The organism is Belliella kenyensis (assembly GCF_022549675.1).
GTDB lineage: Bacteria > Bacteroidota > Bacteroidia > Cytophagales > Cyclobacteriaceae > Belliella > Belliella kenyensis.
In genome coordinates this window covers 1-115343 of the sequence record NZ_JAKZGR010000005.1, presented here as the reverse complement: position 1 = coordinate 115343, position 115343 = coordinate 1, and the positions used below count along the sequence as shown (strand labels likewise).

At 38.8% G+C, this 115343-nt stretch carries 100 protein-coding genes, 2 tRNA genes and 1 pseudogene (1 of these 103 running past the window's edge); 66 read left to right on the top strand and 37 right to left on the bottom strand.

Annotated elements, in window-relative coordinates:
* Nucleotides 1–129, top strand: partial view of an exo-alpha-sialidase gene (locus tag MM214_RS06760; protein WP_241293581.1) — the final stretch only. Its footprint begins 1107 nt before the window's first position; 129 of the gene's 1236 nt are visible here — the last part of the coding sequence; its start codon lies off the left edge, out of view; the stop codon is at nucleotides 127–129.
* On the opposite strand, the gene MM214_RS06755 is transcribed toward MM214_RS06760, so the two are convergent.
* The 3 genes from MM214_RS06755 to MM214_RS06745 all read right to left on the bottom strand — a co-directional run bounded on the left by MM214_RS06755 (nucleotide 119) and on the right by MM214_RS06745 (nucleotide 2394).
* Nucleotides 119–721 carry a pseudouridine synthase gene (locus tag MM214_RS06755; protein WP_241293578.1) on the bottom strand — a complete coding sequence of 201 codons (603 nt, stop codon included), beginning with the start codon at nucleotides 719–721 and terminating at the stop codon, nucleotides 119–121. The genes MM214_RS06760 and MM214_RS06755 overlap by 11 nt on opposite strands.
* An 85-nt stretch (nucleotides 722–806) precedes the next feature.
* A complete protein-coding gene (locus MM214_RS06750) occupies nucleotides 807–1433 on the bottom strand; it encodes a hypothetical protein (protein WP_241293576.1) in 627 nt (208 codons plus the stop codon).
* A gap of 52 nt (nucleotides 1434–1485) precedes the next feature.
* Nucleotides 1486–2394, bottom strand: coding sequence for an AEC family transporter (locus MM214_RS06745; RefSeq protein ID WP_241293572.1), 909 nt, complete (start codon nucleotides 2392–2394; stop codon nucleotides 1486–1488).
* A gap of 89 nt (nucleotides 2395–2483) precedes the next feature.
* On the opposite strand from MM214_RS06745, the gene MM214_RS06740 reads away from it, so the two are divergent.
* Complete coding sequence (locus MM214_RS06740) at nucleotides 2484–2714, top strand: hypothetical protein (protein WP_241293570.1); 231 nt, start codon at nucleotides 2484–2486, stop codon at nucleotides 2712–2714.
* Here the strand turns inward: MM214_RS06740 and MM214_RS06735 are convergent.
* Nucleotides 2711–3085, bottom strand: coding sequence for a UDP-glucuronosyltransferase (locus MM214_RS06735; protein WP_241293568.1), 375 nt, complete (start codon nucleotides 3083–3085; stop codon nucleotides 2711–2713). The two genes, MM214_RS06740 and MM214_RS06735, sit on opposite strands and share 4 nt — an antisense overlap.
* 353 nt (nucleotides 3086–3438) lie before the next feature.
* On the opposite strand from MM214_RS06735, the gene MM214_RS06730 reads away from it, so the two are divergent.
* From MM214_RS06730 to MM214_RS06715, 4 genes are all read left to right on the top strand, one after another.
* Complete coding sequence (locus MM214_RS06730) at nucleotides 3439–3687, top strand: type II toxin-antitoxin system ParD family antitoxin (RefSeq protein WP_241293566.1); 249 nt, start codon at nucleotides 3439–3441, stop codon at nucleotides 3685–3687.
* The gene (locus MM214_RS06725; RefSeq protein WP_241293564.1) at nucleotides 3680–3979 is read left to right on the top strand and encodes a type II toxin-antitoxin system RelE/ParE family toxin; all 300 of its coding nucleotides are present in this window, start codon (nucleotides 3680–3682) and stop codon (nucleotides 3977–3979) included. Before MM214_RS06730 ends, MM214_RS06725 begins: the two co-directional genes overlap by 8 nt.
* Before the next feature lie 305 nt (nucleotides 3980–4284).
* Complete coding sequence (locus tag MM214_RS06720; RefSeq protein WP_241293562.1) at nucleotides 4285–4602, top strand: hypothetical protein; 318 nt, start codon at nucleotides 4285–4287, stop codon at nucleotides 4600–4602.
* 89 nt (nucleotides 4603–4691) lie between these two features.
* On the top strand, nucleotides 4692–6956 hold the full coding sequence (locus MM214_RS06715) for a TonB-dependent receptor (protein WP_241293560.1): 2265 nt from the start codon (nucleotides 4692–4694) through the stop codon (nucleotides 6954–6956).
* A gap of 274 nt (nucleotides 6957–7230) precedes the next feature.
* Here the strand turns inward: MM214_RS06715 and MM214_RS06710 are convergent, their stop codons facing one another.
* The 3 genes from MM214_RS06710 to MM214_RS06700 form a co-directional block, all read right to left on the bottom strand.
* Nucleotides 7231–8361 carry a DUF4221 family protein gene (locus tag MM214_RS06710; RefSeq protein WP_241293557.1) on the bottom strand — a complete coding sequence of 377 codons (1131 nt, stop codon included), beginning with the start codon at nucleotides 8359–8361 and terminating at the stop codon, nucleotides 7231–7233.
* 106 nt (nucleotides 8362–8467) lie between these two features.
* Nucleotides 8468–9583 carry a Fic family protein gene (locus tag MM214_RS06705; RefSeq protein WP_241293554.1) on the bottom strand — a complete coding sequence of 372 codons (1116 nt, stop codon included), beginning with the start codon at nucleotides 9581–9583 and terminating at the stop codon, nucleotides 8468–8470.
* 189 nt (nucleotides 9584–9772) lie between these two features.
* Entirely contained in the window at nucleotides 9773–10027 is a 255-nt protein-coding gene (locus MM214_RS06700; protein WP_241293552.1) for a hypothetical protein, read from the bottom strand.
* Nucleotides 10028–10476: 449 nt separating this feature from the next.
* Here MM214_RS06700 and MM214_RS06695 point away from each other — a divergent pair, with 449 nt between their 5' ends.
* The 10 genes from MM214_RS06695 to MM214_RS06650 all read left to right on the top strand — a co-directional run bounded on the left by MM214_RS06695 (nucleotide 10477) and on the right by MM214_RS06650 (nucleotide 21286).
* On the top strand, nucleotides 10477–11745 hold the full coding sequence (locus MM214_RS06695) for a serine hydroxymethyltransferase (protein ID WP_241293549.1): 1269 nt from the start codon (nucleotides 10477–10479) through the stop codon (nucleotides 11743–11745).
* A gap of 15 nt (nucleotides 11746–11760) precedes the next feature.
* Nucleotides 11761–12603: a twin-arginine translocase subunit TatC gene (tatC, locus tag MM214_RS06690; protein WP_241293546.1), complete on the top strand. Its 843-nt coding sequence runs from the start codon at nucleotides 11761–11763 to the stop codon at nucleotides 12601–12603.
* A gap of 108 nt (nucleotides 12604–12711) precedes the next feature.
* Nucleotides 12712–13149, top strand: coding sequence for a ribose 5-phosphate isomerase B (gene rpiB / locus MM214_RS06685; protein ID WP_241293543.1), 438 nt, complete (start codon nucleotides 12712–12714; stop codon nucleotides 13147–13149).
* Nucleotides 13150–13558: 409 nt separating this feature from the next.
* On the top strand, nucleotides 13559–14350 hold the full coding sequence (locus MM214_RS06680) for a M15 family metallopeptidase domain-containing protein (RefSeq protein WP_241293540.1): 792 nt from the start codon (nucleotides 13559–13561) through the stop codon (nucleotides 14348–14350).
* 87 nt (nucleotides 14351–14437) lie between these two features.
* Entirely contained in the window at nucleotides 14438–15130 is a 693-nt protein-coding gene (locus MM214_RS06675; protein ID WP_241293537.1) for a response regulator transcription factor, read from the top strand.
* On the top strand, nucleotides 15127–16476 hold the full coding sequence (locus MM214_RS06670) for a HAMP domain-containing sensor histidine kinase (RefSeq protein WP_241293534.1): 1350 nt from the start codon (nucleotides 15127–15129) through the stop codon (nucleotides 16474–16476). The genes MM214_RS06675 and MM214_RS06670 overlap by 4 nt, the downstream gene beginning before the upstream one ends.
* A 180-nt stretch (nucleotides 16477–16656) precedes the next feature.
* Complete coding sequence (locus MM214_RS06665; protein ID WP_241293532.1) at nucleotides 16657–17373, top strand: MgtC/SapB family protein; 717 nt, start codon at nucleotides 16657–16659, stop codon at nucleotides 17371–17373.
* A 1-nt stretch (nucleotide 17374) separates the two neighbouring features.
* Nucleotides 17375–18751: a magnesium transporter gene (gene mgtE / locus MM214_RS06660; RefSeq protein ID WP_241293529.1), complete on the top strand. Its 1377-nt coding sequence runs from the start codon at nucleotides 17375–17377 to the stop codon at nucleotides 18749–18751.
* 27 nt (nucleotides 18752–18778) lie between these two features.
* Complete coding sequence (gene omp85, locus MM214_RS06655; protein ID WP_241293526.1) at nucleotides 18779–20287, top strand: Omp85 family outer membrane protein; 1509 nt, start codon at nucleotides 18779–18781, stop codon at nucleotides 20285–20287.
* 54 nt (nucleotides 20288–20341) lie between these two features.
* Entirely contained in the window at nucleotides 20342–21286 is a 945-nt protein-coding gene (locus MM214_RS06650) for a hypothetical protein (RefSeq protein ID WP_241293523.1), read from the top strand.
* On the opposite strand, the gene MM214_RS06645 is transcribed toward MM214_RS06650, so the two are convergent.
* A complete protein-coding gene (locus tag MM214_RS06645; protein WP_241293520.1) occupies nucleotides 21283–21975 on the bottom strand; it encodes a carbonic anhydrase in 693 nt (230 codons plus the stop codon). The genes MM214_RS06650 and MM214_RS06645 overlap by 4 nt on opposite strands.
* Before the next feature lie 190 nt (nucleotides 21976–22165).
* Nucleotides 22166–23428: a hypothetical protein gene (locus MM214_RS06640; RefSeq protein ID WP_241293517.1), complete on the bottom strand. Its 1263-nt coding sequence runs from the start codon at nucleotides 23426–23428 to the stop codon at nucleotides 22166–22168.
* Nucleotides 23429–23578: 150 nt separating this feature from the next.
* Between MM214_RS06640 and MM214_RS06635 the strand changes: the two genes are divergently transcribed.
* From MM214_RS06635 to arsB, 6 genes are all read left to right on the top strand, one after another.
* Nucleotides 23579–24322: an energy transducer TonB gene (locus MM214_RS06635; RefSeq protein ID WP_241293514.1), complete on the top strand. Its 744-nt coding sequence runs from the start codon at nucleotides 23579–23581 to the stop codon at nucleotides 24320–24322.
* 155 nt (nucleotides 24323–24477) lie between these two features.
* Nucleotides 24478–24807 carry an ArsR/SmtB family transcription factor gene (locus tag MM214_RS06630; protein WP_241293511.1) on the top strand — a complete coding sequence of 110 codons (330 nt, stop codon included), beginning with the start codon at nucleotides 24478–24480 and terminating at the stop codon, nucleotides 24805–24807.
* A gap of 490 nt (nucleotides 24808–25297) precedes the next feature.
* The gene (locus MM214_RS06625; protein ID WP_241293508.1) at nucleotides 25298–25474 is read left to right on the top strand and encodes a hypothetical protein; all 177 of its coding nucleotides are present in this window, start codon (nucleotides 25298–25300) and stop codon (nucleotides 25472–25474) included.
* Between the two features lie 77 nt (nucleotides 25475–25551).
* Nucleotides 25552–26094, top strand: a complete 543-nt coding sequence (locus MM214_RS06620; RefSeq protein ID WP_241293505.1) for a DUF6428 family protein — start codon at nucleotides 25552–25554, stop codon at nucleotides 26092–26094.
* Nucleotides 26095–26177: 83 nt separating this feature from the next.
* Nucleotides 26178–26798 carry a low molecular weight phosphatase family protein gene (locus tag MM214_RS06615; protein ID WP_241293502.1) on the top strand — a complete coding sequence of 207 codons (621 nt, stop codon included), beginning with the start codon at nucleotides 26178–26180 and terminating at the stop codon, nucleotides 26796–26798.
* A 167-nt stretch (nucleotides 26799–26965) separates the two neighbouring features.
* On the top strand, nucleotides 26966–27994 hold the full coding sequence (gene arsB / locus MM214_RS06610) for an ACR3 family arsenite efflux transporter (RefSeq protein ID WP_241293499.1): 1029 nt from the start codon (nucleotides 26966–26968) through the stop codon (nucleotides 27992–27994).
* Between the two features lie 472 nt (nucleotides 27995–28466).
* On the opposite strand, the gene MM214_RS06605 is transcribed toward arsB, so the two are convergent.
* Nucleotides 28467–29057 (bottom strand): hypothetical protein, encoded by a 591-nt coding sequence (locus MM214_RS06605; protein WP_241293496.1) that lies wholly within the window; start codon nucleotides 29055–29057, stop codon nucleotides 28467–28469.
* A 376-nt stretch (nucleotides 29058–29433) separates the two neighbouring features.
* Here MM214_RS06605 and MM214_RS06600 point away from each other — a divergent pair, with 376 nt between their 5' ends.
* Nucleotides 29434–29826 (top strand): hypothetical protein, encoded by a 393-nt coding sequence (locus MM214_RS06600; protein WP_241293494.1) that lies wholly within the window; start codon nucleotides 29434–29436, stop codon nucleotides 29824–29826.
* Between the two features lie 214 nt (nucleotides 29827–30040).
* Entirely contained in the window at nucleotides 30041–31171 is a 1131-nt protein-coding gene (locus tag MM214_RS06595) for an ATP-binding protein (RefSeq protein WP_241293492.1), read from the top strand.
* 131 nt (nucleotides 31172–31302) lie between these two features.
* On the opposite strand, the gene MM214_RS06590 is transcribed toward MM214_RS06595, so the two are convergent.
* The 5 genes from MM214_RS06590 to MM214_RS06570 all read right to left on the bottom strand — a co-directional run bounded on the left by MM214_RS06590 (nucleotide 31303) and on the right by MM214_RS06570 (nucleotide 40036).
* The gene (locus tag MM214_RS06590; RefSeq protein ID WP_241293489.1) at nucleotides 31303–33483 is read right to left on the bottom strand and encodes a TonB-dependent receptor; all 2181 of its coding nucleotides are present in this window, start codon (nucleotides 33481–33483) and stop codon (nucleotides 31303–31305) included.
* A gap of 488 nt (nucleotides 33484–33971) precedes the next feature.
* Nucleotides 33972–34538 carry a hypothetical protein gene (locus tag MM214_RS06585; protein ID WP_241293486.1) on the bottom strand — a complete coding sequence of 189 codons (567 nt, stop codon included), beginning with the start codon at nucleotides 34536–34538 and terminating at the stop codon, nucleotides 33972–33974.
* Between the two features lie 78 nt (nucleotides 34539–34616).
* Nucleotides 34617–36029: a hypothetical protein gene (locus MM214_RS06580; RefSeq protein WP_241293483.1), complete on the bottom strand. Its 1413-nt coding sequence runs from the start codon at nucleotides 36027–36029 to the stop codon at nucleotides 34617–34619.
* A gap of 32 nt (nucleotides 36030–36061) precedes the next feature.
* A complete protein-coding gene (locus MM214_RS06575) occupies nucleotides 36062–38878 on the bottom strand; it encodes a TonB-dependent receptor (RefSeq protein ID WP_241293480.1) in 2817 nt (938 codons plus the stop codon).
* Between the two features lie 186 nt (nucleotides 38879–39064).
* Nucleotides 39065–40036, bottom strand: a complete 972-nt coding sequence (locus MM214_RS06570) for an AAA family ATPase (RefSeq protein WP_241293478.1) — start codon at nucleotides 40034–40036, stop codon at nucleotides 39065–39067.
* Nucleotides 40037–40428: 392 nt separating this feature from the next.
* On the opposite strand from MM214_RS06570, the gene MM214_RS06565 reads away from it, so the two are divergent.
* Together MM214_RS06565 and MM214_RS06560 are read left to right on the top strand one after the other, a co-directional pair.
* Nucleotides 40429–43359, top strand: coding sequence for a DEAD/DEAH box helicase (locus MM214_RS06565; protein WP_241293475.1), 2931 nt, complete (start codon nucleotides 40429–40431; stop codon nucleotides 43357–43359).
* A 4-nt stretch (nucleotides 43360–43363) separates the two neighbouring features.
* Nucleotides 43364–44200 carry a UbiA prenyltransferase family protein gene (locus tag MM214_RS06560; RefSeq protein ID WP_241293472.1) on the top strand — a complete coding sequence of 279 codons (837 nt, stop codon included), beginning with the start codon at nucleotides 43364–43366 and terminating at the stop codon, nucleotides 44198–44200.
* 16 nt (nucleotides 44201–44216) lie between these two features.
* Here the strand turns inward: MM214_RS06560 and MM214_RS06555 are convergent, their stop codons facing one another.
* Entirely contained in the window at nucleotides 44217–44396 is a 180-nt protein-coding gene (locus MM214_RS06555) for a hypothetical protein (RefSeq protein WP_241293979.1), read from the bottom strand.
* Nucleotides 44397–44581: 185 nt separating this feature from the next.
* Between MM214_RS06555 and MM214_RS06550 the strand changes: the two genes are divergently transcribed.
* Together MM214_RS06550 and alr are read left to right on the top strand one after the other, a co-directional pair.
* Nucleotides 44582–45718 carry an amidohydrolase gene (locus MM214_RS06550; RefSeq protein ID WP_241293469.1) on the top strand — a complete coding sequence of 379 codons (1137 nt, stop codon included), beginning with the start codon at nucleotides 44582–44584 and terminating at the stop codon, nucleotides 45716–45718.
* A gap of 45 nt (nucleotides 45719–45763) precedes the next feature.
* Nucleotides 45764–46918, top strand: coding sequence for an alanine racemase (alr, locus tag MM214_RS06545; RefSeq protein WP_241293466.1), 1155 nt, complete (start codon nucleotides 45764–45766; stop codon nucleotides 46916–46918).
* A 380-nt stretch (nucleotides 46919–47298) separates the two neighbouring features.
* Here the strand turns inward: alr and MM214_RS06540 are convergent, their stop codons facing one another.
* From MM214_RS06540 to MM214_RS06530, 3 genes are all read right to left on the bottom strand, one after another.
* Nucleotides 47299–47766: a nucleoside triphosphate pyrophosphohydrolase family protein gene (locus MM214_RS06540; RefSeq protein WP_241293463.1), complete on the bottom strand. Its 468-nt coding sequence runs from the start codon at nucleotides 47764–47766 to the stop codon at nucleotides 47299–47301.
* Between the two features lie 498 nt (nucleotides 47767–48264).
* Nucleotides 48265–49035, bottom strand: a complete 771-nt coding sequence (locus MM214_RS06535; protein WP_241293460.1) for a hypothetical protein — start codon at nucleotides 49033–49035, stop codon at nucleotides 48265–48267.
* A gap of 330 nt (nucleotides 49036–49365) precedes the next feature.
* Nucleotides 49366–50133, bottom strand: coding sequence for a superoxide dismutase (locus MM214_RS06530; protein WP_241293457.1), 768 nt, complete (start codon nucleotides 50131–50133; stop codon nucleotides 49366–49368).
* 214 nt (nucleotides 50134–50347) lie between these two features.
* On the opposite strand from MM214_RS06530, the gene dapF reads away from it, so the two are divergent.
* From dapF to recG, 6 genes are all read left to right on the top strand, one after another.
* Nucleotides 50348–51121 (top strand): diaminopimelate epimerase, encoded by a 774-nt coding sequence (gene dapF / locus MM214_RS06525; RefSeq protein ID WP_241293453.1) that lies wholly within the window; start codon nucleotides 50348–50350, stop codon nucleotides 51119–51121.
* A gap of 115 nt (nucleotides 51122–51236) precedes the next feature.
* Nucleotides 51237–54614, top strand: coding sequence for a preprotein translocase subunit SecA (gene secA / locus MM214_RS06520; protein WP_241293450.1), 3378 nt, complete (start codon nucleotides 51237–51239; stop codon nucleotides 54612–54614).
* An 11-nt stretch (nucleotides 54615–54625) separates the two neighbouring features.
* On the top strand, nucleotides 54626–55177 hold the full coding sequence (locus MM214_RS06515; protein ID WP_241293447.1) for a hypothetical protein: 552 nt from the start codon (nucleotides 54626–54628) through the stop codon (nucleotides 55175–55177).
* A complete protein-coding gene (locus MM214_RS06510; protein WP_241293969.1) occupies nucleotides 55158–56345 on the top strand; it encodes a M20 metallopeptidase family protein in 1188 nt (395 codons plus the stop codon). The genes MM214_RS06515 and MM214_RS06510 overlap by 20 nt, the downstream gene beginning before the upstream one ends.
* Nucleotides 56346–56918: 573 nt before the next feature.
* On the top strand, nucleotides 56919–57695 hold the full coding sequence (locus MM214_RS06505; RefSeq protein WP_241293444.1) for a S1/P1 nuclease: 777 nt from the start codon (nucleotides 56919–56921) through the stop codon (nucleotides 57693–57695).
* A gap of 203 nt (nucleotides 57696–57898) precedes the next feature.
* Nucleotides 57899–59992 (top strand): ATP-dependent DNA helicase RecG, encoded by a 2094-nt coding sequence (gene recG, locus MM214_RS06500; RefSeq protein WP_241293441.1) that lies wholly within the window; start codon nucleotides 57899–57901, stop codon nucleotides 59990–59992.
* Between the two features lie 530 nt (nucleotides 59993–60522).
* Here the strand turns inward: recG and MM214_RS06495 are convergent.
* From MM214_RS06495 to mutS, 5 genes are all read right to left on the bottom strand, one after another.
* Nucleotides 60523–60759 carry a GIY-YIG nuclease family protein gene (locus tag MM214_RS06495; RefSeq protein ID WP_241293439.1) on the bottom strand — a complete coding sequence of 79 codons (237 nt, stop codon included), beginning with the start codon at nucleotides 60757–60759 and terminating at the stop codon, nucleotides 60523–60525.
* A 43-nt stretch (nucleotides 60760–60802) separates the two neighbouring features.
* Nucleotides 60803–60886: transfer RNA gene (locus MM214_RS06490), tRNA-Leu, on the bottom strand.
* Nucleotides 60887–60950: 64 nt separating this feature from the next.
* Nucleotides 60951–61023 (bottom strand) — tRNA-Gly (locus tag MM214_RS06485).
* A gap of 142 nt (nucleotides 61024–61165) precedes the next feature.
* Nucleotides 61166–61969, bottom strand: a complete 804-nt coding sequence (locus MM214_RS06480; RefSeq protein WP_241293436.1) for a LuxR C-terminal-related transcriptional regulator — start codon at nucleotides 61967–61969, stop codon at nucleotides 61166–61168.
* 60 nt (nucleotides 61970–62029) lie between these two features.
* Entirely contained in the window at nucleotides 62030–64642 is a 2613-nt protein-coding gene (gene mutS, locus MM214_RS06475; RefSeq protein ID WP_241293433.1) for a DNA mismatch repair protein MutS, read from the bottom strand.
* An 84-nt stretch (nucleotides 64643–64726) separates the two neighbouring features.
* Here mutS and MM214_RS06470 point away from each other — a divergent pair, with 84 nt between their 5' ends.
* The 14 genes from MM214_RS06470 to MM214_RS06405 all read left to right on the top strand — a co-directional run bounded on the left by MM214_RS06470 (nucleotide 64727) and on the right by MM214_RS06405 (nucleotide 79129).
* Nucleotides 64727–65260 carry an RNA methyltransferase gene (locus tag MM214_RS06470; protein WP_241293430.1) on the top strand — a complete coding sequence of 178 codons (534 nt, stop codon included), beginning with the start codon at nucleotides 64727–64729 and terminating at the stop codon, nucleotides 65258–65260.
* Between the two features lie 122 nt (nucleotides 65261–65382).
* On the top strand, nucleotides 65383–65973 hold the full coding sequence (locus tag MM214_RS06465) for a hypothetical protein (protein WP_241293428.1): 591 nt from the start codon (nucleotides 65383–65385) through the stop codon (nucleotides 65971–65973).
* A gap of 2 nt (nucleotides 65974–65975) precedes the next feature.
* Nucleotides 65976–66122: an energy transducer TonB gene (locus MM214_RS06460; protein ID WP_241293426.1), complete on the top strand. Its 147-nt coding sequence runs from the start codon at nucleotides 65976–65978 to the stop codon at nucleotides 66120–66122.
* 196 nt (nucleotides 66123–66318) lie between these two features.
* Complete coding sequence (locus tag MM214_RS06455; RefSeq protein ID WP_241293423.1) at nucleotides 66319–66741, top strand: DoxX family protein; 423 nt, start codon at nucleotides 66319–66321, stop codon at nucleotides 66739–66741.
* A 51-nt stretch (nucleotides 66742–66792) separates the two neighbouring features.
* Nucleotides 66793–67566 carry a sulfite exporter TauE/SafE family protein gene (locus MM214_RS06450; protein WP_241293420.1) on the top strand — a complete coding sequence of 258 codons (774 nt, stop codon included), beginning with the start codon at nucleotides 66793–66795 and terminating at the stop codon, nucleotides 67564–67566.
* A gap of 232 nt (nucleotides 67567–67798) precedes the next feature.
* Nucleotides 67799–68653 (top strand): heme/hemin ABC transporter substrate-binding protein, encoded by an 855-nt coding sequence (locus MM214_RS06445; RefSeq protein ID WP_241293417.1) that lies wholly within the window; start codon nucleotides 67799–67801, stop codon nucleotides 68651–68653.
* The gene (locus MM214_RS06440; protein ID WP_241293414.1) at nucleotides 68650–69720 is read left to right on the top strand and encodes a FecCD family ABC transporter permease; all 1071 of its coding nucleotides are present in this window, start codon (nucleotides 68650–68652) and stop codon (nucleotides 69718–69720) included. Before MM214_RS06445 ends, MM214_RS06440 begins: the two co-directional genes overlap by 4 nt.
* A 1-nt stretch (nucleotide 69721) precedes the next feature.
* Entirely contained in the window at nucleotides 69722–70525 is an 804-nt protein-coding gene (locus tag MM214_RS06435; protein ID WP_241293411.1) for a heme ABC transporter ATP-binding protein, read from the top strand.
* A 4-nt stretch (nucleotides 70526–70529) separates the two neighbouring features.
* Entirely contained in the window at nucleotides 70530–71573 is a 1044-nt protein-coding gene (locus MM214_RS06430; RefSeq protein ID WP_241293408.1) for a hemin-degrading factor, read from the top strand.
* 49 nt (nucleotides 71574–71622) lie between these two features.
* Entirely contained in the window at nucleotides 71623–73878 is a 2256-nt protein-coding gene (locus MM214_RS06425) for a TonB-dependent receptor (RefSeq protein ID WP_241293405.1), read from the top strand.
* A 9-nt stretch (nucleotides 73879–73887) separates the two neighbouring features.
* Nucleotides 73888–74949, top strand: coding sequence for an HmuY family protein (locus tag MM214_RS06420; RefSeq protein WP_241293402.1), 1062 nt, complete (start codon nucleotides 73888–73890; stop codon nucleotides 74947–74949).
* Between the two features lie 178 nt (nucleotides 74950–75127).
* Nucleotides 75128–76852, top strand: a complete 1725-nt coding sequence (recJ, locus tag MM214_RS06415) for a single-stranded-DNA-specific exonuclease RecJ (protein ID WP_241293400.1) — start codon at nucleotides 75128–75130, stop codon at nucleotides 76850–76852.
* Nucleotide 76853: 1 nt separating this feature from the next.
* The gene (gene lptB / locus MM214_RS06410; RefSeq protein WP_241293396.1) at nucleotides 76854–77594 is read left to right on the top strand and encodes an LPS export ABC transporter ATP-binding protein; all 741 of its coding nucleotides are present in this window, start codon (nucleotides 76854–76856) and stop codon (nucleotides 77592–77594) included.
* Nucleotides 77594–79129, top strand: coding sequence for a GH3 auxin-responsive promoter family protein (locus MM214_RS06405; RefSeq protein WP_241293393.1), 1536 nt, complete (start codon nucleotides 77594–77596; stop codon nucleotides 79127–79129). Before lptB ends, MM214_RS06405 begins: the two co-directional genes overlap by 1 nt.
* Here the strand turns inward: MM214_RS06405 and MM214_RS06400 are convergent.
* Nucleotides 79124–80347 carry an FtsX-like permease family protein gene (locus MM214_RS06400; protein ID WP_241293390.1) on the bottom strand — a complete coding sequence of 408 codons (1224 nt, stop codon included), beginning with the start codon at nucleotides 80345–80347 and terminating at the stop codon, nucleotides 79124–79126. The two genes, MM214_RS06405 and MM214_RS06400, sit on opposite strands and share 6 nt — an antisense overlap.
* A gap of 12 nt (nucleotides 80348–80359) precedes the next feature.
* Nucleotides 80360–80740 (bottom strand): 30S ribosome-binding factor RbfA, encoded by a 381-nt coding sequence (gene rbfA / locus MM214_RS06395; RefSeq protein ID WP_241293387.1) that lies wholly within the window; start codon nucleotides 80738–80740, stop codon nucleotides 80360–80362.
* 91 nt (nucleotides 80741–80831) lie between these two features.
* Here rbfA and MM214_RS06390 point away from each other — a divergent pair, with 91 nt between their 5' ends.
* The gene (locus MM214_RS06390) at nucleotides 80832–82235 is read left to right on the top strand and encodes a hypothetical protein (protein ID WP_241293384.1); all 1404 of its coding nucleotides are present in this window, start codon (nucleotides 80832–80834) and stop codon (nucleotides 82233–82235) included.
* A gap of 674 nt (nucleotides 82236–82909) precedes the next feature.
* Here the strand turns inward: MM214_RS06390 and MM214_RS06385 are convergent.
* From MM214_RS06385 to MM214_RS06375, 3 genes are all read right to left on the bottom strand, one after another.
* On the bottom strand, nucleotides 82910–84262 hold the full coding sequence (locus MM214_RS06385; RefSeq protein ID WP_241293381.1) for an FAD-dependent oxidoreductase: 1353 nt from the start codon (nucleotides 84260–84262) through the stop codon (nucleotides 82910–82912).
* Nucleotides 84263–84283: 21 nt separating this feature from the next.
* Nucleotides 84284–85582, bottom strand: a complete 1299-nt coding sequence (kynU, locus tag MM214_RS06380; protein ID WP_241293379.1) for a kynureninase — start codon at nucleotides 85580–85582, stop codon at nucleotides 84284–84286.
* Between the two features lie 138 nt (nucleotides 85583–85720).
* On the bottom strand, nucleotides 85721–86233 hold the full coding sequence (locus tag MM214_RS06375) for a 3-hydroxyanthranilate 3,4-dioxygenase (RefSeq protein WP_241293377.1): 513 nt from the start codon (nucleotides 86231–86233) through the stop codon (nucleotides 85721–85723).
* A gap of 107 nt (nucleotides 86234–86340) precedes the next feature.
* On the opposite strand from MM214_RS06375, the gene MM214_RS06370 reads away from it, so the two are divergent.
* Nucleotides 86341–87330 (top strand): dipeptidase, encoded by a 990-nt coding sequence (locus MM214_RS06370; protein WP_241293375.1) that lies wholly within the window; start codon nucleotides 86341–86343, stop codon nucleotides 87328–87330.
* Nucleotides 87331–87413: 83 nt separating this feature from the next.
* On the opposite strand, the pseudogene MM214_RS06365 reads toward MM214_RS06370, so the two are convergent.
* Both MM214_RS06365 and MM214_RS19015 read right to left on the bottom strand, forming a co-directional pair.
* Nucleotides 87414–87545: pseudogene (locus tag MM214_RS06365) on the bottom strand (type II toxin-antitoxin system YoeB family toxin); the annotation flags it as partial.
* 12 nt (nucleotides 87546–87557) lie between these two features.
* The gene (locus MM214_RS19015) at nucleotides 87558–87683 is read right to left on the bottom strand and encodes a hypothetical protein (protein WP_262916594.1); all 126 of its coding nucleotides are present in this window, start codon (nucleotides 87681–87683) and stop codon (nucleotides 87558–87560) included.
* Nucleotides 87684–88126: 443 nt separating this feature from the next.
* On the opposite strand from MM214_RS19015, the gene MM214_RS06360 reads away from it, so the two are divergent.
* The gene (locus MM214_RS06360) at nucleotides 88127–88744 is read left to right on the top strand and encodes a thiamine pyrophosphokinase (RefSeq protein ID WP_241293373.1); all 618 of its coding nucleotides are present in this window, start codon (nucleotides 88127–88129) and stop codon (nucleotides 88742–88744) included.
* Nucleotides 88745–88768: 24 nt separating this feature from the next.
* Here MM214_RS06360 and prmC read toward each other — a convergent pair whose 3' ends face one another.
* From prmC to MM214_RS06345, 3 genes are read right to left on the bottom strand one after another with little or no spacing between them, the layout of a single operon-like run.
* On the bottom strand, nucleotides 88769–89608 hold the full coding sequence (prmC, locus tag MM214_RS06355; protein WP_241293371.1) for a peptide chain release factor N(5)-glutamine methyltransferase: 840 nt from the start codon (nucleotides 89606–89608) through the stop codon (nucleotides 88769–88771).
* On the bottom strand, nucleotides 89605–89973 hold the full coding sequence (locus tag MM214_RS06350) for a magnesium citrate secondary transporter (protein WP_241293369.1): 369 nt from the start codon (nucleotides 89971–89973) through the stop codon (nucleotides 89605–89607). The genes prmC and MM214_RS06350 overlap by 4 nt, the downstream gene beginning before the upstream one ends.
* On the bottom strand, nucleotides 89974–90258 hold the full coding sequence (locus MM214_RS06345; RefSeq protein WP_241293367.1) for a YgzB family protein: 285 nt from the start codon (nucleotides 90256–90258) through the stop codon (nucleotides 89974–89976).
* Between the two features lie 323 nt (nucleotides 90259–90581).
* Here MM214_RS06345 and MM214_RS06340 point away from each other — a divergent pair, with 323 nt between their 5' ends.
* From MM214_RS06340 to MM214_RS06325, 4 genes are all read left to right on the top strand, one after another.
* Nucleotides 90582–91772, top strand: coding sequence for an RsmB/NOP family class I SAM-dependent RNA methyltransferase (locus MM214_RS06340; protein WP_241293365.1), 1191 nt, complete (start codon nucleotides 90582–90584; stop codon nucleotides 91770–91772).
* 78 nt (nucleotides 91773–91850) lie between these two features.
* Nucleotides 91851–92879: a phenylalanine--tRNA ligase subunit alpha gene (gene pheS, locus MM214_RS06335; protein ID WP_241293362.1), complete on the top strand. Its 1029-nt coding sequence runs from the start codon at nucleotides 91851–91853 to the stop codon at nucleotides 92877–92879.
* 447 nt (nucleotides 92880–93326) lie between these two features.
* Nucleotides 93327–94301 carry a PorP/SprF family type IX secretion system membrane protein gene (locus MM214_RS06330; RefSeq protein WP_241293359.1) on the top strand — a complete coding sequence of 325 codons (975 nt, stop codon included), beginning with the start codon at nucleotides 93327–93329 and terminating at the stop codon, nucleotides 94299–94301.
* A gap of 3 nt (nucleotides 94302–94304) precedes the next feature.
* Complete coding sequence (locus tag MM214_RS06325) at nucleotides 94305–96659, top strand: OmpA family protein (protein ID WP_241293356.1); 2355 nt, start codon at nucleotides 94305–94307, stop codon at nucleotides 96657–96659.
* 318 nt (nucleotides 96660–96977) lie between these two features.
* Here the strand turns inward: MM214_RS06325 and MM214_RS06320 are convergent, their stop codons facing one another.
* Nucleotides 96978–98171 (bottom strand): class I SAM-dependent methyltransferase, encoded by a 1194-nt coding sequence (locus tag MM214_RS06320; protein WP_241293353.1) that lies wholly within the window; start codon nucleotides 98169–98171, stop codon nucleotides 96978–96980.
* A 1-nt stretch (nucleotide 98172) separates the two neighbouring features.
* A complete protein-coding gene (locus MM214_RS06315; protein ID WP_241293351.1) occupies nucleotides 98173–99162 on the bottom strand; it encodes an aspartate-semialdehyde dehydrogenase in 990 nt (329 codons plus the stop codon).
* A gap of 190 nt (nucleotides 99163–99352) precedes the next feature.
* Between MM214_RS06315 and MM214_RS06310 the strand changes: the two genes are divergently transcribed.
* From MM214_RS06310 to scpB, 3 genes are all read left to right on the top strand, one after another.
* Entirely contained in the window at nucleotides 99353–102694 is a 3342-nt protein-coding gene (locus MM214_RS06310; protein ID WP_241293348.1) for a lamin tail domain-containing protein, read from the top strand.
* Between the two features lie 337 nt (nucleotides 102695–103031).
* The gene (locus tag MM214_RS06305) at nucleotides 103032–103415 is read left to right on the top strand and encodes a TraR/DksA family transcriptional regulator (RefSeq protein ID WP_241293346.1); all 384 of its coding nucleotides are present in this window, start codon (nucleotides 103032–103034) and stop codon (nucleotides 103413–103415) included.
* A 2-nt stretch (nucleotides 103416–103417) separates the two neighbouring features.
* Entirely contained in the window at nucleotides 103418–103978 is a 561-nt protein-coding gene (scpB, locus tag MM214_RS06300; RefSeq protein ID WP_241293343.1) for an SMC-Scp complex subunit ScpB, read from the top strand.
* A 2-nt stretch (nucleotides 103979–103980) separates the two neighbouring features.
* Here the strand turns inward: scpB and MM214_RS06295 are convergent, their stop codons facing one another.
* Nucleotides 103981–104601 carry a SprT-like domain-containing protein gene (locus tag MM214_RS06295; RefSeq protein WP_241293341.1) on the bottom strand — a complete coding sequence of 207 codons (621 nt, stop codon included), beginning with the start codon at nucleotides 104599–104601 and terminating at the stop codon, nucleotides 103981–103983.
* A 221-nt stretch (nucleotides 104602–104822) separates the two neighbouring features.
* Here MM214_RS06295 and MM214_RS06290 point away from each other — a divergent pair, with 221 nt between their 5' ends.
* The 8 genes from MM214_RS06290 to guaB all read left to right on the top strand — a co-directional run bounded on the left by MM214_RS06290 (nucleotide 104823) and on the right by guaB (nucleotide 114979).
* On the top strand, nucleotides 104823–106358 hold the full coding sequence (locus MM214_RS06290; protein WP_241293340.1) for a SulP family inorganic anion transporter: 1536 nt from the start codon (nucleotides 104823–104825) through the stop codon (nucleotides 106356–106358).
* A gap of 431 nt (nucleotides 106359–106789) precedes the next feature.
* Nucleotides 106790–108028, top strand: coding sequence for an MFS transporter (locus tag MM214_RS06285; RefSeq protein WP_241293338.1), 1239 nt, complete (start codon nucleotides 106790–106792; stop codon nucleotides 108026–108028).
* Nucleotides 108025–109557, top strand: coding sequence for an alpha,alpha-trehalase TreF (gene treF, locus MM214_RS06280; RefSeq protein WP_241293336.1), 1533 nt, complete (start codon nucleotides 108025–108027; stop codon nucleotides 109555–109557). The genes MM214_RS06285 and treF overlap by 4 nt, the downstream gene beginning before the upstream one ends.
* 1 nt (nucleotide 109558) lies before the next feature.
* Nucleotides 109559–110800: a fibronectin type III domain-containing protein gene (locus MM214_RS06275; RefSeq protein ID WP_241293335.1), complete on the top strand. Its 1242-nt coding sequence runs from the start codon at nucleotides 109559–109561 to the stop codon at nucleotides 110798–110800.
* A gap of 42 nt (nucleotides 110801–110842) precedes the next feature.
* On the top strand, nucleotides 110843–111616 hold the full coding sequence (locus tag MM214_RS06270; RefSeq protein WP_241293334.1) for an SDR family NAD(P)-dependent oxidoreductase: 774 nt from the start codon (nucleotides 110843–110845) through the stop codon (nucleotides 111614–111616).
* Nucleotides 111613–112389 carry a M15 family metallopeptidase gene (locus MM214_RS06265; RefSeq protein WP_241293331.1) on the top strand — a complete coding sequence of 259 codons (777 nt, stop codon included), beginning with the start codon at nucleotides 111613–111615 and terminating at the stop codon, nucleotides 112387–112389. Before MM214_RS06270 ends, MM214_RS06265 begins: the two co-directional genes overlap by 4 nt.
* A gap of 100 nt (nucleotides 112390–112489) precedes the next feature.
* Nucleotides 112490–113236, top strand: a complete 747-nt coding sequence (locus MM214_RS06260) for a ThuA domain-containing protein (RefSeq protein WP_241293328.1) — start codon at nucleotides 112490–112492, stop codon at nucleotides 113234–113236.
* 264 nt (nucleotides 113237–113500) lie between these two features.
* Nucleotides 113501–114979, top strand: a complete 1479-nt coding sequence (guaB, locus tag MM214_RS06255; RefSeq protein ID WP_241293325.1) for an IMP dehydrogenase — start codon at nucleotides 113501–113503, stop codon at nucleotides 114977–114979.
* The last annotated feature ends 364 nt before the right edge of the window (nucleotides 114980–115343 follow it).

Genomic DNA, 115343 nt, shown 5'->3' with positions numbered 1-115343 from the left:
TTGAGATCTAGCGGTTTTCCCCAATTGATTTTCGATGAGAACTATGCTATACTGGCATGGACTGTGGATAATCAAGGGTTGAGTCAAATCAAGACTGTAAAGATACCTTTGGACTCATTTATCTTCTAGCTTTTGTATCTATACGAAGTGCATCATAAATTTCCTTTTCGCCATATTCTCTTACTTCACCTACAGCAAAACCAGCTATAGTAAGCTTCTCCATCGAGTAGCGTACCAGTCTTAATGTGGGGTGACCTATAGCCGCTGTCATTTTTCTCACCTGTCTATTTTTCCCTTCGATCAAGGATAGTTCTATCCAGGCATCTGCTACGTTTTTTCTGTACCGGATAGGTGGGTCTCTTTCTGGAAGTTGTGGTTCCGTTTCCAAAAGTTTGGCAGAAGCAGGCTTGGTATGGTACATTCTCCCATCTACATTGATGTCAACACCGTTTTCTAGTTGCACAAATGCCGAAGCATCAGGTACTCTTTCTACCTGTGCCAGGTAAGTACGTTTGTGAGCAAACCTAGGATTAAGCAGTCGGTGATTCAGAAATTTATCATTGGTGATCACAAGGAGTCCTTCACTATCCTTATCCAATCTCCCCACCGGATATACATCCGTTGGGAAATCACTCAGCGCTTTTAGTGTATTGGCTTCACCACTGAATTGACTTAGGATACCATAGGGTTTGTAAATGATGAAATATCTGGGCTGGGACATGATGAATGAATAATGGAGCTATACACTAGGGTAGAATATTTACCTATAAAATCTTGCTTTGGCTAAATCATTGAAGATTGAGAAGCTAATATAAAATAGCTTTCAACTTCACTTTTTTCACAAGTTTGTTTTGATAGGCTACACCATCATGAGGTACAGGATTTGCATAAGCTTCGTCGGCATCTGATACCTCTATGATGCTGAAAGATTTTTGTTTGGAGTCTGCAAACTTAGCGATTCTATTTTCTGCATGTTTCATGGCAGCCTGAAATAGCTTATCAGCGATTTCGCTCCGTTTTTCTTCCTCAATGTATGAGCCCATGGTGTTGACATAACCAGGTAGCTTGTGCTTGGTCAAAACTTTCACCACCTCATCAAGTTCAGCTTTTTGTTGAAGAATAAGCATGTAGCTGATGCTGTGAGTGAACCCCTTGGAAGAAACTCCATCACCATCTTGATATAAGTTTTCATACAGAAGCTTTGGTTTGAATTTAGACAACTCTCCATTAGCAACCAATGCTTGCATTTCTACTTTCTGCTTGTCTATGCCATTAAAACTTACATTGATGGCATATGGTAATTCTGGAAGCTCAAGCTCTGCGAAACCAGTCATTTCTATAGTTTCCGATACTTTGGTGGATGGGTTGCAAGATGTATTTAAGGCTAAGCCAATCACCACTAGGCTAAATAATGTCAAAAAGGAAATTTTCATAATGTTAGGGTTCCAAAATAGGTGTTTAGAAATAATACATAAATATAGTTCATTATAGACTGACAATCCAATACCAAATCCCGATACTTAAAAAAGATAAAGGAATGCCAACTCCTACGAGCAAAGAGGCTAGTTTGGGTTTCAGGTCATGAGAAATGGCTATAATAGACCCTGTGATCATGGGAGCCATGGCTGTTTCGATGACCGATACTTCAAAGATGAGTCCATCTGCTTTCAGGATAATACCATATAAGATGTATATCACCATAGGTGCCAATACAAGCTTAAAACCAAGTCCAAGCCATAGATAAGTTGACTTTAGAGCTTGAAAATTAACTTTCAGCTGAAGCCCGACTGCAATGAGTGCTACTGGTGTCAGGGTTTGCCCAATCATTTCAAAAGCAAAATCAAGTTGAGCGGGAAGATGTAAACTCAACAAATTCATCATAATCGCTAAAACGAAACTGATGAAAGGTGGGAAGGTCAATATTTGCTTACTGACGTCTCTCTTTCGCTTTTTCTCCTTGGAATAGATAGACGCCACAATGATGGCTATAGAGCTCACGATAATAAATGAGCCAGCTTGATCAATGATCAACGCAGTCTTGAGAGCTTCTTCACCATAAAGTGCATTGACGATAGGAAATCCTACAAAAGAGGTATTGGCAAGACCTGCTGTGATGATAAGACAGCCTGTCAAGCTTCGATCCCACAGGTACACCTTTCCTAAAGTACCAAATAGTGACCACGAAAGCCCAAATGAAATCCAAGCGGTGGATATTGGCATCAGTAAAGTACTGTCGATCACGGTATCAGGAATGAACCTAAATGAAAGCGTAGGGAGGACAATATAAATGAGATAGTTGTTCAGGTACTTTGCTGAAGAGGATGGAAGCATTTTTAGGCTTTGGAGCAAGACTCCAATTGCAAGAAAAATGATGATCAGGAAAAGGTTACCCATAGTGTAGCAAAGTTAACACAATCATAATTTTGTATTTGGGCGTGAATTGATTTTATCTGCTTTTTTTGTAAAAGTTAAATGTGAATAAAATGAATAGACTGATACCCATTGAGATAGAAGGTGAAAAACTGGTTCAATTATCACAGCTCACTATCGATCAAGCAAATGATTTGAGAAGCTGGCTTCCTTCAAACAGTTTGAAAAAGGTGAATTTGCACGGTGTAGACCTACAAGACTGTATAGATTTTGAAACTTATGATTATTGGTTCAAAAGCAATCATGTACTTAGCAAGTCTTATCAGACCATTTTGGATTTTTAAATCATCCCAAAGGTTTTTCTTTTTTCTAGGAAGTAATTTTCCAAATCTCGATAGAGTTGGCTTTCTGCAAGAGGGATTCCTGACAAGGTTAGTTGAATATTTCCTTGGGCCGTCTTTGGATCTACGTCCATCGTTTCTATTAAAAATATTAATTCTTGTAGACTGAGTTCATGAGGTGATTTTTCGGGATTTAGAGTGATATCATTGCCATAAAAATCCACCGCCTCAAAATAGTAAAGCCCGTCCAAAGCATTGGCATAAATGCTGATCTCTTCACCCCATTGACTTTCTGGATAGCTGAGCTTACAGATCAGTGTATTTGGTCCTGTCCCATTAAAATAGCTAGCTGGTTTGAAATCGAAATTGATCATGCTGTGAAATTAGGCAATAGATTCTATGTTCATAACAGTTTCAATTAGATTTTTTACGATCTACATCAGTTTGTTGGATTTTAGGAAGTGGTTGTTTTAGTTTTTGCTTGGATTTAGAAGGTTTTGCTTTGCCTTGGGCAAGACTTCCCTTATCCAAGATCTGTGGATTTTGATATAAAGAGGGGATAAGTCAAGAGAATAAAAATAGCATCCCGAGCTGGGATAGTCTGATTCATGAGGATTTAGGCCTCGAAATTACCTCTATTTAAACTGGCTTCCTATTTTATCTAAAGCCCTATCAAAATTTGCGGTATTACCAATTTTTGGTAAATTTGAGGAAAAGCTTCCAAATAATGAAAAATACATCAATATCTCTAGGAAATTATTTCGACCAATTTGTCCAAGCACAAGTTTCCGCTGGACGCTATAAAAATGTTAGCGAAGTAATCCGTGCTGGGCTTCGCCTTTTGGAAAACGAAGAAAATAAAGTTATAGCCCTTAGAAGTGCAATTCAAGAAGGAATAGATAGCGGAATTGCCCACGATTTTGATCCAGAGAAACACCTTCAAGAATTAAAAGCTAATCGTAAAAAGAATGGCTAAATATGAATTGACTAATAAAGCTGTCGAAGATTTAAAGCGGATTTGGGAATACACGATTGATAATTGGTCTGAAGAACAGGCTGATAAATATTATAATTTACTGATGGATAGTTTCCAAAACATTGCGAATAATCCCGAATTAGGAAAAAACTATGACGGAATAACAAATGACCTTTTTGGACTAAAAATGAGCAGGCATATTGTTTTTTATCGTAAACGAATTAACCAGCCAATTGAAATCACGAGAATTTTACACGAACGAATGGACTTGAAAAACAGACTTAGTGAATAAAAGCTGGTCACTTTCATAATCCTAGTTAGTTGTATAAAGAAATATCAAATGAAGCAGGAATCTTAGATGCTGATAAAAGAAGTCTTAAAGCCACAACTTAAAGTAAAGAATCCAATCATTATGTTGATGGAAATGAAATAAACCTACCACTCAGCCCTCTAAAATTACCCCAAAAGTAATGTTTTAGCAGTTTTTTGAAGAATCTTTCCTAAGTTTGCAACATTACAGCAAATCTTCAGTATAGAAGAATTGATAATTTCGTGAACCAATTTAGAAAAATACTGCCCTTATTCAGCCATTTCTGTATGGCGCTTTTGCTAAGTGTATTAGCAAACGGGATATTCTTTTTTCACGCTCACGAATTAGAGAATGGGCGGATCATCACGCATGCTCACCCTCTTTTGACTGAGGAGCAACAAGAGCTGCCTGATCATGGTCACACTGAAGAGGAATTGATTTTTTTGGACCTGATAGCTCATGCTGATTATTTAATATTTGATTTAAATTACGAGTTACCACTTATTTCCATCGAAATCGCTACTCAAGACGCATTCCTTTCTGCAGGAGTGGCTGATTTTGAGTTTCATTTTGGCTTCGACCACAGAGGTCCACCTATCGCTTGATTTTTCTGAATTACATTTTAGCTTCACCAGCTTCTTGGTAGAAGCAGTTCTACCTTATTTTCTATTTCTAAAAAATCATACAACGTTTCATGCGACTGATATTACTCGTTGCTGCATGTCTCCTATCTTGGACTTCATGGGCATCTCAAAATATGGCTATTGACGGCAAAGTCATAGACAAAAACACCAAGCAACCTATTCCTGGAGTATCTGTTTACATCCCTGAACTTAGCAAAGGGGTAGTGACTGATATTGACGGATCATTTTCATTGAGTACGATTCCCGATCGGACTTTTACAGTTCAGTTTTCTTTTGTGGGCTATGGCACCAAAACTCAAATGCTAAGGCCTTCTGATAGAAGTAACTTGGTCATAGAACTCGAAGAGGCTGTTTCAAATATCGATGAAGTAGTGGTGTCGGGTGCATATATCATGAGCAAAGAAAGCTCACCGATAGCGATCGAAAAGGTAAGCAGAGATGCTATCCTTAAGATGCCTGCACCAAGCTTGATGACTACACTGACCCGTACTCCTGGTGTCAGTGAAATCTCCCTTGGTCCAGGTATTTCCAAACCAGTAATCAGAGGACTTTCATTTAGCAGGGTACTTTCTGTATACCAAGGCGGAAGGTTCGAAAATCAGCAGTGGGGTGCTGATCATGGATTGGGTCTTTCAGAGACTGGAATCAGCAATATCGAATTGATCAAAGGGCCTGCATCTATCATTTATGGATCAGGAGCCATGGCTGGTGTGGTGAACTTGATAGAAGAGGCAGATGCACTTGCTGGCAATGTCGAAGGAGATGTGAACCTGAGGGGTTATAGCAATTCATTGGGCTATAGAACAGAGGCAGGTGTAAAAGGTGCTAGTGAAAATGGTTTTGTATGGTCCATGAGAGCGGCAACAGAGTCTCATGCTGACTACCTCGACGGAGATGGCACGACCATAGGCAATACCAGATTCAATACCCAAAATATAAAAACAGGAATAGGTCTCAAGAAAAATTGGGGAGATACAAGACTGAGATATACCTATCTCAAGCAACGCTTAGGAATCGTGGATGAAGATGATCTAGATGGACTGGCCACAACTCGCAATGATCGTGCGATGCAATTGCCTTTTCAAGATGTGACGGATCATTTCCTAAACTCAGAAACGAATGTCTTTGTCGGTGAGGATAGGCTGAAAGCAACATTTGGGCTTCATATGAACAACAGAAAAGAAATCGAAGATGATATGGATGATATAGATCTTGGCCTTCGCCAGACCAATTTCATGTACGATATCAAGTATTTCAAAGAACTGACAGAAGGGCTTGAAGCAATTGTGGGTGTTCAGGGATTTTATTTACAAAACAAAAACATGGTCGAAGCAGAGGAAATTCTAATCCCTGATGCGACCAAGGATGATAGGTCTGTATACTTACTATTGAATTACAACAAAGACAAATGGGTGGCTCAAGGTGGTGTGCGATATGATTATAGAAAAGTAGTCGCTGATGCAAGTGCTCCAAATCTTATTGATTATGGTTTTATCCTTCCTGGAGATCCAGCAGACCGAAGACTTGAGCGGGTTTTTGATGGTGTGACGGCAAGTGCTGGGACTACTTTTAGACCGTCTGACCAGTGGAGGTTTAGGTTGAATGTAGCCCAAGGTTTTAGATCTCCTGATCTAGGTGAGCTATTCTCCAATGGACCACACCCAGGTACCAATAGGTTTGAAAGAGGCAATGCAGACTTTGTGAGAGAGCAAAATATTCAAACGGACTTTGGTATTCGGTATAGCCAGAAGGATTTCTCGATCTCTGGTGAAGTATTTTACAATCACATCGACAATTATATCTTCTTCTCGCCTACAGCTGAGATGATGGGTGATTTGACTGTGTGGGAGTTTGAGCAAGCAGATGCAAGGTTATACGGTGGTGAGGTAGAGCTGGATATTCATCCAAGGTCAGCAAGGTGGATTTCTGGATCTACTTCTTACAGCATGGTGATTGGTCAGCGAAGATCTGATATGAGTTACTTGCCTTATATTCCGGCATTCAGATGGAATCATTCTTTGGATTTTAAGTTGAAGGATATGGGAGCATTGCATAATCCTTATATCAGTTTGACGGGTGCTTTGGTGTTTGATCAAAATAGAGAAGCTCCCTTGGAGGACGCCACACCAGGGTATTATTTGCTTGGCTTGAATGTAGGTAGCCAAGTGTTGATAGCAGGTAAGCCTATGGATGTTTATATCAGTGGGACCAATTTATTGAACAGAACATATCTTGATCACATGTCACTTTTCAGACCATTCGGTGTCAATCAAATGGGAAGAAATGTAGCTTTGAATGTTAGGATTCCTTTTTGAGAAGCAAAACGTTAGATAATAAATTTAAGACCTTTGAGTGCGCCAGCGCATACCCGAAGGTCTTTGTATAACAGGAATTGATTTCAGAAAAAGGTAGCTCTTACTAATGAAAACCTTCGAGGTCCAAAAAAGACCTCAAAGGTTAATGTGCACAGTGACCTTTGGGGTTTCCAAAACCCCGAAGGTCTTTCTGTTTTTGGATTTATTGCCAAAATCTCAACATTGAATTCTGAAAGTTTGACTTTCGCTTTTTATGGTTAGTATATCTTTGGTATTACCTGATCTTGATCCTCACAAAACCCATTTCATCTTCCATATTTTCAAATATCCATAGCATACCATCTTTTGCGAAATGTTTGACTGGCACTTTTTTGTAATTTTCTAAAAGTGTTTCTGAAAGTACCTTAAACTCCTTGTCAAGTAGCATCAGGTGAACTTCTGTGTCTGAATGAATGAATTTGCCGTCTTCTTCTTTGTGCTTTAAGAAATGAGCAAACCTGTAATAAAACTCATTTTCATCATCCCAAACTGGTGCACTGAAATTGATATCTTGTCCCAAGCCTCGATTATGTTTTTGGAACTCTTCCATGCTTTCTACCATTTGAGGTATCTTTACCGTTTTCTTAGCTGGAAGTGCTATAGGTTGGGCAGGATAGTGAATAAAGTCTTCGGTGGCAAAATCAAAAGTATAAATATCGGATCCAACTTTGCTAGAAATGATGAGCATTTCCTCTGATCTGCTGAGATCAATAAAGTCGGCGCGCATGCTTAGAGGTTTACCACCTTCAGAATATACCAACTTGAACGAGGACATATAGTCTAATGCTGGAATTGGGAAGTTTTTAAATTCCTTTGTTTGCACATCAATACTTCCCAAAAGTGTTAATTGATCATTCCAGCTAATCAAGATTGTGAATAGTTGATTTTCGTCTTTTGGATTTACCACCAAGGTTTTCTCTACATATCCTTCGAAGTCTTGATCTCCATTAAGCTCTGACATGCGAAAATCATATTTGCTAATCAGCTTGCTGGACAAGTCGAATATGCCCTTGCTTGTATAACTTCCTAAAAAGAACTTTTCATCTGGAAGCACTTGGAACTGCATGGCAAACCTCCCTACTCCATTAGGACCTTCTTCATCATACTGAACTCTTTGAACAAATTCCAACTCGTCCAAATCGACTATTTCTAACTGAAGGGTCATTGGATTGAGGTAGTATAATAGAGTTTTGTCAGCTGATAAGTCTGAAACCATCAAGTCTCCTGCTAAGGAAAGAATTTCGCCTTTAGAGTCTACCATCACCGTATCCATACTGATCTCTATCTGTGAATAGTCTTTGGTACTTTCTTTTTGGCCACATGAGTAAAGTAAAATGATGCTGAGGAATAAGAGTGAGTTTTTCATATATAAGAATTTAGTTGTAAGATAATAACTAAAACTTTTATAATGAAATAAGATTATAGTTTTTGTGTTCTATGAAAAAATGTACACCTCCCTTACGATGAAACAGCTATTGTCCCAAAATCCTATAAAGTTCTAAATTCATGTAATAGTGAGCACCACTTATTTCTCTTCGTTCTACGATACCAATTTCTGACAAGATGTTGAGGTATTGACGTGCGGTATTTTCAGCATATATTTTCTTGTCTGTAAGGTGCTTCACCTTAGTGTAAGGTTGGGTGAAAATAGCCTCTACCAGCAACTCTGGCCTGCTGATGGATGTTTCCTTTTCGACTATTTCTAGAATACTATCTTTAGCAGCAAGGATATCATTGATCTTCAAATAAGTGTCTGTAGAGGTGACTTCCACTGCTTTCAGCATGAATAGTAACCAATCTTTCCAAGCTCCTCGCTGGGTCACACCTGCCAAAAATGCATAATAATCTTCTTTTCTATCAAGTATGAACTTACTCAAAAATAATATAGGTAGATCCAAGAGTCCTTTCTGTGTCAGGAAGTGGATGTTGAATAGCCTTCCCGTTCGACCATTTCCATCTCTAAAGGGATGTATTGCTTCAAATTGAAAATGGCCCATAGCCATTTTCAAAATTGGATCAATTTTATGGGTATGTTCATCATTCATAAAAGCTACAAGATTTTTCATTTTGGCTTCTATTATTCCTTCTCCTCTAGGAGGAGTATATACAGCTTTTCCTGCATTTGGCCCAGACCCACCTTGACGAATATAGGTTTGGGCAAATGGTTTTCTTATGCCATCACCCATCCCTGTAATAGTTTGATAAACCAATTCAAAATATGGAATATCAAACTCTTGGTGGACTTGGAGGTATTGGTGACCCTGCCATAAAGATTCCCGATAATGGAGTATTTGCTTGGTTGGCCCTTGCTTGATGCTTTCATCGCTGAAGGCCTTATATAGCTCGTCATCTGTAGTGAAAATATTTTCAATCTCAGAAGAAGCTTTCGCTTCCTGTAAACTGATAGAGTTAATTAGCATGCCCTGATTAGGTATAGCTGCACTTCGTCCCTGCAACCTAGCAATAGCAGCCTTCGCTTCTCCCAACTGCTCAAAAATATCCAAATCTCTATAATATTGCTCTTCAATGGGAAGCTCAGGAAGGTTGTTCCAAGGTCTTGTTCTATCTGGGTTAATCAAGTAAGCCATTATCTTACCTTAAATTTTGTTTATTTTAATGTTTGTACACAAATTTGACATTAAATTTCATTATAAACAACTCTTCCTACATTAAAAAATTTAAATTTTAATGTAGGTTATGAAACAAACCTCAAATTTAAGGTCACTTTATAGAGCTGACATTAAAAATCTGAAATTTTAATGTGTAAGTCTGATATTTCAATCAATTTTTATCCTTACAAAACCCATTTCATCATCTAAGTTTTCAAATACCCAAACAGCTCCATTTTTTACAAAATAGGATTCAGGTGTTTTGTTAGAAGTGGGAAGAGGGATTTCAGATACAAGCTTGACATTATCAGAAAGTTGTGAAGTTTCATTCGAAGGTTTGCTACAGGAGAGTAGGAGAATTTTTGCTAAAAGGAGAATAAAATAGGTTTGACTTTTGGAAATGCGGTCTGTATGCTGGCTCATAATGGATCTAGATATTGGAGAATTGAATTTACCAATTCAATTTTATTAAAACTAAATCTTATTATACGCTTTTTTGCCAGCAACTTCAATTCATTGGCTCATCAGGTTGTTAATGGTCAATATCCATAAGTATCCAATATCAATTTATATCGGAAGTTAGATAAATCGGAATTTTGTAATGTTATTGGCAAAGTTCCGTATATCCATAAAACTAAATTTATTTTTAACACTAGATTTAGCTAAGATCATTGACTAGCAAATATCTTTTTCAATTCAGTATCTATTAATTTCGACTAATATCCACTGGTATCAAAATTTTCAACAACTGTAAAAAGTTTCTCTGATCATTCATGTGGTGAATCACCTCCATAGCTCACATAAGTCTAACATTGAATTGGATTATCCATTGTTTAAAACTAATTTTGGGCAACCTATTAAAAATCATATCCATGAAAAGAGATCAGGCAATCTTTGACCTAATTGCAAAAGAAGAAAACCGTCAGAAGACAGGTATTGAATTGATCGCATCTGAAAATTTTACCAGTAAGCAGGTAATGGAAGCGGCAGGAAGTGTGTTGACCAACAAGTATGCAGAAGGCTTACCAAACAAGCGCTACTATGGTGGATGCGAAATAGTTGATCAAATCGAGCAATTGGCTATAGATAGGGCCAAGGAACTTTTCGGTGCTGGTTGGGCCAATGTTCAGCCACATTCTGGAGCTCAAGCTAATGCTGCTGTATTTTTGGCAGTTTTGAATGCAGGTGATAGTATATTAGGTTTTGACTTGGCACATGGTGGACACTTGACCCATGGCTCTCCAGTGAATTTTTCTGGTAAACTTTATAAGCCTCATTTCTATGGTGTGGAAGAAGAGACTGGACTGATCGATTACGATAAAGTAGAAGCTACTGCCCTAGAGGTAAAGCCTAAGCTATTGATCTGTGGAGCTTCCGCTTACAGCAGAGATTGGGATTATGAGAGATTGAGGGACATAGCTGATCAAGTGGGAGCGATCCTATTGGCAGATATTTCTCACCCATCTGGATTGATAGCAAGAGGATTGCTCAATGATCCATTGGAATATTGTCACATTGTGACCACTACTACGCACAAGACATTGAGAGGACCTAGAGGTGGGTTGATCTTGATGAGAGAAGATTTTGATAATCCATTCGGCTTGAAGACACCTAAGGGAGAATTGAGAAAAATGTCTTCCTTGCTTGATTCAGGGGTATTTCCAGGTACTCAAGGAGGGCCATTGGAGCATATCATCGCAGCCAAAGCTGTGGCTTTCGAAGAAGCTCTCTCTGATGAATACATGGATTATGTAGTGCAAGTGAAGAAGAATGCTGCTGTGATGGCGGAGGAGTTTGTGAAGTTGGGTTATAAAATCATCTCTGGAGGTACGGATAATCACTTGATGCTTATAGATTTGAACAACAAGGATATCACAGGAAAAATCGCAGAAGAGACACTTGGGAAAGTAGATATCACGATCAATAAAAATATGGTTCCATTTGATAAGCGTTCGCCGTTTGTCACCTCAGGGATGAGAGTAGGTACTGCTGCTGTCACTACTCGAGGATTGAAGGAACAAGACATGGTTCGCATCGTTGCTTTGATAGACAAAGCATTGAGCAGCCATGAGAACGAATCAGAACTAGCTAGTCTCAAGTCGGAAGTAAATGACTGGATGGTGCAGTTCCCATTATACTAATTTTCAGCAAATCACGTGGCATTAGATCAATATAGAGACGAAGAAGAGGAAGAAGAAGGCATGTCCTTTTTGGATCATTTGGAGCAATTGCGCTGGCATTTGCTCCGATCCGTTGCAGCAGTTTTGATATTTACTATCACAGCTTTTCTTGCAAAAAGTATCGTTTTTGGCAAAGTGATCCTAGGACCTTCGAAGATTTCATTCGTTACATACAGATTGCTCTGCAAAGTATCTGAGTACTTGAATATCCCTGCCTTGTGTATAGATACTTTGCCTTTTACCATCCAAAGTCGTCAGATGACGGGACAGTTTTCTATGCACATTACCTCTAGTCTTGTAGTAGGTTTGGTAGTAGCATTCCCGTATTTGTTTTGGGAAATTTGGAGGTTTATCAGCCCAGGACTCTACAGCAAAGAAAGACAAGCTGCTCGAGGAGCGGTGTTTTTTGTTAGTTTATTGTTCTTTATGGGTGCAGCATTTGGATACTTTATCCTAGCACCTCTCTCGATCAATTTCTTAGCAAACTACCAGCTAGACCCAACTATTCTCAATGAGTTTGACATCACATCATATGTCACCACTGTGGTGATGTTGGTACTGGCATCTGCATTGATGTTCCAGCTGCCTGTTGTGATCTATTTCTTATCCATGTCTGGCTTGGTATCTGCTGCGATGCTGAAGTCATACAGAAGACACTCGATCGTGGTGATCTTGGTCGTTTCGGCGATCATTACACCTCCTGATGTCATCAGTCAGATCATCATAGCCATGCCTATCATGGTGCTATATGAGACAGGTATAATGATAGCCAAGAGACTCGAAAGAAAACGTGCCATTGAAGCTGATAATGAGCAATAAGATTTATGGATAAGTGTAATCAAGCACAGACCTCATTGATATTTGATACTTTAGTATTACCCATCGATTTAAAGTAAGCGTGTAGAAACACAAAAAAAATAATAAAGCATGTCAAAGAAAATAGCCATTGGAGGAGACCATGCAGGTTTCGCTTACAAGCAAGACTTGATTGTCAAGTTAAAAGAGCAAGGTTACGAGGTCAAAGATTTTGGCCCGTATTCAGATGCATCTGCCGATTATCCGGATTTCGTGCATCCATTAGCCGAAGCTATAGAAAAAGGAGAGTTCGAAAGCGGAATCTTGATCTGTGGAAGTGGAAATGGTGTAGCTATCACAGCCAACAAACACCAAGGTATCAGGGCTGCATTGTGTTGGAATGAGGATTTGGCAGCACTTTCGAGACAGCATAATGATGCAAATGTACTTGCTATTCCTGCCCGATTTATTTCATTTGATCTCGCAGTGAGTATGTCAGAGATTTTCCTCAATACGGCATTTGAAGGTGGAAGGCATGCTACCAGAGTGAACAAGATTGCTTGTTCTTAACAGTTATTTATTAATATAGTAATGTGATTTTCCGCAATTCCGTATAATTACTTTACCGATAACTGATTATACGCTTTTTTGCCAGCAACTTCAATTCAATGCTCAATCGGTTCTTAATGGTCAATATCCATAAGTGTCCAATATCAATTTATATCGGAAGTTAGATAAATCGTAATTTTGTAATGTTATTGGCAAAGTTCCGTATATCCATATACCGATATCTTTATAAGTATTGATATTTTGTATTTAGACGCTGAGCTTTTATTTATAAGGCTCAGCGTTTTTTTATGAAACTTGATTTATTAAATTTTGACACCTAATAATCAGAGTGTTAAATTGCTTTTCTGCTTTATTTTTTTTAAATTTTAATGATTTTTAAGTTGGATCTTTTCACCAAGTAATCATAAAAATGGATACCAAAGAAGCTGCGATCTTTGTGCAAACTTGGCTTAGCACCAAAGGCCTTTATACAAGTACCATAGATGGTATTCCAGGCCCTCTTACTTATAGAGCCATTGATGAATCAGGTGTGATTCCCCAAGAGTGGTCTAATAGAAGAAAACTGGTGGGTATGCTCCAATACATTACCATGCAATACGGTCAGAATCCAGGTCCAATTGATGGCTATTTTGGTCCTAATACACTTCATGCATTTGAAAACGCAAAATATGTGATAGACCAAGGAAATACTCCACCAGTATGGAGACCAGAAGAGTTGGCTCAGCGAAGAAGCCCATGGCCTAAGCAGTATACACCTGAATTTGATCAGTTCTATGGGAAGAAAGGTTCTAGCCTAGTTTATGCACATAGTCCTTATGAATTGAAAATTGCATGGAATACCAGTCAAAAAGTGAGTAGATTCATGTGCCATGAAAAGGTGAAAGATAGTATCGAAAAGGTTTTGAGAGCAGTTTTGAATCATTATGGCCCTAGCCGTTTGAAAGAGCTCCGTTTAGATTATTTCGGAGGCTGCTATAACGATAGGAGTATCCGAGGTGGCACCTTGCCAAGTATGCATAGCTGGGGCATAGCTATTGATTTTGATCCTTCCAATAACCAACTCAATTGGGGTCGAGATAGAGCAACATTTGCTAGAACTGAATATCATGCTTGGTGGGAGATTTGGGAATCGGAGGGATGGGTCAGCTTAGGAAGGCTTAGGAATTTTGATTGGATGCATGTTCAAGCTGCAAGTCTATAGCATTTTTAGGGTTTTACAATTTTGCTTACACCTTTTTAAACAGTTTGGGAAAAGGTTTATACTTCAATTTTTTCTTACCTTTAATTTATGAATCCAGCAAAAATTCTAGTAATCGAAGATGATGAGAGGCTAGCTTCATTGCTCCAAAGAGGGTTGAAAGAGGCAGGAATGGATGTTTTGATTGCATATGATGGGGCCTACGGGATCAAGCTTTTTGAAAGTACATTACCTCACCTGGTTATTACGGACTTGATTCTTCCAAAAGTTAACGGTCTTGAAGTTTCGAAACTCCTAAGAGCAAATTATCCACAAGTTCCAATTATCATGCTTACAGCACTAGGTACCACAGATGATAAGGTGGAAGGGTTTGACGCCGGAGCTGACGATTACATGGTCAAGCCTTTCGATTTGAGGGAATTGCTTGCCAGAGTAAAGACCTTACTGAAAAGGACTCGGGGTCTATCATCCCCATTTGATAACAATCAGCTTGCCTATGCTGATCTTAGTATAGATCTTCAGTTGAAACAGGTGACTAGGAGTGGTCAAAATATAGACTTGACGCCTAAGGAGTTTAGGTTGCTTACTTATTTCCTACAAAATCCCGAAAGAGTACTTTCAAGGGAAGAAATCGCCAGAGAAGTCTGGGAAGTGAATTTTGATACAGGGACAAATTTTGTCGATGTTTATATCAATTATATAAGAAAAAAAGTTGACAGGCCTTTCAGTGTCAAGCTTATTCATACCCGTCCTGGCATGGGCTTTATTTTGCAGAAAATATGAATATCCAGCAGCGCATCACCATATTGTTTACAGCGGTCAGTGCTGGGATTTTGGCGATTTTTATGGGGATTGTTTACTTTTCAGCATCCCAGAATAGAGCCAGTGAGTTTTACAATATTTTGCAAAAAGAGGCCATTACCAAGGTCAACTTACTGACAGAAACTCAGCTGAATGCAGAGACTTTGCAAACGATTTACCGCAATAATCGAGAGATTCTGTATGAAGTGGAAGCAGCCATTTACAATGCAGATTTAGAATTGATCTATCATGATGCCGTGGATATAGATTTTGTGAAGGAGACTCCAGATATGCTTGCTGAGATTCAAGGGTCTCAATACATTCAGTTTTTTCAGGAGGATTGGCAAGTCATAGGCATGGTATACAGAAGCTCGGGTCAAGATTATATCATCACTGCGGCAGCTTATGACGAATATGGATACAACAAGCTGTACAATCTCAGGTCGACAATGCTTGTCACGTATTTTCTTGCCTTGCTGCTGATTTTTCTGACTGGAAAATATTTCTCTAAAAATGCTCTGCTTCCATTAGCAAAAATGGCCATGGATGCCAAAAGTATTTCTGCTAATAATCTTGACCTAAGGCTTAAAGAAGGGGATGATGAAATTGGAAAACTAGCCAGGACATTTAACGCCATGCTGGAGAGGCTTGAGAAGTCCTTTGAATCCCAAAAGCAGTTTGTTTCCTATCTGGCACATGAATTTAGGACTCCATTGTCTATTTTAATTGGTGAGATTGAGCTTAGTCTTTCGAAAGAAAGAGATACGGACATGTATAGAGAGACGCTCTCCACCATTCTCAAAGATGCGAAAAAAATGGCTCAACTTTCTGAAAGCTTTCTGGATCTTGCCAAAGCAAGTTATGATAAAACTCAAGTTAAGTTTCAACAGATCAGGGTAGATGAATGCCTTATAGATGCTAGTCATAAGCTTCAGCTAGCTCACGCAGACTACAAGGTAGAGCTTTTGATACCCGAAGATCTTGAAGAAGAGAATATCACACTTTTGGGCAATGAATACCTTTTGACTACTGCTTTCAAAAACTTACTGGAAAATGGTTGTAAATATTCTTTAGACCGGACTTGTAGGGTAAATATAACTTTTGAAGAGGGAAAGCTCCTGATTACTTTCTCAGATCATGGATTAGGAATAGATGCAGAAGAAATTAGGCATATTTTTAAGCCTTTTTTTAGAGGGAAAAACAAATCTCAAGCTGAAGGGTCGGGGATAGGTTTATACTTAGTAGAAAAGATCATATCCCTTCACGAAGGCAAAGTAAAAGTAACATCAAAAATTGGTGAAGGCACCTCCTTTACCGTAGCCTTCTAATAGAATTCTAATTTTTTTCTAATGGGTTCTTAAGGGCTGCTAGGCATTAAGAGCCTTACTTTTGTGCTGTTAAATAAATCAGCTATGGAAAACGTTCCCCCGCTAAGCGCAAAACAACTTTAAATTTTTGACTTGCCTCTTGGCTTGTCAAGACATATAAGGCATAGAAAGGAGGTCAAGATGACATTATTAGAATTTGGATTAAGATTAGGGCTAGCATTTTCTTTAGGTGCAGCTATAGGTATAGAAAGACAGTACAGGCAAAAAAGTGCTGGTCTTAGAACCAATACTTTGGTAGCAATGGGAGCTGCGGCATTTATCCTCCTATCTGTATCACTAACAGGAGATAGTGGAGATCCTTCAAGGGTTGCAGGTCAGATTGTGACTGGCATTGGATTTTTGGGAGCTGGTGTGATCATGAAAGATGGATTCAATGTGCAGGGATTGAATACAGCAGCTACAATATGGTGTTCTGCGGCGGTAGGTTCCTTATCAGGTGTAGGCTTATACCCAGAGGCAGTGATTACAGCGGGAGCTGTGATGTTGGCTCATCTTGGTCTTAGACCTATTGGCAGAAGAGTTAGTGCGATTCCAGAATTACCTAGTGACGTTAATTCAGGTACATTTTTTTACAGTTTTCAAATCAAGTGTTTGGAGAAAGTAGAAAACCACCTGAGAGTTATGATGCTAGAGATCATCAAGTCTAGTGGAAACCTGAGATTACAATCTTTAAAGAGTTTTGATAATGGTGATCCGTCTCAGGCTTATGTGGAAGCCAAGATTGTCTCGTTTGGAAACAATGATGTAATCATGGAGACTCTAGCAGGCAAGCTGCTATTAGAATATGGTGTCATGGAAGTCACCTGGGAAATAGAAGGGCAACAAAATGATCGATGAGATGAGAGATTATCAAAAAGAAAACTGGATAGTTCTAGCTGAAAAGCAGAAAATTAGGCAGCTTTTACCAGCCTTGCAGAGAATGCCATCAGTAGATATAGCGGAAGCACTTGAGCAGCTTGAAGAATCTACTATTCTTGATGCTTTTGATCATTTCGATTCAGAGGCACAAGCCAAGATATTTGGTCATTTTGAAATTGCAAGGCAGCTTAATTTCTTTCAGCATATTAGTAAGAAGAGGTTTGCTCCCATATTTGAAAACATGGCGTCAGATGACCGATGTGATCTTTTCCAGCACATGAGTCAGGACGAACAGGCAGCCATCCTTCCGTATTTGAGCAAAGAGGCTCGGGAAGATGTAGTTCGCTTAAGTTCCTATCCTCCTGAAACAGCAGGAGGCATAATGAGTACCGATTTCGCCACAATAATGGCATCAATGTCTGTCGAATCGGCTATAGCCAAGGTCAGGAGAGATTCTCCTTCCAAAAAAATGATCTATTACATCTATGTGGTGGACAACAGGATGAAAATGGTAGGCTTTGTTTCATTAAAAGACCTGATTATGGCTTCTCCCAATCAATTGATCAGCAACATTCTTCATGAGCAGTTTATTTCTACTAATGTGGATGAGGACCGGGAAATTGTGGCCAAAAAAATTGAGGACTATGACCTTTTGGCCATTCCAGTATTAAACAGTGCCAGGCAATTGGTAGGAATAGTCACCCAAGATGATGCCATAGAAGTCATCAGAGCCGAGCATACCGAGGACATGGAAAAATTCATGGGGATTATGACAGAAAGCGCTGAACACGATTACATGCAACAGAGCAGTATGGATCATTTCCGAAAAAGAGTGGTGTGGATTGTTTCTCTGGCAGCAATAGGTATCATCTCTGGCATGATCATTCATAAGTTTGAATCCACCCTAGAAGCACTCATTATTCTGGCCCTCTACATGCCTATGGTAGCAGATACAGGGGGGAATTCAGGTTCTCAGGCAGCTACTGTTATCGTAAGGGCATTGGCATTAGGTCAAATTAGCCCCAGGCAATGGTTCAACATCATATTTAAGGAGTTCAAGATTTCTAGTATGCTAGCAGTTTGTCTGGGTGTTTTGGCCTTTTTAAAAGTACTTTTCTTGAGCTGGGAAACTAGTATTCCCGCTGAATATACCTTGGTGCAATTAGCAGTTGTCATCAGCACAGCGCTCTCATTACAAGTGATCACAGCTACCTGTATCGGAGCTGGATTGCCCTTATTGGTCAAGAGATTTGGAGGTGACCCTGCGGTGGCAGCTTCCCCAGCGATTACCACAGTGGTGGATATTACCGGCTTATTGATATACTTTACTGTAACCGTCACACTTTTGGGATTATAAAAAAATAAAAAACCAATCTATTTAATCATGAAAAAGTTATTATTACTACTACTCTTTGTGGGAATGCACCAAATCATTGCTGCACAAGAAGCAACTTTGGGTATCAGAGACCAAAATGCACATAAAAATGTGGATAGGTTGTCTATTTTGGACACGATCAGTTTGCCCTTTGACCTTTCGGACGAGAAAAAGCTGTCTACAGAAGACATTCTTAACAAGAAAGAGGGGTTCTTTGCTACAGGTCTGCCTAGATTCGAGTTTGATCCGATCCGTGGGTTTGGTATTGGAGGGAATTTGTTTTTGTTCCAAAACAAGACCAAAGAAGATCCATTTTTCTATTATACACCTTATAGGTATAGTATCAATACGGAGTTTTTTATCTTCGAAAATGGGCGTGTGAGAGCGGCTGTGAACCTTGATGTACCTTACATTTTCAATTCGAAGTGGAGATTTCGAGCTGATGCGGTCGTATGGGAAGATCCACATGCCCAATATTGGGGTATTGGTAGACAATCTCTGGATAGATTGAGTTTTCAAGACAAGTCTTCTGGAGTTACTGGAGGGGTAAGGCAATTTAATCGAGTAAGCGAATATGAGGAGAATCTCAAGTTGGCTGTTCCAGGCAACGGAGGTAGATTGCAGACAGACACACATTACAATCAGTTTTTGCAAAGAGAGTTGCTATTTAATGCCTTGGGAGAGAGAGTAGAAATGGGCGGAAAGCTTAGATTGATGTTTGGTTATGAGGCTTTATTTACGGCATTTGAAGATTATACTGGAAGAATAGCCGAGGAAGCTTTTCTCGTGGACGGCACAGCTGTGGTAGCGGAGCAAAGACAGACCCTTGTAAATAGGCAAATTAATGATGGTACTTGGGAAAGGTTCAACTTGTCGGGTTTTTCTGATCACTACAAATTCACTTCTATGCTTGCTGCTGCATTGATCTATGATACCAGAGATTTGGAACCAGATCCTTCCAAAGGTGTTTTCTTACAATATTCTCATGAATATTCAGCCCCTTGGTTGGGATCGGACTTCAATTTCAACAAATTCATGGTTCAAGGTCAATTGATCCACACATTTCATCGTTGGAAAAATAACAGAAACCGGTTGACCTTTGCTGGTTTAGCAGCATTTGGTCACATCTTTGGGCCCAATATCAACTTTATCGAAATGTGGGACCTCTCTTCACAGGCTGAAGCAGGAGGTATCCTGGTGCTGGGTGGTGGTCGTTCACTTAGAGGTTATAGAGAGGCTCGTTTTCTCGCACCTACAGTAGGTTTGGTGAATTTAGAAATGAGAGCTCGTTTATATGACTTCAATGCTTTCAATCAACATTTTGCATTAGGAGTTACCCCTTTTTATGATTTTGGTACCGTATGGGAAGGGCTCAGTGATGTGCAGCTGAATAATTTCCGCGGTGCTCCGGGAATTGGTGGTAGGATCGCTTGGAATCAATCGACCGTACTTAGATTGGATTATGCTCAAAGTAGAGAGGGTGGACAGTTCTTTTTTGGCTTTGGTCATATTTTCTAAAATATACTAAATACTTCTTTGAAACTTATTCCAAAAACAGCTACTTTGTTGGATATGAAAAAATCACAACAATTTAGCTGTTCTTACTTTTTAAACTATTATGGAATGCTATTCTTTGTGGTATTGGTCCTTGGTACATCGTGTGCCAGCAAGAAAATCATTGATTCTCCTACATCTTTTCAAGGAGAGTGTCTGCAAGGACTTTCATTTGAGGAAAGTAGAGACGAGTTTGAGATTGAAGAGCTAAAGGTAGAAAAACCATGGATGGACGGGCTGGATGATAAATCTATAGACATGGCTATAGCACTCAACTTGGTTGATGAGCTGGAGTCATACCTGAATGGGGAGCTAAGCGATACCAAAAGGCTAGAATTGAAAATGAAAATTATCACTAGGGTCATGAGAATGGATCTAGAGATCAATGCTTTGATGTCTGCCATAGATTGTGAAGAGGAAAAGGCTGAGCAGCTAGCTACTTTTTTGGATAGAAGTTTAAGGAAAAGAGAAAGAAATCTGACAGTAGCTGCAATTGTAATAGGAGCGACTGTGGGTGTCAGTCAGGGTGTCTCTGTAGCAGCCAATGATGAAGTTGGAGATTGGTTGGATTACTTTGGAATTGCAGGTGGTCTTGCAGAGGTGATTTTGGGTGTATCGATTCTTAGGATGGATAAAAAGGTCAGCATTGATCATCCCAAAAATGTTCTCAGAGATGTATATGAGGGAGATAGTAGACCTTCCTATTTCCCTCCTTCAGTTTGGTATTATTTCAATAGTGAGAGAAACAATGAAGAAAATGTTTCTCTCAAAAACCAGCTGATCAAAAGATGGGAGGCCTATAATTTGAATTATTCTGGGATGTCTGTGATGCTAGATGATGGAGGTGAGTATGCTTCCGATTTATTAAAAATCAGATCAGAGATGCTTGACCAAGTTGAGTCCCAAATAGCCTTGATCAACAAAGACCTCTTATACTTTCTCAACAAAATTGAGTCTCTTTAGTCTGCATCTTTGATCACGATTACTTCTCTTGTATCCACATCGTAGATGGCACCCACAAGAATGAGTTTCTCATCATTTATCAGTTTCTCGACCATTGGTATTTTGTTTTTTATCTCATGAATTCCGTGTAAGACATTTGCTTCGATAGCTTTTTGGTAAAAATCAGGATCAGACCTTAGTAGTACTTTCTCTTCCTCTTCTTGATTTATAAAATCGATAATTTTTAAAATAAATTCTGAATATTGTACCTCGTGATTATGATCGTGTTCAACAAATGCTCCAATAGCACCACATTTCGTGTGACCTAAGATGACAACCAATGAAACACCCAAATGCTCAATACTATAAGCAATACTGCCAAGTTCATTGTCACTTACTATATTTCCAGCATTTCGAATCACAAACAAGTCTCCCAAGCCTTGGTCAAAAATGAGTTCTGGTGACACTCTAGAATCAGAGCAACTTACAATCGCTATAGCAGGATGTTGACTTATTGCCAGATTTTTGAGTCTCTCTTGGCCTTGGTCAGGATGTATAGGATGATCAGATGCAAATCTCTTATTACCATTCAAGAGTGTTTCTAAAAGGTGGTCAGTTGGAATATTTTCCAGATGTTGATCTTCAGAGCTTCTCTTGCATGATATAGATAACAATGCAAGTGCAGCTACAATCATTATAATTTGACGCATTTTTACTAAATAGTTTATTTTTTGAATGCCAAAAATCTCAAAATATTACCACTCACTTGGTGAACATTGTCACTTAAGCATGCAATTCAAAAAGGATACGCATTTATAGGTTAAGTTATCTAATAAAAAGGCTATCTCAAACTCAAATTGAGATAGCCTTTTTTAAGTGAAAATTTTAGGTTTTGATTTTTTATTTCGTCTGAAAACCTACTCTTAAGATATTTGATGTATTGCTGGGAGCATCTATGGTTTTCAAAGTATTCAAGTTACTCAAACTCTTGATGTCTATTTTCTTTTTGTCTGGTGATAATACATAAAGGAAGTTCTCAGAAGCTGTCAAAATAGGGCTATCTTCATTCATCAGTCTGTAATGGTCCCATTCATTGGCTGTTTTTGCTGTTGGGTTGACAGAAGCTTCGGCAGATGCGATTGATTTAGAAGCTACTTCATTTCTGTTGGCAGTATCAAATACTTTGACCGTGTTGTCATTCAGTTGGACAATAAGGTAGCCACCATCTGCACTTAGGAAGTAAGTTTTGATGGTGTTAGAAAGAAGTACAGGCGTAATGGCATCCATGGCAGGGTTGATCTCAAAGATTCCCTGTTGGCGGGCATAGCCATAGAAAGTATTGATGTTGTCATTGGCTTTGATGGTACCCATCCAGTTTCCAGAGGTAGCATTAAGTGGACTCGGATTTGGGATCAATTTGATTTGGTTATTGTCTGATGCTACGATCACTCCCTCTGCTGCACCGAATATAGCGTACTTTCCATTGGAAGCATCTCCATGGATTCCTGTTACCGTGACGGCTTCATTTTGATAGATCACTTGGCCAGTATTGTCTATCAATTTTACGCGCTGAGGAAGAGATCCTGATGCATTTTCATCTTTGAAAGTTACCGCAAACTTGTTGCCTGTAAGCCATGTAGCGGCACCATGATGCACACCATTTCCAATGTTTGAAATTATTGTAGGGCTGAAGCTTGGTGTCTCTAATGTGCTTTCTCTTGCCCAAGTGACACTTCCATCCCCATCATTGAATATGATGATCTGTCCATTGGTGGTAGAGAAATGTGTGGGTAGTGGAGCATTCGCTGTGGCAGTGATCCACTTTGGAGTATATTCATGACCGTGGTCATTGTGGTTCTCTATTCCAGTATCAAAAAACCTTACTTTTCCATCTACTCTCTCAATGGATACTATATACCTTCCAGAAGATGAAAGGTAATTTGCGCCGTCTGCATGAAAAGGAGAAAGATCAGGCTGAGTGTTGTTATTATTGGTGGGATTGAGAAGACCTATTTTTGCCTCTTCATTCCAATGGGCAAGTCGAATCCACTCACTTTCCGTCTCTTCAAAGTTTGGCTCATCTATCACAGGCTCTTCATTTTCTTTACAGCCTATCAATGCTGAAAACAATAGTGCACTCGCAAATGCATAATACTTTTTCATAGTTTTTTTCTTACAAAGGTATAGTGGTAGTTTCTTTAATGCAACAAAGTTGCAAAAAATGTCCAAGAATTTATATCACTATTTTATTAATTCACTCTTGGACATTACATTAGAATTTTGCTATATTGAAATCTTAAATTTGTTTAAAATATGAGAAAAGCCATTTTTAAAGTGCTGATGCTGTTTGTAAGCATGAGTGCTTTAGCACAATCAAAAGTAGCAATACCACTAAATGAGCATTTTTATCCTTTGGGTCAAGGAGCTGGTCAGCATGTGTATAATATGGAGGAATCTATAGCTTCTGATAGTAAGAAGACTTATAAGATTTATTCTCTAGAGGGTGTATTGGTCAAAGAGAGTAGATCAAGTTTTCTTAAGATAGATGGAGAGTCTGTCAGTTATGAAGAAGAAAAGTTATATGATTCAAGTGGTATGCTTGATTTTACTCGTCTAGAAATAAAAGGAATTAAAACCAATCAGGTAAAAATATTAGTAGACAATGAAATAGTCTCAGAGATAAAATGTGAAGGGGATTGTTCTGGTTACGTGATTTTACCAGATGGTGAAAAGTTACTTATTGATAGAGATATCTTCAAACCAAGTTTTACTGACCAGAATGTTTTTGATCTTTGGTTGAGGGAAGTATTGACTTATCCTCTCATTGCCCGGAGAAAAGGTGCTCAGGGAGATGTATGGGTTGGCGCAGAGATAGATGAGTCTGGGCAATTGGTACAATACAAAATAATGAACAATTTGAGCGTAGATAAATCTCTAATAGATGAAGTAAATAGGGTTTTGAGAAAGTATAAAGGGGGATTTATACCAGCCAAAAATTTAAAAGGTGAAACTATTCAAGCTTGGATGTATTTTCCGGTTAAGTTTAGGCTAGGGTGATAGCGCATTTTTTGGCATTTGGTTTCCAAAGTTTTGATTACTCAGTGAACCTTTGATAAAAAAATAGGACACATTTCTGGATTAAATTTTTTGATAGTGGGGTATTAATCTTGATAATATATCGTAATATTGCAATGTAATTAAATATATCAAAAATGGGTGTCACCAGAACTGACTTATTCACAGAAAAACAGAATGAATTGGCAAAAATTGCCAAAGTATTTGCACATCCTGCGCGAATAGCGATCCTTGAATATTTGATCCAATCAGACACATGTATCAATGGGGATTTGGTTCAAGAATTAGGGCTTGCACAAGCCACGATTTCTCAACATCTCAGAGAGCTTAAAGAAACGGGACTCATTAAAGGAAGTATTGAGGGGGTTTCTGTATGTTATTGCATTGATCCTATCAGATGGACAGAAGTGCAGCATCTATTCCAGGAGCTGTTTGGTGGATTTCCGAAAATCTCGGGTTGCTGCTGAATAGATGTGAGATACTAGACATGAGACGTTTGTCAAGAGTCAAGTGTCTAGAAACAAGAAACAAGAAACTAGAAACAAGAAACTAGAAACAAGAAACAAGAAACAAGAAACAAGAAACTAGAAACAAGAAACAAGAAGCAAGAGGGATATAAGCCAAAGCGAAATAAAGTTGGAATATGCCTCTACCTATGGTTAGAAAGGTGCAGCGAAATAAGAGAATATATGAATCAATCCTTGATCTTTTAGTAAAAAAACAGGCTATAAACCATCCCTGTCAACAATAAGTCCTGTAAGGACGACCGACATCTTAGCCCTGGGTTTTAACCCGGGGAGATTAGAAACAAGAAACAAGAAGCAAGAGGGAATATAAGCCAAAGCGAAATAAAGTTGGAATATGCCTCTACCTATGGGTACAAAGGTGCGGCGAAATAAGAGAATATATGCATCAATCTTTGATCTTTTAGTAAAAAAAATAAGCTATAAACCATCCTTGTCAACAATAAGTCCTGTAAGGACGACCGACATCTTAGCCCTGGGTTTTAACCCGGGGAGATTAGAAACAAGAAACAAGAAACAAGAAACAAGAGCGAGAGACAGAGAGCGAGAGCCAAAGATCAATGTCGCGATTTCAAGTATCCCATTAATGAGATTTATCAAGTTCAATTAAAAAATATTGTGAGCAAAGACAGAGCTTTAAATTAAAAAGTCTCATGTCTTGCGTCTCATATCTAAAATCTAATAAAAATGAAAACTTCAGAATTTACCCAAATCCTACGAGAAAATACTGAAAAGGCACTTTTCTTCGAATATCAAACTGGTCAATATGTGAGAACGGATTACCATATCACCGAGATCAAGAATGTAAATTATGATACAGTAGACTGCGGTGGAATCCGTAACCAATGGTCAGAAGTGCATATCCAGCTATGGGAAAATGAAATCCCTGAACCAGATCATGCGGTAGATAGTAACAAGGCATTGAAAATCTTCGAGGTAGTCAACAAAGTAAGAGAAACCTATCCAAATACTGAGATCAAATTTGAGTATGGTAACTCCCTTTTCCCGACTGCTGTACTTCCTATCCACAATATCAAGGACACTGGCAATGCATTGATCGTACAACTTACACCTGACCAAACTACCTGCAAAGCCAAAGACAGAGCTTCTACACCAGAAGAAAAAGCTGCTGCCTGCTGTGGCCCAGTTTCTGAAAAAACAAAAGTCAAAGTTTCCCTAGCTTCCCTTCAGGCAGCCAATAGCTGCGAGCCTGGCTCAGGATGCTGTTAATTCATTGTACGAAGTACAAAGTACCATGTACCAAGTAAGGTGCAGTCTTGGTACTTCGTACTTGGTACTTGGTACAATATACTATGAACCTATACCCACCCCTCCACGCCCACATCGAGCAAGCACTGGCGCTGCCGATTAGTGAAGAACGCCAAGCCGTGCTTCAAGTCCTGATTGATTACATTCAGAAGAAAATTGATCAAGATCAAGTGATCAACTTGAATTTTATCTGCACACACAACTCCCGCAGAAGCCAATTTTCCCAAATCTGGGGAAAAGTTGCTGCCGAATACTACGGCATTGATGTCAACTCCTTCTCTGGCGGCGTAGAAGTGACAGCTTTCAACGAAAGAGCCGTGGCTTCAATCAAAAGATTTGGTTTCAAAGTAAGTAAAGATGGCGAATCTAATCCCAAGTACTTTGTTTTCTATTCAGACGATGCGCATCCTATAGTCACTTTCAGCAAAATGTATGATGATGCCGCCAATGCTCCTTCAGCTTTTGCTGCGATCATGACCTGCTCCCATGCAGATGAAAACTGCCCATTTATCCCAGGTGCAGAGGCTAGGATCCCGGTAAGATATGAAGACCCAAAAGCCTTCGATGATACAGATCAGGAGGCTATTAAGTATGATGAAAGATCACTTCAGATAGGTTCGGAGATGTTATTTGTGTTTTCTAAAATTGTAAAAGTTACAAATTGATATTAATTGATATTGGATATTTTTAGATATTGATCAATTACAATCACCAGAGAAGATAAGCTATATTATCCGCAAAGGTCTGAAAAATAATATCTAAAAATATCGCATAGCTAATATCCATCAAATATCAAATCTTACAATTTCACCCTATTTCAATTAGATAAAAAATGCCTGAAACCAAAAAAATAGCCTTTTTTGAAAAGTATTTGACCCTCTGGGTCGCCTTGTGTATAGGTGTAGGAATTCTGATCGGTCATTTAGCGGGAGAGGATATCACCTTTTTGTCGGATATGGAGGTCTATAATGTCAATATTCCTATAGCAATATTGATCTGGCTGATGATTTATCCGATGATGTTGCAGATTGATTTTGGAAGTATCAAAGGAGTGGGAAAAGCTCCAAAAGGATTGATTTTGACTTTGGTGATCAATTGGCTGATCAAACCGTTTACCATGGCATTCTTTGCATGGATATTCTTTGACAAGTTGTATGCTGCCTACATTGAGCCTGAGCTTGCTGAGGAATATATTGCAGGTGCGATACTTCTAGGTGTTGCACCCTGTACCGCCATGGTTTTTGTGTGGTCTTATTTGACAGATGGAGACCCCAATTATACCTTGGTACAGGTTTCTGTAAACGACTTGATCATTTTGGTGGCATTTGTACCTTTGGTAGGATTGCTGTTGGGGATTACGGATATCACGATTCCCTATGGAACTTTGGTAGCATCCGTGTTGATTTTTGTGGTAGTGCCTTTGATTGCGGGAGTTATTACAAACAAGATCATGATCAGTCGAAAAGGCGAGACATGGTTCAAAAATGAGTTTCTACCAAAGTTCAAACCAGTCAGCATCTTCGCCTTATTGCTTACTTTGGTGCTATTATTCGCCTTCCAAGGACCAAATATCCTGAACAACCCATTGATTATTGTCTTGATTGCGATTCCACTGATCATTCAGACCTATTTTATATTCTTCATTGCCTGGTTTGGTGGTCGCAAACTCAAGCTTCCGCACGCCATCTGTTCTCCGGCTGCGATGATTGGCGCAAGCAATTTCTTTGAATTGGCAGTAGCCGTGGCGATAGCTTTATTCGGATTGCAAAGCCCTGCTGCATTGGTGACTGTGGTAGGTGTATTGGTGGAGGTGCCGATTATGCTCAGCTTGGTGGCTTTGGCGAATAGGTGGAAGTATTAGGGATTTGAAGCTTATCAGTTTAAGAGGTATATACTTTACCTTTCGGAGGTCAAAATCTTGAAATAAGATGGAAATGTACTTTGTGAAATAGAATTGAAATATACTTCGTAAAATACAATTGAAATATGATTTAGGTGAGATGTGTTGAAATAGATATATGGATATACGGAACTCTGCCAATATCATTACAAAATTCCGATTTATCTAACTTCCGATATAAATTGATATTGGATACTTATGGATATTGACCATTAACAACCTGTTGAGCCAATGAATTGAAGTTACTGGCAAAAAAGCGTATAATCAGAAATAGATATTGGTGGATACTTGATCAGCAATACCTCTATCAAATTTTCACCTCGTATCTACCAGATTTCCATAATACAACGATTTTAAAAGCTAGATATATCGAAAAAGATTAATATTTGGAACTTAAGTAAAACTTGATACACCATATGAATATGCACAGCCATCATTTCAAAAATCCATTTTGATCTAGCTTAGAAACTAGCTCTTTGACGACTTGTTGATAGATTTTTGGAACTTCTTGCATTTCATTTGCCTCTGCTTCGAAATCTCCAACCCACGAATATTTATAGTTTAATTTGTCTATTAAAAAAATTTGGTAAGCTGTATATGACTTTGAACTTCTTGTTTCCATTGACACTTGATCTTTTCTTAAGTTGCCTTTGTCATGAATCAAGAGTATACCATCAAATTTTATATGCTCAATGGTAGCCATAAAATCAGCATAATCTACAGTGCTTTTACCTGTAAAAACTTGATCTGCACTGTATATTTTTTTGTCTTTTAAATGCTTTCTAAGATAGTAAGAGAAAGTTTCTCTTTTACTTTCTTGCTCACTTCCATTGAAAGATGATTTCAAGATTTGATTAAAGCTTTCTTCATTCCACTCTTCAAAATTGCCATCTTCATTACTATACAGAAAAAGGAATGAATCAAAGCTCTTTATTTGGTCTGTTAACCTACTTCGACTAAGGTTGACATTGACACAGGAGGATATTGCCAATAATATAAAGTAGAATAGTATTATTTTCTTCATGATGCAGAATGAATTTCAAAGTGATTAAAACCAAGTCTAAAGTAGTAGGTAGAGCTTGTTATTCCAAAGAAAATTTATTGACATACCAATATTATTACCAATTGCTAAAAATGAATTACATCTTCAATCGGCTGTTTAATAATACTAAATAGAAACCATGCCCAAAATTGGTTATCTAGCTTTTTGAATGTGCTTTGCATTGAGTAGAATACTAATGTAGATGTAAGGTTAAGCTGGAGTTATTTTGAAATTCTGATTTTATATTACTCTATTGGTGCTGAAAATCAGTTTTTTAAAATGTTTTGTAGTTAAATATTTGTTTAGAGGAATTAGATTTCATAAATTAACTAATATTTACGGCCTTAAATTTTTGATTATGAAAAAGTTAAAATATTTATGTGTACTAATGATTGCTTTTTTTATAATGTCAAAAAGTTATTGCCAAATAGAAAAAGATAAATCAGAAAAAAATCTTGTTGACGTACCTGATTGGTTCTCTGAAAGGGGAAAGGAAAAGATTCGTAAAATTGAAGCTATGGATACTTTAGGTTATCATGAATTTATCCAGCTTTCGGTTTCTTATGCTGAAATAGGGGCAAATTCAGCGAAAGTCGGAGCTATGATAGATTCTGCATTGAGACTAAATAAAGTTGAGTCCAGTAAAACTTTTAATTTTATTATCGAAAAACAGAAAAACTGGAGACTTTCCCAGAAATACAGCGAAATAGTAAAAGAAAAACTTCGAAGATATGATTTTGAAAATTTTTAGATTTTGGTTGAGAACAGTATTAGGTCTTATCTAAAATAAAACTTTTCCATAGTTCAGAACTTTGGAAAAGTTAAATCTCCTAATTGAACACGCCTAAAATTCCGATCGTAATCTAAAAATTAGGCGTAATTTTTAGATTATAATCGAAATATTCAGCCTAAAATTTCGATTAAACCATTTACTTTTCTAAATTTATATCACAATTTTGGAGTATATGGTTAATAGAGTTCTCTTAAATAAAATCTTACAGAATTGCTTCAAAGGGAAAGTTATTTTACTCCTTGGTGCTCGACAAGTTGGCAAAACTACCCTGTTGGAAGAATTGCTGAAAGAGATAAACCAACCTTCAGTATGGCTCAATGCTGATGAAGCAGATATTCTAGAGGCTTTTACAGAGGCGAAGACAAGTACACAGCTGATTCAATTAATCGGCTCAAACAACAAGTTGGTCATAATCGATGAGGCTCAGCAAATTCCAGATATTGGTAAAAAGCTGAAATTGATTTACGATAGCAAAGCTGAAATTCAAATAATAGCTACAGGTTCTTCTGCATTTGATCTCCAAAATAATACCGCAGAACCTCTTACAGGAAGAAAAAAAACATTCCACCTTTTCCCTTTAAGCTATCAAGAATTGGCTGATTCCACTTCTCGATTGGAAGCAAAAAGACTTCTGGATACAAGGTTGATATATGGCTCTTATCCAGATGTAGTCAATAATCCCGGTAGAGAGAAAGAGATATTGATAGAAATAGCTCAAAGCTATCTCTACAAAGACATTTTACAAATAGATAATATTCGTAAGCCAAGCCATATTGATAAACTTCTAAAAGCTTTAGCGTTTCAAATTGGCAGTGAGGTCAGCTATCATGAGCTTGCTCAGACAGTTGGCAATATTGATACTGCTACCGTAGAAAAGTATCTTGATCTATTGGAAAAAGCATATGTGATTTTCAAACTTCCTGCTTTCAGTAGAAATCTTCGAAACGAAATCAAGAAGGGTAAGAAATACTATTTTTATGATAATGGTATCAGAAATGTTTTGATCAATAACTTTTCTATTCCTGAAATGCGCATGGATAAGGGTGCCCTTTGGGAAAACTTTCTTGTTTCTGAAAGAATGAAATCTAACCATTATAACAACAGGTTTGTCAATACCTATTTTTGGAGAACTCATGATAAAGCGGAAATAGATTACATCGAAGAGGAAGGTGGTATTCTTGATGCCTTTGAGTTCAAATGGAAAGACCAAAAGGTAAGATTCCCAGCATCTTTTCTTCAAGCCTATCCTGAGCACCGTACTTCATTGATCAACAGAAGCAATTTTGAAGAATTTCTGTTTTGAAAGTAACTTTTCCAAAGTTCTAAACTTTGGAAAAGTTAAATCTCTTAATTGAACACGCCTAATTTTTCGAACGTAATCGAAAAATTAGGCGTAATTTTTAGATTATAATCGAAATATTTGGCCTATTTGAACTACATCAGCCTCAGCTTAACCCCTCCATTGATCACAAAGCCATCCAATGGCGCATAGATTTCTCTGAAACCCGGATTATCTATACTGCCTGTGAAAATGGTATCAAATCGGGTTTGACGGGCATCTAGGAAATTTTCGAAATTAATAAATACCGAAAATTTCTCCCAAATCTTCTCCGCCATAAAGCCCATGATCCAGTAGGACTGACCGACAGACCCATCGCTGAGTTGCTGCTCACTGAAATAATAGGACTCCCAGCCGATTTTCCACTTATCATGCACTTCATAGAATAGCACGGAATTGATCCTGTGTCTTGGTGTGAGCGGGTTGTCTCTCATGATGCCATTGGTATTGATGCGGGCATGGGTATAGGTGTAGCCCATAAACCATTTGAAATCACCATACTCCCACTTCACATTGGTCTCCGTCCCTTTGGTGTCACTGTATCCGTCTATGTTTACAAATCGGAAAGCTGTCCCTCCAGTGGATTCCAAGAATAAGGGATTGTTCAAATAAGTGTAGAAAAACAAATGGTTGACACTGAAAAACAGTTGGTCATTGAACAATGAAGTCTTGTAATTCAAATCCCAATTCAGTCCATAGCTTTTCTCCAAAGTATTGAAATCAGTATCGATTGGCTGGATATTCTGATACTGCAACCTTTCGCTCTCTTCAGTGAAAATCGTCGGTGCCTTGTAGCCCAATCCTCCACCAAACCTAGAACTGAAATTCACATTTGCTTTGTACATCAAAGCCAGTCTTGGCAAAAATGCCCAGCCATAGTCCAGAACATGATCAGCCCTCAACCCAGATTCTAGTACCCACTTTTCACTCAAATTGGTGTTGTTCTGCGCAAAAGCCCCAAAAGTATTCAAGCTATAGTCTCTCACTGGAAAACTGCTTGTTTGTTCTTCTTTGAAAGCTTCAGTCCATACATTTCCTCCCAAAACCCATTCCGTATTCTTTTTATCTAGCTGATAGTTTACTTCTGTAAAGGTGGATTGCTGCACGGCATTGAAATCATAGCCTGGTGTTGCGAGCCTTCTGTCAAAATAATTGTAGCTATTTTTCACTTGTAGCTTTCTATTTTCATCTAGCTTGTGATTGAGTACAAATTGGCTACTGATTCGTTCACTTTGATTGCTTTCGAAAAAAGCCTGTAAATTGTCTCTATTTCCTCTCAAGTAGCTCATGTTGCCACCGACCCTATCTTCTATGCTTGCATTGAGTCCAAGCTCTATATCAGTTTTGGAAGAAGGATATAGAAATAATTTTGGGTTGAAGGTAAATCTGTCAAACTTTGGAATGGCACTTAGTCCTATCCCAGCTGGATCAAATGGTGCATTGGTATTGTATGCAGCAAAGAGGGTAGTCCCAACTTTGTCGTTTCGCTTTCCATAGAACCCTGATGCGTCAAAACCTCTAGCATTGGTTCCATTGAGTACGAAGCTTAGCTCTCCTGACTCAGTAGGCCTTTTTGAGATCAAATTCACCAATCCTGCTATCGCACCTCCACCATAGAGAGTAGAGGCTGATCCTTTGATCAATTCCACTTGCTGCAAGTCCAAAGGTGGGATTTGTAAAAGACCCAGTCCACTTGCCGCTCCGGAATAAAGTGGGAATCCATCCTTTAAGATTTGGGTATATCGACCATCCAATCCTTGGATTCTGATACCAGCATTGGCTGAAGTAGGTGAAGTCACCTGCACTTGAATCCCCGTACTTTCACTCAAGAGGACTCTGATGTCACCAGGTTTCATGTTTACTTTTTCATCCAACTCTTCTCCAGCAACAAGCTCAATCCTTGTAGGTATATCTGCTATGGTTCGTGAGCTTCTGGTGGAGGACACAGTGACAGACTCTAGCTCGCCATGCTCCTCGTGGAGAAGTACCTCCAGCGGTATTGCTGAGGCATCTTCGGGCCAATTTATGGAGATTTGTTTTCGCTCATAACCTACCAGTTGGAACCTTAGCGTAATCTTTCCTACTGGTGGGTTTGAAAAAGTAATCAGTCCATTTTCATCAGAAACTGATCCTTGTTTATTTTCTTGTATCAGCATAGAAACTCCAAATAGCGGAGTGCCTTCGTGTTCATCTTTGACAAGCACTTGAAGATCTTGTGCATGCATATAAGTGTTCATGCTTAGCCAAATTAGGCCAAGTGATAATATTTTTTTCATTTAAGAAAATGGTAAATTGAATAAAAACTAAATTTTGATAGCCCCAGAATAGATCAATTGACCTTAATCAATACAGGAGACTAAAATATTCCTTTTGGGAAAAGAAAAATTAGGCAAGCTTGGGAGGCTGCCAGATTTGTATAATGGATGAAAGGTAGCTTGGTTCTATCAATATAGAACTAGATTTATGAGCAATGATAAATACCGCAGGTTCAAATTGCCATGTCATTTCAAAGACAAACAGAGAGCATACTTTGCAAACAGAAAAAGGTGGGCAACATTGATTCTCCGCATGATCAGATTCATGCTGCTCTGTATGTTCTGGACCATGGTCGCATTCATGCTCCGTATGAATAGAACCAGTTATCTGAACAAACAGGTAAAAAATCAATATGTATGAAATGTATTTGTACACATTCGAAAAATAGCAAAAAAAATTGAAGCTAGATTGCCAGCTTCAATTTTTTTAATGGATCAAAATCAATATTTTATTGAATAGCCTCTGCTGAACTTACCCATCTTCTTTGCTCAATATCATAAGATACTTTTTGATCAGGGAATTCAATGTATTCTTCTTTTCCAGAGTTTTGAGGATAGTAAGGGCTCAGGTCCTCGCCTTTTACCATCAAGTCAAAAAGCATCATGCCTTTTTCAAGCATTTCATCTTCTTCAAATTTCCAAGTTCTAAAGACTTCTTCATAAAACTCAATTTCCCCATTTGAATTTCTGATCATTTTGACACCTATGGCTACCTTTTTGACTTTAAGAGAAGGGGCAATTCTACTTGCCATAAAATACTCAAAGTCACTTCCTTTGTGGTAGGCTTCCACGGTATAGTCAAGGGCTAGCTTTGAATAGTATTCATCAAACTGCCTTTCAAACTTGTTTTCATGGGTTCCTTTTTTAGGTAAATGTCCCATGTACCTGATTACTGATAGCATGATCTGGTGTTGCTCTTTCTCACCAAGCTGCTTATCAGCATTGTATTTTCCTTGTGTATTACATGATGTCAACAAGCATAAGGTCATCATCAAAACATACAGTTGAATCTTCATATTTCCTTGCATTTTATGAAAAAGACTTGCCTCTTGCACGAGACAAAAGACAAGTCTAAGGTTCAATTGGTTGTTAGATTATTTTTTGTATACGACATTCAATGGAGCAAATTCTGCCCAACCGTCTGTCCAGTCAGTTGATCCGAATGCACCGATGTATGGTACATTCTTATCAAAGTATGAGGATCTACCTTCTTCACTGAATTTCGCATCATCAAAGCTAGCACCAGCTGCAAGTGTTCCATTAGCTAGCAGAGTGAAGTTTGGATTGCTTGGATATGAGCTGATTGTGTGTCTAGCAAAGAAGTTTTCTGGTCTTAAGCCATATCCTCTGTAGAAGTCTTCCCAAGGACCATCAGCCGCAGGTAGTCCTACAGTAGTGTTTCTTGCTTCCCAAATTGTCTGAACATCAGCTACATTAGCTCCACCACCAGCAGCGTAGTTAGCATTTGGATTGATGATGATATTGTTTGCCAATACACCTCTACCAGCTTGGTATTGTTCAGTTACTGATTGCGTGTTGAATCTTACACCAGTAGGGAAACCAGTGAATACAGAGTTGAAAATAGAAACTGCAGTTCTTCTTCTCAAGTCGATTGCGTGGTAGTTGTTTCCAGAGATAGATCTTCCAACTCTGTCTCTAGGACCATATACAGTTACGTTTGAGAAAGTACCAGTAGTATAAGGCTGCACGTCGTTGTCATTAGGACCATTGTCACACTCAAAAGCATTTGATTGAGATTGGTCAGCATAGAAAGGATTTCTTACTACCAAAGCCCACTGAACGTTTCCTGAATATCCATAATCTACGTCCAAGTCATCATCCCAAGTAGAATGAGAGATAAAATATCTACCATCCACGTTTCCACCGAACCATTCGAATCCATCATCACCACCGAATGATACCATCAAATGCTCCATAAAAGTACCTTTACCTACACCAGCCATGGTGATTGAGTTTGTTTCATTGTTTGGTGTCAATTCGATACCAGCGTACTCTACCCTGATGTATTCATACTCACCTGAGCTATCGCTGTCATTGTCACCACCGAAAATAAGCACTGGATCAATACCTTCTACTGCAGGATCTACTTGGTTGGTTCTAGCTCTACCAGCGATTACCAAGCCACCCCAGTCAGAGCGATCTCTTTCACCTTCTTCTTGTGCAGAAGTCATGATGATAGGATTCTCTTTTGTACCTCTAGCAATTATTTTCCCACCTCTATCTACGATAAGGGTTCCTTTTGATCTTTTTTCACCGAAGATTACTGTACCTGGCTCGATAGTAAGCACTTGTCCATCTCTTACAAAAACTTGTCCTTGAAGCAAGTATTGCTTGTCAGCTGTCAAAGTCTGAGTAGAAAGGTTTCCAGACAATGATACTAAGTCATCATCTCCTCCTGGAGTTACTACTGGTTCTGTGTCATCAGAACATGCAAATGAGAATGCCATCAATGCTGCGATTACAGCGAATTTTAGGTTCTTTTTCATTGTAAGTGTTAAATTAGATAAAGATTAGTTTTTTATTTGATTCTGTAAGTAAGTGATCCGCTGAATAGAGTCCCTCTTCTCCATAGGTACATTGGGTCATCTATGGATGTGTCAATTTTTCTATCAAAATTTGAATCTTGATAGAACCTATACTGGAAGTTTAACAAGTCCTGAACACCAAACTTGAAAGTGGTTCTGTCTCTAAAAGTCTTTGAGATTGTTAAGTCAATGGTGTGTCTTGGCAACTCATAGATTTCTGGGTTATTGGCATTCCCCGCTACGAATATTCTTGGGCCTGTCACATTGTAGGCAACACTTGCTTGAAAGTCTGACACATCATTGATGTAATACATGGCAGCATTGACCATATAAGGAGACTGACCTTGAAGCGCTCTTCTGCTGTCCTGAAAGGACACATTACTTCCTAGGAAGACTTCAGACCAGATCAATGAGGCATTTACATTGAAGGATAAGTCTTTGATAAATGGCGTGGAAGTGACTGTAGATAGAGCTTTTCTAGCTTCTATTTCCAGACCATATACTGTAGCATCTACTGCATTTGCATAAGTGAATTGTAATTGCTCGGTAACGTTTTGCTGTACTGTTTCTATAGGGTTATCGAAAAACTTGTAGAAAGCACCTATACTGAAAGTCTCACCTTCATTTGGGTAGAATTCATACCTTAAGTCCACATTGTCCACCCTTGCCATTTGAAGGTTTGGGTTTCCAAAGAAGCCTGCCAAGTATTCAAAGCTGTAGTATAAAAATGGTGCAAATTCTCTGAATTCAGGTCTATTGAGTGTTTTTCCATAACCTGCTCTGATTAGAGATTTTTTATTGAAATTGTAATCAATGTTCAATGAAGGAAGTAATGCTAGTTCTGTATTATTTACTCCTACAGGACCAAGATCGTTTTGAGAATCTAATTGCTGAATGCTGTATTCTGTTCTTAGTCCACCTGAGAAGTTAAATTCTCTTACAGGATATACTCCACCAATATATCCCGCAGATATAAATGTAGAAGCATCGTAATTATCTGTACGTCTAGTACCCTCTTGGATCAACCAGCCGTCACCATTTCTGTAGTTTTCTGGAGCAAATGCTTGGTCAATTGGTAAACGGATCAAGTCTTCTTTGATCAATGGATCGTGAAATCCTGGGTAGTATGTTGTAATGTATCGGGCATCGAAGTTTCTAGCTTTATAATCAACTAAGTAACCAGCTCTCAATATCCTAGGTCTATCTTTTTCTGCACCTTGGAACTTCCTTTCATAATTCAATCCCTGACTAATTCCGAAATCTTTAAGATAGCCATAATACCTACCTAAGTCTTGTGGACTTGATGCTGGTGGGTCAATGATCACAAATTGACCCTCAGATCCTTCTTGACTAAAGTACGACCTCAATCTTCTAAAGTCCGGCTCCTCGTGGTACATGTAGTTTCCGCCAAGTACCCAGTTTAGCTTTGATTTTTCTTGATTGAAAAGGTGCGTACCTTCTATTTGTCCTGTGTAGATCAGTTTTGATTCATACCTGAATGCATAGTCTCTCGCTCCATCTGTTCTTTGAACAAAATCCCTTCCTTCTCTCAATACAGTTTCATTCAAGCCAGTCTGATTGAAAAGGTTTCTGAATTCAATTTTATTATCTAGGTTTAACCTCAACATCCAGTTGGACATTAAGCCAACTTCATTGGTTTTGGTGAAGAAATCATCGAAATATTCATCACGCTTTACTGTAAGCTGACCTGGCACTGGGAAGAAGTACCTGTTTCTTTCAGCTTGAAAGTATTGAAAGGATTGTCCATAGCTTAGGCTTGTTACCGTGGATAGCCTTTTTCCACCAAGCACTCTCCAATTTTTTCCAAATCCAAATCCAAAACTAAAATCAGGAAGTGCTGTGCTAGTCTCTACTCCATAATTATTGTCAAGCATTTGACCAGCCTCTGCTCTTAGCGGAGAGGCTCCACTAGCATTGAGTAATTGATCTGTAGTAGGAAAATTAGCAGGAAGATCTCTTGAAGTATCAAAACCCAACCAGTCAGTTCTTGAGCCTCTGGTTTGCTTATAGTCCTTCAAAGTGGTGTTTTGCCTATATCCAGCACCCATCCCAAAAGTAATAAACTCTTCATCTGGGGTGTTTTTAGTAAATACTTTCACCATACCCCCAGCAAAATCTCCTGGTACTTCAGGTGAAGGCGACTTATAGATAAGCATTCTGTCCAAGCTTTCACTTGGAATAAGATCAAAGGAGAAAGTTCTTTTGTCTATCTGTGTACTTGGTGCCAAAGCATTATTGATCATCACGACATTATACCTGTCATCGATACCACGTACTCTTACAAATTTATTATCTACAATACTGACACCTGCTACTCTTTTCATAACCTGTGCAGCATTGCCGTCTTGTGAAAGTCGAATTTGATCAGATGATATACCGCTTACTACTTGTAAGGACTTGCGTATTTCAGAGACTACAGCGACACTGGATCCTGTTTCTCTAGTTGCTACTACGACCACTTCTCCCAGATCACCGAAATCCTCTTCTAGACTTACGTCAAAGACTGTGGCTTTTTCACTTATAACTTGCACATCTTCAAACCTCAGTGTCTTGTATGATATAAAAGAGACTATTAAGGTGTATGTGCCAGGCTCGACTCTCGGAAGCTCAAAATCCCCATCAAGGCCTGTAGCTACACCGATACTTGTATTTTCTATTCGAACGTTGGCTCCGATGATGGTCTCGCCTGTAGATGAATCTTTTACCACACCTCTTATACTTCCTGATTGAGCTACAGCAAACCCAATTGAAAGCATTGTGATAATAATTGAGAGTAATTGTTTTTTCATATATAATGACACTTGTAAACGAACGCTACAAAGGTCACTACACAATATGAATTGATTGGGTACAAAAAATTATCAATACATTAATTAGTAGGTATCAAAAACAAATCCGCCATCACAATTTTTTCATATTGCAATGGCGGATTTTATGCGATTTTTTAAAGAAATCGTTAATTCAGTGAATTTCGATTATTTGAATGTTACGCTTTTGTTAATAGGTATTTTGTCCAATATGATTCGGATCAAATCCCTCGTATTGATGTTGTCAGCTTCTGCTTCATAATTCAAGATAATTCGGTGGTTCAATACATCCTCGGCGATCTCCTTAATGTCTTCTGGAAGTACATAGTCTCTTCCGTCCATGAATGCAACAGCTCGAGCGGCTAAGTTTAAGTTGATACTTGCTCTTGGAGATACGCCAAACTGTATGTATTTGGCTTCTTCTTTTAGTCCATACTGTGCTGGAAATCTCGTGGCAAACACCAATTCAATGATATAATTTTCCAATGGCTCGGCTATCTTCACTTCATTGATCTTTGCTCTAATCGCAAAAATGTCCTCTTTGGATAGTATCGCCATGACTTCCGAGGCAAAAGCCATGTTGGCCATTCGTCTCATTACCTCGAGTTCATCACTTTTGGAAGGATAGTCTATGTGAACTTTCATCATAAACCTATCCACTTGGGCCTCAGGTAGGGGGTAAGTACCCTCTTGATCTACAGGGTTCTGTGTTGCCAAAACCAAAAATGGTCTGTCTAGCTGATAAGTAGTCTCGCCAATAGTAACCTGCTTTTCCTGCATCGCCTCCAATAGTGCCGATTGTACTTTCGCAGGAGACCTGTTGACCTCATCGGCAAGGATGATGTTTGAGAATATTGGGCCTTTTTTTACTTCAAAGTTTGCCTCTTGCTGATTGTATATCATGGTACCTACCAGGTCAGATGGCAATAGATCTGGCGTAAACTGAATACGCTTGAAGTCCAAATGCAACACTTTGGCCAAGGTGTTTACAGTTAATGTCTTTGCCAAACCTGGCACACCCTCTAATAATATGTGCCCATTGGTAAATAAGCCGATCAAAAGCCGGTTGACCATTCTATCTTGACCAACTACTATTTTCTTTACTTCATCTATGACCTGCTTGATTTTTTCCTGATGCATGGAATTTTTAATTTTAATTTTTTCTTTACTCAATAAGCAACGTTGCCTACATATATATCTTGCAAAGATTGTGAAGTTTTTACCTAAATCATATAAGATTGCAAGAACCTAATGGCTAAAATAGAACAAATTCACCTTTCTACAAAAATGTAAATCATTTCGCAGATTTTGCTCAATGATGCAAGACTGATATCCTTTGCTTTTTTTGAGGTCAATCTGTTGATATTCTACAGCTTACTGATCCCATGTAATTACGCATTTCAGTTTGTGAATCTGTAATCATGCTTCTCTTTGCTTTTCAAAATCAAAATTATTCAGTATTTTTCGAACTGGTTTGAATTTCAATACACCCTAAATTCCGAAGTTTTCTCTCTTCGCATTGACCCACAGCTATGAAAGTTTCAGCAGAGCAACCATTTGAGATCATCTACTCGCTGTTCAGCCACGAGTATTTAGGATTGCTATTTGAATCCTTTGTGATTCAACTGGATGCAAAAGGAAGATTATCCCTAGCCCATCAAAACATCTCTTCAGTGAATGCCAAAGAATTTGCCGCTGGACTGGATGAGACTGACTATCAGCTTATCAAAATGATGGATGAGATGCAGCAAGATGCTGTTACCAAAAAGCTGAATACCAAGAAGCTAAAAGCAAAAGAATACCTTCGCAAAATATATGATCCAAAAACTGGAAATAAGGCAGCTCAAGAAATGCTTGAACTTAAGCTGGAAGGCTTGAGAGCAAAGATTTTGGATAAACTTAAAGGTAAGCGACTCTTTGAAATGGCTAATGATGGCAATCCAATCTGGAAGGAAATCTGTATCATGCCTGAACCTGCCACTGTACTTTTTCACTTTAGAAGAAATGAAGACAATACGCACTACTTTCCTACAATCAAATATCGTGGTGAAAAACTCGATTGGCAATATAAAAATGCCTACCTCATTTGCAATGAACCGGCATGGCTTGTCGCAGATGGAGCGTTGTACCATTTTGCCAAGGGAATAGATGGGAAGAAATTGAATCCATTCTTGAACAAAAGATTCATCGTCATCCCTAGGAAAGTGGAGCAGCAATATTATGAGAAATTTGTTACCCAACTAGTGGCTTCCTTTGATGTATATGCCAAAGGCTTTGAAATCAAAGTGGAAAGAAATCAACCAGAAGCTGTGCTCAACCTAAGCGATCTTCCAGGTTCTCCTAAGGTCGACTTGTTTGGCAATAGTCAAGCAGAATCTGAAGAAGATAAAATAGTCTTTGACCTTAAATTCCAATATGGAGAATATGCATTCCGAGCTGAAGACGGTGCAAAGACAAATGTCAAACTAGAGCAGCATGGAGATGAATATACTTTTTATAAAGTGATTCGTGATGGTGTGAAGGAAAAGAGCTACGGTGATTACCTCAAAAATCTGGGACTTCCAGTAAGAACTTCCAGGTTTGCCCTCGAAAAATCCAAGGCTTTTGGCTGGTTGAATACCTATAAGGATGATTTGATTGCACAAGGATTCCAAATACGGCAGGCTACAGATGCTAAGGGCAAAAAGTACTTCTTCGGTCATGCCAGAATTTCTGTGGATGTCAAGGAAAACATAGATTGGTTCGATGTCAATGCTGTCATTGAATTTGGCCCTTATAAGATTCCTTTTGCCAAAATCAGAAAGTTACTTCTTCAAGGTAAAACAGAATTTGAGCTGCCAAACAAAGAAATTGCGGTGATTCCAGATTCTTGGTTTGTGAATTATACGGAGATTTTTGCCTTTTTGGAAGATGATCCTACACTGGATTCTGGAGCCTTGAAGCTCAAAAAGCATCACATCGCGTTGGCTCAGGAGCTACAATCCAACAATTTGGTACAACTCACTTTGAGTAGAAAGCTTGAAAAACTTCGAGATTTCTCACAAATCGAAGATTATGAGTTGCCAGAGGCTTTCCAAGGTACGCTTAGACCATACCAAAAGGCTGGATACAACTGGCTGAGATTTCTCAATGAGTATCAGTTTGGAGGTTGCCTAGCTGACGATATGGGTTTGGGAAAGACGGTGCAGACACTGGCACTATTGGCTTACCAAAAGGAAGTGAACCCTGGTGCTACGTCTCTTTTGATCATGCCTACTTCACTGATTTACAATTGGGAGTTGGAAGCCAAAAAGTTTACACCGAGCCTGAAAGTCTTGGTCTATACAGGTTCACAACGTGTCAAAGACCACACCAGGTTTGCTGATTATGATTTGATCTTGACTTCTTATGGTATCACAAGGTTGGACATGGAAGTATTCAAATCATTCTATTTCAACTATGTAATCTTGGACGAGTCACAAGCGATCAAAAATCCAAGCAGCATCATCGCAAAGTCAGTTGCAGAGCTCAATTGTAGGTTCAAGTTGATCTTGACAGGTACACCTGTAGAGAATGGCACGATGGATCTTTGGTCTCAGATGAATTTCATCAATACAGGCTTGCTGGGGAATCAGAGCATGTTCAAGAAGCAGTTTTTGCTTCCTATCGAAAAGAAAAATGATGTAGATAAGGCAGTGAAGTTACATGCTATGATCAAGCCTTTCATTCTGAGAAGACTCAAAACCCAAGTGGCTACGGACTTGCCTGAGAAGGTGATTCATGTCAAGTATTCGTCTATGACTTCTGAGCAAGAGAAGGCATATGAAGAAATCAAAAGCTACTATAGAGAAAAGATCGTTAACGAACTTACAGCGCCTGGTGCGAAAAACCAGCAGTTCACTTTGCTTAGGGGTCTTACCCAGCTAAGACAAGTTGCCAACCACCCTAAGTTAATTGATAAAGCTTACACAGGTGACTCAGGCAAGCTGGAAGATGTGATCCATATGCTTCGAGAAACAGCAAGTGAAGGGCACAAAGTGCTTGTATTCAGTCAATTTGTGAGACATTTGGGCATTGTGAAGGAGTTTTTAGATGAAGAAAAAATCCCGTATGCTTACCTTGATGGAACTACGAAGGACAGACAAGCGCAAGTCAAGTCCTTTCAGGAAAATGAGGATGTGAAAATCTTCCTAATCTCCCTGAAGGCTGGTGGAGTCGGACTTAATTTGACCAAAGCTGAGTATGTGTTCTTACTAGACCCATGGTGGAACCCAGCCGTGGAGGCTCAAGCCATCGATAGGGCTCACAGGATCGGCCAGGAAAATAAGGTGATCATATACAAGTTTATCACCAGAAATTCTGTTGAAGAAAAAATCATGGCACTGCAAGAGCGGAAGAAGGCTTTGGCTGGCGAGTTGATCAGTACAGAAGAGAGCTTTATGAAAAGCCTAAGTCAAAATGATATAGAGGCGCTCCTGAATTAATATTTTGAAGGAGCTTGCTCAAGTATACCGAAATTTGAATTTGCTTTCCATAGACGTAGTCTGTGGTTCACTTGCTGGCATGTATCTGTTTGCTCATCTATTGCGTACTCCCTTGAGCAAAGAAGTGTATCTGCTTTTGGCTTTGGTAGTGTGGCTGATTTACACCTTGGATCACCTATTAGATGCTAGGTATGCAAATAATATTCCCAGTACAGCGCGACACGCCTTTCACTTGAAATATTCCAAGGTCTTATGGGGGATGGTGTTTTTGGTATCATCAGTTGTCTTGAGTCTTTTGATCCTTTGCGATGGGCTTCAGGTCTTGATTCTACCTGGGATTTTGGCCGGTATAGTTATCGCTCTACCCCTGCTTATCTCACAGTTTTGGCTCAAAAAATTAAGTTTTCTTAAAGAATTGATCATTGCGATAGGATATGTCGTGGGGATTAGTCAAGCACCCATCATCATGCATAATGGACTCATCCCACAAGAGACCTACTATATAGCAGGCCTATATACCCTTGTAGCATATGTCAATCTGCTTATGCTTTCCTTTGCAGATAAGGAGACTGACAAAAATGATGGCTTTGAAGCAATCACAACATGGTTGAATGCAGCAAATTTGAAAGCACTGATCAACGGTATTTTTCTGATTACTTGCTTATTAGCTTTGGTTTTGTTTGTTTTTCTGAGGTCGTATTTCCATATTTATACCAGTCTGTTGCTTTTGATTTTCATGATTCATTTACGTCTTTTTTATTCGAAAAATAGATCAATCTATCAGAAAAGATTGCTGACAGAAGCATCATTTGTATTGCCTGCTTTGCTGGTATTTTTTTAGACCACAGAGACAATAATCAACTTCCGCAGCCAACACAATCGAAGTGACTGTCCATTGGTTTTACGCCTTTGAGTTGCATCTCAAGATTGTGTATCTGATCTCTTGTGTCCATATCTTGAAACATATCCCCAGTCAAACTTGCTTTCAGTTCTTCAATTTTTTGTTCTAAACTTGTTTGTTGTTCTGTAGTCATCATTTATAGGTTTAGTAGCTAAAACATCATCTAATATAAAAAGTTCTCTATAATTTGTAGCTCATTGATGGTCAGAAAAATAATTTTTTTTGTTTAAAATTATTGTTCAGATACATAGCTCTGCATAATTTTTGCCTACTTTAAAAGAAATCTTCGTTTTTTAACTCATTAATTAACTGTATAAAGGCATGGATGCAAAAAAGCTCAAGCAAATCAAGGAACTCAGGCACATTTTACACCAGCACCCCGAAGTTTCTGGTCAAGAAAAAGAAACAGCCCAACGAATCGCTGATTTTTTCAAATCGCTAAATCCTTCTCAAACGATAAAGAATATTGGTGGCCATGGAATTGCTTTTGTTTTTGAAGGCAAAGAAGAAGGACCCACTAGCCTTTTTCGCAGTGAGCTTGACGCCTTGCCTATTCATGAACATAGCAAAATCAAATATAAATCCGTGCATCATGGCATCGCTCACCTATGTGGGCATGATGGACATATGGCAATTCTAGCTGGACTTGGCCTTTCTCTAAGCCATGAACCCTTACATAAGGGGCGAGTTATTCTTCTTTTTCAACCATCCGAAGAAACTGGGGAGGGAGCTGCAAGGGTAGTGGAGGATACAAAATTCGAAAAGATCAAGCCAGACTTTGCTTTTGCATTACACAACCTGCCCGGCTATGATAAGAATCAGGTCGTAATCAAGAAGGGTTCATTCACAGCGGCATCTACAGGGATGATTATCAAGCTAAAAGGCAAAAACAGCCATGCAGCGCACCCAGAAGATGGTAATAGCCCCGCAGAGGCCATGTCCAAGATGATCGTAGCCCTTCAAAAGCTGCCAGATGCCATGAAAAAGTTCAGTTTGATCACTGTGATTCATGCAAAGCTAGGAGAAGTAGCATTTGGTACCACTCCTGGGGAAGCAGTGGTGATGGCGACACTGAGGTCTTTTGATAATGATACTCAATTGCTTTTGATCAACTATGCAGAAAAGCTTTCTCAGCAGATTGCCAAGGAATATGGCTTATCCATCACATTTGAATACACGGAAGATTTTGCTGCCACGATCAATGATCCTGATGCATGGGAGTATGCCAATCAAGCAGCAAAAGAGCTCAAGCTTAAAACAAAACATATTAGAATCCCTTTTAGATGGTCAGAAGATTTTGGAATGTTCTCATCCCATACCAAAACCCTACTTTTCGGCTTAGGATCAGGTAAATCACATCCTCAGCTTCATGAAAATGATTATGATTTCAATGATGATCTTATCCCTACTGGTGTCTCCATGTTTGAAAAAATTGTCAAACTCATCCATCAAGATTGATGCTTTCACACACCATTTTATATTTTCAATTACTAATAAAACTTCATGAATCATACTTCATATATCGAAATCAGCAAGTCAGCCTACAAAAAAAACATAGCATTCATTAAAAAGGAGACGGGAAATCAAGTCATAATCTCTGCGGTCGTCAAAGGTAATGCCTACGGACATGGGATTGAGCATATTGTGCCCATAGCAGAAGAGGCTGGAATTCGGCATTTTAGCACTTTTTCTGCTGATGAAGCATTGAGAGTATATGACAATAGAAAGCAAAAGTCTGATATCATGATCATGGGGATGCTACATGATGAAGACTTGGAAGAAATTATAAAAAAAGGGATTAGTTTTTTTGTTTTTGAATTTGAAAGGCTTGATGCGGCCATTCAAATTGCCAAAAAACTCAACGCAAAAGCTAGGATTCATGTAGAGGTAGAGACTGGGTTTCACCGTACAGGATTTGAATGGAGTGATAGAGAAAAGCTTATGTCTATTTTGAAAAAAAATGAGGGCTATATCTCAAGATGTGGTCTATGTACGCACTATGCAGGCGCCGAGAGTGTGAGCAACTACGTGAGAGTACGCACTCAGATCAAGAAGTATGATCAGTTCAAAACATGGTTTTCAGACCATGGATTGAACTTTGACAAATACCATACAGCATGTTCCGCAGCTACTTTTAGCTACCCTGAGACCATCATGGACATGGTTAGGATTGGTATAGCGTCTTATGGTTTTTGGCCTACGATGGAGACCTACATGTACAAGTTCAAGAGTCTTCCAGAAAGTGACAAAAACCCACTAAAAAGATTGATTTCGTGGAAAAGCAGCATCATGAGTTTCAAGAAAGTGAAGATGGGGGAGTTTATAGGTTACGGATCCAGCTATATGGCACCGAGAGACATGGAGATTGCTCTAATCCCTATTGGCTATTCTCATGGTTATAGTCGCGTGTTGAGTAATCAGGGGAAAGTATTGATAGATGGCAAGATGGTGTCAGTAGTGGGTACTGTGACGATGAATAGCATAGCTGTAGATGTAACTGACCTGAAAGACCTCAAAAGAGGAGATGAAGTAGTTTTGATCGGTAAGCAAAAGAAGAACGAAATCACTGTGGCCTCATTTGGTGAGTCTACTCAGCAAGTCAATTATGAGCTATTGACTCGCCTCCCACTAGACATCCCCCGCAGAATAGTCAAATAAGACTTTCCTGAGATAATTCACCCCAATGTTTTCTGATGCTTTGAGAGATTAGAAATGGGAGAGTAAAGTATAATGTACGATGTACAATGTACAATGTACGATGTACAAAGTACAAAGTACAAAGCAAGCTACCTAATTAGATTGAATCATCCCCCTTCACCCTTCACCCTTCATCCTTCACCCTTCATCCCTCATCCTTCACCCTTCACCCTTCATCCCTTATCCTTCACCCTTCATCCTTCACCCCTCATCCTTCATCCTTCATCCTTCACCCCTTCCTTCACCCCTCATCCTTCATCCTTCACCCCTCATCCTTCATCCTTCACCCCTCATCCTTCATCCTTCACCCCTCATCCTTCACCCTTCCCCCTTCAATTTTCTTATTTTCCTAAAATCCCTTTCAAATCAGCTGGCGAATAGTTCACTGACTTTAGTGTCTTGCGATCCCCTTCTCTGAATACTAGGTATAGGTCTCCCTCTTGCTCATAAAAGCAGGATACCCCTTGACTTTGGTAATGAGCCACTGTGGCTTCAGCTTCTTCTATATTTTTACATGCTTTGCTCATATTTGACCGTTGAACTTCGTCGAAGAGTTCTTTGAATTTGTCGCCTAATCCAAATTCTAAAATTGCACCTGACAGAACATATTGAATATCACAAAGTGCATCAGCTATCTCTACGATGTTCTGATCAGCTATCGCTTCTTCAAGCTCTTTGAGCTCCTCTGCGATAAGGGAAACCCTCAATTCACACCTTTTTGCCTCTGGAATTTGTGGTTCTGATAGGATTGGGTGTTTGAACGTCTGATGAAATGCTGCTACTGAAGTGAGCGACTTTGGATCTTGCATATAGTTTGATATTTTGAGATGTATTTTTGAAATAGTGAGTCTGTGCTCTACTTTGACCGACTAAGAAACAAAACTTTGATCATTTCAAAAAATTATTTTTAGAAAGGGTCTTTGACTTTATAAATGTATATCTCCGTAGATACCATCAATTAGATCCAGCAAGGAATTTTATAATCCAGATAATACTTCAATTGTATATTGGTTGATAAATTGTCCCACTCTTTTCTATATTGATCCATTAGTTCTCTTTCATTTGCTAAAAATACTTTTCCTGGTAGTATTGTCGAGAATCCACTATAATGAATGAGGATTGATCCGAGATGAAAAAAATGACTTCAGAAATACTTCCTATGATCATCTATACGGGATCGTTCATGTCAGGACCCTAACTTTCATGCAGTTCAAGAAAAAAGCCCCTCAGGCTTGAACGTGCAAGCATGAGAGGCTTTTATCTAAATCAAGAAAAGTTTACTTTCTCTATAGTTTCAAAAATCGGGATTAATTACCCTTTAGTACCACAGCAGTTTCTAGATTACTTTCGATCTTAGAGAGAATTGCCGCATTTCCATCAGCACTGTTTGGACCAATATCTATCCTTCCATCTCCATTGGCATCAACTGCCGCACTGAAATCTACCTCTGCAAATAATTTATCCATATCAAAAACCAAGATCATATCCGTATCACCATCTACTTCTACACCTACAGCATTTTCGGATCTTGCTTTGATAGCTTTTTCAGATGTGAGCCAGATGGTCGATACTTTTCCGTCGATTTCACCTGCAATCCAAAGCGAGCGATCGTACATTGGATCATTGGTGTTGCCTTCGGTTTTTCTGTGAAGCTTGAAGTTCACTTCTGTGTAATTTCCTTGAGGGCTTCTACCTGCTGCGATCACGGAGGTAGCGGCAGTACCATTGTTTACCAAAATCACATTCTTAGGTTGTGAAGCTTCCTGGTGAAATGAAGTGCTCACATTAGTCTTGAGTGCAATATTCCCGATGCTGATGCCCGCCAAGAGGTCAGCTTTTGCAGCATATTTCATTTCTATTTCTTTGGTACCCACAGCAAATTGACTTGTAGCAAAGCCATTCACTATCACACGCTGGTTTGCGTTGCTCCCATTGTTTGCACTTGAGGTAGCACTTAAGCCTACATTGCTCTGTGGTTCATTGATCTCTGTGTCTTCAGCCTCAGAGCAGGCAAATGTCAAATAGCCAATGCAAAAGATAAGGGCTAATTTCTGAAAGTGTTTGATTGATTTTCTCATTTTCGTTAAATAGTTGGTTTTTTCCACGACCTCTTTGCAAGGTACATGCCAGCTATCCGTACAAAATGTGACAAAATACAGGTTTCAACAGCATGAAAGGCATGATAAATCACCAGTCCAAGTGCTTATTTATGAAAAAAGCGCAAAGAAAGTATATTCCTTTGCGCTTAGTTTTACTTTTTGACTGGAATCAAATCAGCCCTTGTTTAGTAAGTTTATCACCGATCTTCGTGCTTGACTAGCAATCGATATTTTATTAGTCGACAAAAATATTGGCCAGATTGAACTTCCGTCTCAATATTTTCAATGTAATGATCTTGAGTCCTGATCTTATTTCAACGCATCATATCGCTCAGATACGGCATCCCAATTGATCACGTTCCACCAATTTCCGATATATCCAGCCCTATCACTGGTATACTTGAGGTAATAGGCATGCTCCCACACGTCGATACCTAGCAAAGGAACGCCTTGAAAATCCGACACATCCATGAGTGGATTATCTTGATTTGGAGTAGAGCCTACTGCCAATTTTTTATTTGAATCTACTACAAGCCATGCCCATCCAGAACCAAACCTTGTTTTTCCAGCTTCTTCAAATTTTGACTTGAACTCATCAAAGCTTCCAAAAGCATCATTGATAGCAGCTTCTAGGTCACCACTTGGCTTACCACCTCCGTCAGGTGACATCGTTTTCCAAAATAATTCATGGTTGTAATGGCCACCTCCATTGTTTCTCATTTTAGTAGAGTATTTGGAAATGTTCATCATCACTTCTTCTAGCGGAGCACTCACGTCTACACCTTCTTCAGCAGCGGCCTCGCCAAGATTTTTGGCATAAGCAGCAGCATGCTTTGTATAATGTATCTCCATGGTCATGGCATCGATATGTGGCTCAAGAGCTGCATAATCGTACGCCAAAGCTGTTTGTTCAAAACCCGTACTCAGTTTGGTTTCATTTTCCTCAGAAGATTCTCCTCCGCATGCGGTCAAGAATGCAGATCCTACCAATGATGATCCGATACCTATGGCAAGGGTAGCCCTGGTGCTTCTTGAGATAAAATACCTTCTAGATACTTTAATGTTTGATTTTTTCATTTTTTTTGGGGATTTATCCTTTAATTTTTCTCAAAATGAATACTTCTCGTTTGTAATTCTAACTGCCTAAGATAAAGATTTCAAAGCTATAATAAAACCTAAAGTCGGACAATAAGTCTGATTTTATGACAAGATGTTTATGTTTGCATTCACAATGTACAATGGTTTGGTTTTTGAATCATTTGTAAATCATAAAATAGCAAAGTAAGTAGACATGCAATTTTCCTTTTATAAATACCAAGGCACTGGAAATGATTTTATCATGATCGATGACAGAATTGAAGCATTTCCTGAAGATAACCTCTCTTTGGTTCAAATGTTATGCGATCGCAAGTTTGGCATCGGAGCTGATGGACTTATTTTGATTAGAAACAAAGATGGCTTTGATTTTGAAATGATATATTTCAATTCGGATGGGTCACAAAGTATGTGTGGAAATGGCGCAAGATGTGCTGTAGCTTTTTCAAAATTCCTCGATATCATAGATAAAGAAACCAAATTCCTTGCTATAGATGGCCCTCATACAGCCCTAGTTAATGATCACTTGGTAGAACTTGGAATGAGTGATGTGAATAGTATCTCCAATGCAGGGCAAGATTATTTTGTCAATACAGGTTCACCTCACCATGTGAGATTTGTAGATAATGTGCTGAGCTACCCAGTCGTGGAGCAAGGTGCTGCAGTGCGGTATAGTGATGATTATAAGCCTAATGGGACAAATGTAAACTTTGTAACCCCTATCAGTGATGAGGAGATTCATGTGAGGACATACGAGAGAGGGGTCGAGAACGAGACCTTATCTTGTGGCACAGGGGTCACCGCTTGTGCTTTAGTATATGGCATCAAGCACCAATTAAATGAAGTAAAAATCCTTACTCCTGGAGGGAAGTTAAAAGTACGTTTTTCTGCGACCGCAGACGGGAGCTTTCGCAATATCAAGTTGATCGGACCAGCAGAGCAGGTTTTTCATGGTGTATGGGAAAAGTAGCAGTTCACGAATTTTCAAACATGTAGACTTGTGATAATTAGACGATCTATATCATTCTAATTTCCAATTGTAATAAAAACGAAGTAATTTTAAAGCCCAATATAGAATAATACATATGTTAGATATCATAGCCAAAGGACTGGCAAAAGTTTTTGGAACAAAATCAGATAGAGATATCAAGGAATTGACACCTAAGGTCGCTTTGATCAATCAAGAATATGCAAAGTTGTCTGGATTGACAGATGATCAGCTTCGTGCAAAAACCATTGAAATCAAAGGAATCATCAACGAAGACTTGAAATCTTATGATGATAAAATCACTTCAATCAGGTCTCAAATAGAAGCATTGGCACCTGAAAAAGTGCACGAAAAAGATGCACTTTACAATGATATCGACAAGATAGAAAAAGATAGAGACGAAGCACTTGAGGTAGTCTTGGAAAAAGTAATGCCATTGGCATTTGCTGTAGTCAAAGAAACAGCCAGAAGATTCAAAGAGAATGGAAGCCTCAAAGTAAAAGCAAATGCGTACGACAAAGAGCTGTCAGCTAGAAAATCAAATGTAGAACTAGCTGGAGAAGATGCTATTTGGCACAACAAGTGGATGGCCGCTGGCAACGAAGTAGTGTGGGACATGGTCCACTATGATGTGCAGCTAATCGGTGGTATGGTGCTTCACAAAGGGAAAATCGCCGAAATGGCTACTGGTGAAGGTAAGACACTCGTGTCTACACTTCCAGCCTTCCTCAATGCCTTGGCAGGGAGAGGTGTCCATGTAGTCACTGTAAATGATTACTTGGCCAAAAGGGATTCAGAGTGGAATGCACCTCTATTTGAGTTTCATGGCTTGACAGTAGATTGTATAGATAAATATCAGCCAAACTCTCAGGGAAGACGAAAAGCCTACAAGTGTGATATCGTATATGGTACAAATAATGAGTTTGGCTTTGATTACCTCAGGGATAATATGGCGCGTGATGCCGGAGATCTTGTACAAGGAAAGCATCACTTTGCGATGATAGATGAGGTCGATTCTGTATTGATTGATGATGCAAGGACGCCTTTGATCATTTCAGGACCAGTACCTAGAGGAGATCAGCATGAATTTATGGAAATGAAGCCAAGGGTTTCCACCTTGGTGGAGGAGCAGCGTAAGTTGATTCAAAGCTACTTGACAGAAGCGAAAAAGTTGATTGCTGAGAAAAATGAAAAAGAAGGTGGCTTAGCACTTTTTAGAGCTTACAGAGGTATGCCCAAGTACAAGCCTTTGATCAAGTACCTTTCAGAACCAGGTATCAGGGTAGTCTTGCAAAAAACAGAGAATTATTATTTGCAAGACAACAAAAGGAACATGCCTGAGGCAGATGAACCACTTTTGTTTACCATAGATGAGAAGACCAATTCTGTAGAGCTCACGGATAATGGTATAGAAGTCATCACTAAGAAAAATGAGAATCCAAACTTCTTTATTCTACCAGACATCGGTGTAGAAATCGCCGAGATGGAGAAGAATCCCGATTTAGATGATACAGAGAAGTTGATCAGAAAAGAAGAAATCATCAAGGACTACGGAGTAAAAGCACAAAGAATTCACACTGTAAACCAGCTGCTGAAAGCTTACTGTATGTTCGAAAAGGATACCGAGTATATCCTCGTAGATGGTAAGGTGAAGATCGTAGATGAGCAGACAGGTCGTGTGATGGAGGGTAGAAGATATTCTGATGGACTTCACCAAGCGATCGAGGCCAAAGAAAATGTAAAAGTAGAAGACGCCACCCAAACTTATGCGACGATTACTTTGCAGAATTATTTCAGGATGTATCACAAGCTGTCGGGTATGACAGGTACTGCAGAGACCGAAGCGGGTGAGTTCTGGGAAATCTACAAATTGGACGTAGTGGTCATTCCGACCAACAAGCCAATAGTCAGAAATGACAGAGATGATAAAGTATATAAGACTGTCAGAGAGAAATTCAATGCCGTAGCTGAGGAAATTGTAGAATTGACCAATGCTGGTAGACCAGTGCTTGTGGGTACGACTTCAGTGGAAATCTCTGAGGTATTGAGTAGGATGCTTACGATCCGTAAGATCAATCATCAGGTATTGAATGCTAAGCAACATGCCAGAGAGGCTGATGTGGTGGCAGAAGCAGGTAAGCCTGGTACAGTCACTATCGCTACCAACATGGCAGGTAGAGGAACAGATATCAAGCTTACGGCTGAGTCAAGAGCAGCAGGTGGATTGGCAATCATTGGTACCGAGCGACATGAGTCAAGAAGGGTGGATCGTCAGCTAAGGGGTAGGTCTGGTCGTCAAGGAGATGTGGGCTCATCCCAGTTTTTTGTATCATTGGAAGATAGCTTGATGCGTCTGTTTGGCTCGGAGCGTATTGCTAAGCTGATGGATAGAATGGGGCTGGAAGAAGGTGAAGTGATCCAGCACTCCATGATCTCAAAATCTATCGAAAGAGCTCAACGCAAAGTCGAAGAAAACAACTTTGGAACGCGTAAGCGTCTCTTGGAGTATGATGATGTCATGAATTCCCAAAGGGAAGTAGTATATAAAAGAAGAAAAAATGCCCTAATGGGTGAAAGGCTAGAGCTCGATATCCTCAATATCATGTATGATGTGTGCTTTGATCTGGTACAGATGGCCAAAACCACCGATGATACTGAAAATGTGAGGATGAATATTTTCAGCTCTCTAGGAGTAGATCATCCTTTGTCTGCAAATGACATTCAGTCTAAAGATACTTCTGTATTGACACAGGAATTATTTGATGCAGCTTATCAAAACTATGTCTCCAAAAACAATAGGATCTTAGAAAGAGCATTGCCAATTCTAAGTGATGTCTATGCACAAAGAGGAGCCACAGTAAAGGAAATCATGGTGCCAATCACCGATTCTATCAAACAGATCGGAGTAGTTGTCAACCTAGAATCTACTGTGAACAATCAAGGAAGAGATCTAATCAGGGCCATTGAGAAAAATGTAACCTTGGCGATCATTGATCAAAACTGGAAAGAGCATCTTAGAGATATGGATGACTTGAAGCAATCTGTTCAGAATGCTGTCTATGAGCAAAAGGATCCGCTTTTAATTTATAAATTCGAAGCGTTCGAAATGTTCAAGAGGTTCGTAGGACGTCTCAATGAGGATGTAATATCTTTCTTAGCCAAGGCGGAGCTTCCAACACAAGATCCTAGCCAAGTCAAGGCCGCCCAAGCACCAAAACAAGAAGAGAAAGTACAAGCTTCAAAAGCAGAAGTAGGTAGCACGCTAAATCCAGGAGCAAACAGACAAGCCGCTGCCGCAGCGGTCAATAGATCAACGGAACAGCAGGTAGTTGCCCCTAGGAAAACTGACAAAGTATTTGGGCGTAACGATAGAGTGACTGCTCAGTATGCAGATGGTACAGTCAAGAAGGATGTGAAGTACAAAAGTGTAGAGCAGGATGTGGCTTCAGGAAAATGTGTAATCATCGAAAGTTAAATTTGAAAATCATGGTAAGAATTGTTTTTAGTAGTGTTTTATTGATCTTATTCATGGGATCTTGTAATCTTATCAAAAAGTCAAGCGGCGAAGCTAGTAAATACAGCCCTTACCATGAGGACTTATCTTCATCTAGGATTACTTTTCCTGATCTATCTGAAGCAAGCAGGAACAATGAACTTACTGGAGGCAGCTCAAAAGATATCTCTTCTATAGATTATGAACTAGATCAGGCACTGCAAAAATTTGCCAAAGACAATAAATCTGAGCAATACTATTCTGGATTTACCGTATTGGTATACAGTGGCGTCGATAGAGACCAAGCTTTCAAGACGAGGAATGATCTCTACACCAAATTCCCTGATATCAAGTCCGATATGCAATACCAGCAGCCAAGGTACTTGGTGAAAGTTGGGAAATTTATCAATAGAATAGAGGCTCAATCACATTATCACAAACTAAAAGAAGTATTCCCAATGGCTAGAATCATCCAAGATAGATTTCAAAGGGAAGGCTTTGTGAATACTGATGAAAAAATCAATAATGATCAAGGACAAAATTAAATCCCTCGCAAGTCAACATAAATCTGAATTCATTGCCAATAGAAGGCATTTGCACGCCCATCCTGAGTTATCGTTTCAAGAGCATAACACATGTGCTTTTGTACAGGAGCAACTCAAAAGTTTTGGAATCACTGATTTTGAAGTCAAAGCAAATACAGGAATTGTAGCATTGATCAAAGGCAGAAATCCTGATAAAAAAGTCATTGCACTCCGTGGAGATATGGACGCACTTCCTATCATAGAGCAAAATGAGGTTCCTTACAAATCCACAAACCCAGGTGTGATGCATGCCTGTGGGCATGATGTGCACACTGCCTCTCTCTTGGGGGCAGCTAAGATCCTTCATGAAGTAAAAGACGATTTTGAGGGTACTGTCAAACTACTTTTTCAACCAGGAGAAGAATTGATTCCTGGAGGAGCTTCCTTGATGATCAAAGATAAAGCATTGGAAAATCCTAGACCAACAGGCATCATTGGACAACATGTGATGCCACTCATTCCTGTTGGAAAAGTTGGTTTCCGCAAGGGAATGTACATGGCAAGCGCAGATGAGCTATACATTACTATTAAAGGAAAAGGGGGCCATGGAGCCATGCCAGAGACCTTGGTAGATCCCGTTTTGATAGCTTCACACATGATAGTCGCTTTACAGCAAGTAGTGAGCCGAAATGCCTCTCCAAAAATCCCTTCGGTGCTTTCATTTGGTAGAATTGAGGCCTTGGGAGCGACGAATATCATACCGAATGAAGTCAAAATTCAAGGCACTTTTCGAACGTTGGATGAAGTATGGAGAGCTAAGGCTCATCAGCATATGACCAGCATAGCCAAAGGAATCGTGGAAGGTATGGGTGGTGAAGTAGATTTTGAAATCAGAGTAGGCTATCCTTTTCTCAAAAACGCCGAAGCTCTCACTTCTAGGGCAGAAGAGGCAGCTATAGCTTATTTAGGAGAAGAGAATGTAGAGTCTCTGGATATTTGGATGGCAGCAGAAGATTTTTCATACTACACCCAAGAAATGGACGGATGCTTCTATCGCCTAGGCACTAGAAATGAAGCAAAAGGAATCACCTCTGGGGTTCACACACCTACATTTGACATTGATGAAGATGCGATGGAAATTGGCGCTGGATTGATGGCTTGGATTGCGGTGAATGAATTGGGGTATTGAAGGAAATAGGGTTGAAATATACTTCGTGAAATAAAGTTGAAATAGGTTGGAGTGAAGGATTGGGGTGTTGGATATTGGTTGATATTGGATATTGACTTTGGGATATTATTGGGTTGAAATAAGGTTGAAATATACTTTGTGAGATAGGGTGGAAATAGGTTGGGGTGGAGGATATTAGATATTGATTGATATTGGATATTTACTTCGTGATATTATTTGGTTGAAATAAGGGTGAAATATACTTTGTGAAATAGGGTGGAAATAGGTTGTGGTGAAGGATATTAGATATTGGATATTGACTTTGGGATATTATTGGATTGAAATAGGGTTGAAATATACTTTGTGAGATAGGGTGGAGATAGGTTGGGGTGGAGGATTGGGGTGTTGGATATTGGTTGATATTGGATATTGACTTTGGGATATTATTGGGTTGAAATAAGGTTGAAATATACTTTGTGAGATAGGGTGGAGATAGGTTGGGGTGAAGGATATTAGATATTGGTTGATATTGGATATTTGCTTTGGGATATTATTTGGGAATCTTGTTGGGGAAAAAATTAATATTTGAGATATATGAAAACAATTAAGCAGCTGTTGCTGGCCATTTTTATGGTTTTTTCTTTTCAGACGAGTTCGTTTGCTTGGGGGGCTATTGGACACTATGTGATCGGTAAGCTTGCAGAATGGCAAATGAATCCAGCTACTGTAGAGAAAGTAGAAAAAGTACTGCACAAGGAGTCTATCTCGGGTGTGGGGGTATGGATGGATAATATCCGCTCTGATAAGAAGTACGACTATACCTATACGTGGCATTGGGTGACGACAGTGGATGGTGAATATGATCCAGCCTTGCAAGAGGAAGCCGGTGATGCTTATGAGGCTTTTGGTAGATTAAAAGCCTCTCTCAAGAAGGGTGGACTTAGCCCAGAAGAAGAAAGGGATCAGTTGCGTATGCTAATTCACATAGTCGGTGACTTACACCAGCCTTTTCACGTCGGCAAGCCCGGAGATCGTGGAGGGAATGATGTGAAGGTTAGTTTTTTCAACAAAGAAACCAATATCCACGCGATATGGGATTCGGATCTTATAGAAGGAAAGAAAATGAGCTTTACCGAAATAGCTACAGAACTTCAGAAAAGAATAAATGCTGATTTGATTAAAAAATATACAAGCAAAGGTCCTGCGGAATGGCTCAAAGAAGCCGTGGCTATCAGACCTGCGATGTACGATATCCCAGATAATGGCAGAATCGGCTATGAATACATCTACAAGCATTACCACCATACAGAGGAAAGACTGATCGCTGCCGGAATCAGGCTGGGTCAGGTATTGGAGGAGATTTATGGGTGATACATGCTTTAGTACTTGTTGATAGAAGATCAATGAAACTAAGCATGCTATTTAATGATATTGATGAAAACGCACTTAAATCGGTGCGTTTTTTGTTTTTGAAGAAATATTGAGGGTTGAGGATAGTATTATACCTTTCCCGATTTAGTTTTTTCATTTGAGATAGCGTAATTTGCATTTTTCAAATCTAATGTAAATAGCCATTGACCAGATTCTTTGATACAAAAATTGAGTTTCTCAAAGGAGTGGGGCCACAGAAGGCTGCATTGATCAATAAGGAACTGAATATATTCACTTATGGTGAGCTATTGCAACACTATCCGTTTCGGTATGAAGATCGAACGCATTTTTTCAAAATCAAAGACTTGCATGAAGACCTAGAGCATGTCCAAATCATTGCGAAAATCCAAAGTGTCGAAACGATTGGTGATGGTCGAAGAAAACGATTAGTTGCGCATGTTTTTGATGATACAGGAGAGATGGAGCTCACTTGGTTCAAAGGCATTCAATGGGTTCAAAAAAGGCTGGTTGCAGGAGCTTTGTTTGTGTTTTTTGGGAAACCTGCCAAATATGGACGCAAATTCAGTATGGCTCACCCAGAGATGGATGTACTCACTCAGGCTCAAGAAGAGCGGAGTTCTTTCCAACCAGTATATTCTACTACAGAGAAGCTACGTGCTAAGTTTCTAGATTCCAAGGGTATCTCTCGAATCATGGAAGGCTTAGTTTCTGCAGCATTTCCTCACATCCAAGAGACGCTACCCGCACCTGTTTTACAGCGCTTCAATTTAATTCCCAAGCGTGAAGCCATGAAGCAGATTCATTTTCCTGACAATCCTGATATCCTCAATAGGGCTAGGTATAGACTGAAGTTTGAGGAGTTCTTTTTTGTCCAATTGCGGCTTCTCATGCTAAAATTGACAAGGATAGAGAAATCTAAGGGGCAAATTCTAAATCAGACCGAATTGTTGGTCAAGTTTTACAATGATTATATTCCCTTTGAGCTTACTGAAGCACAAAAGCGTGTAATAAGAGAATCATTTGCAGACATGAAGTCGGGTAAGCAGATGAACAGGCTGATTCAAGGGGATGTAGGTAGTGGCAAGACCATGGTAGCGTTTATTTGTATTTTGATTGCGATAAGTTCTGGTGCTCAATCATGCTTGATGGCTCCTACAGAAATATTAGCGAATCAGCACTATGAAGGCCTGAAAGAATATGCTGACATGATGGGTTTGAACATTGCCTTGCTTACTGGCTCTACCAAAAAGTCTGCAAGAAAGGTAATCCACGAGATGCTACGCTCGGGAGATTTGCACATCATCATTGGGACACATGCCTTGCTAGAAGATATTGTTCAGTTCAAGAATTTAGGCTTGGCCATCGTGGATGAGCAGCACAGATTTGGTGTAGCACAGCGAGCTAAATTATGGGCAAAGAATGAGCAATACTTGCCACATGTACTGGTAATGACAGCCACCCCTATCCCAAGGACTTTGGCAATGACACTTTATGGCGATTTGGATATCTCTGTTATAGACGAGCTGCCTGCGGGACGGAAGCCCATTCAGACGGTTCACCGGTATGACAAAGATAGGTTGAAGGTTTTTGGTTTTATAAGAAAGCAAATCCTAGAAGGAAGGCAGGTATATATTGTGTATCCCCTGATCCAAGAGTCAGAGACTTTAGATTTGAAAAACCTTATGGATGGCTATGAGAGTATTTGCAGGGCATTTCCTGAGTATCCGATCAGCATAGTCCATGGAGATATGAAAGCCGCAGACAAGGACTATGAAATGCAGCGCTTCGTCAAAGGCGAAACCAAAATCATGGTGGCGACCACCGTAATAGAAGTAGGCGTAAATGTCCCAAATGCGTCTGTGATGGTGATCGAGAATGCGGAGCGATTTGGACTTTCTCAGTTGCATCAGCTAAGAGGTAGGGTAGGAAGAGGTGCAGAGCAGTCTTATTGTATTTTGATGAGTAAATACGAGCTCTCCAAAGATAGTAGGGTGCGTCTAGATACCATGGTAAGGACCAACAATGGTTTTGAGATAGCAGATGTGGATTTGAAATTACGAGGACCTGGGGATTTGATGGGGACGCAGCAGAGTGGGGTTGCAGACTTGTTGATTGCAGACCTGAGTAAGGATGCCCAGATATTGACGATGGCAAGAGATGCCGCTCAAGATCTCATACAATCAGATCCTAATCTAAGTCTACCAGAAAATGAGCTTGTATTGAGACAAATCAAAGCCCATAAGCAACACGAGATGAATTGGAGTAGGATTTCATAAGGTTGGCTTACATTACTTTTTCAGTGCTTTGGTTTTTTTTATTTATAAAAAGCTTGAAGTAATGATCTGTTTTCAGAGATACAGTATGTATGATGCCCCTCCTTTATACTTCGTAATATATGGATTCTACTAAGGTTGAGTTTGAAAATCTTATGAGCGCAATAAGTGGTCTCTTGCGGTGAATAAAGCGTGTATTCATAGCGTTTCGTGCAAGGTTTTTTCTTGTCTTGACCGTGCATTAGTTCAAGCAGAAGATACTTTAAACGCTGTTCTTAATAAAGCAAATTATTGGAATTTTTTGAATACCAAATCACTCAATGAACGCCAAAAACTAATGATGAACAAACTTCTAGATGGTTTTGAAGGAAAACTTAACACCTCCAAGTGGGCCAAAATTACCAAAGTATCAGTAGACACAGCCTTGCGAGATATAATAAAAAAACCCCGTATTTCTACGAGGTTATGTACCAGGAGCGGGAATCGAATCTACCTGGCGGTAGACAGGCCCGCACGGCCGTGAAGCCACAAGATCACAATAAGCTGTACAAAAATCGTTTTCCAGATGTAGATTTGAGATATTTTTCATATTGTCTTGCTTCGATTCTAGTTTCGAATTGTTTAACATAAATCAAATCAAAAGGGGAGTATGGTTTGGTTGTTTTTTCATATCCAGAATTATGTCTATGAATTCTTTCATCAAGATCTGAAGTTAGTCCTACATAGATATATTTTCTAGTAGAACTTGATATGGCGTATACAAAAAACATAATATAATGTAATAAAAAAACCCCGTATTTCTACGAGGTTCTGTACCAGGAGCGGGAATCGAACCCGCACGGCCGTGAAGCCACAAGATTTTAAGTCTTGCGTGTCTACCAATTCCACCATCCCGGCTTCACTAAGTAAAACTTGACTTAGCTACTTGTAAACAACAAAGCCCTTGTACAAGGGCTTCTTGAGCGAGAGACGAGATTCGAACTCGCGACCCCGACCTTGGCAAGGTCGTGCTCTACCAGCTGAGCTACTCTCGCATGATGTTGTATTGACTTTGACCTGCTGTCTCCGTCTTTTGTGTGTGCAAAGGTATATCAGTTTTCTTTATTTGCAAAAGGTATAAAGAAAAAATTACACATTTTTTTTCAAAAATATGCTCTCTTATTGATTTTCAGCACATTATTTCATCCTCGTATTGAGTAAAATTTTTACCATTTCTGCTGTTGTCTTTGCATTCAGTTTTTTTAAAATGTTTTTTCTATGAGTATTTACTGTATTGATGGCAATATTGAGTTCATCAGCAATTTCTTGAGAGTTTTTACCTTCCAGTATCATGTTAGAAATCTGTCTTTCTTTTTTCGTAAGCCTAAAGTTCAATGCTCTGGGTTCATACTTGGTGGCATGTACTTTTTCTCCACTCTTAGTCGTATAGGAGTAGCTCCAGTCAAAGCTATTGATCTGGGGTGGGGTAGTAAGAAGTAAAAGAACATGAAGATCAAAAACCACATTTTTGTTTCTGTCTATGAGATAGGGTCTCACTTTGCAGGTAAACCACTTTATCTCTTTGGTGGTCTTGTGAACCCATCTTACGGTATAGGTGAACTCAAAACTATCCATCTCTTCCCTGCTTAATATTTGGAGCAGATCGAATACAATTTTTTGAAATTTGGCCAATTCTGGGACATCATCAGGGTGAAGCATCATCAAGACGGCTTCCATTCCTTTTTTCTTAAAAAAAGAGCTTGGATAACCCATGATGTCCTCCACATTATCCGTGAAAAATGCTAGACTTAAATCTCTATAATCAATACACCCAATGATGATGCCTTCCTTCATGCCGATCTGCTGACTCAGTATCTCTAAGTCTTTCAGTAACTTATCTTCATCAATGTCAGTGTCTGTGAACTCCCTTTCTTTCCACTCAATAAAAAAGTCAGAGAATTTCCCCTGGCTTCGTAGTTTGTCACGTAAAAAACTATCCATATATCTAATTTATCCAAGAAATATCTAATACAAACTAAACCTAAATTAACCGAAATACAATTAATTTTCAAGTTTTTTCTTGATTTCGTTTAGTTTGATAAGTGCCTCTACTGGAGAAATGGTGTTGATATCTATAGCGTCTAGCATTTCTTGAGCAGCTTTGAATTTTGGATCAATCTCAAATAGGCTCAGTTGATAGTTGTTTTTTGGTAATTCTTTTATCTTTTCCTTTTGTTCATGTAAAGATTTGTCTTTTTCCAAATGACTCATGATCTCTGATGCTCTGAGGACAATAGGGTTAGGCATACCTGCCATTTGGGCGACATGTATACCAAAACTATGCTCACTTCCACCTTCTTTGAGCTTTCTCATAAATATCACCTTGTTGCCAACTTCTTTGACAGACACATTGAAGTTTTTAATTTTTGGAAAATCCTCGGCTAACTGATTCAGTTCATGGTAGTGAGTTGCAAAGAGTGTTTTGGCTCTTGATTTTGGGTGATTGTGCAAAAACTCCACAATAGACCACGCTATCGAGATACCATCATAGGTGGAGGTCCCTCGTCCAATTTCATCCATCAATACCAAGCTTCGATCTGATAGGTTATTTAGGATACTGGCTGTCTCAGTCATTTCTACCATGAAGGTAGACTCTCCTTTTGAGAGGTTGTCGGAAGCTCCTACTCTTGTGAACACTTTATCGATCAGCCCTATCCTCGCATATGATGCAGGCACGAAGCTACCCATCTGTGCCATTAGCACTATTAATGCTGTTTGTCTCAAGAGAGCAGACTTACCAGCCATGTTTGGTCCTGTGATGATGATGATCTGCTGTGACTCATTGTCCAGGTAGATGTCGTTTGGCACATAAGCCTCACCTACCGGAAGTTGTTTTTCGATAACTGGATGTCTTCCATCTTTGATTTCTAGGGCATCTGTATCAGAGATTTTCGGCCTTGCATATTTATTCGTTTTCGCCACATTGGCGAATGAAAGTAAGCTATCTATAGTTGCGAGAATCCTTGCATTTTGCTGAATCTGACTCACATATTCTGATGCATCCTGTACCAATGCCAAAAAGTAGCGCTGCTCTATAGCAATCATCCTTTCCTCAGCATTTAGAATCTTTTCTTCGTATTCTTTAAGTTCTGGAGTAATGTATCGCTCGGCATTGACCAAAGTTTGCTTCCTGATCCAATCTTGAGGGACCTTGTCTTTGTGGGAATTTGTCACTTCAAGGTAGTAGCCAAAGACTTTATTGAAAGCGATTTTTAGTGAACTAATTCCTGTGCGTTGTGTCTCACGCTGCTGAAGTTGTACGAGGTAGTCTTTCCCGGTATTCGCTAATCCTCTATATTCGTCGAGTTCTGCATCTACACCATCTTTGATGATATTACCTTGATGCGTGAGCATTGGGGCATCTTCTTGAAGTTCCTTTTCTATTTTTTGGAGTAGAAATTCGCAGGAATTGATTTGATCAGCAATTTTCTTCAATGAATCATTGTCTACATTTTTCAATGAATCCTTAATCGGCAAAGTATTTTTAAGTGCTTTTTTAAGCTGATTCATTTCCCTAGGGTTGATTCTACCTACAGCTACTTTGGAGATGAGCCGCTCTAGGTCTCCTATTTGTTTCAGATGAGTCAGCAATTCTTCTGAAAGCTCATTTGCCTCAAAGAAATATTCTACAATCTTAAGCCGCTCTTCAATAGGCTCTTTTTCTTTTAGTGGGAGAACCAGCCACTTTTTCATCATTCTCGACCCCATCGGCGTTACCGTTTGGTCTAGTATGCTGATCAGCGGAATTCCACCCTCTTGCTGGGGATAGACCAGCTCTAGGTTTCTGATAGTGAACTTATCAAGCCATACATATTTTTCCTCTGCTATTCTTGAAATTTGGGAAATATGCTTGACATCTTTGTGTTCTGTCTCTTCTAGATAATAAAGAATGGCGCCAGCTGCCACTATCCCAAATTCAAGATTTTCTATCCCAAAACCTTTTAGATTTTTGGTCTGAAAATGTGAAGTAAGTTTTTCATAGGTGTAATCATACTGATACACCCAGTCTTCACAATGAAAAGTAGCAAAGTTATCTTTGAGTATTTCTGATGCTTTAGCTTTTGAAGCTTTTGAATAAATAACTTCTGATGGGCTGAAGCTTTGAAGTAGTTTTTCGATATATGCTTGTGAACCCTCTGCACACATGAATTCACCTGTGGAAAGGTCAAGGAAAGCTACCCCAGAAGTGTCTTTTCCAAAGTAAATAGAGGCGAGGTAGTTGTTTCTTCTTTTGTCAAGTACATTGTCGTTGAAAGAAAGACCAGGTGTGACAAGTTCAGTGACACCTCTTTTTACTATTCCTTTGACTTCTTTGGGATCTTCGAGCTGATCACAAATAGCCACGCGATTTCCAGCTCTTACCAGCTTGGGAAGGTAGCTGTCAAGTGAATGGTGAGGAAATCCAGCAAGTTCTATATGAGAGGCTGCACCATTGGCACGCTTGGTGAGTACAATATCCAATACCCGACTTGCAGTGACAGCATCTTCTCCAAAAGTTTCATAAAAATCACCAACTCTAAAAAGTAACAATGCTCCAGGATGCTTTGCTTTGATGGCATTGTATTGCTTCATCAATGGAGTTTCTTTTGCCTCTTTTGCCTTCGTCTTGGCCATATTCTGCCTATATTAAATCTTTGTGCTAATTTTGATCTCTTGAAAGCTTGAAATTATAACATTAAGAAAGCTAAACAAAGCCCAATGAAAAAATTAAGCATGGAAGAGCTCAACAGGCTCTCGGTAGATGAATTTAAGGAAGTCAAAAAAAGTCCCTTGGTGATTGTATTGGATAATATACGGAGCTTGAATAATGTAGGCTCTGCTTTTAGAACAGCTGATGCCTTTTTGATAGAGAAGCTTTACCTCTGTGGAATCACTGGAAGGCCACCTCATCGGGACATTGAAAAGACAGCATTGGGTGCTACTGCGTCAGTGGATTGGCAATATTTTCCTACGACAAGCGAAGCCTTGGAGGTTTTGAAATCAGAAGGTTATGAAATCTGTAGTTTTGAACAAGTGGATAAAAGCGTCAAACTCCATGAGTTTCGAGCTTTACCAAGTAAAAAATATGCCTTAGTGTTTGGGAATGAAGTGTTCGGTGTAGAAGAAGAAGTGATTGCATCCTCTGACCATATAATCGAGATACCACAACTGGGTACCAAACACTCCCTGAATGTATCTGTAACCTTGGGGATTGGAGTTTGGGATTTTATGAGCAAAATGGAACTGTTGTAGACTAAAATTTTCTCTTTGATTACAAGATGGAGAAAATTGTCTTTTTTATGTGGGAAATTATTTAGTTCATAGATTGATATTAGGTGCTTTAGTGATATATTTCACCAGTTAAATATATGCTTATGAAGTTTTCCTATTTGCTAGTTCTGTTATTGCATTTTAGTATAATCACCAATGCCCAAAATGAGTTTGACTGGGATGCTTCTCGAGCACTTAGCCTGCAAGATTTTCAATCTAAGAGATCAAGTGTCGAAGGGGATAAAGTCTTTATTCATCCGACTATTAACCTGGGCTTTGACATCAAAATGAGCAATTATGAATTCATGTTTACAAAGAATTTTAATGATAAGGTGACATGTAAATTTAATCCAAAATCCTCTATTCTAATCTCTGAAAATGAACAGCAAGCAAAGGCTTTGATTAAGTTTACGCAATACCAATTTGACTTACATGAGCTACATGCCCGAAAACTTAGAAAGCGTATGCTTGAGGGAAAGGGTGTTTTTTCAGATATTTCATTTATCCAGCCATTGTTTCAAAAAACCCAGGAAGAATTGGCAGAAGAAATTGGTGAAGTGACAGAACAGACTAATATTGGACTCAATGAGGAATTGCTGTTGTCTTATCATCTAAAAGTATTGGACGAAATCGAGACATTAAAGGATTTTTGCAAAACTTGTAAACCGCCGAAGGCTAGTAAAAAGGGTAAATAATTATGAACCCAGAACCATTTCCGATGCTAGCAGATGAAGCCTTACGTGTATTTTATAGAAGTCCCTACCCATGGAAAGCTAGTACCAATGATGGGGAGCCTGTTCGCACAGGGATGACTTTACCAATTAAATTTAAGTTAGGGAGATAAGCTATTCAAACATTTTAAATACTGAATGTTTCATCACCTTAAGTGACCATTATTACCAATGTATGTTTGCGATTACGCAACAAAGCCTCAGCTTTGTGTTAAGCCATGACACAGACATCACCCATAGCAATCAAAAACAAACTCGAATCAAAAGAGCTTTTTAAAATCTCCAGGTTTAAACCTTTGATCAAAAATTATGATTAAAAAACTCTCTAAAACTGACAATTCAAAAACTACAATAATCATCAGGCTCATGGTAGGTGCTGTGTTTCTATCAGAAGGAATTCAAAAGTTTCTTTTTCCAGCCATTAGAGGAGCAGGAAGGTTTGAAAAAATTGGCTTACCTAATCCAGAATTTTTGGGAAGCTTCGTTGGTGGATTTGAAATCGTATCTGGTATTTTGATTTTACTGGGTTTATGGACGAGATTAGCCGCTATTCCCACATTAATCATCATGATAGTAGCTGTAGCCACAACGAAGTCCGAGGTCTTGCAAAACGAAGGTTTTTGGTCGATGATGCATGGCAGTCGGACAGACTGGAGCATGTTGTTGGGAGGTATTTACCTGATTATCCGTGGGGGAGGAAAGTGGTCGATGGATAGGGTTTTAAAGGTCTAAAGAAAAACCTTCGGGGTCTGATAAAAGCCCCCAAAGGTTAAAAAAAGCAACATGGAAATACTCATCATTTCTATCACTGCATTCTTGGTAGCCATCCTGACTTTCTTTTCAGGATTTGGGTTGGGTACTATACTGACTCCAGTTTTTATGGTTTTCTTTCCAGTAGGCCTAGCTATTGCCTTGACTGGGGTGGTTCATTTTTTCAACAATATATTCAAACTAATTCTGGTAGGTAATAATGCAGAAAAAGCAGTCTTGATCCAATTTGGAATCCCTGCGGTGGTTGCGGCCTTTGTAGGTTCATGGACGCTGTTGAATATCACTGAATTGGAACCGTTATTCATTTATGAAATGTTTGACCGAACTTTTATAGTCGAGCCTGTGAAATTCGTCATCTCCATATTACTGATCATTTTTGCATTGATGGACTTGATCCCCTATTTTCAAAACCTACAATTCGGAAAAGAAAAACTCCCCATAGGTGGTGCATTGAGTGGATTTTTCGGAGGACTATCTGGAAATCAGGGTGCTCTGCGCTCTGCTTTTCTGATTAAAGCCGGTCTGTCCAAAGAAGCTTTTATCGGAACTGCTGTGGTAGTATCGACTTTCGTGGATTTTACCCGGTTGAGCGTGTATGCGACAAGATTTGTAAGCTCGGATTTAAGTGATAATCTTGCATTGGTCATTATCGCAACACTTTCTGGGATTGCAGGGGCATATTTGGGCAATAAGCTTTTGAAAAAAGTGACCCTCAAGTTTCTTCAAGTGACAGTAGCCCTCATGTTGATTTTGATCTCTGTTGCTTTGGGAGCAGGGTGGATTTAAATATAGATTTTTATAACCTTGAAGTTCCCAACACGAACTAAATTGATCTGACTCTATGATAATGACCGTCGAGAGTGTGCTTATAGCTTTCTTATTTACTACATTTTTTCGATGCTTTTTTATAAACATTTAATAAACTTATAGATATGATAGAAAAAATCTATCAATTTTAATTTGGATTTAATCTAAATAATATGACATTTGTGATGTTATTTAAAATTGATCTAAATAAATGAAAGCGAAGTTAATTATTGTACTCTTGTTTTTGGTAGCATGTTCTTCACCAAAAGAACAGCAAGCTTCCTCGGAGCTAAGGATCATCACCGCAGGTGGAACAATTTCAGAAATTGTGACAGCTTTAGGTTTTGAGGATCTGATCATTGCTACAGATATTACTTCCACTTTTCCTGCTTCATTACAAAAATTACCCTCAATAGGCTATCGAAATCAGATCAAATCAGAAGGCATCCTGTCACTGAATCCTGAAGTGATTTTGATCGAGAAGGATTATTTATTACCTGAAGTGATAGCGCAATTGCAAAGCACAGGGATCGAAGTAAGGATATTCGAGAAGCCACAGACTACTTCTGGGACGATCAGTCTTATCGCTGAGCTCGCTGATTTTCTCCAGGTAAAAGAAAAAGGTTTAGCATTGATAGATAAAGTGAAAGCGGATTTGAAAACGCTGGATGAGTACAAGTCAGAAATATTGCCAGCCGAAAGACCTAGTATGCTCTTTTTAATGGCTAGAGGTGAGGATATGGTTTTTGTTGCAGGGGAAGAGACCTTTGCCACGAACTTGATAAGTTTATCAGGATTGTCAAATCCCACATTAGGTTTCAAAGATTTCATTCCTCTGACCCCAGAGGCTTTGGTCAAGTATAATCCTGATTATGTATTGATGTTTGATTCTGGTATAGCTTCTCTAGGTGGAAAAGATGGACTTTCAAAAATCAAGGGCTTAGATCAAACCACAGCATTCCAAAAAGATCAGATATTGACTTATGATGGTCTCTTGCTTTCAGGTTTTGGCCCTAGAGTGGGTGAGGTAGCATTAGAAATCGCAAAAGAAGTATATAGCAAATGAGTGTGATTCATGCCGATATCTTTTTGACAAAAAGAAAGGTGCAACACCTTGTTTTATCTGGCTTGAGCTTGATCCTGATTGCTCTTTTCCTTTTGTCCCTATCCATTGGAGCCTTTCATATTTCCATGAGTGAAGTATTGGGGATAATAGCCGGGAAATTAGGTTTTGGTACTTATGAAGGATCAGGTGCAGCCTCTCAAGTGCTGTTAGGTATCAGGATGCCCCGAGTTCTCATGGGAATTATCATCGGAGGAGGCTTGGGTTTAGCAGGCGCAGCTTTGCAGGGACTATTTAGAAATCCTCTTGTTGAGCCGGGATTGATAGGTGTCAGCACTGGAGGAGCTTTTTTTGCAGTAGTATTTATTGTATTTGGAGCAAAAGTTTTGAGCATGACACCTTTACTTTCACTCATTGGACTTCCGCTATTTGCATTTTGTGGTGGGCTGATGGTGACTTTGATAGTATATCGTATTGCAAGCCATACAGGAAAGACTGATGTGTCAGTATTGATCCTTGCTGGAGTTGCGATCAATGCGCTTATGGGTGCTCTGATCGGTTTGGTGCTGTTTTATGCTGATGACGCAGCATTGAGGAATTTCACCTTTTGGAGTTTAGGAGATCTTGGTGGTAGTAGTTGGGTGAAATTGCTAACAGCTGCCGTTTTGATGATTCCTGCCTCTGTGATGGTGATTAGACTTTATCCGCAGCTCAATGCCATGGCTTTGGGAGAAAGAGAAGCGTTTCACATGGGTGTGAATATTCAATATGTAAAATATGTCCTATTCTTATCTGCGGCGATGATTGTCGGTACGGCAGTTTCACTTAGTGGCACGATTGGATTTGTAGGATTGGTGGTCCCTCATTTGATTCGATTGGGATTTGGTGCGGATCATCGCTTGGTACTATCAGGATCATTTTTGCTAGGAGCGATACTTTTGTCAGCTGCGGATTTGCTGGCTAGAAATATAGTCAGACCAGCAGAACTCCCTATCGGGATTATTACAGCCTTACTTGGAGCTCCATTCTTCATCTATCTTATTGTCAATCTCAAAAAAATCAAGCTCTGACATGTTGCAAGGAAGAAACATTCATTTCTGTATCAGCGAAAGACCAATCATTGGTGAGGTCAATATTGTAGTAGCTCCTGGAGAGCTGACAGCGATCATTGGACCAAACGGTGCTGGTAAGTCTACGCTATTTAAGTTATTATCTGGTGACTTGACCTGTAATCGTGGCGAAATTTCATACAACGGAAAGCATATAGCTGGTTTCAAAAGTAATCAACTGGCAAAAGTCCGTGCAGTGATGCCGCAACACAGCGAAGTGTCTTTCCCATTTTCTTCATGGGAAATCGTCGCCTTAGGAATGATCAATGATCCTGCAGCCATTTCAGATCGAGATATCCAAGCTGTAATGGAAAAACTCCAAGTATGGCACCTGAGAGCTCAAGCTTACAATATGCTATCAGGAGGAGAGAAGCAACGTGTACAGCTTGCAAGGGTACTGGTACAAGTTTGGAAGAAACAGGCCTTTCCTCGATTTATTCTACTGGATGAGCCTGTTTCCAGTATGGACGTGGCTTTACAGCACTTGGTATTAGATTTTATGAATGAGTTGAAGCAAAGAAATATAGGCATTTTGATGGTTTTGCATGACTTGAGTCTGGTAGCCAATTATGCCGATCAAGTGATCATGATGAAGCAGGGCGAGGTGATGGCCAATGGCCATGTATCCGAAGTCTTCACAAATCAAAACTTGGAAAGCCTCTATGGCTATCCAATACATGTAGAGAAACACCACCAAGGCTTAGGACTGCTAGTCCATAGTCTTCCTATTCACCATATCAATCAAAGAATCAATAAAGCACTTTAATACAATGGAAACTACACTATCAAGTCGAGAAATAGCATTGAAAGATGCGTGGGGAAAACTGAAGTCTGAGCAACCAAATCTTAGGATTCGAGATGCTGCTGTACAGCTTGCAGTATCTGAGGCTGAACTTTTGGCTACTCAAGTTGGTGAGTCTGTTACCAGATTGAAAGATGACTGGACATCACTATTGGTAGAGCTAAAGAAACTAGGCAAAGTAATGGCACTTACCAGAAATGATGGCTGTGTACTTGAGCACAAAGGAAATTTTCAAAAAATCAGCATTGAAGGTAGTCCAGCACATCAAATGGCCACCGTAATAGGTCCAATAGAACAAAGGGTATTCTTCTCTGCCTGGAAGTTTGGTTTTGCGGTCGTGAATGATACCCCTAGAGGAGTGATGCGTAGCATTCAGTTTTTTGACAAATCTGGTACAGCGATCATGAAAATTTATGTGCAGGATGATTCAAAAGTTGAAGTTTTCAATGAACTAGTTGAGGCATATAAATCAGCTGATCAGGATGCTAATTTGGAAATAGAGCAGTTCGCAAAGCCAAGCTATGCGGAAAAGATAGACTTGGAAGCATTTACTAAAGACTGGGAAGAGATGAAGGATACGCATGATTTCTTTGGAATGCTAAGAAAATACAAAGTTCACCGAATGGATGCTGTGAAGTGGATTGATGACAAGTGGGCTTATGAAGTAGACCGATTAGCAGCAAGACGAATTTTGGAAACAGCTTCATCAGCTCAATTACCAATCATGATTTTTGCTGGAAATAAGGGGAATATCCAAATTCATCAAGGAAAAGTGAGGACTATCAAGCAAATGGGGAACTGGTTGAATGTCCTAGATCCGCAATTCAACATGCATCTTGATGAAAATCAGATAGCACATGCTTTTGTGGTTCACAAAAATACCGAAGATGGTGTCGTATCTTCTCTGGAACTTTTTGATAAAGAAGGTGAAATGATTGCTCAGTTCTTTGGCCTGCGTAAGCCTGGTTTGCCCCAGCTTTCCGATTGGAAAGCCTTAATAGATAGTCTTTGATTGCATAGCAGGTAGGGAATTTAACCCTACCTGAAAAAAATTTAAACCTATGTTTAGAATTGATCTTAATAAATATTCGGTATTCCTCACTTGCATTTGTTTTTGCTTGACTTTTAGTAATGCAATGGCAGGTGTCAAAGGGCAGGTGAGAGATGAAAAAGGGCAAGCTATACCATACGCAGCCATTCAATGGGGTGATGGTAAAGGTGTATTGGCAGATGAAAATGGCCACTTCGAGCTTCCAGATCATTTGAATCAATCTAAGATTAAGGTCACCGCTATAGGTTACGAGGCTAAAGTGATCACCTTAAGCAATCATGTAGACTTGACAGTCAAACTGACACCACTGGTTCACCATCTTGATGAAGTAGTTGTGACAGGTAACATTGACCCACAGAGTGCTCGGCAATCGGTGTATCAAGTCAGAACAATCTCTAAGGAAATCATTCAAAATAGGGCGGCTAGCAATCTTCAAGAAGTGCTCAACACAGAGCTGGGGATCAGGTTCAGTCAAGACAATGCGCTCGGAAGCAGTAACCTAGAAATGCTGGGGCTTTCTGGCCAGAATGTCAAAATTCTGATAGATGGTGTACCTATGGTCGGAAGACAAGGAGTGAACAATGAGATCAATATCAATCAGATAGATATCAATCAAATCGAGCGCATAGAGATCGTAGAAGGGCCCATGTCTGTGGTTTATGGTGCAGATGCACTAGCAGGTGTAATCAATATCATCACAAAGCGTCCAGGAGATTCCAAGCTATTGCTAAACGCTCGCGTTCAAGAGGAGACTGTAGGTCAGAGCTATCAGCCACTAACCGGGAGTGGAAACCATATTCGAAGTGTACAAGGTCAATACCGAATAGACCAAAACTTCAGTGTTTCGGCAGGATGGACACAAAATGATTTTGGTGGATGGAAAGGTGATTTTGAAGGTAGACAGTACTCTTGGTTACCCAAAACCCAAAACTTAGGAATGGCTCAACTCAATTTTGGAAGTGAGGGCATAGATCTGTCTTACGGAATTGATTATTTGAATGAATCCATAAGCAGCTTTGGACCAGAAAATAGAGTTGAGACCGTGGATAGTGAGTTTGTCACAAGAAGAATCATGCACAGGTTGACCGGTAGCTATGCTTTGAATCAGAAATTAAAGGCAGCGGTTCAAGCAGGGTATACAGACTATCAAAGAAACACTATTACAACTTATACCAATGTGCGTACTGGGGAGACGGGACTTTCCAATGCTCCAGGTAGTCAAGCAGTGTTAAATTACAATGGACTCAATGTGAGGCTGACTTCAATATGGGATATGCACAAGCGCTTGGCGTGGACAGTGGGTGTAGATTTCAATCAAGAAGTAGGCTCAGGAGAGCGGATATCTTCCAATGAAGGGATTAATGATTTGGCATTTTTCATAAGTGGAGAATGGAAACCTACAGATTCTTTTAGTCTTAGGCCTGGTGTAAGAAGGACGTACAATTCCGCTTATGAGGCGCCACCACTGATACCCTCAATCAATGGTCGATGGGATTTAAGTGAGTCACTTGCTTTGAAGTTTGGGTATGCAAGAGGCTTTAGAGCTCCTTCTATTAGAGAGTTGTACTTTGATTTTTTTGATGCTAGCCATGCGATTGTTGGCAATCCTGACTTGCAAGCAGAGACATCTCATAGCTACCAAGCCTCGCTTTCATGGCTGAACAGCATGGGTAGAAATATCAAACTTGAGTCCACTATCAATTCATTCTATAATGATATCGACAATCAGATTACTTATGGTATTTCACCTGATGATCCTAGGCTGACATCTTTGTTCAACTTGGAAAATTTCCGAACTGGAGGTGCCATGTTCAGAAACAAGTTGATCCTGAATAAACATAGCATGGACTTCGGCATATCAAGGATTGGAAGGTATAATCAGATTAGTAGTGAGCATCCAGACTTAGCCTCCTTGCTTTGGACTACTGAGCTCAATGCAAACATAGGTGTTTACCTTCCCTTTGTTGATAGCCATTTGAATCTGTTCTATAAATGGACTGGTGCATTACCAGCTTTTGTAGCTGATTCCAACGCCGCTGATGGATTTCGTCCAGTCCAGTTAGATGGATTTCATTGGATGGACCTGACGATGAAAAAGACCTTGTTTGGAAACATGGACTTGACTTTTGGAGCGAGGAATCTTCTTGATGTCAGAAATGTCCAAAGTAGTCTTGGAGATGGAAGTGCACATTCGGGGGGAGCAAGTAGGCCCATAGGCTATGGCCGATCATATTTCATAGGAATTAATTACCAACTATTTAAATAAACAGTAACAATGAAAAACAATAATTACCTTAAAATCAATGTGATACTTGCGGCATTCGGGATGATGATTGCTTCATGCACAGATAATGAAAATCCGACAGTAGAGACCCCACCAGTAGAAGAGGCATACATAGAGCTCAATGGTGGAGGCACTACCTTTCCAAATATGGTATTTGTAGATCTTAGTGCAGAAGAGCAAGTTGCTGTAAGGAGAGATTCATGGGATTTTGCTTTTAGCAATGGTTCGGCATTCCAAGTATTGATCAATGGTACTACAGGTGCAATGGCTTATGAGACTGCCTACACCGTATTTTCTGAAGTAGATGAAGCTTATGTGAACAATCTTAAATCTAGCGGAAGTCTAGATCTAAGTTTCAACAATTTGAGTGGTATCCTTCGGGTCGACAATCCTTCAAATCCACTAAATAATGGATCTGTATTCGGAAACTTAGCTAATAACGAACAAGAGGCTAAGGTTTTTATCGTAAACAGAGGTGAAAGTGGAGCAGATACCAGAGAGTGGATAAAAGTGAAAATTTATGTCTCGAATAATAAATACATCATCGAATATGCTCCATCTAATTCAAATGAAGTAACCAAAGTGGAGGTCAGCAAAAATGAATCGCATAATTTCATCTATTTTTCAATTGATAATGGGATTGTGGAAGTAGAGCCGGTGAAAGAAAAGTGGGATTTTGTCTGGACTGCAGGAACATCATCTACCCCGTATGCACAGGCTACTGATGGCACACTTGCTTACTTTTTTCAAGATTTGGTTTACCATAATATATACGGAGGTGTTGGAGCCAAGGAAATGCTGGAATCTGACCTGCCTTATGAAGGTTTTGATATTCAAGACCTTCAGGGTCTAAATTTTAATGTAGATAATCGCTTAACGATTGGCTCAAACTGGAGATCTGGAGGAGGACCAACTTCCTCGCCTAGTGCAAGAGGAGACAGGTATTATATTATCAAAGATAAAGCAGGCAATCATTATAAGTTGAGATTCCTCTCCTTGACTACTGGCGGAGAGCGAGGAAGACCAAGTTTGGAATACGCTTTGATCAAGTGACATTAATGTATGGTTTATTGATTTAGAAAAGAGGAACCTTGATGGGTTCCTTTTTTCTTTTTCAAGGAATTTTTGTTTGATTCCAGAGGTTTGCCTTTGATTAGAATAAAGACTGTTTAAACTCAAAATTATTCATGAGCAGTACACAATTAGCCGGGTAGTTTAGTAATTTAGCCACATGGAGTACAACTGGAAGATAAGAGATAAAGCAGCGGAGGAAAATGTAACTTCCTTGAGTAGGGATATCAACGTGAATAATACCCTCGCCAATATGTTGGTCAACAGGGGGGTAGATACATTTCAAAAAGCGAAAGACTACTTCAGACCAGACCTAGATAAGCTACATGATCCATTCTTGATGAAGGACATGGACAAGGCAATCCGTCGACTCGAAGAGGCGATTGCTCGTGAAGAAAAAATTCTTATCTATGGAGATTATGACGTTGATGGGACTACATCTGTCGCATTGGTGTATGGATACTTGAGTCAATTTTACAAGAACTTAGAATTCTATATTCCAGATAGGTATAAAGAAGGATACGGCATCTCTGATCGAGGCGTTCGTTATGCGGCAGAGAATAATTTCAAGTTGATCATTTCTCTGGACTGTGGTATTAAGGCAATAGAAAAGGTCAGTTTGGCTAACATGCTTGGTGTAGACTTTATCATTTGTGATCACCATACTCCTGGAGATGAGTTGCCTGCAGCGGTTGCGATTTTGGATCCAAAGAGAAAGGATTGTGAATACCCATACAAGGAGCTGAGTGGATGTGGAGTTGGCTTCAAGCTGATGCAAGCATTTGCGCAGCATACAGAAAGGGATGCTACGATTGTGATGTCTTACTTGGATCTTTTGGCAATCAGTATAGCCGCAGATATAGTTCCTATCACTGGTGAAAATAGGATTTTGGCATATTACGGGATCGAAAGGCTCAATAATAACCCAAGACCAGGGATCAAAGCCTTGATATTGAAGAGCAAGATTGAGAAGGAAATTGAGATTTCAGATATAGTTTTCAAAATAGGACCTAGGATCAATGCCTCGGGGAGGCTTGAGCATGCCAAAGCATCTGTGGAGTTATTGATAGCCAAGGATTTGGATGATGCGCTTAGACAAGCGGAAGCCGTAGATACAGTGAATGCTGCTCGGAAAAATTTCGATGAGAATATCACCAAAGAAGCCTTGATGATGATCGAAGAAAAGAATGCAGTAAGAGAAATGCGCTCTACAGTTCTTTTCAAAGAGGATTGGCACAAAGGAGTGATAGGTATTGTGGCGTCTCGCTGTATTGAGAAATTCTACAGACCGACCATTATTCTTACAGAATCCAACAACAAGGCCACTGGGTCAGCGAGATCAGTGTACGATTTTGATATTTATGAAGCTATCAGTGAGTGCAGTGATTTGTTAGAGCAATTTGGGGGGCACAAGTACGCAGCGGGACTGACGATGGCGGTAGATAAGGTTGTTGCCTTTCAGGAAAAATTCGAAGCAGTGGTGAGTTCTAGAATCCAAGATGTGCATATGATGCCGGTGCTGGAGGTAGATGATGAGATTCTTTTGGATCAGATTAATTATAAGTTTTACAATATCTTAAAACAAATGGCTCCTTTTGGTCCTGGTAATCCAGAGCCGATTTTCTACGCCAATCAAGTATATGCAGAAGATGTAAGAATATTAAAGGAAAAACATCTTCGTTTTAATGTCGTTCAGGATGGACAGGTTACTCGTCCAGTTTGTATTGCTTTTGGTATGGCAGACCGTACCAAGTATGAAGATGAGATAGTTTACAAAATGCTCAAGAGAAAAATGCGTTTTGATTTGGCTTTTGAAATTCGAGAAAATACATTTAGAAACAATAGTAGCTTGCAACTTTACGTCAAAGACATCAAATTCGACTGATATGAAAGTACTCAAAGCTGACAACCTAGTCAAAATATACAAAGGTAGAAGGGTGGTCAACAACATCTCTGTGGAAGTAAAACAAGGTGAAATCGTAGGACTTTTGGGTCCAAATGGAGCTGGTAAAACGACCTCATTTTATATGATCGTGGGATTGATACAGCCAAATGAAGGGCAGATACACCTAGATGAACAAAACATCACAACACTGCCCATGTACAAGAGGGCGCAGCTTGGCATTGGCTACCTGGCACAGGAAGCAAGTGTTTTCAGAAAACTTTCAGTGGAGGAGAATATCATGGCAGTTTTGGAAATGAAAAAAATGACCAAAGCAGAAAGAAAAGATAAAGTAGAGAGTCTTTTGGAAGAATTTTCCCTGACTCATGTGCGTAAGAATCTCGGGATGGTATTGTCAGGAGGTGAGCGGAGGAGAACGGAGATTGCCAGGGCTTTGGCCGTAGACCCAAAATTTGTCCTATTGGATGAGCCATTTGCAGGGGTCGATCCCATTGCAGTAGAAGAAATTCAGACAATTGTAGCTAAGCTCAAAAACAAAAATATCGGCATCCTAATCACTGACCACAATGTGAACGAAACGCTTTCTATCACAGATAGAGCTTATTTGATGTTTGAGGGAAAATTGCTCAAAGCAGGTACAGCAGAAGATCTTGCCGCAGATGAGCAAGTAAGAAGAGTTTATTTAGGTCAACATTTTGAACTCAAACGTAAAGTCTTTAACTGATGGAAGTAGTCAATACTTTTATGACCTGGATTTTTAAAAACCGAATAGGTCAAATCAATAGTTTCATAGAAAATCCCATAGCTGTTCAAGAGGAGATACTTTTTGAATTGGTAGATGAGGCCAAAAGAACTGAGTTTGGAAAGAAGTATGGATTTTCAGATATGAAGACTTATGCTGATTTTGCCGCCAAGGTTCCGATTCATGATTATGAACAGATGAAGCCTTACATCGAAAAGACCATGAAAGGGCATCAAAATGTAATTTGGCCTACTGAAATCGAGTGGTTTTCTAAATCTTCAGGTACCACTTCTAGCAGAAGTAAATACATTCCTGTATCTCAAGAAGCCTTGGAAGAGTGCCATTTCAAAGGTGGAAAAGATATGCTTTCTATGTATGTAAACAATTACCCTGATAGCAAATTATTCTCTGGAAAAGCCCTTACAATCGGGGGAAGCTTGTCAGATAATCCACTTTCTAGCGAATCAAGCAGCAAGGTAGGCGATGTATCTGCCGTGATCACGCACAACTTACCGATTTGGGTTCAAATGGCAAGGACGCCTAGTCTGGAGACGGCACTCATGAATGAGTGGGAGGCAAAGATAGAGAGAATGGCCAGGGAGGTGATGGATGAGAATGTCACAAGTATTTCTGGAGTACCCACATGGACCATTGTATTGCTGCAGAGGATCTTAGAATTGAAAAACGCTAGGAATATTCTTGAAGTTTGGCCTAATCTCGAAGTGTTTTTTCATGGGGCTGTTGCATTCGGACCATACAGGGGCTTGTTCAAAGAACTGATTCCGTCAGAAAAGATGCGCTATATGGAGACATATAATGCCTCTGAAGGCTTTTTTGGAATTCAGGATCAAAAGGATTCTGATGAGTTACTATTGATGCTGGATTACGGGATCTTTTATGAGTTTATCCCTATGGACGATTGGGACAATGAGCATCCAAAAGTTGTCCCTTTGACTGAAGTTGAGTTGGGTAAAAATTATGCAATTCTGATCACAACCAATGCGGGACTTTGGAGATATAAGATAGGCGATACAGTCAAATTCACGAACCTTCACCCTTATAGAATCAAGATTTCAGGAAGGACAAAGCACTTTATCAATGCTTTCGGAGAAGAAGTGATCGTAGAAAATGCAGAAGCCGCCATACAGGTAGCAGCAGAAGCTACGTATGCTACGATCACCAATTTTACAGCTGCGCCAGTCTACTTCGGAGATTCCAAATCCAAGGGGGCTCATGAATGGATTATTGAATTCAAAAAGCTTCCAAATGATAGAGAAAAGTTCATCGCTTTGCTAGATGAAGAGCTTAGAAAGGTCAATTCTGATTATGATGCTAAAAGATACAAGGACTTGGCCCTTACTGCACCAAGAGTCCATGTCGTAAATGAAGGTGTTTTTGAAACATGGATGAGATCTAGAGGAAAGCTTGGTGGGCAAAACAAAGTTCCTCGGCTTTCTAATACCAGAGAGTATATCGATGAAATCCTAGAAATCATCAAGCCAGCACAAGCATCATAGGTCCCTTGGCTTCACCTTCGATGCAATGACTGCAGGTCTGTAAGAAGCAATGAAGGTAATCGAAATCACTGCTATGCTTGTCCATAAAAAGTCCGTCCAGATCATTTTCACAGGATAGCTATCTATTACCGATGAGCTGATTCCTAGTGTGACGAGACCATAGCTGTCTTGAACCCAGCACACAAAAAAACCTAAAAATAGGCCTATTGCAGCTCCCGAAAAAGCGATGATAGCCCCTTGCTTGATATATATCTGCCTGATCAGTTTCTCTGTCGCACCCATGGCAAAAAGCACAGCAGTATCTTTTTTCTTTTCTATGGCCATCATGGATAGAGAAAAGAAAATATTGAATGAAGCTACGGCTAGTATAAAGGTCAATGTTATGAAGACGAATAGCTTTTCGATCTTGATCGTGCGCAATAATCCTGCATGTTGTTCATCCGTATCTTTTACAGTGAAGTCATCTCCGAGTAGTGATTTCAATTGTTTTTTGACTGATGAAATACTAGTCCCCTTGGATACTTTGACTTCGAGAGAAGTTCTTTTATCTCCATAATTTAGGAGACTTTGTACAAAAGAAAGTGGCGCAATGATATAGTTATCATCAAATTCTTTTTCTATGCTGAAAAAAGCAGCAGGCTTGATTACTTGTCTTGCATACAACTGCCTAGGATCCAGAGTCCCAGCATTTCGTGGAGCTTTTGGGTAGAAAACCTGTAATAGCTCATAGTCATTGTCAAGGTCTATAGACAAGTAAAAACCAACACCCCTACCAATGATGGCTTTAGGCTGTTCTTCGCTGCCTAATTCCAAATTACCCCATAAATATCCTTTCTCAAACCTACCCTGATCGAGATAATTATCACTTACACCTTTGATACGAGCCAAGTGTTGGTAATCGTCGTATTTGAAGAGGGCGTTGTCCTCTATGACTTCCGTAAGGATTTCTATGCCTTTTATGGCTTTTATTTGATTCAAATAGCCTTCATCTACAGTGAATGATTTTCCTTCATTTGCCTCTATTTTGAGTTCCGCATCAAAGGATGCATACAATCCTCTCACCAATTCTTCTAATCCATTGAACACAGATAGTACAATGACCAAAGCCATTGTACCCACTGCCACTCCTATCATAGAGATTCGGGACAAGATGGTGATGAAGTTTCGCTTTTTCTTGCTGCGAAAATATCGGGATGCTATGAAGTAGGATAGATTCAAGGACTTTATCGATTAATCTTCCTCTTCTTCGTCCTCTTCTGTTGCTTCCGGAATGTCTAGCGAAGAGATTATTTTGTCCATATGCTGTGCATAGGAGGCTGATTCATCCATGAAAAATGCAAGCTCCGGAATGATTCTCACACTTTTGCCAATGCGAAGACCTAAATGCTTGCGTAATTCTTTTTTATTATCATTGATTTTTTCAAATAGCACCTCATTATTTGCCAAAAGGAAACTAAGGTTGATTTTGGCTACACTCAAATCAGGGCTCATCAAAACCCTTACTACCGTTACCATAGCATTCCCTACAAGGTGTCTAGCCTCTTTTTGGAATATTTCTCCTAGTTCTTTTTGAATCAGTTTCGAATATTTCTGTTGTCTTTTGCTTTCCATATGAATAATTGTTGGTACAAATTTAGTGATTTAAATGAGTTAGCTTTAATTTCGTGCGTTCCGATTCTCACACCTTATCAATTTATATCCTTTGTTACGTTTTTTTAAGATCAATGACCCCTTTAGATTATTAGGCATTTTGGTGCTTCTTTTGGTTTATAGTGGGATTTATTTCTTCGTTTTGGCTGCGCCAGTCACACAGCCTGAGCTGATATGGATGCTAGTGGGAGAGAGATTAGCAGATGGCTATCATATGTATACGGATGTGATTGATGACACAGGGCCTTTGTCTGTGGGTATATATTGGATGCTTCATGAAATTTTTGGGAGAAGTTTCTTAGTTTATAAGATTTTGGCTTTCTTGATTGCTATATTTCAAATAGTTTACATCAATTCGCTATTTATCAAATACAAGTCATTTGATGAGAATACTTACATTCCTGCGGCGGTGATGCTTGTATTGTTTCATCTATCTTTTGATATGCTGGTATTGTCTCCAGCATTGATGGGGGGTACCTTTTTGGTTTTGGCTCTTGGTCAGCTATTTGCCCAGACAGTCTTACAAAAGGAAGGCTCTGATTCTGTACTTTTGGCAGGTGTTTTCGGAGGAATAGCAGCATGTTTCCATTTCCCACTGGTCATATTTTTGCCCTTTATGGTAGTGTCAGGGATAGCGATCAGCGGCTTTACATTTAGACAGTTTTTGTTGTCGTTAGTTGGCTACTTTCTTCCTATTACACTTTGCGCATTGTATTATTTCTGGATAGATGCTCTTCCAGAGTTTATATTCGAGTACATCTTTGCTTCTAGAGTGGTAGATGTATATCCTCATGTCGGATTCTATAGCCTTTTAGGGATTTTTGCATTGCCGATTTTATTGGCAGTGCTTGGTTATTTTGTGGGGATATGGTTCAAAGTAATCACGGTAAATCAACAAAAGCAGAGACAGTTGATTTTTATATATGTAATTTTTGCGATTCTTTCGATTTTCATCACAAATAGAAGGACTCCTTATCAGTTTGTTATACTTATCCCAGGATTGACCTATCTTATCACTCAAATTTTTGTTTTTTTAACGCAACGTAAAGCTTTGCTAATATTTACAGTTATACTCTTCTTAGGTGTGCCCTTGTCTGGCTACTTATGGTTAGGCTTTTCTAAGATGTCAGGAGTCCTGAATCAATATGAGCTTAAGGTGGAGAAGCAGCATGCAATTTCTAAAGGTAAGCGTGTGCTTGTTCTTGGAAAAGATGTAGCATATTACTGGGAAGCCAAACTTGCCACACCTTATTTGAATTACAAATTGTCAGATAGAATTTTAAGGGATTTTGATGATTTGGCAGATATGGCAGAAGTCTATCAGCAGTTTCTTTCTGAGAGGCCAGAATTAGTCATTGATCAAGAAGGGACATTTCCTGAGCTTTTAGTGCGCATTCCTCAATTAGCTGAAATGTATCTTGCCAAAGGCAATGGTGTCTATGTCTTGAAAAAGTAATATTTTTAAATTCCTGCACTTTTATTGTTCTATTTGTAAAGACAGTCAGTGACTGTGCATTTTATACCATTTATACAGATTGATATACGTAATTTTGATTGAAATAAATGCCCTCAATTTTTTTTGCATAAATGGATCTGTGATGTCCTCCAAATTTTATTTTGAGCATGTTTTATTTTGCGCTTTAAAATCATGTTCAAAATTTAAAAAACTCATTTACAGAGTTTTATCCACAAAATCAAGATTTGACATTGTGGCATAAGTGACTGTGATATAGTTGATTATAATGTTACCACAATGTTGTGTGGATAAGTTTTTGAAAATGTGGATAAAAAAGTCTTGCATTTTCACAAGGTGGTTTGCTTTCATTTTGAGGCTGTTTGAGAATGGTTAGGAGTACTTTTATTGGTTGGTTATTTTTAGAAATTTCATGATGATCCAATTAGGATAAATAGAAAATTCTGTTTGTGTGGATTTGAGTAGGAGGAAAAAAAATACAGCTCTTTCTGGGATGCTTATCAAATTAAGGCTGTGTTTGATGTATATTAAAAAAGTACAATTAATGGTATTGTATGGGTTTGACTGGCTTAATTTCAAGGGAAAAAATGAAGCCTTAGAAAACCTTAATTTACAAGGTCCCTAAGGCTATAGTATTTTGGTTTTGTGAAATAAGTTTAGACGGCTTTGGCAGCGTCTAATTGATCTATTATATCCTCATAGTCTAGCTTGTCCCAATTTTGAGTGATAAGTGGATTCGCCATGACTTTGTCCATGATCTGCTCTTGCAGTTTGCCTTGTGCATATGCTTCAGCATAGGGCATTGTGCTGAATGTCACCATAGTGTAGAGCGGAATCCAGTCATTAGGGTACAATGCATGCAGCTTGGCCTCAATTTTTTTCCTAATTAAGAATTTTGGATCGGATACAGCATCTCTCATTTCTACAAAATTTTCCAATGCCAATTGACAGATAGCATCGGTATCAGGTTTTCTTTGTTTTTGGAATTTTGCAAAAACAAGCTCCCAAACATTGGTGCCGAGTTTGTCAATCAAGCTGTCTAATACGAAAACATCTTCGAAGCCACAGTTCATGCCTTGACCATAGAATGGAACCATTGCGTGAGAAGCATCTCCAATCAGCAACGATTTACCTTGTACCCAAGGGTAGCATTCTATGTTAATAAGTGCCGAGGTAGGATTAGCCAAAAACTCTTCGGTGAGATTTGGCATGAGTTGGTATGCATCATCAAAATAGGTCTTGAATATAGCGGCGACATCATCCTTGTCGTTGATTTTCTCAAAGCAGACTTTTGTGCCTTCGAATGGTAAGAACAAGGTGCATGTAAAAGACTTGTCTGGATTGGGTAAGGCAATGAGCATAAATTTCCCTCTTGGCCAGATATGAAGTGCGTTTGGATCTAAAGCAAATTCTCCATTGACTGTAGCAGGAATGGTTAGCTCCTTGTAGCCGTGGGTGATATATTCTTGTCTGTAATTGAATCTCACTTGCTTTTGCATTGCCATACGCAATGAGCTATAAGCACCATCAGCACCGATTATTACTTCCGAAGTTACATTTTTGATTCCGTTATTATGGAAGAAAGTCAATGTATTGCTTCTCAAGTCGACATCTTCGCATCGATGAGCAAAAGCCAAATTTACGCCAGCCTTTTCAGCTTCATCGATAAGAATTCTGTTGAATTTACCTCTAGAAATGGAGTAAATTGCTTGATTCTCTTTTCCATAGGGAATGAAAGATGTCTTCCCATGTTCATCATGTATCTTTCGTCCGTACATGGGTATGGCGAGAGGCATAATCTTCTCCTTGAGGCCGATTTTATCTAATGCTCTCCATCCCCTATCGCTCAAAGCCATGTTGATGGATCTTCCCTCTTCCTTGTATTCTTGCTGTCTATTGTCAGCTCTTTTTTCAAATATGGTAACATCCAGCCCTCTCTTTTTGAAATAGATACTCAAAAGAGAACCTATCAATCCAGCACCTAGGATGCTAATTTCATTTTTCTTCATGATGTGTAATTCAGGTATCACTTAGCTATAAGCGAATTTTTCAAGGGATAGTTTCAGAATTTCTGCAAACTTGTAGATATCCAAAAAACTGTTGTAAAATGGTGTTGGAGCAATTCTGATAACATTTGGATGCCTCCAGTCTCCTACTATGCCCTTTTGATACAGCTCATCAAATACAGCCTTACCGCCTTTATGAATCAGCAAAGATAATTGACAGCCTCTTTCTTTGGTGCTTTTTGGGGTAATTATTTCTATAATTCCCGAGTTACCAGACACTTCTTCTATCCAAAACTCCAAATATTGGGTTAAAATTTCGCTTTTTGATCTCAATCTTTCCATGCCTGCTTCTTCAAAGAGATCTAATGATGCTTGATGAGCTGCCAATGCCAGTACATTTGGATTGGCCAATTGCCAGCCGTCTGCCCCATACATGGGTTTGAAGCCTTTTTCCATTTTGAAACGTTCTTCTTCATCATGTCCCCACCAGCCTGCAAATCGTATCAAATCAGGTCTTTCAGCGTGTTTTTCATGTACAAATATCCCTGAAATATTTCCTGGTCCAGAGTTTAGATATTTGTAGCTGCACCAAGTAGCAAAATCCACTTCCCAATCATGAAGTGACAAATCAGCATTGCCGGCAGCATGAGCTAGGTCAAAACCTGCCAAAGCTCCTACTTCATGAGCAGTTTTGGTGATTGATGCCATATCGAAAAGTTGACCAGTGTAGTATTGTATTCCACTCATCATGACCAGTGCAAGATCATCACCGTGCTTTCTGATGGTATCTAATATGTCACTTGTTCTGAGCGTATGCTCCCCCTCTCTTGGTGACAGCTCGATGATCGTTTCATTAGGATCCAATCCTCGGAATTTAACTTGAGTTTCAAGCATGTACATGTCTGAAGGAAAAGCACCCGCTTCTGTGATAATTTTGTGTCTCTTATCTGTTGGCTGGTAGAAAGACACCATAAGGAAGTGAAGGTTTGAGCTTAAATTATTCATCGCTACGACTTCATGCTCTTGTGCTCCCACAATCTTTGCCAATGCTGGTTTGGACTTTTTTCGAACATGATACCATGCATCTTCGCCGTGAAAATGTCCATCTACAGCCATTTCACCCCAATTGCCCAATTCTCTTTCTATGTAACTTTGAGTACTTTTTGGCTGAAGACCCAGTGAATTGCCGCAGAAGTATGTAGCTTCTTTTCCATTTACTTTTGGAAAGATAAAGCGGTTTCTAAATGCCTTCAAAGGATCATTTTCATCCATCCTCTTTGCATATTCCAAACTATTTTCAAATCCTGTACTACCTGACTTCATGGAGATATTGAAAGTTTATTTTGAACTTAATATTGCAAACTACTTGCTACATAATAAGTTCATTTTCATCGAAATATTAATTAGTGATAAATTAGATTTGGATCATCCATTTCATCTATATGCGCCAAAGCGATATCCTTATTTAATCATCACAGTGCCGCAATTGCTGCATTTGGTGTGTTTTGGATTGGACCAGAAGCGATCCATGATAGGAGGGAGTTGATTGACGATATCTGTGATTTCGGCATATTCTTCATAGAGCTTGTGTCCACATTGTTCGCAATGCCAGATGAATCCATCTTTTTCGCCTGCTCTCCTATATCGCTCAAACACCAATCCAATTGTGTTGGCTGGTCTACGAGGACTGTGAGGGACTCTTGCAGGAAGAAGGAAAATCTCTCCTTCTTTGATGGAAACATCTACAGGCTTGTCATTTTCTATAATTTTCAAAGTGATATCACCTTCGATTTGATAAAAAAACTCCTCTCCTTCATTGTAGTGATAGTCTTTTCGAGAATTAGGACCTCCTACTACCATGACGATAAAATCATCATTTCCCTTATAAACCTGCTGGTTGCCAATAGGAGGTTTTAAAAGATGTCTATTTTCTTCAATCCATTTAGTAAAATTGATAGGTTTTGATATTGACATAGGTTTGATATTGAGGTTTTATATTATTTGAAATCAAAAGATGCCTAAAAGTATGAAAAAACTATCATTTTTAAGTTTCTTTGAATCTTCAAAGTACATGAACATATATGAAACTCCCAATCATCGATACGCATTGTGACCTACTTTCATACTTGGCTAAAGTTCCTAAAGCAAAGGCGGACAAGGTTGAAGACATAGCTTGCGCTACTCCTTTTTTGAAGGCGGGGAATGTCAAGCTTCAAGTTTTGGCTATTTTCACTGACGTAGTACCAGAAAGTATGGATTTTGCGGACAAGCAGGTGACGCAATTTGAAGGTTTGTTTCGAGATTTTTCTCAAGAGGTGACATATGCTGATAAAGCTCATTTGAATGTACTGAATGAGACGAGTAAAATAGGTTTCGTTGCTGCAATAGAAAGTGCTTCAGGCTTAGCAAATGAAACTGTTCCAATTCAAGTGGCTTTAGATAGGTTGGATCAGATTTTGACAAAGGTGGGTAGACTCGCTTACATTAGTCTCACGCATCATAAAGAAAACAGATTTGGGGGAGGTAATTATACCGAAGGTATAGGATTAAAACCAGATGGCAAAAGACTCCTAGACCATATGGCAGATAAGCAGATTGCTATTGATTTATCGCACACTTCAGATTTGCTAGCTGAAGGGATCCTCAATCACATAGATAAAAATGGACTAGAAATTCCAGTGATCGCAAGTCACTCAAACTTCAGAAGTATTTGGAATCATAAAAGGAATCTTACGGATGAGTTTGTCAAAGAAATCATTCATAGAAAAGGGATAATTGGTGTCAATTTCCTGAGGGCATTTTTGAATACAGAAGATCCTGAAGGTATCTATGAACACATACGCTATGCATTTGAGATCGGAGCAGAAGATCAAATATGTTTTGGGGCTGACTTTTTTTACACAGTCGGTTTTCCAGATTTAGGAAGATTTCCTTTCTATTTTCCAAATGTAGAAAATGCCAGTAAGTATCCCGAAATATTGGAAACGCTATCAGAAAAACTGAATCAGGATCAACTTAAGAAATTAGCTTTCAGGAATGCACAAGAATTTTTCTTGAGAACTTGGGAGTAAAAATAATTAACCCTAAAAAAAGACTAAAGGTCAACCAGTGAGCGTCAGCTTGCTTTTAGAAAAACGTTATGATGTAGTATTATTTAGTATTGTCCAAAAGCTGAAATTACAGTAACGATAACTTTTTTGCCATCAATGGAATAAACAAGACGATGTTCATGATTTATTCTTCTTGACCACAAACCAGAAAGGTTATTTCTCAATCTTTCTGGCTTTCCTGTGCCATTCTATGGATGTTCTTCTAGTTCGGCTATTAGTTTCTTAAGCTTCTTGAATAAGGACTGATTTCCTGATTTCAAAATCTTTTCAATATCCTTTATCGCTTCAGGACGGTAAACAATTATAAATTTCATACACTATCTAAAAATTTGCTTAATATTTCTTCTGGTAAAGGGGTCGACTTAACTTTTCCAGTTTCCATGTCCTTCTTTCTTCGAAGGATTTCCTTTACATTTTTTGGGTTATCAAAAAAAGGATCACCACTTGGTGAAGGGTTTTCATTTTAATGTATCAACAGTTCTAATAACTTCTTTCATCTAAATCAATGAAGGTTTTTATTCATTGAAGTTTCCAAATATTTATCTAGTAAATATATTTGAAGCATTAAAAAAAAATCACTCACCATAAATGGTGAAATTATTGCGACTTGTAAGATTGAATTTAAAAAAGTAAATACCAATTTTTATGGAATTTACTTTAAATGCAATAAGCACTATGCGAAGGTATTTAAGAACAATATTCTCATTCAGGAGATTTGCTTAACAAATAGTATAGAATTGACTAATAATACAAATTTATGTCTTCCCACCATTTTGTAAAAGAACAACAAGAGCCAGCATTATTGATTTTGAACACAATAGGCTTTGGATATGAGAGTATAGCGCCTCTTTTGGAATGGTCACCTACTGTATTGGTGGCGCAAGAGGAGGTTCATACAGTGATTTCTTGGGGGATCAAAATTGACTTGATCATAGCAGACATGGATTTCCAAAAGGAAAATTACAGCTTACTAGAGGAGCAGTATCCAGTGAAATTTTTGGGAGTCAGCGACGAGAATTTTCTTGATGAAGGATTACAATATTTGATAGCTACTAAACATGGGTCAGTCAATGTCATTGGGTTCAATCATCAGCAGGTTTTTGGTTTGGAAGCCATGCTCTCATTTCTTGATTTGGTGGTTTGGGACGCACCTATGCGCTATTTTCCTGTAAAGAATGGTGCGTTTAAAAAGTGGTTTGCGGGTGCAAGCTTGCAATTGCATGCCCCAGAAGGGACTTTTGTGGAGGTACAAGAGAACGAAGAAAACCAAATTTACGCTATTACCTACGCTACTTTTATCGAAGTGGGTGAAGGATTCGTTACTTTCAAATCTAACAAAGTATTTTGGATTGGAGATTTTGTGATGGACTATTAAGTATTTAGATATCAATAGGTTTGATTAAGTTAATGCTGCACTTACCATACGATTTTTGTCGTTTAGATCTCTCCTAAGAATCACTTCAGTATAGCCCATTTCTTCGAGGAGGTTCACCACATCTTCACCATAGGCCTCGTTGATTTCAAAATATAATTTCCCACCTTTTTTGAGACTTGATGTCGCCTTCTGGGCTATATTCCTGTAAAAGATCAATGGATCATCATCATCTACAAAAAGTGCTAGATGTGGCTCATGATTGAGTACATTTTCGTGCATGATAGATTTTTCAGAATCAAGTACATAAGGAGGATTGCTTACGATGATGTCTAAATTATTCAAATGGATTTCTTCGTTCAAAATGTCAACTTTTAGAAATTCCACGCTTGCCTCCAGTGCCTCCGCATTTCTTTTTGCTATCAATAGCGCTTCAGGACTTACATCTATTGCAAATAGTTTAGACGAGGGGATTTCTAATTTTAAACTAATGGGTATACATCCAGACCCAGTTCCAATATCTAAAATGCGAAGATTTAGTTGTTTATTTTCTTGGATAATTAAGTGAACAAGTTCTTCTGTTTCATTTCTAGGTATAAGTACATTTTCATTCACTTCAAATGACCTACCATAGAATGGTGCAATACCTAAAATGTACTGAATGGGTTTTTTCTCTAAAAGACTTTTGATGTGTGAATACAGTATATCAGGGACTTCATGGATGGTTTTATCAAGCAAGAGATCCTGTCTATTGATACCCAAAGTATCTTCTAATAGCCATAAAATCAGGCTTTCAGCTTCTTGCTTAGGGTAGATAAACTGAAGTTTTTCTGAATTGCTTTGAAAAAGTTGTTTCAGTGAAATCATTTCTCAGTAATACTTGGGTTGTTGATGAAAATGTAAAATGCAATAGTTCCGATTCCGTAACACACCACATCCCATGGATCTGCTGTGTATATATCGGATCTGCTGGGTAAAAATACTTCGAATATTAATGAAAAGTAAATCCAACCAATGATCAATTGTTTCTTTGAAAATCTGAATTTTGCTTTCAAAGGATGAATCCATCGGAAAATTTGAAGTGTAATACCAAAGATCACGGGCATAGCCAGTAAGTCATCTAGGTATGCATGGACCCAAGGTATGTATATCTCCCATGCACGTTCTATTGCTTGGTTTACCCAAAATGCAATACAACAAATAATAAACAGGGGATTTTTTAAGACTGACATTTAACCAGGAAGTGCGGCAATAACCCAAGCGAGAAAAGTAATGATAGCCATATAAACAGTATAAAAAAAGTTACCAACTTTTTTCATGCTTTTTACCAATTCACTATCAGACTCTTTGATGTAAAAGATCCACTGCTCTTCATTAGCTTTTGTATCTCTGTCTCGTATTTCTTTATATTCAAGGTCTCGCCCTCCCAGAGGTTGACCACAATGTTCACATTTATCATTGATATCTGTGGTCCATTTAGACCATTCCCCACAATGAGGGCATTTTTTTTCTCCCATGATCAAAATTAAAGCTTATTGTTGAGTTTCTACTATTACTTATCGGTGATTTTTTTTAATTTTTTTGTTTTTTACGAATAGGTTTCAATCCTTCAATAGAATAATCCTATATATAACATCTTGATATTTAGGTGACAAATGCGAAAGGCCGGAATCTATGGATAGATAAAATAAACAGGAGCAAATGACCTAGTATATAGTAAAGACTTTCCAAATTACATATCCACAAACATCAAACCATACTCCAAATTAAATATGGGATTTTTGGAATTTGACCAGATTCTTTTAAATCTTCCTATCTTTGCTAGTTGAAATAAAGCAATATGAAACTCCACACAAGTACGGTCAATGGTGTAGTCACCGCAATTGATGAAATCTTTAAAAATAACAAATACGCAGACAAAGTCATAGAGCGTACCCTGAAGTCCAATCCAAAATGGGGATCGAGAGATAGAGGTTTCATTGCTGAGTCGGTTTACGATATGGTTCGATGGTGGAAATTGATCAATGCAGTAAGCCCATCTTCAGATACATTTCATCTATTTGGTACCTATTGGCTACTCCAAGGTAAGATTCTACCAGAGTGGAGGGAGTTCAAAGGCATAAACCCAGAGGCTGTAGAGCGGAAATATAAAAAAATAACAGATAGAGCAACACTTCAATCAATTCCAGAGTGGCTTGACAAAATGGGAGAAGAATTGTTAGGGTCGAAATGGGAAGCTGAAATCTCCACATTAAACACTCAAGCAGATGTGGTCTTGAGAGTAAATACTTTGAAGATATCAAGAGAGGACTTGATGAATAGATTGTCAAAGGATGGTATAGAAACATATGCACCCAAGGGCTATAAAGACGCATTGGTATTGGGGCAGAGGCAGAATGTTTTCAAAAATCCAGCTTTCAAAGAAGGTTTGTTTGAAGTCCAAGATGCCTCGTCTCAACTTGTGGCTCAGGCTTTGGAAGTAGAGCCGGGTATGAGAGTAATAGATGCCTGTGCAGGGGCAGGAGGAAAGTCTCTTCATTTGGCTTCATTGATGGAAAACAAAGGAAGAATCATTGCCATGGACACAGAAGCTTGGAAACTACAGAACACGAAGCTGAGAGCTAGAAGGAATGGAATTAGTATCATCGAGCCAAGGGTGATCGAAGGAAACAAAACTATCAAACGACTCAAAGGTTCCGCCGATAGGTTGTTGCTTGATGTGCCATGTACTGGCTTGGGTGTACTGAGAAGAAATCCAGATACCAAATGGAAAATTACGCCTGAATCTGTTCAGAAAGTACAAGAAATCCAGCAAGAGATCATTCAGACTTATGGGACAATGCTCAAGCCTGGAGGAATTATGGTGTATGCCACTTGCAGTATTTTGCCGAGCGAAAATCAAGATCAGGTCTCAAAATTCTTGAACTCACCGAACGGAAGAGATTTTGAGCTAATGGAGGATAGTAAAGTATTGGCTCAGGAGAGTGGTTTTGATGGCTTTTATATTGCCAAACTGAAAAGGAAGGGGTAAAATTCATATAATCAAATAAAACTCATTTCAATCTATCAGATTATTTTAGATTTGTGTTTTCAAAAAATTCTTGAACCAATGCAACAAGAAAAAATAGATATTATAAAATCCCAAATAGCAAATGCTGATGCCAATAATGCAGAGCAGCTCGAAGCTTATAGGATGCAATATATTAGTAAGAAAAGCGTAGTGGGCGAGCTTTTCGCAGAGATGAGAAATGTGCCTAATGAAGAAAAAAAAGCTTATGGCCAACTGATCAATGATGTCAAAATCCTAGCAGAGGAAAAGTTTCAGCTGCTTATAGAAAAAGTCAACTCTAGCCAATCAAAATCCAAAAATCAAGATATTGACCTCACTTTGCCGCCAAGCAATATCGCTGTAGGAGGGATTCACCCGTTGACTGCTACGAGGCAGCGCATCATAGAGATATTTGAGAGAATTGGATTCAATCTATCAGATGGTCCAGAGATTGAGGATGATTGGCATAATTTTACAGCTTTGAATTTCCCAGAAAATCATCCTGCAAGAGAAATGCAAGATACCTTTTTCATAGAAAAGGGGCCAGATATTGCCTTGCGTACTCATACCTCCTCAGTACAGGTAAGGGTTATGGAAAATCAAAAGCCTCCAATCAGGACACTTTCTCCAGGAAGAGTTTATAGAAATGAAGCTATCTCTGCTAGAGCGCATTGTATATTTCATCAAGTCGAAGGACTATATATTGATGAAAATGTTGGATTCTCTGACTTGAAAAACACATTGTATCATTTTGCAAAGGAAATGTTTGGAAAGGATACTAAAGTAAGATTTAGACCTTCTTATTTTCCTTTTACAGAACCAAGTGCTGAAATAGATATTTCTTGCCAACTCTGTGGAGGGTCTGGATGCAATGTATGCAAAGGTACAGGATGGGTAGAGATAGGTGGCTCAGGGATGGTTGATCCTAATGTTTTGGAAAATAGTGGTATAGATTCAAAGAAGTATACCGGGTTTGCTTTTGGGATGGGCATAGAACGTATCGCTATGCTTAAATACCAAATCAAAGATTTGAGACTATTTACCGAAAATGATATAAGATTTCTGAAACAATTCCGGACAATGACTTAAAAAGTAGCGAAAAGGTTTATTAAAAATTAGCATATAAAGCAACATAATAGGGGCTTTATATGCCAATTTTTACTTTAAGTGATGTTTGAATTTTAAATTATAAATTCCGTATTTTTTATGATTTTTTTTGAATTTTGTATTTCACTTTATTACCATATTTGTGAAATTTGCTAGCTTGAGTATAATTGCGTATACAAATATATAACATATGGTTTACAATTAGTTTAAGTTTGTGGCTATCAAATACAAAGAATTTAAAATGACTGAATTTGTTGATTTAAATATATGCAAATCAGCAGGTATTTATGAATTTTACCTAAAGCTCAGAAATCTTCTTTAGTAGATTAAATTGAGTCAAAATTGTTTTATCAAGATAATTAAGTACAAAAATTTTAAGCTAGTTCCTGAATGTGAATAATAGCATATTTGGGCTATAAAAATTGGATCATGAAATACATTTTTAAAATTAGGTATTTAATGCTTTTGTTCGCTTTTTTTGCGATCCAGAAAGGGTATGCCCAGCAATTACCTCAGTTTAGTCAGTACATATTTAATGGTTTGCACATTAATCCAGGATATGCTGGCTACAAAGGTCAGCCATATATCCAAAGTACCTATAGGGATCAATGGGTTGGATTTCCAGGTGCTCCCAAGACATTTACACTGACGGCCGATATGAGTGCCAATGAGGAAACAATGGGTTTTGGTATATCCCTTTTAAGTGATCAGTTAGGTCCTGTTCAGACCAATGTCGGAATGCTTTCCTATGCCTATAGGATTCAAACTGGCAGAGAGAGCTTTTTAGGCCTAGGGGTTAGTGCAGGAGCAAGCGAATATGCACTTGACGGGAATATGTTAAAACCAGGAGACCCAGATGATCCTAATATACCAGAGGGTAGAGTGAATATGTTTACACCAAATATGAACGCTGGTCTTTTTTTTCATACAGAAAGATTTTACGCAGGATTTAGTACTTTCAATTTGGTAGGTAGAGGTGCTTTGAGGAGAGAAGACATTGCACTGGCTTTCCATGATTTTCATTTTTATTTGACAGCGGGATTATTAGTGCCATTGAGTAGGTCGATAGAATTCAAACCTAGTTTTTTGATTAAAGAGGTAAAAGGAGCTCCTACAAGTTACGATTTGAATGCCATGTTTTTATTTAATGAAAGAATTTGGCTTGGTGGATCTTATAGGTCAAATGTGCAAGTTGGGATGGATCATTTGCAAGATAATTTGAATCAAAGAAATGCTGTTGCTTTAATTATGGAACTTTTTGCGACTAGGAATTTGAGAATAGGTTATGCCTTTGATCACAGCATGAATGTGTTAAATTCTTATGGAAATAATTCCCACGAGATTTCAATAGGCTATTACATTCCTTCCAGAAGTGTAGTGATGCGCAACCCTAGATGGTTTTAAGCTATGAAAAATTTATACCTAAAGATTTTATTCGTTATCACTTTTTCTTTATTTTCTTTTCAAGAATTAAGAGCTCAAAATGCCATTCTGAGATATGCAGACAAGCAGTTTGAGTTGCAAAATTTCAGTCATGCTGCAAGTGAATATGAGCGTGCATTTGAAAGAAGAGAGAGATATAGTACTGCTAGAAGAATCGCTGAAAGTTATACTGAAATCAGATCTTATGATAAATCCTATGAATGGTGGAAAAAAACTATTTCATTCGATGAGTCAGATAGGGATGATTACGTACAATATATTAAGTCGGCCTTGTTATTTCAAAATGCTGATTTTAATGTAGATCAAATGCTTGAGCAAACAAGCTTTGAAAAGGCCGATTTTCCAGAGTTTGATTTTGATTTTTTAGCTAAGCTTTACAAGAAAAACCCAGGATACAGGCTAGATCCAGTTGAGGGTGTTAATAGCTCTGGATCAGATTTTGGTTCTGCCTTTGATAGTTCAGGCAATATGTATTTTGCATCCGATAGAGGAGAGGTTACTCCAAGTAAGAAAGCTGCTATTAGACCTGATTTGAATGATATTTATAGCAAGGATAAGTATGACTTTAATGACAGAGAATTCTTTAGAATCTATAGAAAGAATGATCAGGATGAAATTTCAGAAATAGATCCAGGAAGTTCTGAGGTTTTACATTTTTCAGATGTTACTTTCTTAAATGCCCAAGATTTGATTTTCTATACTGTCACAAGAAACATTAGAAAGGCGAAAGGGAATAGAAGTTTTGCTGTTGGCGCTGAGATATTTTATAGTAAAATCGATGAAGCAGGAAATCTAACTGAGCATAAAAGTTTACCATTCAATGATGCTATCAATTACAGCGTTATGCATCCTCATGTAGACGAAGAGGCAAAAAGAATTTACTTTAGCTCTGATATGCCTGGCGGTTTGGGTGGGTTTGACTTATACTATGTTGACTACAATGAAGATATGAGTTTTGGTTCTCCTGTCAATCTTGGCTCAGAAATCAATACTGCAAAAGATGAAAGTCATCCTTTTAAATCAGGTGATTTTTTCTATTTTTCTAGTAATGGTCACCCAGGCATGGGGGGATTGGACGTATTTAAGACAAGTTATAATTCTGGTAAATTTCAAGGAATTGAGAATTTGGGCCTACCTTATAATTCGAATCGTGATGATTTTGCCTTTAGCGTCTCTCCTGAGGGTAGGATATATTTAAGTAGTGATCGGGATGGAGGTCTTGGGCTGGATGATATTTATAGTTTGATTGCTCTGAACAAAAAGTTATTAGCTAAAATCATCGATTGTGATGGCGAGCTATTTACGGAAAGTTTTGAAGCAATGCTAAAAGAAAAGGATTCAAAAAATCCAATAGAAACCTCTAGAGATGATGATGGTGCTTTGACAGCTGAGCTTCCAGTGGAGCAAAGCTTTGAGTTATCAATTACAAAACCTGGATACTTCAGTATTTTTGATAATACACTGACTACAGTGGGTTTGGAAGAGGATGTTTTAGAGAGAACTTACAGGCTAGCAAAAATCCCATATCAAATGCCTGTCTATGTAGATATTGTTTATTATGATTTAGATAAATCATTCATCAGGTTAACGGAAGAACCAGTTCTGGATAAGATAGGTGAATTGATGGGTAAGTATGAATTCCTAGACTTGAAAGTTTCCTCACATACTGATTCTAGAGCAAGCTATGAATACAACGAGGCTTTGAGTCAGAGAAGAGCAGATGCAGTAAGTGAGTATTTGAAAAGATATAATGTAGGTCCAGACAGAATAAGGGCTGATTGGTTTGGTGAAGAAAAGCTTACTAATGACTGTGGCGATGGGGTGCCATGTCCGGAGTGGGAGCATCAATTGAATAGAAGGTCAGAGTTAGTCTTAGAAGCATTTCCAGATCCTACAAAACAATACGAACTTCCTAAAGAATTGCTTGACAAAGACATCTGTGATGAAATTGGCATATTTGAAGAACTTCAGAGAGAGTTGAATGCGATTCCTATAGTTTACTTTGATTTTGACAAATCATTTATAAGGCCTGTACATAGAAAAGAACTGGAGCGTACAGCAGTCATGATGAATCGTATGCCTCATCTCAATCTTGATATAGAAGGTCACACTGATCAAAGGGGTAGTGTTGATTACAACATACCTCTGAGTGAAAGAAGAGCAAAAGTGGTTATGGATTACTTGAAGAAGCGGGGGGTAGAAGCAGCAAGGATGAACTTTGTTTGGTATGGTAAGAGCAAGCCAATACATGATTGTGGAGAATGTACTGAGGCCATGCATCAAGAAAACAGAAGAACAGAGCTTAAGCTCAGGAAATAACTTAAGCTCTTGTAGCGTATTTTTTGTCACAACTTAAAGTACGCTACAAGAGTGTAAAAATTTTAGACAATTCAATTTAAGAGCATTTACCTTTGGATTTGAAATTTCATCGGAAGTAATAGCTCATCAAAATATAGTCTCCATGGTATTCTAAATTACCTTGAGAATTAAAGATCCCTAACCTGTAACTGTTAAAGGGCCACTTGTCTCAGGTGGCTTTTTTTGTTTTTATGACAGGGAAAATGCAGTTATTCGGCACCTATTATGAAGACCGCTAGAGCATTTATTTACTCTGATAGGTCTTCTCAAAATCATCCCTCAAACTAGTTCAGCTAGTATTAATTGATGACTTTCACCTACTCTAGTACCTATCAAGAATTGTGTTCCTCCATCTTTTAGTTTATATTTTTGCTTGATTTCATCAGCTGATAGGAGATAATTTCTAGAAATCACATTTACTTTTCCTTTTTCAAATTGTTTTTTCAATTCTCTCTTAGGAGAGCTGAAAGATTTCAAAACTCTAAAAATTTTGCCAGGGATAGACTCCTCTGGAAGGTGATCAGTGGTATAAAGATGGCTATTGGTATGGAGTTTTTTTAGACCATATTTTACCCCAAATGACTTGAATGCTCCTGCCTTCATGATGCTTGCCATAGGTTCTATAATGAAGGTCTCAATGCTGCTTAACTCATTTTGATACGCTTCTTCTTCTTCGAAGTTAAATTCAAATGTTTTATCACCTGCTGGATGAAGGTCAATACATGTTATTTGTCTTTGATCGATTGGAGAAGAAGACATGTTCCAAATCAGTAAAACTTCTTTTACTTCATTTCGAACGGATATTACCCAAACATGTTGAATATCTGGAAGGTCAGCTATTGCCTGTTTGATGTCAAGCATTGGTGATGTCTTGATCATCACGCTTTTAGACTTTGATTTTAACTTATGCCAATTAGATACTACATCGGGCTCGCAATCACTGAGTTTGTATAGCTTTTGGTTATACTCCCCCCTTCTAGCTGGATCTAAATAGAGTAAGTCAAATGTATCTTGGGTCTTATCTAGGTAATTTAAACTATCTCCATTTATGACGTGAAACTTATCTTTGTCTAATTGATGGAAGTTGTGAAGTGCAAGGCTGGCTAAGATTTCCTGCTTTTCACAATAAGTGGCTTTTTGAAAACTCTTGGAAAGATAGTAAGTGTCAATGCCTAGACCACCAGTCAAGTCAATCATATTATGACCATTGACCAAGGTAGATTTGAACATTGCTGTATCTTCTGAGGATGCCTGCTCCATCGAAATACTAGCTGGAAAAAGTAAGTTGGGATTGCTAATCCAAGTGGGTAATTTGTGTTTTGCTTTTTGTCTGGCTTGAATTTGTTGAACCGCAAACTTTAGATCAAAATCTGTCTTACCAGCATATTTTAAAAGTAAATGTGCAGGATCTTCATCAAGATGATCCTGCACAAAACTTGTGAATGATTCTGTATTGAATTGAGACAAATTCAAATTAAACCAAATTGTGATCTACCAAGTATTTTGCAATTTGTACGGCATTGGTTGCAGCACCCTTTCGAAGGTTATCGGCTACAATCCACATGTTTAAAGTGTTCGGTTGAGATTCATCTCTTCTCAATCTACCTACAAAAACTTCGTCTTTTTTGTGTGCTGTGAGTGGCATTGGGTAGACATTATTTGCAGGATCATCCTGGACTACTACGCCAGGAGCTGCCGCAAGCAATTCTCTAATTTCTGCTAAATCGAAATCTTTATGAAACTCTACATTGACAGACTCGGAGTGTCCGCCCATGGTAGGGATACGTACAGTCGTAGCTGTTACTTGTATACTTTGATCATTGAAAATCTTTTTGGTTTCATTGATCATTTTCATTTCTTCTTTGGTATACCCGTTGGGCTGGAATACATCGATATGTGGGAGCACATTCATGTCGATTTTGTGTGGATATACCATTTCAGCTTTTTCGCCTGCACGCTCAGCCATCATTTGGTCTACAGCAGCTTTACCTGTGCCAGTCACTGATTGGTATGTGGACACCACGATTCTCTTGATACCATACTTAGCTCTAAGTGGCTCAAGTGCCAGCACCATTTGTATCGTAGAGCAGTTCGGGTTTGCGATGATTCTATCATCTATTCTTAAATCTTTGGCATTGATTTCAGGAACTACAAGTTTTTTGGTTGGGTCCATTCTCCAAGCTGAAGAGTTATCTACGACGATCGTTCCTGCCTCAGCAAACTTTGGAGCCCATTCTTTGGATGTGTCACCACCTGCCGAAAAAATAGCGATGTCAGGCTTCTCAGAAACAGCCTGTTTGAGTCCAATCACCGTATATTCCTTACCCTTGAAAGTCATTTTCTTTCCTGCGGATCTTTCGCTCGCAACCAAGAGTAATTCATCAAATTGGAAATTGTGCTCTTCCAGCACTTCTAGGATTTCTGAGCCTACCAATCCGGTAGCTCCTACAACGGCTAGTTTCATTTTTAATATTTTAAAATTTGCTTTGTGTAATATGGCGCAAAGGTACGTCAAGATTTTTCAAAATGAAGAGTTTGCTATTGATAAATAACTATCCTTCAAATAAATGTTCCTGAATTTGGCTTTTTTGAAATAAAACTTACTTAGCCGTTTCGTTTACCGTTTATTTATTGGGATTTGATTAATTTGTTTTATGAGGTCATTCCAAGGTGTATGGAGTTTCTTTGCTTTTGCCATACTAGGTCTCAATATGATTTTGTCTAAAGAGATTTTTGCCCAAGTTCAGGATTTTGAAAGCAATTTTAGAATAGTAAATCATCCTGAAGAGTTTTTGCCTTTTTGGTCTGCAAATGATTTGAGGAGTACAGCTTCGAGAATTTTTCAGGCCAATGGCGAAGGTCGTAATGGATCTAGAGCCCTAGCAGCTCAGCCTATTGCGTCATTTGATGGGGAGATTTTTGTGAAAATAAGCCCCGAGAACTACATTGAGCCCAAAATCGCTTTTTTTGGAAAATCCAAGCAAAATGGTAGTGGTAGCAGGTTTACTACAGTCTTCGTATCTTTTAGCAGGGATGAGATTTCTTATTCTATTCCAGTCGCTGTAGGTAATGTGGAATCTTTCCCGAATTTTGACACAGATTTTAAGCTTTATGAAGTATTTGTACCAGAAGAGTTTGCTGAGGATATTAGCGTCACTGTCAAATTCGATATTAAGTATGGGGCTGGCACAGGGTCTTCAGCACGATTCTTTATGGATGATTTTGGAGTATTTGACGGCAGTGAGCAAGTTGATCCTATACAAGTTCGGCGGGCGTACTTGCTGAATCCTTTTGAGATTTTATTGCAATTTGATAGGGATGTTGCAAGTTTTGGTCAGAATCAAATTCAAGTGAACCATCCAAATTTGCAAAGTGTCAGCTTTCCAAAAAATGATATAATTATCCTTTCTTTTGAGTCATCGCTACCTGAGAAGTTATTAGAAATTCAATTTGATAGGATTTCTGATACATTTGGAAATGTGACTGAGCTTCTTTCTACTACCATTGATAATTCAACAATCCGGCTAGGAGAAATTTTGATTCTTTCGCCTAATGAATTAATGTTGAGTTTTTCCCAATTTTATGATCCAGTATCTGCAAGCATTTCTTCTCAATATCGAATCAATGGATTAACACCATCTTTTTTAGAAATCCAAGAAAATGGCTTTTCTGTAAAGTTGGGCATCTCAAATACTCTGTCATTAAATGAGCAAGTTTTGGTGACTGCGAGAGAAATCAAAAATGAGAACCTTTTGTTAGGAATGCCTGACGAACAAATGATTTTCTATATCGATGGAATACGGGAAATTTTCGCTATTGCCGAAGATAGATTGATTCTTAGCCATGAATATTCTTTGGATTTAGATTCTTTTGATCAAAAAGATTTCAGCCTTGAAGATAGTGACTTCATATTTTCGATAGAGGAATCCAATGATCAGAATTTGGTTCTTATTCCAAGCAAAGCTTTTGAAGAAAACATTAACTATGTACTGACCATTCCGCCACGAATAAATAGCCGTGGGCTTCAATATCATGGAAGCAAAAGAGACTTCGAGTGGGATGCTACTCCCCCTACCATAGATCAGATATTAGCTGTCAGCTCAAATGAAGTTTTAATTTTGTTTTCAGAACAAATTGATGCGGTATTCACATCAAATGTGAATAATTTTAGTATTGAGGGAATACAACCTATTCATATCAGAAATCAAGAAAATGGCTACTCGTTTGTATTGACATGGCCATTTGAGTTTTCAATTGGGAACAATTATAGCTTGCATGTTTTTCAGGCTGTAGATCTCGCTGGTAATTTTTCCGGTGAGTTGATAATTGATTTTGTTTTTGAAAGACCTCAAGGACTTGGGTTCAAATCCGTGGTTATCAATGAAGTAATGGCAGCTCCGAGAGCTGGTAATACACTTCCCAATGTCGAGTATGTGGAATTGTTCAATAGAAGTGAAGCTGCCATAGATCTAGGAGGGTTTCAGCTTACAAACTCTAGAAGAAGTGCTTCTATCTCCAGTGAGATTCTACTTCCAGGAGAATATATCATTCTGTGTCCTAGGACACAGGCCGCGCAATTTAGAGTGTTTGGCAAGGTTGTAGGCTTGACAAATTGGCCTACGCTAATCAATAGTGGAGATCAAATAAAACTGTGGGATACAAATGGAGTAATCATAGATAGTTTGAACTACACAACAGCAAGCTATAGAGGTAGTGCTTTTGCTTCTGGAGGGTATAGCTTAGAGATCATCAATCCTTGGATAGACTGTAATCTATCTACCAACATCTCACCTTCTACGAGTCCTTCAAGAGGTACGCCAGGAAAAGTCAATGCTGTTTTTGATGAAACGCCAGATAGGTCAAAACCAAAAATAGACAATGTCATAGTACTTGATTCAAATCGGATATTGATTTACTTTACGAAAATTATAAGTTCTGCTCTTCAAGGCATAGTGCTCGATTTAGAACCTCCACTGACCTTATTGACAATGGAAATAGCTATTGATCAGAAATCCTTGATCTTAACATTCTCCGAAAACCTTAAGGAAGGGGTTTCTTATAAGGGTAAATTGGCTGGTCTCAGAGATTGTGTAGGTAATGAACTTCACGCTGATGATCGTCAATTCCGCTTTGTGATTCCTTCAAAAGCCGAAGCTGGTGATGTTTCGATCAATGAAGTGCTTTTCAATGCAAGAACAGGTGCTCCGAAATTTGTTGAGATTTACAACAAGTCAAATAAATATATTGATCTTCAAGACTGGAAGCTCGCTAACCTGAATACAGATGGAATAATTGCAAACAGAAGAGTGGTCTCTACTCAGCACTTAATAATTCCACCTTATAGCTTTATGGTATTCACAACAGATGCAGAAAGACTATTTCAAGAATACCCGAAAGGGGATCACAAGGTCTTTGTGAATTTGAATTCTTTACCTAGCTATCCTCAATCACAAGGAAATGTAGTATGGCTTGATCCACTGGAAGATTTTCCGGAAATTTTTTCTTATTCCGAAAGGATGCATCACAGATTGCTTAGAGAACCGCGTGGTGTTTCGCTGGAGCGGCTTAGTGTGGATATGCCAATCGATCAAAGTGATAATTGGCAATCAGCCTCTGCCTCAATTGGCCATGCAAGTCCAGGTATACGTAACTCCAATACTTTTGAAAACATTCAACAATTTGGCATAGAAGTTTACCCTAAAGTCTTTGTGCCTGATGCAGTTGGAGAGCAGCCATTTACTACAATTAGCTACAAAGTAGCGTCTCCAGGTATGCTGGCCACGGTAAGAATTTTTAGCACTGCGGGGAATCTTGTTAGAGAAATTTGTCAAAATGAGATTTGGGGTATGGAAGGATTTTATACTTGGGATGGTACAGATACTTCAGGTACAAAAGTAAGACCAGGACATTATGTGATCTGGATTGAGATCTATGATCTTTCAGGAAAAGTTAATCAAACAAAAAAAACCGTGGTAGTTGGATCTAAAATCAGGTGAAAATTTTTATTCTAAATTAATTTAGCTAATTTGAAACGTATAACCGATCTAAACCTAACCCAAAATGAATCACGACATAATATCACAAACCTTAAGAACCTATTTTCTAGAAAAAGGAAAGACAATAAAGGTGATACAGAGGTACTTAAGGATTAAGTATCATTTGATGATGGATGAAAAAGTACTTCAAAAGAGAGTGGAGAATTTATCATTAAACTAAAAACCGCCGCTAAGGCGGTTTTTTATTTTTGGATTTACAAATGCTAGCTGTATTTTAGGGGCTTTTAAAACCCGAGGTGGGAAAACAAAGTATAAACCACTAACAAACTCAAATGCTATGAGCCAAGAAGAAAAGACAGCTTACTCTCCGGATGAATTGAAGGAGTTTGAAGAAATTATCCTACAAAAGCTCAGCGTGGCCAAAGAAGAGCTTAACTCTCTGAAGCAGACACTGAGCAAAAGCAATGATAGTGGTACTGATAATACAGCTTCTACTTCAAAGCTACTAGAAGATGGTGCAGATACACTAGAAAGGGAGAGTTTAAATCAATTAGCCGGAAGGCAACAGAAGTTCATTATCAATTTGGAAAATGCATTAGTCCGCATTAAAAATGGCACATATGGAGTATGTGTGGATACTGGTAAGTTGATTTCCAAAGAGAGATTGAAAGCAGTACCTCATACAATGCACTCTATAGAAGCGAAATTAGCTAAAAAGTAAAATTGGACTTTTTACACAGACATATCGAAGCACTGGTGTTTTGTGCACCGGAGCCTATATCAGCAGAGGAAATTCAAAAATGCCTCTCGGAGATGTTTGAATCTGAGGTTCCATTAGAGCATATTTTGACTGCAATTGCTGAGTTGCAGTCAAAATATACCTCTGATGATTATTCTTTCAACCTAGAACATATTGCAGGGGGATATCAATTTCTCACCAAACCTGCTTATCAAGCTAGCATAGCTATTCTGCTAAAGCAACAATCTCAAAAAAGACTTTCGACGGCGCAGTTAGAAACATTGTCTATCATAGCTTATAAACAGCCCGTGACCAAAACTGAGGTAGAGCAAATCAGAGGTGTTAGCTGTGATTATTCTATACAGAAATTGCTGGAAAAGGAACTCGTGAGCATCAAAGGTAAATCGGACAGTATTGGACGTCCATTGCTATACGGTACAAGTGATAAATTCATGGAGTACTTTGGAATAAACTCACTAAAAGACCTACCTCAGCCTAAAGATTTTTCTAGTGAAGAAAACCAAATTGGTGAAGAAAAAGAGTAGGATTATAGTAATTTGACTTCTGCATGACTTGAAATCAAAAACTTCTTGCCTGACGACACTTCCAAGCACAATACCCTAGTTCTTCGAAGTTCTAGTTTTTCAAAAACCCTTCCTCTTAATTCAAATTTATTGCCAGACTTGATTTGATTAAGGTAAAATTTATTTTTGGAAGTTGATTTTTTATCAAATTTCTTGACTTCCATCATGAGCCATAGATCAGCTGAAGAGCTCGCCTTTGGATTGATCATGTGGCGACGCAGAGGTATCAAGATTTCAGTAGGAAACACTTCATGTGTGAGCAATGGACTCATCAATTCTTGAAAACTCCTTTTCCATTCAGTACCATGAGGTTTGATGTTGAGACCATACTTGGCAAATGTCCTCAAATGAGCAACTTCGTGAATATAGGTGATGAGAAATTGATAAGGGTTTAGGTTGTAGTTGATGGTGATGGTCTGAATTTTCTGATTGCTTCGATACCTGAAATCCCCCAGTTTTGTCATTCTTTCCTTTGTGATATGAAAGCTAAAAGGAGTTTCTTTCCAGAGAGACAAACAGTAAGGAACTGCTTTTATAGGGAGGTGTTTCTCAAATGCTTGTTGAAATCTTGGATCGTGATTCATAATCCGAAATATAGTTAGGTTTTCTACATTTTACTTTTGTGGGTTCATTTTTATCAAAATCTCAAGCCTGCTTTTGATTGGTCTTATAAAAAAAGCAAATACCTTTGCCATCATTTCAAAATGAAAATATATTGGGTGGGTTTTGAGGCTGCGAGTTTTTAATATTTGCTTTCCAAATCAATTTCTTGTGAATTTCTAGACTCTTATCCAAAAAAACGTGTATGCAAAAAGTAATAAATCTTTTTGATTTTAGGGTAAAAATCAATTATAAGAACGAAATTCTAGCGGGTCTCACTGTTGCGATGACCATGATTCCAGAGAGCTTGTCGTTTGCGATACTTGCGGGTCTATCTCCGTTGACTGGTTTATATGCAGCATTTTTGATGGGCTTGGTGACAGCGATATTGGGTGGAAGGCCAGGGATGGTTTCTGGTGGAGCAGGAGCTACTGTGGTGGTTTTGATAGCTTTAGCTTCTTCTTATGGTGTAGAGTATTTATTTGCCGCAGTCGTTTTGGCAGGTATTTTACAGTTCTTAGTTGGGATATTTAAGTTTGGTAAATTTATTCGACTTATTCCTCAGCCAGTTATGTATGGTTTCCTCAATGGGCTTGCTGTCATTATATTTTTGGCTCAAATAGCACAATTCAAAGTGAAAGAAAGTGGAGTAGAGGTCTGGATGCAAGGTCCAGCACTTTATCTTATGATAGGGTTAACCTTGCTTACGATTGCGATTGTCTTTTTTATGCCTAAAATCACTAAAGCTATACCCTCTTCATTGGTTGCTATCATGGTGGTATTTGGAATTGTATACTTCTTTGACTTAGACACCAAAAAGGTAATTAATATTGCATCAGTAAGCGGTTCATTCCCTTCGTTTCACATCCCTCAAGTCCCTTTTACTTTAGAAACTTTGAAAATTGTTTTCCCTTATGCGATGGTTATGGCAGGAGTAGGGCTAATCGAAAGCCTTTTGACCTTGAATATGGTAGATGAAATCACCAACACCAAAGGGCAATCAAACCGAGAAGCCGCAGCACAAGGCATAGCTAATATCACCAATGGTTTTTTTGGTGGTATGGGTGGATGTGCCATGGTAGCACAAACACTGGTAAACATAGGTGCTGGTGCTAGGGCAAGATTATCTGCAATAATTGGAGCCTTGACTATTTTGCTTATCATCCTCGTGGGAGGACCCGTGATTGAACAAATTCCCATGGCAGCATTAGTAGGCGTGATGATGATGGTTGCTATTGGGACTTTTGAGTGGGCTAGCTTTCGAATCGTAAATAAAATGCCTAAGCACGATGTTTTTGTAGCTTTTATAGTTACTGTCATTACAATTTTGCTTCATAATTTAGCTTTGGCAGTATTAATTGGAGTGGTGATTTCAGCGTTGGTCTTTGCATGGGAAAGTGCAAAAAGAATCAGAGCTAGAAAGTATGTAGATGAGAATGGTGTCAAGCATTATGAAATATATGGCCCCTTATTCTTCGGTTCTACAACAGCATTCATGGAAAAATTTGATGTCTCCTCTGATCCCTCTGTGGTCATAATTGACTTTAAGGAAAGTAGAGTCGTAGATATGTCTGCTATAGATGCACTGAATAAAATCACTGAAAAGTATCTAAAGGAAGGGAAAAAGCTTCAAATTGTGCACTTGAGTCCAGATTGTAGGGAGCTTTTGAAAAAGGCAGAAGAGGTGATTGTCGTGAATATCATCGAGGACCCCACTTACAAAGTAATGCCAGACAGCTGAGATATCACTTTTAGTTAAAATAGAGCATTAGATTAGCATAGGTGCAAAAGGAGTTAAATAGTTTATTAAATTCATTTTTCATCTTTTAGTCTGTTTAAAGACTAAATCGTACTGATTATACGCTTTTTTGCCAGCAACTTCAATTCAATGCTCAATCGGTTCTTAATGGTCAATATCCATAAGTATCCAATATCAAATTTATATCGGAAGTTAGATAGATCGTAATTTTGTAATGTTATTGGCAAAGTTCCGTATATCCATAAAATCGTATATGAGATTGGTTCAAAGTATTTTTATTTTGCTAAACCTTAAAGTTTACAAGAGTTCATTGTGACATTTTGTCTTTATCTCAGCTAAAGATCGATTACAATATTTTCAAAATCGCATTTTTTTTACCAAATTGATTTTAAATAATCTTTTAACTTTTATCGATGAATTCAAAAATACTGATTAAGCTTTCTTTGGTATTCAATTACATGGTGTTTGCTGTATTATTGAATTCTGTGGGAGCAGTGATCCTTCAAGTTCAGAGGACATTTGATGTGAGCAAGGCAGAAGCATCCATCTTGGAAGGCTTCAAAGATCTTCCAATTGCAATTTTCTCTTTTTTGGTTGCTTCTTTTCTCCCAAAGCTAGGAATTAAGAAAGGAATGCTATTCGCTTTAGCCATCGTAGCGGCATTGTGCTGGATGATCCCTTTATTAGCGGATGATTTTTGGTACTTCAAGCTATTGTTTGCAGGAGTGGGGGTTTCATTTGCAGTGATAAAAGTATCTGTCTTTGCAACTATAGGTTTGGTGACTGACTCAACTAAGTCACATAGTAGTCTAATGAGCACTATCGAAGGGTTCTTTATGGTCGGGGTATTGTTGGGAAATGTTTTTTTTAGTTTGTTTGTGAATGATCTAGATCCTACATCCATGAACTGGTTGAATATCTACTGGTTCTTAGGAGCACTAGCAATAGCAGCAGCTATTTTACTTATCCTTGCAGAAATTGATGAGACAGCCTCCCAGAGTTTTTCGAAGAGTTCTAAGGATGATTTTCTAGAAATGCTTAAGTTGGTCATCAAACCTTTGGTGATAGTATTTGCTATTTCAGCCTTTCTGTTTGTATTGATAGAGCAGAGCTTCATGACTTGGACTCCCACATTCTATCAGGAAGTACTCAAAGTACCCGCTAGCATGGGAATACAAGCAGGTGCAGTCTTAGCAGGTGCTTTAGCTATTGGTAGATTACTGGCAGGAGTGATTCTAAAGAAGGTGCATTGGCTGACATTTACACTTTTGTGTACAGTTTTGGTAGGGGTTTGTGTATTGTTGACTTTACCACTTACTGCTAGTGAGCAAGCATTTTCTCAAAATATCACCTGGTTTGATGCTCCATTTGTAGTGTACTTATTCCCTTTGCTTGGTGTTTTTTTAGCACCCATTTACCCTACTATCAATTCTGTAGTGTTGAGCTCCTTACCCAAATATTTGCAGAGCTCCATGTCTGGACTGATTGTAGTATTTTCTGCATTAGGAGGGACTACAGGATCTATGGTAACAGGACATATTTTTGAAGCTTATGGAGGAGTGAATGCCTTTTATTTTTCATTGATTCCAATATTCGCCTTATGTTTGATATTGATATTATTGAATAGACAAGTAAAGAAACAAATGATATGAAATATTTCAGGCAGCCTGAATTTGTATATCCAGGGTTATTTGAGTTGGTTCAAGGTAGTGGCCTATACGCTGACTCTAAGACATTCGTGGACGCTATCCCCAAAAGGAATCCCGATGATATTTTGAGTGATTTTTATCGAGCGGTAAAATCAGGGAGACTGAATCTGAAGGGGTTTCTGAGTCAAAATTTCATCGTACCAGAAGAAGATGTTGAACCAGATATGTCTCATGAGGAAGGGCTAAGTCTAGAAGAAAGACTTCATCAGCGCTGGGATTTACTTACTAGAGCGCCAGATGAGGAAGTGGAAGGCTCAAGCCTCATTCCATTACCGAATCCTTACGTGGTGCCTGGAGGGAGGTTTAGAGAAGTTTACTACTGGGACAGTTATTTTACTATGCTTGGATTAAAGGAATCAGGGAGGATAGATTTGATAGAATCCATGGTTGAGAATTTTGCTTATTTGATCAGAACGCTTGGTCATATTCCAAACGGGAATAGGACTTATTTTATATCTAGGTCTCAGCCTCCATTCTTTGCCAAAATGGTCGAACTACTAGCAGAAGCCAAATCCGATGACAAAGTATATGAAAAGTATTTGACAGAGATTTGGGTAGAATACTTATTCTGGATAGAAGGGGAAGAAGAGATTCCACTTCCAGGAAAGTATTACAACAGGGTAGTAAGAATGGATGATGATACAGCACTCAATCGCTATTGGGATGATGAGAATGAGCCGCGAGCAGAGGCTTATATAGAGGATGTTGAAGTATCTGAAAAAAGCAGGAGGTATCCAGAAAAAATCTTCAGAAATATCCGAGCGGCTTGTGAGTCTGGTTGGGATTTCAGCTCAAGATGGCTTTATGAGCCTGATCAATTGAAAACAATCCAGACTATCGCATTGATACCTGTAGATTTAAATGTGCTCATTGGTGAGACAGAACGCATCATCATAGAATCTATGGAACGCATAGGCGAAGATTCGTTTGTCGTCAATAGGATGAAGAATTTCAGGAAAAATAGAATTGAAGGGATAGATCGGTATTGTTGGGATGAAGAAAGAGGGATTTTTTTAGATTACCATATCAAGTTCAAAGAAAAAAATGATAGACCAACTTTAGCCATGTTGTATCCGCTATGGGACAAAACAGCTACACAGACTCAGGGGGAAAGGGTATTGAAGTTTGTTGAGCAAAATTTTTTAAAACCAGGGGGACTAGTCACTACATTGGTGCATTCTGGTCAGCAGTGGGATGCTCCAAATGGATGGGCTCCTCTCCAGTGGATTGGGTTCGAAGCTATGATAAATTACGGAAGGTTGGACTTGGCGAAGACCTTGGCCGAGAGATGGACTAGACTGAATGAGGAAGTATTTGAGAAAACAGGAAAAATGCTTGAGAAGTACAATGTAGAAGATCTAGAAACTGAGGCTGGAGGTGGAGAATATCCTGTACAAGATGGGTTTGGATGGACTAATGGCGTATATTTGGCAATGAAAGCTTGGTTGAGAAATCAGAATAAATTGAAATAATATGAAATTCAAACTAACTACCCCCATTTTATCCTTAATCTTAAGTCTTTTTATTGCACTTCAAAGCTATGCTCAAAACGAACCTTATGGTATTTACTTAACTTGGGTAGATGATCCGACGAGCACGATGGTTGTAGATTGGCATAGTGACGATTCCAACTCGGCCTCTTTGGAGATCAGGAGAAAAGGCACTTCAAATTGGGCATCTATGGAAAGTGATGTACTTCCTTATCCCTTTTCTGATCGTCGCATACATAGGGTAAGTCTTCAAATGCTTAGGTCAGATACAGCATACGAGATAAAGTTCCCTGGGTCTAATCAGGTATATTACTTTAGAACTATGCCGGAAAATATCGATGAAAAGCCAATAAAGATTGCAATAGGTGGAGATGCTATGCACAAAAAGGAGTGGTTGGAAAAAACAAATACTGTAGTCGCCTCGTATGACCCTGACTTTATCATCATAGGAGGTGATATGGCTTATGAAAATGGTCTTGCAGAAAATATTGACAGGATTTATGATTTTTTTGATAGCTATAAGAACACTTTGGTGACTGAGGATAATAGGATCTTACCATGTTTAGTCGCTATAGGTAATCATGAAGTAGTAGGAGGTAGTATTCATAAACATGATGGATACGAACAGACGGACGAGTTTAGGAGAAATATTTCGCCATATTTCTATGCCTTGTTTCCTTTTCCTGGTCAGCCAGGTTACAATACACTGGATTTTGGTGGTTATTTGAGTTTGATTATTTTGGACACAGACCATTCTAATCCCATATTGGGAGAGCAGACATCATGGTTAGAAGAAACATTGCAATCCAAAAAAGACTTTTTGCATACCATTCCAGTTTATCATGTGCCTGCGTTTCCTTCTGTTAGAGAATTTGATGGTAAAACACAAACACTCGTGAGAGAAAATTGGATTCCTATTTTTGAAAAATTCGATGTTAGAATTGCCTTTGAAAATCATGACCATGCATATAAGAGAACATTTCCAATCAGAGATGGGAAAAAGGATCAATCGGGTATAGTCTATGTCGGAGATGGTTCTTGGGGAGTAGGACCAAGAGAGATACACGATGTGTCTACCACGTGGTATCTAAAAGAAGCTGCTTCTATAAATGCCTTTAGCTTATTAACAATTGAAGGAAAGCAATTTAGTTTGATATCCGTAGATTCTGATGGTAACATCATTGATAGCTATCCTGAAAGCCCGTTGGTAGATAAGAATAATTAATAGAACCAATTGATCCATTCGAAATTTAATTACCCAAATTGAATGCAAGTAGGAACTCAAAGAAAGATTGCTCTTATCACTGGAGCTACTTCTGGAATAGGTAGAGCAACAGCAATAGCATTGGCCAATATAGGCTATGATATCATTGCTACAGGAAGGAGATCTGAACTACTAGAATCCTTAGGTGAAGAACTTTCCCAAATCGTTAGGTTTAAGAGCCTCTGTTTTGATGTGAAAGACAAGGATGAAGTCAAAAGACAGCTTTCCTCTTTGCCAGAAGAATGGAATCAAATTGATGTATTGGTCAATAATGCTGGAAATGCCCACGGTTTAGACCCAATTCAAAATGGATCCCTGTCAGATTGGGAGGCGATGATAGATATCAACGTGAAAGGACTGCTCTACGTGTCTCATGAAGTCATTCCAAGTATGGTGGCAAGGAACAGTGGGATGATTGTAAACATAGGGTCTATCGCTGCCAAAGAAGTCTATCCAAATGGAAATGTATATTGTGGATCAAAACATGCCGTCGATGCAATCACGCAAGGAATGAGAATGGATTTGAATCAGCACGGTATCAGGGTAGTTGGTATTCATCCAGGATTAGTTGCCACAGAATTTTCCTTGGTAAGGTTCAAAGGGGATGAGCATCGTTCCAATGCAGTATATCAGGGTTATGAACCTCTTTTGGCTTCAGACATCGCTGATACAATAGCTTTTGCTGTGAGTAGACCTGAGCACGTAGTACTTGCAGACATCGTGATACTTCCTACTGCACAAGCTTCTGCTACTTTGGTCAAAAAGAACAACATATGATAGGTAAGAATTTTGTAAAACTCATCACAATTGTCTTGATCATCCATTGGGGTTGTTCAAACAAAGTTTCTAGCGAAAAGTTTGACTCTGACTCTGAGTTGGAGGATGTTGATTTTGATAGCCGTGAGGAGAACCAACCATTAGCAGAGGTCGAAGAAATCGGTGATTTGGAGCAAAGTTTGATTGAGGCTGGATTGGTGGATGTCGCTAAGGTAATTGAGGGTGTTTTTGTGGATCTAAAATATTCGACAACTGATAATTTTTTTGGAATTGATGTCTACGGTGATTTGGAAAGATGTTATTTGCAACCTGTGGTGGCAGAGATGCTTCATAAAGCACATGCACATCTACAGTCAAAATATTCAGAACTTACTTTTTTGATCTATGATGGCGTGCGTCCTCTCTCAGTTCAACAAATACTATGGGATAATTTGCAAAAGCCAGACAGCATAAAACCACTGTATGTAGCTGATCCAAAAATAGGAGGCCTTCATAATTATGCTGTTGCAGTGGACTTGACATTGGCGGACAAAAATACTGGCTTACCTTTGGATTTAGGTACTGAATATGATTACTTTGGATATCCAGCATATCCAGATCGTGAAGATCAAATGCTCCGAGAAGGCAAAATCACCAAAGATCATATAGCCAACAGAAAGATATTAAGGGAGGCAATGGCAGCAGGAGGCTTCACTGGTATTGGCTCTGAATGGTGGCACTTCAATGCTTTCTCACGCAAAGCCGCTGCTGAAAAGTTTGATTTGATCAAATAGGCTGTCTTTCGTACATCCATGATTACAGCCTTTAGTTGTCTGAGTTAAAAATATCATCCATAATCCCAAAAGAAACAGAATATAGAATCGATAGCCTGATATGAAAAATCCAAAATTCCGCTATTTCCTTTTGACCTTAATTACTTTACTACTTTTGTCAAATACCAGTTTTGGTCAGCATCAGTTCAAGGCATTGGTGTTTAGCAAAACCAAAGGTTTTCGACACCAAAGTATTCCAGATGGAGTGGTAGCTATCAAGAAGCTGGCTAGAGACAATGTTTTTGATGTATTCACTACAGAAGATGAAGATTTCATAACAGACAAAAATCTGGCTGGATTTGATGTGATTATCTTGATGAGTACTACAGGTACGATATTCAATTCAGATCAAAAAAAGAGTATTGAGAAATTTGTCCAATCAGGGAAAGGAATAGTTGGTATTCATAGTGCTACAGACACAGAGTATGAATGGGAATGGTACACCAAATTGATCGGTGCACAATTTCGCAACCACCCTCATCAGCAGACTTTGAAGCTGAATGTAGTCGATCGAAATCACCCAGCCACCTATCACCTACCAGAGAAATGGGTTTGGTCGGATGAAATCTATGCATTCAAGAATTTCAATGCAGATGTAAAAGTACTGATCACCGCAGATGAAAACACTTACAAAACAGGAAATGGAATGGGAGATTTTCACCCTATCGCTTGGATCAATGAGTATGATGGTGGCAGGATGTTTTATACTGCCCTCGGTCATACTGACTGGGCATTTCTTGATGATAATTTCATGAAGCATATACTAGGAGGTATCTGGTGGGCTGCAAAGGGATACCCTGTTGATTAAATTGATGATGTGGGGTATTTGAGTAGACACTATAAAGAAGTGAAGTCATCAGTATCAGATGGCCCCTTCTCGATGAGAGAATTACAAGATGATACTGTAAGATTCCAAATAGCAGCGGAGGTATCTTCATCGATTTGTAATAATGATAAGCTTTCATCTCTATATTTTCTTTGTGTTAAAATTTATTTTCCAATCTATTATAGTAGCAAAGAGAATTGTTTGTAACTTTGACGGGCAAATAGGGTGACCTAACCAATATTTGCTATGAATCGAAACTCCGATAAATTTCTCTTCGAAGCACTCACTTATGATGATGTGCTTCTAGTCCCAGGATATTCTGAAGTCCTGCCTCGCGACACCAACACTTCCACCCAACTTACAAAAAACATCCGACTGAACATACCTTTGGTATCAGCAGCTATGGATACTGTTACAGAAGCAGAGCTTGCAATTGCCATCGCCTTGGAGGGTGGATTGGGCTTTATTCACAAAAACATGTCCATAGATAAGCAAGCAGCCCAAGTAAGAAAAGTAAAGCGATCGCAATCAGGAATGATCCTCGATCCTATTACCCTTGATATAGAGGCAAAAGTAAGAGATGCTGAAAATATCATGAGTGAATATCATATCGGTGGCATACCTGTAGTGGATGATCAGCGCGTATTGAAGGGAATCATTACCAATAGAGATTTGAGATTTATCAAAGATCATGGTCGTGCTATCAAAGAGATCATGACCAAAGATAACTTAATCACTGCCAAGGCCGGTATTTCTTTGGAGCAAGCTGAAGAAATTCTTCAAGAGTTCAAAATAGAAAAACTTCCAATCGTGGATGATGAGTATAAGCTCACAGGGCTGATTACCTACAAAGATATCTTGAAGCGTAAAGATAAGCCAAATGCATGCAAAGACGAGTTTGGAAGGTTGAGAGTAGGTGCGGCAGTTGGAGTGACAGCAGATATCGTGGAAAGGGTAGATGCCTTGAAGCAGGCTGGAGTGGATGTGGTTTCTATAGATACTGCTCATGGACATTCCAAAGGAGTAATAGAAACTTGCGCAAAAATCAAAGAAGCATTCCCAGACTTGGAAGTCATAGTAGGGAATATAGCTACTGCTGAGGCAGCTATAGCCTTAGCTGATGCAGGTGCAGATGCGGTAAAAGTGGGCGTTGGCCCAGGAAGTATTTGTACCACGAGAGTTATTGCAGGTGTTGGAGTACCACAGCTGTCAGCTGTCTATGAATGCTCAGAAGCTCTCAAGGGTAGAAATGTCCCAGTGATTGCTGATGGAGGTATCAGGTATTCTGGTGACTTGGTAAAGGCAATAGCAGCAGGTGGCAGCTCTATCATGATCGGATCACTTCTTGCAGGTACTGAAGAGGCTCCTGGAGAAATGATCATCTATGAAGGAAGGAAATTTAAATCATACAGAGGAATGGGTTCCCTTGAAGCCATGGAGTCAGGTTCGAAAGACAGGTACTTCCAAGATGCCGAAGATAATATCAAAAAGCTAGTACCTGAAGGAATTGTAGGTAGAGTAGCTTACAAAGGATTGGTATCTGAGGTACTTTATCAATTGGTAGGTGGATTACAAGCTGGGATGGGTTACTGTGGTACCAAAACCATAGAGGATCTACAGCAAAATGGCAAATTTGTAAAAATCACTGCTGCCGGAGTGAAAGAATCTCATCCACACGATATCAGTATCACCCGAGAAGCACCAAACTATTCAGCAAAGATGTAAAATTTATTGTCTTTGGATCAATCCTAGTGATGAATTTTAGTTCTTCAAAAAAAAATATTCACGGAGTATCAGAGAAAATGAAAAACAAATCCCCTAACAATGAATTGCTAGGGGATTTGTTTTTCAAATTTCTGATTATACGCTTTTTTGCCAGCAACTTCAACCCATTGGCTCAACAAGTTGTTAATGGTCAATATCCATAAGTATCCAATATCATTTTATATCGGAAGTTAGATAGGGCTTCTTGCTTAATTATTAACTAACTGATAATCAGTAAAATAATTAACAAAAACATAACACAAAAACCCCGAATTTGGCTGTTCCCAGCTTTTTTCGGGGTTTTCTTTTTTGTATTTTAAGGTTG

Excerpts from the sequence above, each read along its gene's own strand:
- MM214_RS06755 (WP_241293578.1), bottom strand. The coding sequence starts at position 721 with ATGTCCCAGCCCAGATATTTCATCATTTACAAACCCTATGGTATCCTA.
- MM214_RS06750 (WP_241293576.1), bottom strand. The coding sequence starts at position 1,433 with ATGAAAATTTCCTTTTTGACATTATTTAGCCTAGTGGTGATTGGCTTA.
- MM214_RS06745 (WP_241293572.1), bottom strand. The coding sequence starts at position 2,394 with ATGGGTAACCTTTTCCTGATCATCATTTTTCTTGCAATTGGAGTCTTG.
- MM214_RS06740 (WP_241293570.1), top strand. The coding sequence starts at position 2,484 with ATGAATAGACTGATACCCATTGAGATAGAAGGTGAAAAACTGGTTCAA.
- MM214_RS06735 (WP_241293568.1), bottom strand. The coding sequence starts at position 3,085 with ATGATCAATTTCGATTTCAAACCAGCTAGCTATTTTAATGGGACAGGA.
- MM214_RS06730 (WP_241293566.1), top strand. The coding sequence starts at position 3,439 with ATGAAAAATACATCAATATCTCTAGGAAATTATTTCGACCAATTTGTC.
- MM214_RS06725 (WP_241293564.1), top strand. The coding sequence starts at position 3,680 with ATGGCTAAATATGAATTGACTAATAAAGCTGTCGAAGATTTAAAGCGG.
- MM214_RS06720 (WP_241293562.1), top strand. The coding sequence starts at position 4,285 with ATGGCGCTTTTGCTAAGTGTATTAGCAAACGGGATATTCTTTTTTCAC.
- MM214_RS06715 (WP_241293560.1), top strand. The coding sequence starts at position 4,692 with ATGCGACTGATATTACTCGTTGCTGCATGTCTCCTATCTTGGACTTCA.
- MM214_RS06710 (WP_241293557.1), bottom strand. The coding sequence starts at position 8,361 with ATGAAAAACTCACTCTTATTCCTCAGCATCATTTTACTTTACTCATGT.
- MM214_RS06705 (WP_241293554.1), bottom strand. The coding sequence starts at position 9,583 with ATGGCTTACTTGATTAACCCAGATAGAACAAGACCTTGGAACAACCTT.
- MM214_RS06700 (WP_241293552.1), bottom strand. The coding sequence starts at position 10,027 with ATGAGCCAGCATACAGACCGCATTTCCAAAAGTCAAACCTATTTTATT.
- MM214_RS06695 (WP_241293549.1), top strand. The coding sequence starts at position 10,477 with ATGAAAAGAGATCAGGCAATCTTTGACCTAATTGCAAAAGAAGAAAAC.
- rpiB (WP_241293543.1), top strand. The coding sequence starts at position 12,712 with ATGTCAAAGAAAATAGCCATTGGAGGAGACCATGCAGGTTTCGCTTAC.
- MM214_RS06680 (WP_241293540.1), top strand. The coding sequence starts at position 13,559 with ATGGATACCAAAGAAGCTGCGATCTTTGTGCAAACTTGGCTTAGCACC.
- MM214_RS06675 (WP_241293537.1), top strand. The coding sequence starts at position 14,438 with ATGAATCCAGCAAAAATTCTAGTAATCGAAGATGATGAGAGGCTAGCT.
- MM214_RS06670 (WP_241293534.1), top strand. The coding sequence starts at position 15,127 with ATGAATATCCAGCAGCGCATCACCATATTGTTTACAGCGGTCAGTGCT.
- MM214_RS06665 (WP_241293532.1), top strand. The coding sequence starts at position 16,657 with ATGACATTATTAGAATTTGGATTAAGATTAGGGCTAGCATTTTCTTTA.
- mgtE (WP_241293529.1), top strand. The coding sequence starts at position 17,375 with ATGAGAGATTATCAAAAAGAAAACTGGATAGTTCTAGCTGAAAAGCAG.
- omp85 (WP_241293526.1), top strand. The coding sequence starts at position 18,779 with ATGAAAAAGTTATTATTACTACTACTCTTTGTGGGAATGCACCAAATC.
- MM214_RS06650 (WP_241293523.1), top strand. The coding sequence starts at position 20,342 with ATGAAAAAATCACAACAATTTAGCTGTTCTTACTTTTTAAACTATTAT.
- MM214_RS06645 (WP_241293520.1), bottom strand. The coding sequence starts at position 21,975 with ATGCGTCAAATTATAATGATTGTAGCTGCACTTGCATTGTTATCTATA.
- MM214_RS06640 (WP_241293517.1), bottom strand. The coding sequence starts at position 23,428 with ATGAAAAAGTATTATGCATTTGCGAGTGCACTATTGTTTTCAGCATTG.
- MM214_RS06635 (WP_241293514.1), top strand. The coding sequence starts at position 23,579 with ATGAGAAAAGCCATTTTTAAAGTGCTGATGCTGTTTGTAAGCATGAGT.
- MM214_RS06630 (WP_241293511.1), top strand. The coding sequence starts at position 24,478 with ATGGGTGTCACCAGAACTGACTTATTCACAGAAAAACAGAATGAATTG.
- MM214_RS06620 (WP_241293505.1), top strand. The coding sequence starts at position 25,552 with ATGAAAACTTCAGAATTTACCCAAATCCTACGAGAAAATACTGAAAAG.
- MM214_RS06615 (WP_241293502.1), top strand. The coding sequence starts at position 26,178 with ATGAACCTATACCCACCCCTCCACGCCCACATCGAGCAAGCACTGGCG.
- arsB (WP_241293499.1), top strand. The coding sequence starts at position 26,966 with ATGCCTGAAACCAAAAAAATAGCCTTTTTTGAAAAGTATTTGACCCTC.
- MM214_RS06605 (WP_241293496.1), bottom strand. The coding sequence starts at position 29,057 with ATGAAGAAAATAATACTATTCTACTTTATATTATTGGCAATATCCTCC.
- MM214_RS06600 (WP_241293494.1), top strand. The coding sequence starts at position 29,434 with ATGAAAAAGTTAAAATATTTATGTGTACTAATGATTGCTTTTTTTATA.
- MM214_RS06595 (WP_241293492.1), top strand. The coding sequence starts at position 30,041 with ATGGTTAATAGAGTTCTCTTAAATAAAATCTTACAGAATTGCTTCAAA.
- MM214_RS06590 (WP_241293489.1), bottom strand. The coding sequence starts at position 33,483 with ATGAAAAAAATATTATCACTTGGCCTAATTTGGCTAAGCATGAACACT.
- MM214_RS06585 (WP_241293486.1), bottom strand. The coding sequence starts at position 34,538 with ATGAAGATTCAACTGTATGTTTTGATGATGACCTTATGCTTGTTGACA.
- MM214_RS06580 (WP_241293483.1), bottom strand. The coding sequence starts at position 36,029 with ATGAAAAAGAACCTAAAATTCGCTGTAATCGCAGCATTGATGGCATTC.
- MM214_RS06575 (WP_241293480.1), bottom strand. The coding sequence starts at position 38,878 with ATGAAAAAACAATTACTCTCAATTATTATCACAATGCTTTCAATTGGG.
- MM214_RS06570 (WP_241293478.1), bottom strand. The coding sequence starts at position 40,036 with ATGCATCAGGAAAAAATCAAGCAGGTCATAGATGAAGTAAAGAAAATA.
- MM214_RS06565 (WP_241293475.1), top strand. The coding sequence starts at position 40,429 with ATGAAAGTTTCAGCAGAGCAACCATTTGAGATCATCTACTCGCTGTTC.
- MM214_RS06555 (WP_241293979.1), bottom strand. The coding sequence starts at position 44,396 with ATGATGACTACAGAACAACAAACAAGTTTAGAACAAAAAATTGAAGAA.
- MM214_RS06550 (WP_241293469.1), top strand. The coding sequence starts at position 44,582 with ATGGATGCAAAAAAGCTCAAGCAAATCAAGGAACTCAGGCACATTTTA.
- alr (WP_241293466.1), top strand. The coding sequence starts at position 45,764 with ATGAATCATACTTCATATATCGAAATCAGCAAGTCAGCCTACAAAAAA.
- MM214_RS06540 (WP_241293463.1), bottom strand. The coding sequence starts at position 47,766 with ATGCAAGATCCAAAGTCGCTCACTTCAGTAGCAGCATTTCATCAGACG.
- MM214_RS06535 (WP_241293460.1), bottom strand. The coding sequence starts at position 49,035 with ATGAGAAAATCAATCAAACACTTTCAGAAATTAGCCCTTATCTTTTGC.
- MM214_RS06530 (WP_241293457.1), bottom strand. The coding sequence starts at position 50,133 with ATGAAAAAATCAAACATTAAAGTATCTAGAAGGTATTTTATCTCAAGA.
- dapF (WP_241293453.1), top strand. The coding sequence starts at position 50,348 with ATGCAATTTTCCTTTTATAAATACCAAGGCACTGGAAATGATTTTATC.
- secA (WP_241293450.1), top strand. The coding sequence starts at position 51,237 with ATGTTAGATATCATAGCCAAAGGACTGGCAAAAGTTTTTGGAACAAAA.
- MM214_RS06515 (WP_241293447.1), top strand. The coding sequence starts at position 54,626 with ATGGTAAGAATTGTTTTTAGTAGTGTTTTATTGATCTTATTCATGGGA.
- MM214_RS06510 (WP_241293969.1), top strand. The coding sequence starts at position 55,158 with ATGATCAAGGACAAAATTAAATCCCTCGCAAGTCAACATAAATCTGAA.
- MM214_RS06505 (WP_241293444.1), top strand. The coding sequence starts at position 56,919 with ATGAAAACAATTAAGCAGCTGTTGCTGGCCATTTTTATGGTTTTTTCT.
- MM214_RS06495 (WP_241293439.1), bottom strand. The coding sequence starts at position 60,759 with ATGTTTTTTGTATACGCCATATCAAGTTCTACTAGAAAATATATCTAT.
- MM214_RS06480 (WP_241293436.1), bottom strand. The coding sequence starts at position 61,969 with ATGGATAGTTTTTTACGTGACAAACTACGAAGCCAGGGGAAATTCTCT.
- mutS (WP_241293433.1), bottom strand. The coding sequence starts at position 64,642 with ATGGCCAAGACGAAGGCAAAAGAGGCAAAAGAAACTCCATTGATGAAG.
- MM214_RS06470 (WP_241293430.1), top strand. The coding sequence starts at position 64,727 with ATGAAAAAATTAAGCATGGAAGAGCTCAACAGGCTCTCGGTAGATGAA.
- MM214_RS06465 (WP_241293428.1), top strand. The coding sequence starts at position 65,383 with ATGAAGTTTTCCTATTTGCTAGTTCTGTTATTGCATTTTAGTATAATC.
- MM214_RS06460 (WP_241293426.1), top strand. The coding sequence starts at position 65,976 with ATGAACCCAGAACCATTTCCGATGCTAGCAGATGAAGCCTTACGTGTA.
- MM214_RS06455 (WP_241293423.1), top strand. The coding sequence starts at position 66,319 with ATGATTAAAAAACTCTCTAAAACTGACAATTCAAAAACTACAATAATC.
- MM214_RS06450 (WP_241293420.1), top strand. The coding sequence starts at position 66,793 with ATGGAAATACTCATCATTTCTATCACTGCATTCTTGGTAGCCATCCTG.
- MM214_RS06445 (WP_241293417.1), top strand. The coding sequence starts at position 67,799 with ATGAAAGCGAAGTTAATTATTGTACTCTTGTTTTTGGTAGCATGTTCT.
- MM214_RS06440 (WP_241293414.1), top strand. The coding sequence starts at position 68,650 with ATGAGTGTGATTCATGCCGATATCTTTTTGACAAAAAGAAAGGTGCAA.
- MM214_RS06435 (WP_241293411.1), top strand. The coding sequence starts at position 69,722 with ATGTTGCAAGGAAGAAACATTCATTTCTGTATCAGCGAAAGACCAATC.
- MM214_RS06430 (WP_241293408.1), top strand. The coding sequence starts at position 70,530 with ATGGAAACTACACTATCAAGTCGAGAAATAGCATTGAAAGATGCGTGG.
- MM214_RS06425 (WP_241293405.1), top strand. The coding sequence starts at position 71,623 with ATGTTTAGAATTGATCTTAATAAATATTCGGTATTCCTCACTTGCATT.
- MM214_RS06420 (WP_241293402.1), top strand. The coding sequence starts at position 73,888 with ATGAAAAACAATAATTACCTTAAAATCAATGTGATACTTGCGGCATTC.
- recJ (WP_241293400.1), top strand. The coding sequence starts at position 75,128 with ATGGAGTACAACTGGAAGATAAGAGATAAAGCAGCGGAGGAAAATGTA.
- lptB (WP_241293396.1), top strand. The coding sequence starts at position 76,854 with ATGAAAGTACTCAAAGCTGACAACCTAGTCAAAATATACAAAGGTAGA.
- MM214_RS06405 (WP_241293393.1), top strand. The coding sequence starts at position 77,594 with ATGGAAGTAGTCAATACTTTTATGACCTGGATTTTTAAAAACCGAATA.
- rbfA (WP_241293387.1), bottom strand. The coding sequence starts at position 80,740 with ATGGAAAGCAAAAGACAACAGAAATATTCGAAACTGATTCAAAAAGAA.
- MM214_RS06385 (WP_241293381.1), bottom strand. The coding sequence starts at position 84,262 with ATGAAGAAAAATGAAATTAGCATCCTAGGTGCTGGATTGATAGGTTCT.
- kynU (WP_241293379.1), bottom strand. The coding sequence starts at position 85,582 with ATGAAGTCAGGTAGTACAGGATTTGAAAATAGTTTGGAATATGCAAAG.
- MM214_RS06375 (WP_241293377.1), bottom strand. The coding sequence starts at position 86,233 with ATGTCAATATCAAAACCTATCAATTTTACTAAATGGATTGAAGAAAAT.
- MM214_RS06370 (WP_241293375.1), top strand. The coding sequence starts at position 86,341 with ATGAAACTCCCAATCATCGATACGCATTGTGACCTACTTTCATACTTG.
- MM214_RS19015 (WP_262916594.1), bottom strand. The coding sequence starts at position 87,683 with ATGAAATTTATAATTGTTTACCGTCCTGAAGCGATAAAGGATATTGAA.
- MM214_RS06360 (WP_241293373.1), top strand. The coding sequence starts at position 88,127 with ATGTCTTCCCACCATTTTGTAAAAGAACAACAAGAGCCAGCATTATTG.
- prmC (WP_241293371.1), bottom strand. The coding sequence starts at position 89,608 with ATGATTTCACTGAAACAACTTTTTCAAAGCAATTCAGAAAAACTTCAG.
- MM214_RS06350 (WP_241293369.1), bottom strand. The coding sequence starts at position 89,973 with ATGTCAGTCTTAAAAAATCCCCTGTTTATTATTTGTTGTATTGCATTT.
- MM214_RS06345 (WP_241293367.1), bottom strand. The coding sequence starts at position 90,258 with ATGGGAGAAAAAAAATGCCCTCATTGTGGGGAATGGTCTAAATGGACC.
- MM214_RS06340 (WP_241293365.1), top strand. The coding sequence starts at position 90,582 with ATGAAACTCCACACAAGTACGGTCAATGGTGTAGTCACCGCAATTGAT.
- pheS (WP_241293362.1), top strand. The coding sequence starts at position 91,851 with ATGCAACAAGAAAAAATAGATATTATAAAATCCCAAATAGCAAATGCT.
- MM214_RS06330 (WP_241293359.1), top strand. The coding sequence starts at position 93,327 with ATGAAATACATTTTTAAAATTAGGTATTTAATGCTTTTGTTCGCTTTT.
- MM214_RS06325 (WP_241293356.1), top strand. The coding sequence starts at position 94,305 with ATGAAAAATTTATACCTAAAGATTTTATTCGTTATCACTTTTTCTTTA.
- MM214_RS06315 (WP_241293351.1), bottom strand. The coding sequence starts at position 99,162 with ATGAAACTAGCCGTTGTAGGAGCTACCGGATTGGTAGGCTCAGAAATC.
- MM214_RS06310 (WP_241293348.1), top strand. The coding sequence starts at position 99,353 with ATGAGGTCATTCCAAGGTGTATGGAGTTTCTTTGCTTTTGCCATACTA.
- MM214_RS06305 (WP_241293346.1), top strand. The coding sequence starts at position 103,032 with ATGAGCCAAGAAGAAAAGACAGCTTACTCTCCGGATGAATTGAAGGAG.
- MM214_RS06295 (WP_241293341.1), bottom strand. The coding sequence starts at position 104,601 with ATGAATCACGATCCAAGATTTCAACAAGCATTTGAGAAACACCTCCCT.
- MM214_RS06290 (WP_241293340.1), top strand. The coding sequence starts at position 104,823 with ATGCAAAAAGTAATAAATCTTTTTGATTTTAGGGTAAAAATCAATTAT.
- MM214_RS06285 (WP_241293338.1), top strand. The coding sequence starts at position 106,790 with ATGAATTCAAAAATACTGATTAAGCTTTCTTTGGTATTCAATTACATG.
- treF (WP_241293336.1), top strand. The coding sequence starts at position 108,025 with ATGAAATATTTCAGGCAGCCTGAATTTGTATATCCAGGGTTATTTGAG.
- MM214_RS06275 (WP_241293335.1), top strand. The coding sequence starts at position 109,559 with ATGAAATTCAAACTAACTACCCCCATTTTATCCTTAATCTTAAGTCTT.
- MM214_RS06270 (WP_241293334.1), top strand. The coding sequence starts at position 110,843 with ATGCAAGTAGGAACTCAAAGAAAGATTGCTCTTATCACTGGAGCTACT.
- MM214_RS06265 (WP_241293331.1), top strand. The coding sequence starts at position 111,613 with ATGATAGGTAAGAATTTTGTAAAACTCATCACAATTGTCTTGATCATC.
- MM214_RS06260 (WP_241293328.1), top strand. The coding sequence starts at position 112,490 with ATGAAAAATCCAAAATTCCGCTATTTCCTTTTGACCTTAATTACTTTA.
- guaB (WP_241293325.1), top strand. The coding sequence starts at position 113,501 with ATGAATCGAAACTCCGATAAATTTCTCTTCGAAGCACTCACTTATGAT.